Consider the following 111,082-nt stretch of genomic DNA (forward strand, 5'->3'; position numbering starts at 1 on the left):
GGCGGGCGGATTACCGCCCCGCCCGCCGACGGTGGATTGAGGGCGACCGCCGGGCTCTCGTGCATCGGAGGAAGAAGCAAGGCGGCCCCACCGAGGCCAACAGCCACAAAAACGGTGGCGAGGACTTTCTTTACTTGCTTCTGGTCTCCGAACGCCCCGATCGGCAGGACGGCTTTCGGCATGGTTCAGCTCTCTTCTGTGGGGTTTGAATTTGTGGATCCGTGTTGGACCGCCCCCCACCACCCCGCTCTCGGCTGAGAACCGGGATGGACTGCGCACTGGCCTGCCGGGTTGGCGCTCGACGCCGACCTGGCGCGTGCAACTCAGCCGAAGTTTGCTAACAACAGCAGCTGCGGCACCGCCGAGAAATCAGCGCGCCGCCGACACATCGCACCCGAAGCAACAACCGCCCCTGTTTGCTTTGATGTGATTTGTGTCACTTTGCCTGGCATTACCGCACAGTCACAGTTAGCGGAGAACTGTATTCGAACATCCCGAATTCAGCAAAACTCCAGGAAGGGTCGCGTGAACAGCGGCTTGTGTCCGCATGATCCATAGAGAGTTGCCCGTTTGCCGACCGCCCATCGACCACGTAACACTTAGCCCTTGCGCTAACTATTGCAACGGTGAATACTTAGCCTCGTGGCACAGTATTCGGCCGAACTCGACGAGGTCTTCCTCGCTCTGGCTGACCCGACCAGACGGGCGGTGATTCACCAACTCGGGCGCGGACCGGCCAGTGTCGGAGATCTGGCCCGCGAGGCCACGATGACACTCCCCTCGTTCATGAAGCACGTGCGGATGCTCGAGTCGACCGGATTGATCCACACGGCGAAAGCCGGCCGCGTACGCACCTGCCAGCTCAACCAGGAACGGCTAGCGGTCGTCGACGACTGGCTGGCGCAACAGCGGCGCATCTGGGAGGAACGCACCGACCGACTGGAGCAGTTCGTCACTCACCCCAACCAGAAGGACAAGACATGAACCCTGATCTCGACCTCAGTGTTGAACGGATCATCCGCGCGCCCCGCAAAGCGGTGTGGGAAGCCTGGACCAACCCAGACAACTTGGCGCAGTGGTGGATTCCGGCGCCCACGGTCTGCCGCGTCGAGCGTTTGGAAGTTCGCCCTGGCGGCGCGTTCGTCACGCGGATGAGTGATGACGGCGGGGAATTTGTGCCACATCTGGATGCGTGCTTTTTACTCGTAGACGAGTTCGAGCGGTTGGTGTTCACCAACGCCGTTGACAGCGGGTGGCGCCCCGCGAACCCCGCTCCCATCTCGATGACGGCCGAAGTCACCATGTACGACCATGCGGACGGCACGGACTACCGCGTCGTCGCACGCCACGGCGACCCAGCGGCCAAGAATCTTCATGTCGAGCTCGGTTTCGTCGAAGGTTGGGGCACAGTCGCAGATCAACTCGCGAGATTCGCGGAGAGCATCCGGTGAGTCACGCCGGAAGTTGAGCATGTGAGCGTCGGTGTGGGCCTGGTAGCGAGACACCTGCAGTCCATGTGACGGTACTGGCATGACAATCTTCGTCATCGACGCAGCGGTAGCCATCGACCTCGCCGTCGGCGGCGCGACCATTCCACCGGAGCACAGTCTGGCCGCTCCCACCCTGCTGCGTTCACAGGCGCTCGCCCTCGTCTACGAATCGGTGCACCGCGGCGAAATCGATGAACGGACGGGTCGGAAGGTGCTCGACGACATTCGCGGGTTGCGGATCCGGCTTCTCGGCGACCGGGTATTGCAGCACCACGCATGGCAGATAGCCGACAAACTGAACTGGCCGGACACCTATCAGGCCGAGTACATCGCACTGACCCAGCTGCAGGCGGACGCACTCGCCACCGCGGACGAGAAACTCGCCGCCGCAGCACGCACATTCGTTAAAACTGTGCCCCCTGCAGAGATTCTGCGGCCGTAGAGTACCCAGTGAACTTCTCATGACTCTTTGTCGTCATGGGTGAAGCGTTCCCAGGCGGACTGGCGTGTCACGCCCAACGCCGCGGCGATCCGAGACCACGCCACTCCGCGCTGCCGAAGCTCGCTCACACGGGCGCGCAGATCTGCCTCGACATTGGCTGTCGTTGCTGCCACCCGGGGAATCTCGTCCAGCAATTCGTCGTCTGAGTACTCCTCGCGATCCTTCAGCGGAGGCATGTCTTCATCGCGCCGATCCTCCAGGATTGCAACGCATTTGAATACGCAATCGCCGCAGATATACACGCCCAGACCACTGATCAGCTTGTCGACCTGACGTGATTCACGTCCGCAGAACGAGCAGTACATCACTGCCGACACGGCTTTTCCCATGTCCTCATCCCCCTACCAGAGTGTCAGGCCTGCCCTGACGCGATGTTGTCAGGGTATACCTGACAACATCGCGCATCAAGTAGCACAGCCCGTGAACATCGAATACACCGAAGAGCAACCCCTGTGCGGGCGAGATTCCGAGCTGAGCCGGTTGCTCAGGCTCCGACGGCTGCCAACCAGTCGCTGTAGAAGAGTGCGACACCGAGGCCGCACGCGATGGCGGTAACGAGCCAGAATCGAATGGTCAGTGTGCTCTCTGGCCAACCCATCAGCTCGAAGTGGTGATGGAGCGGGGTCATGCGAAACACCCGCCGGCCGGTGGTGCGGAACGCTGCGACCTGGACGACGACTGAGGTCACCTCGGCCACGAACAATGCGCCGAGGATGATGGCCAGGATCTCGGTGCGACTGGTCACCGAGAGGCCGGCGATGATGCCTCCCAATGCCAGTGAACCCGTGTCGCCCATGATGATCTTGGCGGGTGCGGCGTTCCACCAAAGGAATCCGATGCAGGCGCCGGCGGTCGCGGCCGCGACGAGCGCCAGATCGAGCGGATCACGGACGAGGTAGCAACCGGGGCCTGGCGTGACCGAACATTGGTTTCGGAACTGCCAGAAGGTGATGAGCACGTAAGCAGCCGTCACCATCGACATGGCACCTGCGGCGAGCCCGTCCAAGCCGTCGGTGAGGTTGACGGCATTGGACCAAGCAGAGACGACGACGATGCAGAACAGCACGAACACCACGGGCGTCAGCGTGAACACGGCGATGTCGCGGACATAGGAAAGCTCGACGCTTCCCGGCGTGAGACCGTCGGTGTTGCGGAACTGCAGCGCGAGCACACCGAAGAGGACCGCTGCGATCAGTTGCCCAGCGCTCTTGGCCCTCTTGTTCAAGCCGAGATTCCGTGAGCGCCGCAACTTGACGTAATCGTCGGTAAAGCCGACCGCGCCCAGCGCGGTGGCCAGCCCGAGGACGAGCAGCCCAGACGCCGACGGGCCTGCGCCACCGAACGCGAGCCCGATCAGATTCGTGCTCAGATAGCTTGCCCAGATCGCGGTGAGGATCGAAAGGCCGCCCATCGTGGGCGTTCCGCGCTTGCGCTGGTGACTCTCTGGGGCTTCGTCACGGATTTCCTGGCCCAATCCCAAACGGGTGAACATCCGGATCAACAAAGGGGTCAGTACAAGCACGACCGCCAAGGCCAGCCCTGCGGCGATGAGTATCAGTGTCACAGATCCGCGCCGCCTGATGTCGTGCAATTAAGCCGACGGCAGCTACGCCGCATCTGATTCCCCCACCGGGCCAGTATGGCGGAACGCCCCTATCCCACTGACAACGGCCTCTCAGCGATGACCCGAGAATTCTCCGCGGCTGGAGCGCTTCCATGTCACGTGCCTCACCGCTTTCTGGGCCGCCGCGCCGGCTCGAATGGAGCGAGGAGGAATTCGTCGACGAACCTGGCGAACGTGTCGTCGACGTGTGCGGGGTCGTCGGCGGTGAAGTACTCGATGATGAATCCCTGGAAGGCCGCGAGTGCTATGCGTGAGCGAGTTTCGGCCACATGGGTGGGCATGCCGAGCGCTTCGAGGCGGGCTTGCGAATTGCGGGTGAGCAACGACAGGGTGTCCCAGGTGTATTCGCGATAGGGGCTGTCGACGCCGCAGGCGGCACCGAAAACTTGCAGGACAACACGTAGGTTGTCGCGGCGCTCACCACGGGTGCAGGCGTGCCAGTCGTCAAAACACCACTGACGGTGGGCTTCTATGGAGGCCGGCAGTTCCAGATCGTCGGTCTCGGGTATCGCTGCCCGCTGCTGGCGAACCATCACCTCGAGAATCAATTGCTCCTTGCTTCCGAAGTAGTACACGAGCATGCGTGCGCTGGTACCCATTTCAGCGGCCAGCGTTCGTAGTGAGGTGTCGATGACGCCGGTGCGCGCGAGAACGACGCCCGCGGCGGCGAGCAGTTCTTCACGTTTGGCATGGTCGATCGGACGTGGCACGCTTGACTGTAACATCTGCTTCAGATATTGGTTGTCCAATGGGAGGGAACATAATTCAGGCTGCTGCGCGGTGACGGCAGTCAGCGACACCCTTGCTGATGGCGAAACGATCAATAGCGACGACGCCCGCAGCGCACAGCGCCGCGGCGTGCGGTTGGCGCGCTGGGTTGCGATCGTCGCAGGATTTGCCGGGTTCGTCGCCAGTGCGTTGATCCCTGTTCTGCCTGTCGTTCAGACGACTGCGACGTTGAATTGGCCGCAGCAGGGGCAATTGAGCAGCGTGACGGCACCGTTGATCACGCTGACTCCATTGTCGCTGAGCATGTCGATCCCATGTGAGGTTGTCGACGCCATGCCCCGATCCGGCGGACTGGTGACCGGCACCGCACCGGAGGCCGGCAAGCAGGCAACTCTCAACGGCCTGTTCGTGACGGTGACCGAACAACGAGTTGACGTGATCGTGCGCAATGTGGCCGTGCTGAGCGTGCCGCGGTCGCGCATGGCCGAGCCGGGGTGTCAACGCCTCGAGGTGTCGTCGTCAGAGGCAGGCACATTCGCCGCGGTCGTCGGTCTCACCGATCCCGGCGCAGACACTCCGCTGCGCGGGTTCGCCGATCCGAACCTGCGGCCACAGATCGTCGGTATCTTCACCGATCTGACCGGTCCTGCCCCGCCGGGCCTGTCGGTGTCCGCGGCTATCGATACCCGCTACACCAGTTCGCCGACGCCGCTCAAGCTCCTCGCAATGGTGGTCGGGATTGCCGCTACGGCGTTGGCCTTACTGGCATTGTGGCGCCTGGACCGCCTCGACGGGCACCGCGCACGCCAGCCGATCCCGACGCGCTGGCGGACATTCACCGCCGTCGACGCGACCGTCATCGTCGTGTCGGTGGCATGGTTCGTCACCGGCGCCGGATCCTCCGACGATGGTTATCAGTTCGAAATGGCCAATGTCTCAGGGCATGCCGGCTACATGTCCAACTACTTCCGATGGTTCGGCAGCCCCGAAGATCCGTTCGGCTGGTACTACCACCTGATCGCCACGATGACCCACGTCAGCCAGGCCAGCGTGTGGCTTCGGCTACCCGATCTGGTATGCATGCTCGTCTGTTGGCTGCTGCTGTCACGAGAAGTGTTGCCTCGCTTGGGCCCAGCGGTCACCAACAACAGAGCCGCGGTGTGGGCGGCCGCGCTGGTCCTGATCGCGGCGTGGATGCCGTTCAACAACGGGCTGCGCCCCGAAGGGCAGATCGCCACCGGTGCACTCATCACCTACGTGTTGATCGAACGCGCCATCATCTCCAGCCGCGTCACCCCCGCCGCGTTGGCCGTCGTCGTCGCGGCGTTCACATTGGGAATCCAACCGACCGGTTTGATCGCCGTGGCCGCCCTGCTGGCCGGCGGCCGCCCCGTGCTACGTGTCATTGTCAAACGGGCGCGCGCGGTGGGGATCTGGCCGATCCTGCTGCCGATAGCCGCGGCCGGGTTCGTGGTGTTGACGGTGATCTTCGCCGACCAGACTTTCGCCACTGTGCTGGAAGCTACCCGGGTGCGGACCGCTATCGGGCCCAGCCAACCCTGGTACACCGAGAACCTTCGCTACTTCTATCTGATCCTGCCCACCACCGACGCCGCACTGTCGCGACGGTTCGGGATTCTGATCACGATGGCATGCCTACTGCCGTCGATGCTTCTCATGTTGCGCCACAAGCGGATACCCGGTGTCGCGCGCGGACCGGCGTGGAGATTGATGGGCACCATCCTCGCGACCATCTTCCTGCTCACCTTCACCCCCACCAAGTGGATTCACCACTTCGGCCTGTTCGCCGCTGTCGGTGCTGCCATGGCCGCATTGGCCACCGTCCTGATGGCGTCGACGGTCCTGCGCTCACAACGCAACCGGCTGGCGTTCCTGGCCACCGTATTGTTCGTCGTGGCGCTGTGTTTCGCCTCCACCAACGGTTATTGGTACGTCTCCAGCTACGGGGTGCCGTTCAACAACAGCAGCCCCCATTGGGGACCCATCACCGTCAGCGGCATCGCGTTCGTCGCGTGCCTGCTCACCGCCGCATACGCCGGATGGCTCCACCTCACCGCCTCCCGGCGTCCCGAATCTCGACTCAGCCGTGCCCTGACCGCCGCCCCCATCCCGTGGGCGGCAGCGCTCATGGTCGTTGTGGGCCTGGGATCCATGCTCACCGGTGCGGTCCGCCAATACCCGTCGTATTCCAACGGATGGGCCAACCTGCGCGCGCTTGCCGGCGGCTGCAGCTTGTCCGACGACGTTCTCGTCGAGCCCGACCCCAACCACGGCTTCCTTACGGCGCTGCGCAACCCGGTGGAACCGCTCGGGCCGCTCGGCGGGACACGGCCGATCGGGTTTCACCCCAATGGAATCCCCACACACACGCTGGCCGAGGCGATCTGGCAGAGCAGCCCGAAACACGGAACCGACCACGACTGGGACACCCCCACCGCCCTCGACCGGCCCGGCGTCAACGGTTCAAGCGTTCCGCTGCCCTACGGCCTCGACCCCGCCCGCGTGCCGGTGGCCGGCAGCTTTACCGCCGGCGCCCAACAGACCGCCACCGCGGTATCGGCATGGTACGAGCTGCCGCCCGCCGACTCTGCCCACCCACTTGTCGTGATCACCGCGGCGGGCACCATCACCGGAGACAACGCGCAGTCCGGACACGCCGATGCCGAGACGGTCGCCCTGGAATACGCCACACCGGGTCCCGACGGCGTACCCCAGACCGCCGGTCGGCTCACCCCCTACGACATCGGACCCCAACCCGCTTGGCGCAACTTACGATTCCCACGAACCGACATTCCCGATGACGCGCGGTACGTGCGGATCCTGGCCGACGACCGATCACTCGACCCCGGTGACTGGGTTGCGTTCACCCCGCCGCGCGTCCCCGAGTTGCGTTCCCTTCAGGAGTTTCTCGGCAGTCAGCAGCCGATCCTGCTCGACTGGGCCGTCGGCCTGGTGTTTCCCTGCCAGCAACCGATGCTCCACGCCAATGGCGTCACCCAGGTCCCCCACTACCGCATCTCACCGGACTATCCAGCCAAGATCGAGATGCCCGACACCTGGCAATCCGGTGAGAACGGCGGGCCGATCGGCATAACCGACCTGCTGCTGCGCGCACACGTCATGCCCACCTACCTCAACCGAGACTGGGGCCGTGACTGGGGATCACTCCGTCGCTTCGACACCATCGTCGACGCTCCCGAAGGGCAGCTCGACCTCGCCACCTCTACCCGCAGTGGGCTGTGGAGCCCCGGCCACATCCGCATCGGCCCCTGACCGGCGATTGCGCTGTCTCGGTTGCGCGGCGATGAGTCACGGTGCGCAGCGGAGTCTAAACAGGCATGACGATCACAACGAGAGTGCTGAGTGTGTCGGTTCCGGTGTCTGATCAGGACGCCGCACTGAAGTTCTACACCGAGGTGCTGGGATTCGAGCTCCGCACCGACGTGGAGGTGTGGCCGGGTGCGCGCATGGTCGAGGTCGTGCCGCCGGGCACGAATGTCTCCCTGGTCCTCCTGCCGCCCGACAGCCAGATCCCTATCGCGATCCGGATGGGCACACCCGATGCACAACAAGCCCACGACACAGTTCGCGAAGCCGGAGTGACCCTGCACAACCCGGAGCTCGTCCGAATCGAAGGAATACCGGCGATGTTCTCCTTCACCGACCCCGACGGCAACGGCTTGGTCTACCTGGAGGACACGAAAGGACCACAATCATCATGACGAAACCGCAGGCCTTGAACATCACCTTCACCGCTCGTCTCGGCAAAGTACGTCCGGGAGACACCTGGACCTGCGTGCAGCTACCTGACTCGGCGACGATCTTCGGCACCCGAGGTCTGGTCAAGGTCGCAGGCACCATCGACGGCCAGCCCTTCACCGGAGCGTTCATGGCCCTGGGCGACGGGACCCACAAACTTCCGGTCGCGGCCGCCATCCGCAAGGCCATCGGGAAAAGCGACGGTGACGACGTCGAGGTCCACCTCGCCGAGCGGTTGAACTGAATCGGCCCCCTGGCAAGGTATTCCAGTGGGGTAAGTGAGTGGCTTACGCCCTCGCGGGTAGTTCGACCGTGATGCACAACCCGCCGGCGGGCCGGGGCTCGAGGGTGAGGGTGCCGTCGTGTGCTTGCGCGATGCTGTTGACGATTGCCAGGCCGAGGCCCACGCCGTCGTGATCGGCGTGGATGCGTTCGGCGCCCCGCTGAAACGGTTCCACGAGAGTCGAAACCAATTGTGGGGACAGCTTTTCGCCGGTGTTCTCGACAGTCAGCACAACGCTGTTGGCGCGGACGCCGGTCCTGACCCATGAGGTTCCGGACTGAGGAAGGTTATGCACGATCGCGTTGTGCAACAGGTTCGTTGCGAGTTGCAGGAGGAGCGCGGGTGACCCGGTGGTGGGGGCAAAATCGGCGGAAATCTCGAGGGTCACGCCATGCCGTTCCGCGAGAGGCAACAGCGTTTCCGCGGCTTCTTCGGCGATGAGCGATACGTCGACAGGCTCGCGGGCGAAGGACCGTTGATCGGCGCGGCTCAGGAGCAGCAGTGCTTCGGTGAGGTCAATTGCCCGGGTGTTGACGACGTGGAGGCGTTCGATCAGTTCGCCGGTGTCACGAGTGCGATCCTGACGGGCCACGTCGAGTAGCGTCTGCGTAATCGCCAGCGGCGTGCGCAGTTCGTGAGAGGCGTTGGCGGCGAATCGCTGTTGTTCGGCGACGTGGGCTTCGAGCCGTTCGAGCATGGTGTCGAAGGCGTCGGCGAGTTCGCGTAACTCGTCTTTGCGTCCGGGCAACCGGATACGGTGCGAGAGTGAGCCTTTCGAGGCCAGCCGGGTCGCGGCAGTGATGCGCGTCAGGGGCGCGAGCATCCGGCCGGCCAGCAGCCACCCGCCGAAGAGACCGAACACGAGGAGAAACGCCATCACGGCGGCGGCTCTCGGAGCGAAAACGTGCAGGAGTCTGGACCGGATGGGAAAGACATCATTTGGGAACTCGATGTCAGTGCTGCCCGGGATGATCATCATCCGGTCTGGCACGTACCGCAGCAGAAACACCCACACGGCGGCGAGCAGCAAGGCGCCGGCGAGCATGAGGAATCCGGCGTAGCTCAGGGTGAGCTTGAGGCGAAGGCTCAGTCCTGGCGCTCTATCCACGGTCGGCTCCTTCGCGCCCGATCCCTGCGGTGTCGATGCGGTACCCGACACCGGGCACGGTCGCGATGATCCATGGCTCGCCGAGGCGCTTGCGCAGCGCGGAAACGGTGATGCGCACGGCGTTGGTGAACGGGTCCGCGTTCTCATCCCACGCCCGCTCCAGGAGTTCCTCGGCACTGACGACACCACCGTCGGCGGCGACGAGAACCTCGAGCACCGCGAATTGTTTTCGGGTGAGCGCGACGTAACGGCCATCGCGGTAGACCTCGCGGCGGAACGGATCGACCCGCAGTCCCGCGACCTCCCGCACCGGCGGCCTGCTCTGCGCGCGCCTGCGGTCGAGTGCCCGAAGCCGCAGCACGAGCTCACGCAGGTCGAACGGCTTGGTCAGATAGTCGTCGGCGCCGAGCCCGAACCCCGAGGCCTTGTCATCGAGCCGGTCCGCGGCGGTCAACATCAGGATCGGCGTGCCGCTACCCGAGGCGACGATGCGCTCGGCGATCTCGTCGCCGGAGGGGCCGGGAATGTCGCGATCGAGGACGGCGATGTCGTAGGAATTGATGCTCAACAATTCCAGCGCGGTATCCCCATCACCGGCGATGTCGGCGGCGATCGCCTCCAGACGTAGACCATCGCGGATCGCCGTTGCCATGTAGGGCTCATCCTCGACCACCAACACACGCATCCTCTAAACCTACGAGCCGCCGGATATCGTCGGCATATCGAAAATCGCATACGCGCTGACAACACGACCGGGCGTTGACTGGCGGCCATGACAAAACACAACTCAGCACACACCCACCGACCGCTCGTCACCCTCGCCATGACCGCCTTGATCGGCTCGGCTGGTTTGGCCATCGCCGCGCAGGCTGTCGCTGACCCTGACAGTCGAGAACAGGCAGTGAAGTACTCCGAGTGCATGCGGGCCAACGGCGTCGCGGACTTCCCGAATCCGAACGCAGACGGCGCGATCCCCTACGGCGGAGTCTCGGTGTCAAAGGCGACGTGGGTGAACGCCGTCGGTGCGTGTGCGAACCTGCAGCCGCCGGGCTGGTCCACCGACGCACAACGCACTCCCGCCCAGCAGGACGCCGCGCTCAAATTCGCTCAATGCGTGCGCGACAACGGGGTTCCGGACTTCCCTGACCCGGCCACTGCACGTGACCCCCTCATCGACACCTCGAAGATGCGCGGTGATGTCAGCGCCCGGAGCATTCCCGAACTCCAACCGGCGGTGGAGGCCTGCCACAGCTTCTTCACGGCCGCGCTGCCAGGGCCACTGGGAACCGGACAGCCGGGCTGACAAACGTACATGCTGCGGAACGGCCGTGCCGGTAGCGACCAGTCGCTGCCGGCATGGCCGCCGTTGTCGTGTGAGGCCATCGCGGTTCACGGCCCAAGCTCAGCGCCGTCGCCGCGGCGGCACTATTTGGCGGCGTATGGCGAGGTGCGGGCACTTAGTCCACACCCGGACCTCGTGCGCGACGTTCCGACGAACTTCGGGAGCGTTCGGGTGTATCAGCACGGCCTATCAGCTCATCGTGTGCACCGGCTCAGCCCTCCAGCACAGTCACGACTCTCTCGGCTGTCTCCTTGGCGGACTTGGGGTTCTGCCCTGTCACCAACCGACCGTCGACCATGACGTACGAAGTGAAGGGAATGAGCCCCTTCCCGTACCGGGCGCCGCGCTTCTTCATCTCTTCCTCTGCGTTGTAGGGAACCAACTTGTCGACCCGGGCCAACACCTCCTCCGACCACGCAAACCCTGTGAGCCTTCGTCCGGCGACCAAGAGCGATCCGTCCGACAGCGTGGTGTTGAGCAGTCCGCAATAACCGTGACAGACCGACGACACCACTCCGCCACGCTCGAAGATCTCCCGGGTGATGTGTTGCAGGCCCTCGCTGTCGGGAAAGTCGAACATGACCGCGTGCCCACCGGTGAAGTAGATGGCATCGAAATCCGCGGAGTCGATCTCAGCGGGTGATGCGGTATTGGCCAGCAGTGCCATCTTCGCGTCGTCGGCTCTCCACGCCTTCGCGGTCTTGTCGTAGTTGGGAAACTTCAACGAGCGTGGCTCCAGTGGTGAAGGGCCACCGTTCGGGCTGACGATCTTCTGTTCATAACCCGCTTCGGCGAACACGTGATAGGCGTGAGTCAGCTCCGACAGCCACAGCCCGGTTGGTTCGGATGGGTCCTCGTAGTGTGCAACGTTGGTGACAACGTTCAGGATGCGCTTGGTCATGGTCTCAGAGTTCCCGTTGACGGACATGAGGACACCAGACACCGAACGGTCATGAGCTGCTCGACTCCGACCAAACGGTCGGGAATGCAGTACTCACCGGGCGCTGACCTGCCCTTCAAAGGCAACGCAGCCCGGTTTCGTGTTCTTCAACCTGCGGGCGATCTCCGGGCACCACTGCAACGGCACCGTCGACGATCGCCCGTAACGTGGACTCGGTATCGCCTTGACTCTGTAAGTCGATGGCCGAGCCGCCAAGGAGACGACGCAAGAAGGTATCTCGATCGAACATGACGTCAGTAGCGTGGGCCCAGTGTCTGCCATTCGCCGCTCATCGCGCACGCGTTCTGCTCAGATTCTCTGCGGGGTACTCGCCGGGCCGTTCTTCGTCACGGCATTCACCGTGATCGGTGCCGCCCGTCGCGGCTACGATTGGCGGCGCCATCCGGTCAGTTCGCTCGCGATCGGTCCTCAAGGCTGGCAGCAGCGCGCCAACTTCGTCATCACGGGGGTTCTCTATGTGTGCGCCGCAGCAGGTCTCAACCGCTGCGACCGGCGGCTCGTTGGACCCCGCGCCGTCCCGGCGCTGATCGCAGGAGCCGGCCTCGGGTTCGTCGGCTCTGGGCTGTTCGTCACCGACTACGGTCGCGACACCTTCGGTGCGGATTCAGACGTGGAGAACCGACCATCGGTGAATTCCGTCCCGCCCCGGCGGACTCGCATTGGACAGCTGCACGATCTCTGCGGGCTCCCGGTTTTTGCAGGCATTCCCATCGCCGGCCTGGCGAGCGCGGCAACCGCCGCGCGGAGCAGCGACTACCGCTGGGCCTACTACTCCGCAGGCACGAGCACGGCAATGGCGGGCAGTTTGGTTCTTTTCGGCGCCGCCATCAAAGGACAGTCGCCGCTTCGCGGCAAAAGCGGAGTTCTGCAGCGCATTTCGATCGCCGTCGGACTCGGATGGCTGAGCTCATTGTCGCTTCGCGGCTTACGCCGGGTTACCGTGCAGTGAAAGCGCACGGTTCGCGGATGACGGCTTACGATCGTATTTGGTGAAAGCGTTGAACATGCCGATCCCGCAGGGCCGTGGCTGCCGGTCGCGCCCGGCTACCGACGCGGCATCCCTTGCTGTGAGGTGCCGGTGACCGTCGACGACGACCTCGACTCGCTCTACCGCCTGCGGCCGGAGGAATTCACCGCAAGGCGCAAGGAACTCGCGGCCGCGGCGCGCAAACGCGGTGACACCGAGGGTGCCAAGGTGATCGCCGCGGCGCGACGACCGACAGCCGCGGCGTGGGTGGTGAATCTGCTCGCGCTGACTGACGCGACGGTGGTCCCGAGATTGACCGAACTGCACGACGCCCTACGCGCCGCGCACACCGAGATGGACGGACAACGGATCCGCGAACTGTCCACGGCACAGCGGAAACTTGTACAAGAGCTCTCCCGCGCCGGCTTTGCGGCCGCCGAGCTGCGCGACCCCACGGCGGCGTTGCGCGACGACGTCACCGCCACGCTGCAGGCCGCGGTCGCCGATCCCGAGGTCGCCGCGCGTTTGGGCCGATTGTCCAAAGCTGAAGAGTGGTCGGGCTTCGGTGACTTCGGAGCATCCGCCGCGGTGGTCACTCAGACCCGGCCGGGTACCCCGCCCGCCGCAGCACGGACTACCCCACAACCGTCGACGAAGAAGCCCTCACGCCCGAACATCGCCGCGGTCGAGGAGGCCCGGCGCAAGCGCGACGCCGCCGATTCCGAGCTCAACGAGGCGCGCGCCGCGCACGACGACGCGCTCGCCACCGTGACCGAGCGCAAGGACAACGTCACGACAGCACGCAGGCGCTACGAGAAACAGCTCGAGGCCCTCGCCGCCGCCGAGCGTGACCTCGAGGCATCCGCTGCGCAGCTCGACGATGCGCAGCGCTCGGCCGACAAGCTGCAGAAGAGAGTCCGAACCGCCGAATCCGCTCTGATGCAAGCCCAATCGCGACTGGACCGCCTCGCTGACGGGTGAACGCGTCTCGGTTCCGATGAGTTTTCGATCGACCGTCGGTCAGTACGGTATGTCTGACACCATGAGATCGACGCGCACGATCGACGCGCCGGCCCAAACCGTATTCGACGTGCTTGCCGACCCGAGCACACATCAGGCGATCGACGGAACCGGCTGGGTGCGGGAGCCGTTCGACGGCAAGCGGCTGACCGAAGTCGGCCAGATCTTCCGGATGGCGATGTATCACAACAACTACGGGGGAATGCATTACGAGGTGGCCAACCGGGTCGAGGTCTTCTCCCCACCACATGCGATCGCGTGGCTGCCTGGCCAAGGCACCGACGACGCCGACCTCGACTTCGGCGGCTGGTTCTGGCGCTATGACCTCGATCCTGTCGACAACGATCGGACAGAGGTCACGCTGACCTACGACTGGTCAGCGGTGCCGTCGGCCATACGCGAACAAATCGCGTTCCCGCCGTTCGACCGGCAACACCTCGACAACTCGCTCAAGCACCTTGCCGAGCTGGCACAGAGCCGGGTGTAAGCCGCCTACCCACAACCGCGCGTCCCGCAACGGCGCGCCGTCAAAGATGTAGCCCGAAACGAGAATCTCGGACATACTGACCCTGTCGATGCCGAACCCGCGCTGAATCCGCGCGGCGCGCATTCTCTTCGGTCATTCCCGACACCGGACGTGTCGTCCCGCGGTCCGAGCTTCACCGCGCGTGTCATCAATCCCGAGCTTGAACCCCATGCCCCACCACACCATGAATGGAGTGAAAGCCGATGACTACCAACATGATTACCGTCGGAACCGAGCGGGCGATCATCGAGAGCATGCTCGACCGCAACCGCGCGGCGCTCATCGAAACCGCGCGCGGACTGTCCGAAGTCGATGCCCGCCGACGACTCGTCGCATCGCTGACGACACCGATCTCGTTGCTCAAGCACGCTGCTGCCGCGGAACGGATTTGGTTCCAACGGTTCTGGGCAGGACTCGATGAATCCGAGTGCGATGGGTACTCACGCCGTGACGAGGGCACCTTCGCCGTCGCCGACAACGAGTCGCTGGCAGACGTCATCGCCGAATTCGAGCGGGCAAGCCAACGCTCGCGATCGATCGCGGCGCGATTCGACCTGGACGACACCAAGGACAACCCACGGGAAGGCACGGTCAGCATGCGATGGACCCTGCTCGCGATGGTCGAAGAGTTCGCCAGGCATGCAGGCCACGGCGATATCCTCCGCGAGCAGATCGAGCACACCGCACCGCCAACAGCCGAGGTGACGATCGCTGGATAACTCCTGACACCGGCGGGCGTTCTACGAGAAGACAGCCATTTCCACCATGTCGTAGAGAACGCCGCACAGGAGGACAACAGCATGAGCTTGGACAACATTTCACACCTCGGCACGCAGGGTGTCGACGAGTTGGTGCCATCGCGCTACGCGGTACAAGTGGGTGACATCGAAGTGCTCGTGATCAGCGACGGGGTGTTGCCGATCACCGCATCGACGTTGGCCACCAATGCCGACTCTGCCGACCTCGCGGCCTGGCTGGGCCACAACTTCCTGCCGACGGACGTGGTCGATTGGCCGCTGAATGTGGTCGTGGTGCGGAGCGGTGACCGGACCATCCTCGTCGACGCGGGGCTGGGACTGGAATTCCCGGGATTCCCCCGGGCCGGGCAGACGATTCGGCGGTTGGAGGCCGCCGGCGTCGACCTCGGATCGGTTACCGACGTGGTGCTCACCCACCTGCACATGGACCACGTCGGTGGCCTGCTCGCCGACGGGCTGAAGGACCGCCTACGTCCGGACCTGCAAGTCCACACCGCCGCCGCCGAGGCCGAGTTCTGGGAGGCGCCTGACTTCTCCCAGACCACGATGCCGCAGCCGATTCCCGATGTGCTTCGCTCGACCGCTTCGCGGTTCCTCGACGAGTATCGCGGCAACCTGCGGACGTTCGAGTCGGAGTACGAGGTGGCGCCGGGGGTGCTCGTGTCTCGGACCGGCGGTCACACCCCCGGACACAGCATCGTCCGCCTGGCGTCCGGCGACGACCGGTTGACGTTCGCCGGCGATGCCGTGTTCCAGGTCGGCTTCGACGAACCGGATTGGTTCAACGGTTTCGAACACGACCCCGAGGAGGCGGCCCGAGTTCGCGTGCGCCTGTTGCGCGAGCTCGCGTCGACCGGCGAGGCGTTGGTCGCCACTCACCTGCCGTTCCCGTCCGTCTGCCGGGTGGCGGTCGCGGGCAACGCTTTCCGCTACGTGCCAGACGTCTGGGATTACTGAAGCCGGATGGGCGATACCTCTCCCGACGAAGGCACTGCACCGCATTTGACCATTGCGTCAAAATCAATGTCTCCGCGGGCTTTTGACCGCCAACTCCGGATATTCCGCCCAAATCCGCGCCGAAGCTGCGAGCATGTCCCGTGACACTTTCGCGAACGGCGAATTCACCCTCTGGGTCCGGATGAAGGAGCGGCAGATGAGCGTAGGCGGATCGCTGGTGAGGATTGCCGCCGGGGCCGCAGTTGCCGGAGCGGCCGCGATGGGTGCGATCGCGGCCGCGCACGCCGCACCGGTTGGCGCGGGCGCCGACGTAAACCCCGTCCCCCTTCGTCCCCTCTCCGTCCAAGAGGATCCGGCATGCGGGTGGTTGGGGTGGCGGCATCCGCTCTGCGGAGGAGGCGCATTCGAGACGCCGGCGGACGATGGGATACCGGGAGACAACGCAGCGGAAGGCGGCATTCCGGCCCCCGCGATGGTGCCCAACATCGACGGCAGCCTCAGTCCCCCTGGCACGCCGGGGGCGATCTGAGGGGCCTGTGCCGGTCTGACACCTGCGCTGGCGAAATCAGTTGTCCGCGTTGGCAAGGTAGGCCTACGGTCAACCTATGCCCGCTGACACACCGACCATTCTGGCCACCAGCGGCGGCATCGGTTACGGCAGACGCACCCGGTTCGCTTTCACTGCGCTGACGGACTTCGCCGTCGAGCTGTCCGGTGTGACCGGCCGTGCCCCGCGACTGTGCTTGCTGGCCACGGCGATGGGTGACGACAAGGCCGTCCTGCATTACCTCACCGAGGCGGCGCAGGAGCGCGGATTTGCCGTCTCCCATCTGTCGCTGTTCCCGATGCCGAACGTCGACGACATCGCCGCGCACCTGCTCGAGCAGGACGTGGTGTGGGTGTTCGGCGGCAGCGTCGCCGGCCTGCTGGCAATGTGGCGGTTGCACGGCATCGACGCCGTCCTGCACGCTGCCTGGCAGGCGGGTGTCGTCCTGACCGGCATTTCCGCTGGATCCATCTGCTGGCATACCGGCGGCACAACCGATTCGTTCGGGCCTGAGCTCCAGCCTGTGACCAACGGGCTCGGGTTCGTCCCGTACGCGAACGGTGTCCACTACGACGTCGAAGAACAGCGGCGGCCGCTGCTGCAACGGCTGGTCGGCGAGCGCGTCCTGCCCGCTGCGTATGCCACCGACGACGGCGCCGGTGTGCTGTACCGCGGCCGCACTTTCGTCGAGGCAGTCGCCGAAAATGACAGTGCCGGAGCATATTTCGTGGAGAGCGTCGACGGCACGGTTGTCGAGACAGCGCTCGACGTCCGGAGGCTGTGAGAATGGTCAGCCTTCGGCCGGCGACAGCGGACGACTTCGAGTTCTTCTTCGAGCTGCACAAGCAGACCCTTGGCCCCTACGTGGATCAGGTCTGGGGTTGGGACGATGACGTCCAGCGCGCCCACCTCCAGCGCACCATAATCCCCGAACGCACCCAGGTGATCGTTGCCGACGGCATCGACATCGGCAGGCTCAACGTCGAAGACCAGCCCGGCGAGGTGTTTCTCGGCCTCATCGAGATCGCCCCGCCCTATCAGGGCCGCGGCATCGGCGCAGAGCTCATCGAGGCCCTGCTCGACGACGCCTTCGCGCGGGGCAAACAGGTGCGACTCAATGTTCTGAGAGTCAACAGCCGGGCCTACCGGCTCTACCGCAAGCTCGGCTTCCGTGAAGTGAGCCGCGACGACACCGCGCCCGAGATCCGCATCAGCATGCTGGCGAAACGCCCGGAGAGCCGGCTACCTGCGTTCTAGGTGACTTCCCGAAACCCGTCGCGAGATTGGCAGCGCCTGATATCGGGAACCTCAGAGTATGGCCGAACGCGATGCTGGGGACGAACCCACGCGGGTAGACGAACAACCCGGCGCCGAGCAGACGCAGGAAAAAGCTCAGGCACCCCACCCGGACGACCCGCGCAAGCCGGATTCCCCGGATGACCTCACCAAAGCCTCCTGGTGGTACGTGCTGCGGAAAACCGCGCGGGAGTTCAGCGCCGACCAGTGCACCGACCTGGCCGCCGCACTGACGTACTACGCGGTGCTTTCCCTGTTCCCCGCGCTGTTGGTGATGGTGTCACTTCTGGGCGTGTTCGGTCAGGGCCAGCGCACCACCGACGCCATGCTCGAGGCGGCCGGTGACGTGGTGCCCGCGTCGGCGCTCGACCTCCTCAGACAACCCATCGAGCAGGTCGTCGAGAGCCCGTCGGCGGGGGTCACCCTGCTTGTCGGCGTGCTCGGTGCGCTGTGGTCGGCCTCTGGCTATGTTGGCGCGTTCGGTCGTGCGATGAACCGCATCTATGAGGTCGGCGAGGGTCGTCCGGCCTGGAAGCTGCGTCCCCAACAATTGCTGCTGACCTTGGTCGCGTTGATCTTGGCGGCCGCGGTGGCGTTCATGCTCGCGGTGAGCGGACCCGTCGCCGAAACGCTCGGCAACATCATCGGTCTCGGCTCCGCCGCACAGACGGCATGGGCGATCGCCAAGTGGCCGGTGATCCTGGTCTTCGTCATGCTCGCCGTGGCGATCCTGTACTACGCCACGCCCAACGTGCAGCAGCCCAAATTCCGTTGGCTCAGCATCGGTTCAGCCGTGGCGATCGTGGTGTGGGTGATCGCATCCGTCGGGTTCGGCTTCTACGTCAGCAACTTCGGCAGCTACAACAAGACCTACGGGGCGCTTGCCGGCGTCATCGTGTTCCTGCTGTGGTTGTGGCTCACCAACCTGGCCCTGCTGTTCGGCGCCGAGCTGGACGCCGAGCTCGAGCGCGGGCGACAGCTCCAGGCGGGCATACCCGCCGAACGTGACCTCCAACTGCCACCGAAAGATACGCGCGTCATCGAAAAGAACGAGGCCGCCGAGGAGAAGTACGTCAAACTCGGACGGCGGCTACGCCGCGGGCGTGGTTGATTGCGCTCAGGCGGCTCGATCAGTTTCGGGGCGGTTCCCGGTCTGTATAGGTAGACGCGATCGACCCCCTGGAGGAACCACATGACGGCCACCTACACATTCGACGTTTTCTCAAGTCTCGACGGCTACGGCACCGCCGGCGGCGACTGGACCGGCTACTGGGGCAAACAAGGGCCCGAACTGCTCGATCATCGCCTTGCCATGTACAGCGAGCCCGCACGAACGGTCTTCGGCGCCAACACATATCGCGTGTTCGCAAAGATGGTTGCTTCCGGCGGTGAGAATTCCGAGGTGCGAGACCCGTGGGTTACCCGGATGAGGAACACGCCGACAACCGTGGTGTCGACGACCCTGAAGGAACCCCTTGACTGGCCGGATGCGACCGTCGCGAGCGGAGACGCTGTCGACGTCGTCGCGCGGTTCAAGGAGAAATCCGAGGTGCCGCTGCGCTCGCACGGCAGCCTGTCGATGAACCGGGCACTCATGGCCGCCGGACTTGTCGACCGTGTGCAGGTGACACTCTTTCCGGTGATCACCGGAAAGACCGGACTCAATCCCATCTTCGAAGGCGGGGCCGATTTCGATCTCGAGCTGATCGAGAGCCGCACGCTCGACGGCCGGATCCAAGAGCTGACCTACCGGCCCCGTCTCCATGCGTGAACCGGTGTCGACGCCCAGGTCTTCACCTCGAACTCAACCGCGCAAGAACGCGAGGACGGCAAGCACACGGCGGTGTTGCTCCTCGTCGGGCGGCAGCATCAACTTGGTGAAGATGTTGCCGACGTGCTTTTCGACCGTGGCGTCGCTGACGCTCAACGTGCGCGCGATGTTCGTGTTCGATCGGCCTTCTGCCATCAACGCCAGCACTTCCCGTTCGCGCTGGGTCAACTCGCCCAGTGGGTCGTCACGGCGCCGCAGCAGAAGCTGGGCGACCACCTCGGGGTCGAGCACGGTGCCACCGGAGGCCACCCGGTCGACGGCATCGAGAAACTCGGCGATCGCTGCGACCCGGTCCTTGAGCAGGTATCCGACCGCGCCGGCGCGGTCGGCGAGGAGGTCATCGGCATAGGACAGCTCGACGTACTGAGACAACACGAGCACCGGTGAGCGCGGCACTCGCCGGCGCGCTTCGACCGCGGCCCGCAAACCCTCGTCGGTGTGGGATGGCGGCATTCGGACGTCGACCACCGAGACGTCGGGCCGGTGGTCCTCGACCGCCTGGACCAGCGATGGACCGTCACCGACCGCGGCGACCACGGCATGGCCGTTCTCGGTCAGCAGCCTGACGAGTCCTTCGCGAAGGAGCACCGCGTCGTCGGCCACGACCACTCTCAGCACGGCAGCTCCACCTTGATCTCCGTCGGCCCGCCCGCCGGACTGACCACGCTCAGCGTGCCACCGGTTGCGCGGACCCGGTCGGCCAGCCCCGAAAGTCCATGCCCTTTGGCCGCGTGCGCGCCGCCGTCGCCGTCGTCGATGATCTGAACGCCAAGGCGCCCCGGCACTTTCGCCACTGTCACCCAGCAGTTCATTGCGGCACTGTGTTTGGCCACGTTGGTCAGGGCCTCGGCGACCACGAAGTACGCGGTGTTCTCCACCGCGGCGTCGAGTCGGCCGCTCGGCGCGCCGAGCTCAGCGTCGACGGCGAGTTCGACGGGCACTGTGCACCGGCCGGCCAGTGCCGCCAACGCACTGGGCAACCCGCGGTCGGCGAGCACCGGCGGTGCGATCCCCCGCGAGAGCGCCCGCAGCTCGTCGAGGGTGTCTCGGGTCTGGGCGATCGCCTCATCCAGCGTGCCACCGAGCGCGGCCGGATCGCTGTCCAGCTGCTGCCGGGCTCGGGCGAGGTCCATCGCCAGGCGGACAAGCCGTTGCTGCGGACCATCGTGGATATCGCGTTCCAGCCGCCGCAGCGCGGTCGCCTCGGCAGAGACCGCGGCAGCCTTCTGGTCGGTCAGCACGGGTGATGGTTTCGCGCATCTCGGCCAAGCTGGTCAACAAGGCGCGGCTGAAGGCTGCCGAAACGAGCGCGCAGCCGCGGACCACCGCCGGCAACGTGATCAGGCATATCAGGCCGATCGCGGTCTGCAGCCCGATCCGGGCGAACGCGCTGTCGCCCAGACCGATCAGTTCGGCCAACGAGTTATTGTCCGGACCGCGCGGAATTGCCCAGTCCCACAGTATGTTCGACGTCCCGCCGAGCGCTGCCGCCCACCAGGCGACGACGATGCAAAACGTCGCGACAGCGATCGGGAAGTGCGCGATGCAGTGCAGCAGGTCCAGCCAAGACTGGGTCTGGCGCAGCGGGTTGACGATCCGTTTCCAGACGCCCACGCCGGGTTCGGAGATGCGATAGGCCGGCCTGCTCGCCGGCCGGTGCAACACCGCAGGGAGGCGCAACCGTTCCAGATCCGCGAAGAGACGTCCCGCCAACAGGGTCGCGGCGAGGACGGGAACGCCGACGACGATGACCAGTGTGCCGAGCCCCGCCGAGATCCCGGTGACCGCGACGACGAAACCCACTGTGGCGAGCGGGAAGCCGACGAGGACGTAGACAGTGTCGACGCCCAGTTGACGGATGAAGCCCACGCGTTCGGGCGGCGCGGTGGAGGCGGCGGTCACCTCGTCGACGTTAGGCGCTCTTCCGGATCGGACCGATCCAGTGCTCCAGTGTCTTTCTGGTAGGGCTGTCCCTACCACGAGGCCTACCGGAATAGCCCGCACGATGCGGCTGTAGCGTGGCGACCGTGAATTCCTCTCGTGTGTCATCCTCGGTCGCGCTGCTGGGCGGCGCCGCCGCGATCGCCATGACGCTCGCCGCGTGCGGATCCGACCCGGCCACTCCATCGGCGAGCACACCCTCGGTCGCCAACGTTGCGACGTCCACCGTCGGCGAAACGCCGGCCGCCGCGAGCACATGCCCGACGGCAGCCCCCGACAGCGCGGCGGCACCCGAGTGGACCCTCCCCGGAGCCACCGGCAGCGTCGCGGTAACCGGATCCACCGATGCGACGGCCCCCAACGTCAAGGTCGAGGCACCGTTCAGCGTGGCGGAGACCCAGGTGAAAACGCTGCAGGCCGGCAACGGGCCGGTCGTCGCAGATACCGCGACGGTTTCAGTCTGCTACATGGGCGTCAACGGACGTGACGGCTCGGTGTTCGACAGCAGCTACGAGCGCGGCGCCCCGGTCGAGTTCCCGCTCGACGGCGTCGTGCCCGGATTCCAGAAGGCCATCGCCGGACAGAACGTCGGGTCGACTGTGGCGGTCGCGATGACCTCCGCCGATGGCTACCCGGAGGGCCAGCCGGCCGCCGGAATCCAGAAGGGTGACTCGCTCATCTTCGCGATCAAGATCCTCGGCGCTTCCTAACCGGTTGCCAACGGTCTGATCGGCTCCCGTCACTGGGACAATGCAGGCATGGTCGAGCAGAGCATCTGGATGCGGAAGGTCGAGGCCGATCCCGGCCATTCGCAGTGGTATGTCGAACGCTTCCGTTCCCTGGCCCGGGCCGGTGAGGATCTCGCCGGCGAGGCGCGCCTCATCGATGCGATCGCGCCCCGCGCAGCGCGCATCCTGGACGCCGGGTGCGGCCCCGGCCGGTTGGGCGGCCACCTGTTCGAAGCCGGCCACGACGTGGTCGGTGTCGACGTCGACCCGGCACTCATCGAAGCGGCTGAGCAGGACCATCCCGGGCCACGCTGGCTTGTCGGCGACCTCGCCGAGCTCGACTTGCCCGCGCGTGGCATCGCCGAACCGTTCGACGTCATTCTGTCGGCGGGCAACGTCATGACGTTCCTCGCGCCGAGCACGCGCGTCCAGGTGCTGGCCCGCCTGCGCGCCCATCTTCGGAACGACGGGCGCGCGGTGATCGGCTTCGGCGCCGGCCGCGAGTACGCGTTCGACCAGTTTCTCGACGACGGCGCCGCGGCCGGATTCACGCCCGATCTGCTGTTGTCCACCTGGGATCTGCGACCGTTCACCGACGACGCCGATTTCCTCGTCGCGATCCTTCGCCCGGCCGCCTGACGCTGCTCGCCATTCCCTAGCAGTCGAACACTGACCAGCAGATGTCGTTGCGCAACCGCTGATCGTCGAGGACGAGCTCGCGAATCGCCTCGGGAAGCTGCTCGCGTTGCCACCGGCACTCAAGTCGGCCCGCGGCCTCACCGTCGTCCGGCACGGCAGCACGCACGGCTTTGATCGCGTATGCCGCCGCACCGAGGTCGTGCGCAGCCACGTGCGCGACCGCCCCGGCTTGGCCTGCCGCGTAGGCGGCGTGCCGTGGCGCGCCGCGCAGATCTCTGGCCGCTCCCATCGCGTGACCACCTGCGGCGCGCGCCTGCATCATCGTGACCTCGCCGCGCACCCAGGCGCGGATCTGATCGATCGCCTGGCGCGGGCGTAGGTCGTCAGGACGGGCCGACTCGAACAGGTGAAGGACGTGTTCGGCGCACGAGGCCGCCCACAGCGCGAGGAGGCGATGATCCGAATCGGTGAGAGTCCCGCCGCGCCTTATCGTCACCAGGCGAGGGTCCCTGACCTTCGACAGAATCATCTGAACCGTCCATGCGTGTGTCGAATGCGTTCGCGCTCAACCATCTTGCTTCGCCAACCGCATGCAACACAATCACCGGCCGAAGCTGCCGTGTCGACATCGATAACGCGGCCGGCAACCCGTTCCAGCCGCTCGGCGATGTAGCGTTCGGTATGGCGGAAAGTGAAGCGGCGACCCGAGGGCCGCGTCGTCGGATGCGTCCTGCAGTTCCGATCATGGACGACGGCGACTCGACGGGTGGCTTCTTGATTCCGGTCCCGGCGCGATGAGCGCTGTCGGCCAGCCGCTCACCCTCGCGTGCGGCCAGACGCTCGCCAATCGGCTGATGAAGGCAGGGCTCAGCGAGCAGCTGAGTGATCGTGAGCATGCACCGACGCGCGAACTGGAGCAGCTTTATGACCGCTGGGGTCGCGGCGGATGCGGTTTGATGATCACCGGCAACGTGACCGTGGACCGGCGACACATGGCCGAACCACGCAACGTCGCCATCGACGAAGACTGCGATCCCGACCGCCTGCGCCGCTGGGCCCGCGCCGCCCAACGCGGGGGCAGGCTCATCTGGATGCAGCTCAATCACCCTGGACGCCAAGCCAATCCACTTGCCGGGCGCACGCGGCCGGTCGCGCCGAGCGCGGTGCCGCTCAGTGTTCCCGGTGCGCCACGACCGCGCTCGCTCACAGCCACCGAGATCGAGGCGACTGTGCAACGCTTCGCGACGGCGGCAACGATCGCCAAGGAGGCCGGGTTCGACGGCGTCCAGTTGCACGGCGCGCACGGCTACCTGATCTCGCAGTTCCTCTCGCCGCTGGCCAATGTGCGCGACGACGATTGGGGCGGTGATCCCGACCGCCGCATGCGCTTTCCAGTCGAGGTTCTGCGCGCCGTCCGTCGCGCGGTCGGTGATGAGTTCGCCGTCGGGATCAAGCTGAATTCGGCCGACTTCCAGCGCGGAGGCTTCACCGAGCAGGAATCCCAACAAGTCGTCGCCCGGCTCGCATGCGAGCGCATCGATCTCATCGAGATCAGCGGCGGCACGTTCGAGCAGCCCGCGATGATGGGATCCGTCACGCGGCAGAGCACCCGCGAGCGGGAGGCGTACTTCCTGTCCTACGCCGAGCGGGTTCGCCGCCATGCCGGCACGGTGCCGCTCGCGGTCACCGGCGGCTTCCGGTCCCGTGGCGCCATGGAGCAAGCACTCACCGAAGGTGCGTGCGACGTCATCGGAATCGGCCGCCCGCTGTGCATCGACCCCGACGCGGCGCACCAATTACTCAGCAACGCCGACCACTACGCACCGGCCGGGACGCCACGTGTCACGGGACGCGCACTGCTCGGCCGCATGATCGACCTGCACGCCGCTGATGCACTGCTAGACGTGCAGTGGCACACCGACCAGATCCACCGGATCGCCGCGGGCCGCGAGCCCGACCCGAAAAGACCATGGTGGTTCAGCATTGCCACGACCGCGCGCCGCAACGGTCTGGCCGCCATTCCACGTCCGGGCCGAAACTGACCGAACGGCCGCAGCTCACGACGGGTCGATGCGAATCTTGTAGCTCTGCGGCCAGTCCTTGCCGCTGATGAGGAAGTCTTGGCCGGCGATGTGGGCGATACCGCTGACGACCTGCCGGGGTGTGCGGTCACCGGAGTTCCACAGGCCGGACACGTCCATGGCGAGATTCACTGCGCCGGTCGCGGGGTCGATGCGGACGAACTGGTCGTCGGGCCATGCCGCGGCCCACACCTGGCCGTCGACGCAGTCGAGTTCGTTGAGCCCGTTGACCGGCGCGCCATCGCGAGTCACGGTGACGCCACCGATCTCGGCGAAGCTCGCGGGGTCGTGAAACGACAAGCGGTCGGTGCCGTCGCTGCTGATCAAGCGGGAACCGTCAAAACACAGCCCCCATCCCCCCACCTCCATGGGGACTTCACGTATCGGCTCGAACGTGGCTTTGTCCCATTCGATCGCAACACCGTTCTGGTAGGTCAGCTGCCAGATGCGGTCGCCGACAACAGCAATCCCTTCACCGAAGTAGTCCGGGGGTAGGTCGGCAGTCCGAATCACCCGGCCGGTCTCCGGATCAACCTGGCGCAACTGCGATTTCGCGACCTCGCCGGTGGCCTCGTAGAGGGCTGGCCCGTCGAACTCGAGACCTTCGCTATAGGCGGCGGGGTCGTGCGGCACGACGCCGACGACGTTCGGCGTGATGACCGGAACGGCATCGGCCGCCGCGTGTGGCGGTGACACCGAAGCCGCCGCCGCAACCCCAACCGCCGCCGCCATACCTTTGATCACTGCGCGAAGCCACATCACTCGGTTCTATACGGTCTCGGTCGCATTGGCACGTCAGGCACGGGCAGCGGTGATGCGGTGCAGGGTCCGGCGTCCCACCCGGCTCAGCGCTGGATGAGAACTGGCGTAGTACCACACCAGACCCATCGCCTGCTGGAACGCCCACGCCCGTCCCCGCTGCCAGACAAGCTCGTCGCACGCGAGGCATTCACGAAGAACGGCGCGGGGGCGGGCTTCCAGCAGATGCCAACCACTCACCAGATCGAGTGCCGGATCAGCGGGCGCCAGGCCGCCTACATCCAGCACGCCGGCCAGGCGACGCTCCTTCGACACCAGGATGTTGCCGGGAATCAGGTCTCCGTGGCTCATCACGTCGGCGTCCGCGCCGCGTGGTAGCTCACGCATCTCGTTCCACAACCGGCGCAACGCGGCCACGTCGAGCAGGCCTTCACTGCGCTCGAAACATGTGTCCATCCACGCGTCATGGTCTTTCAGTTCTCCCCCGCGGCCATGCCCGCTGAACTGCTTGCCGCACGTATCGATGCTGCGTACGCCTGCGATGAACTCCGCCAGATCGGTCGCAAAGCCGATCGAGCTCCCGGCATCCCGCTTCGCGGCGTCAACACCCGGGACCCAGGTCTGCACCCCACCAGGGCATCGGATATCCGTGCCCAGGCTTCCCCAGGGCGACCGGGGCAGGCGTCGCGAATCGGGTCCGACCCCGTAGTTCAGCCGCGGCCCGGACTTCAGTGCGCCGCAATTGCCATGCCGCTTCGGTGTTTTCGTGTTGCAGCAAGAACCGCGCCGCGAGACCGCGCCCGATTCGGTAGATCGCGTTGACCGTGCCGGTTCGGGCGACGGGGGCGATACGCCGACCGCGCCACGCGGGAAACTGCTCATCGACCAACGAACGCACCGTCGCCACGGTGATCGGTAGTTGGCCGGCGTGGATATCCACGATCCCACCTTGGCCGCCCTGCGACACCACGGCAAACCAATATCGTGGGGTGCCGCTCGCGACGTGTGGGCGTTACGGAGCAGGCGGTGGCGGCGGTGCGGGCGCCGGTGCACCCGGCGTGTTGTATTCGTATCCGGGCGGCGGCGGCCCGTCCAACGGGTAGTAACCGGGCGGTAGCGGCGGACCTTCAGCGCCCGGACCGGCGTTGGGATCTGGCGCGGTGACCGGAGTTTCCGAGCCGGGCGCGTTCATCGACACGTAGCCGGGCGGCAGCGGCGGCGGCGGGCCGGCTCCCGGTGGCGGTGGCGCGGCAGGCCCGGTGGGCCCTTGCAGGTCGTAGGGGTTCTGCGCCTGGTGCCACAGATCCCTGAGTGTTCCGAGCGGGCCGGATCCGTATTGGCCGGAGCCGTATACCGGGTTGGCCATCTCGGGTACCGGTGGTGGACCGGCGGGTGGCGGCGCAGGGGGTGGTACCGCTCCATCAGGCGGCAGCACGACCGGTTGGCCGGGCGCGGCAGCCGCCGGATCCGATGGTGGCGGCACAGGAGGCGCGGGCTCCGCTGCCGCAGGAACCGCCGCGGCCAGCACCGCGCCGGCAACGGTGACACCTGCAATCGCGAACTTCGCCGCGCTGAGGGACAAGGTGGCGCGCTGCCTTTCGGCCATGAATCCGGCGGTCCTCTCTGTCACGCCCACTGGTAACCGATCGGGAGCACCAAGCGAGCCGAGCGTAGAGGCATCGTCGCACACATCGACCGGGTACCACCATGCGACGAACATGCGAAGGCACCCTGCCACAGGATCGTTTCGATTGGCTAAGCTTTCAGTGTTCGATCGAGTTTCCGAGCACCGAGGTGGGCATCATGTATTTGACCAAGGCGGCATTGGCCACTGTTGCGGCCGCAGGTGCGATCGCTGTGACGGCCATCGGCCTGGGCTCGGCCACCGCGAGCGCCGACCCCGTTCCCCCGCCGGGGGCCCCGAAGAAGCCGGCCGAGTCCTGGCAGGGTCACCCGATGGTGTGGGCGCAGCTGCCCGCGGGTGGGCACTGGGGGGTCTGGGTCAACGGAGACTTCCTGCCGTTCACCTGAGCGTCTGATCCTGCTACGGGACGCTGTCGCCCAATAGCGTGAATCGCCCGTCGTCGACCCAGTCGATGACGCACCATCGGATGTGCACCCAACGAAGGGCGGGCACCCGTGGGCACTCCAGAACGTGCGAAGTGGGACCCAACATTCGTCCGGCAGGTGACAGCGTGGCTGCGACCGATGGCGCGGTGCTGGTTTCGGCCAGAAGTCCGCGGGATTGACCGGATACCCGCCGATGGGCCAGCGCTGGTCGTGAGCAACCACTCGGGCGGCATGATGACGCCCGATGTCCTGATCTACGCCCCGGTCTTCTATGACCGGTTCGGATACGACCGACCGTTGCACACACTGGCTCACTACGGCGTCCTGATGGGCCCGTTGTCGTGGGTGATGAATCGGCTGGGCGTCATCGAGGCCAGCCCGGAGAACGCTGCGGCCGCGCTCGGCGCCGGTGCGGTGGTCTTGGTGTTTCCCGGCGGCGATTACGACTCCTATCGGCCCACCTTCGAGGCCAACACCATCGATTTCAACGGTCGGACCGGCTATGTGCGCACCGCGATCGAGGCTGGTGTTCCGATCGTCCCCGCCGTCTCGATCGGCGCGCAGGAGACGCAGCTGTTCCTGAGCCGGGGTCATCGGCTCGCCCGTCGGCTGGGTCTCAAACGCATCCGGATGGAGATTCTCCCCGTCAGCGTGGGCCTACCGTTCGGCCTGACTGTGTTGTTACCGCCCAACCTGCCGTTACCGGCCAAGATCGTGGCAGAGGTGTTGGAACCGATCGACATCGAGAGCCAGTTCGGGTCATCGCCGGACATCGATGAGGTCGACCGCCACGTGCGGGCGGTCATGCAGGACGCGCTCGATCGCCTGTCTGCCGAGCGCCGTCTTCCGGTACTCGGCTGACGCTTCCCCACCATGGCAATCGACGGCTCAGTCCCAACCCTTCGTGAGACAGTGGGCGCATGACATCTGCGTCAAATCACGACCTCGCCGTGCGCATGGCGGAACTGGCGCGTGACGTCGCCGCGCCTGCCGCGCTCGAGGACGTTTTGCGGACCACCACGAAGGCGGTTCTGGATCTTGTGCCGGGCGCACAGTACGCAGGCATGCTTCTGCTCGGTACCGGGGGCAAGTACGAGACGCTCGCGCCGACCTCCGATCTCATGTACGAACTCGACCACATCCAGATCTCGACCGGCGAGGGCCCGTGCGTACAGGCTGCCGTGGGGGATTTGATCGTGCGGACCGACGACTTCGAGCACGAGCAGCGCTGGCCGGTCTATACGCCGAAGGTCCTGGAGCTCGGCGTTCGCAGCTCGTTGTCCTTCATGCTGTACACCACGCGGCGAAACGCTGGTGCGTTGAACATGTTCTCCAGTGAGCCGCATGCCTTCGACGCGGAATCGGAGGCCATCGGCTCGGTGTTGGCCGCCCACGCCGCCGCGGCGATCGTCGCCGGAAGGCATGGCGAGCAATTGCAGACGGCACTCAGCAGCCGCGACCTCATCGGTCAGGCCAAGGGCATGATCATGGAGCGCTACAACGTCGACGCCGTCCGCGCGTTCGAAATGCTGCGTCAGCTGTCCCAGTCGAGCAATGTCAAGCTGGTCGACGTCGCCAAGCAGGTCATCGAGACCCGCAGCGGCAGCTGACTCCGCCGACAAGGTCAGCATGCCCCGCGTATTGGTCGTCGGGTCCGGCTTCGCCGGGCTGTGGGCCGCCATCGGCGCGGCTCGACGGATTGACCAGCTCGGTCGGCGTGTGGACGACATCGAGATCACGGTGCTCACCAACCGGCCGTTTCACGACATTCGGGTACGCAACTACGAAGCCGACCTGTCGGAGTGCCGAATCCCGCTCTCGGCCGTGCTCGACCCGGTAGGGGTGGGCCACGTCGTGGCCGACGTCACCGATATCGACGTTCATGGGCGTACCGTCACAGCGCAGAACACTGGTGGGACAACGACATTCGACTATCACCGGCTGGTGCTCGCGGCAGGCAGTCAGGTGGTTCGGCCCGACGTACCGGGGCTGCGGGATCTCGCGTTCGATGTCGATACCTTCGACGGCGCTACTCGACTCGACGCTCACCTGACCCGCTTGGCCACCGGCCCGACGCGTCCGGGCATTGCCACCGCCGTGGTGATCGGTGCGGGGTTGACGGGCATCGAAACGGCATGTGAGCTTCCTCGGCGGTTATCGGACGTGTTCGCCGGCGCCGTGCACCCCCGCGTTGTCCTCGTGGACCACAACCCCCTCGTTGGCTCGGACATGGGCGCGTCCGCACGCCCGATCATCGAGACGGCGTTGTCCGACAACGGAATCGAGACACGAACGGGGGTCGCCGTTACCGGGGTCGACAAGGACACCGTCACACTCTCGTCCGGCGAAGTCGTCGTTGCGGCGACCGTGGTGTGGTGTGCGGGTATGCGTGCCAACCCGTTGACCGCGCAGCTGCCCGTGACGTTGGATCGGCTCGGCCGAGTACCGGTCGATGACTACCTGCGCGTCGAGGGCGTTGCCGATGTCTTCGCCGCCGGCGACGTTGCCGCCGCGAAGATGGACGACGAACACATGTCGGTCATGTCGTGCCAGCACAGCAGGCCGATGGGCCGATACGCCGGTTACAACGTGATCAGCGATCTGGTCGGCGAGCCGATGCTGGCGCTGCGGATCCCCTGGTACGTCACGGTTTTGGATCTAGGGCCGGCCGGGGCGGTCTACACCGAGGGGTGGGACCGACAGGTTGTCGCAACCGGCGCGGAAGCCAAGGCCACCAAGACCACGATCAACACCGCGCGGATCTATCCGCCGCTGACCGGCAGCCGGCAAGCGTTGTTCGCCGCTGCGGGACCCGAACTGCAGTCCCGGCCGGCGCACGGGTGATGGTTCGCGCGTCAGTGAGAGGTGGCACGTCGCCGTTACCCGCCGGGCGTCGCGAACACGAACAGCGCCATGAACGCGACGTTGATGAAGAAGGTGGCTTCGACGAGCCCGATGGTGATGAGAAACGGTGTGAAAAGCCGTGATTGCGCCTCCGGTTGCCGTGCGACGCCGGCGATGAACTGAGACCCGGCGATGCCGTCGCCGATTCCGGCACCGATCGCGCCGCCGGCCAGGGTGATGGCTCCGGCCAGTAGTGCGTTGCCCATGAGTTCTTCGGTCGCCATCAGTTCTCTCCGTCGTCGAGATGCGTTTCGGCGTAGGCCAGCATCGCGTCCCGCAGGTATTCGGGCAACCGCGCATCCTGTGCCTCGTAGTGGGCGCGAAGTTCCGATGGTTCGTCGAGCGCCTGCGCGAGTTCGATATAGCCGGCCTTGGTCGGTGTCCATAACTTGCGCTGCAGGGCCAAGTCATCGTCGAGCACCGCGAATGTGCGCGGATCGTCCGCCGCGACACCGGCACGCAGCAGCTCCACCATGCGTTGTTCCACTTGTACGCCTTCACGATTGAAGGCCTCGAAGTCGTCCGAGGACCACTCGGCGATGTTGCGTTTCACCTCCGCCAGTTCGGGCTGGTTCGTCTCACCGGTATGTGCGATCCGGCGTGCTTCGAGTTCGGCTATGTACTCCGGGGTGATCTCGAACCCATCGAAGAACCGTTCGGCGGGCATGTCAGTTCCTTCCTCGAGATGTTTGATCGTGGCTGCGACGGTGGCGGCGAGCCGGTCGATTTCACCGCGCTGTTCCAGAAGTCGTTGGTGATGGCGACGCAATGCGACAACCGGGTCGTCCTCGGCGTCGACGACAGCGCCGATGCTGGCCAGATCGAGGCCCAGCTGACGCAAGAGCAGGATCTGCTGCAGCCGCAACAGCTGTTCCCGCTCGTAATAGCGGTATCCGTTCGCACCGATCCGAGCCGGATTCAGCAATCCGATCTGGTGGTAGTACCGCAATGTCCGCGAGGACACCGAGGACATCCGGGCCACCTGCTGGATCGACCAACTCATGAGATCCACGCTAAAAGCTGACGTAACGTCAATGTCAAGGTCTGCTCAGAACGATCCGTACGGATCGTCCGATTTGGGATCGGTAGCGGTCGCAACGCGATTCACTTGTACACACGCGGACGGACGCCGCACAGCAATCCTTGGGCACCAGGAGTACTCGATGAACACGATGATGCGCCAGGCCGGCATCGGCCTGGCCTCACTGATCGCGGCGACAGCCCTGGCCGGGTGCTCGGCGGGCACGCCGGATGCCGAGCCGCCGGTATCGCCCACGGTCAGCGCGCCGCCGGCGAGTGCCGGTACGCCGGAGCGCACGAGTTCGCCGGCAGTGTCGACGACGCAGCCGGCGCCCGTGGCCGATTGCGCCACCAATCCGTCGACCGCGCCGGCGCCGAGCGTCGAGCCCTACGGAACGGTACCGGAAGCGGCACGAATATCGTTGACAATCAATGGCATTCCGTCCCATACGGTCACCGCGGGCGGCCCACCGACCGAAGTCGAAGTGACGCTGTGCAACGACTCGGCCATTGCCTATCCGCAGGTCGGCGTGGTCCTGGTACTCAGCCGCTGCAGCTGTGCGCCGGGCCCGCTGTCGATTCCCACGGGTTCGGTGGAGCGATTTGACGATGCCGCAGCAAGCTGGGTCCCCGTCACGCCCGCCACTGCGGGCACGGGCATGGATTTTCTGGCCGGCTATTCGAACGTGCACGAGTTGCCGAAAGGGAAGACGACCACCATGCGGTACCGGATCGCGCTCGACGCATCGATGACCGCGGGTGAAGGCGGCGTCGAAGCGGTTGCCGTGACGCCGGAGCCGCTCAATCAGATCGGCAGCGCCGAGCTTTCCTTCGCCGTCGTGACCTAGTCCTGTCCCCGAATGCCGGGCCTTCAGTGGACGTACAACTCGAGCTGCACGTTGTCTGGATCGCGGATCACGATGGTCGGTCCGTAGCCGACGTCGATGATCCCGGTATGGACCACGTTCTTGTTCTCGAGATGAGCAACCCACCGTCGCAGCTCGTCGATATCCGCGACCCGAAACGCCAAGTGGTCGAGCCCTGTTCGACGCTCGTTGAACGCTCCGACCGCCCCGGTGCCGTCGTGGGTGACCACGGTTAGCGCGACGCCGGACGGGTGCACGAGCGATCGGGTCTCGAAGCTGTCGGCTTGCGTGCGATTCACGAGAACGAAGCCGAACACATCCTGCCACCAGTCCGCCGAGCGGTCGCAGTCGGAAACCGTCAGATCAATGTGGGAGATACCCATGAGGTCCGGCATTGCACGCATGTCGCGAGGCATGATGGGCCACCCTCTCACCTGGATGAACGTGGCGACGTGACGACTGAAACGTATCTGTGGCCCACATCGCCGGACATGAGTAGTCGGCTACTCGATTCGGATCGGCCGGGCCCAGGCGCTCACGCGCGTTGCTGCCGGAATGCCCGGCGATAAGCGCCCGGTGTGGTGTGTACGGCGGATTGGAAACGGCGTCGGAGATTGGTCGCCGACGACAAGCCCACGCGGATCGCGATCGTATCGACCGGCAGATCGGTCTCTTCCAGCAACGCTCGCGCGGCGTTGATCCGTTGGGTCAGCAGCCATTGACCAGGGCTGGTGCCGAGTTGCTCGACGAACCGACGGGCCAGTGTGCGTGAGGAGACGTGAAGATGATTCGCCATGTCCTCCAACGTGATCGGCTCATCGAGCCGCCTGCTCACCCAGTCCAGCAGTTCGGCCAGGGACGGTGGCGGAGTCACCACGGTAGGCGGGGCCGCGTACTGAGCCTGGCCACCTTCGCGGTGAGGCGGCATCACCAAGTGCCGGGCGACGTGTGCCGCGTAGGCCGCCCCGTGGTCCTTGCGGATCAGATGCAGGCACAGGTCGATGCCCGCGCCCGCGCCCGCGCTTGTCGCGACGTCCCCGTCGTCGACGTACAGCACGTCCGGATCGACCTTGATGCGGGGAAATCGTTCTTGCAGCTCGGCTGCCTTGGCCCAGTGGGTGGTCGCCGGTCGATCATCGAGCAGACCGGTCTGGGCGAGTGCGAATGTGCCGGTGCAGATCGTCGCAATGCGGCATCCGCGCTCGTGCGCCCTCGTGAGTGCACGCCGCACATCGGCGGACAGCGGCGCGTTCACCGGTCGCCAACCGGCGATGACGATCGTGTCGGCGGTGTCGAGCGCACCGAGCCCAGCTGAAATCGTCATCGCGTACCCCACCGGCGTCGCCACAACCCCGGGTCGTTCGGTACACACGGTGAGCTCGTAACGAGCCGGATCCGTATCCCGTTGGACACCGAAAACCTCTGTCACACAAGCAAGCTCGAACGGACCCTGCGGCGGGCTCACCAGCGCCGCCACCCGATGCGCGGTTCGGTCGACCATGGCTAGATAGTACCGGTAGATGTCTATTCAGACACTGGTCATGGCTGCCTGGCCGGAACACCATCGAGGTGTGACAGTGACGAACAACGGCCCGGACATGCCGGGCTATGCCTGGGCCTCGGTCACCGATGCAGGCGTGCGGGAGCTGTTCCCGGGAATTCGGTTGCGCTCGCTGTGGACGGGCGAGGACGGCGCGTCTGCGCATGTCGTCGAGATGGATCCCGGCGCGAGCTGGGTCGGCAAGGACATCCACGAGCCCGGCCCGGAAGAGGTCTACGTCGTCTCCGGGACGTTCAACGACGGCGTGCGCGATTACCCGGAAGGGTCGTTCATCCACGCCCCCGCCGGCTCCTGGCACATCCCCCAAACAGTCACCGGCTGTACGTTATTCGTGTTCTATCCGGAAGGGTGACACCGGCGGGGCACCGTCACCGCCAGAACAGGTGATGCGTCACGCCGCTCGGGCTCGGCACGATGTCGTGGTGGAACCGGTCATCCAATTCGTCGGGCGACTCCCACAGCCGCGACCCGGCGCCGATTTCGATCTGTGACACCGCCACATGGAGGGAGTCGACGAGGTCGGCGTCGAGGAATTGCCGGATGGTGGTCGCCCCGCCGCCGAGCCGCACATCCTTGCCCTGCGCGGCCTGCCGGGCTTGCTCGAGAACGGTGGCCGGGTCACCGTTGACGAAGTGGAATGTCGTGTCGGAGAGCGTGAAAGACGGACGCTCATGGTGGGTCATCACGAAAACCGGAGTGTGGAACGGCGGCTCGTCACCCCACCAGCCCTGCCATTCGTGGTCACGCCACGGCCCCCGGTGTGGGCTGAACTTGTTGCGGCCCATGATCTCTGCCCCGATGTTATGGGCGAAGTCCCGAGTGAAGTAGTCGTCGAGGCCGCGACTCCCGCCCGGGTCGGTGCGGTTCGGCCAGCTCGCCGTCGCACCTGCCCACGCGAACATGTCACCCGGGTCGGCGTCTCCGAAGGGACGCTCGAAACTCTGGTTGAGTCCGGCGCCGAAACCGTCCCGCGAGACGTTGAAGTTCTGGACTCTGAGCAACTGGGGCACGCATTCCTCCTGATCGGTCGGCGACAACGAGTAGACCTCGCGGCCCGCCGAAACTCATCGCGGCGTTTGTTCCGGCGAGCCGGCACCCGCGTCGGGCTGAACTTCCGGAGGTGGTGTCGGCGCGTCCCATGCCGACCAGGTGTAGCGCTGCTCGGGCATGGAGTCGCTGCCGAGCATGAACGCCCGGTGGTAGCGGCTGGCCCGGGCGATGGTGGCCAACCAGGTGGCGACGGTGCTGACACGATTGCGCACCCCGGTGAGGAACGCGATGTGGATGAAGCCCCACGCGAGCCATCCGACGAAACCCGCCACCCGCACGGGCCCGACTTGGAGCAGGGCGTTTCCCCGGCTGATGTATGCCGCCGAACCGAGATCGCGATAGCGATACGGCCGTCGCGGCTTGCCCTCGAGTTCGCGCCGGATGCATGCGGCGACGTGCAGCCCGCCCTGCATGGCGTTTTCGGCGACTCCCGGCAGCTTGTCGCGTCCCACCAGGTCACCGACGACGAAGACCTCGGGATGCCCGGGGACCGACAGATCGGGATCGACTTCGATGCGGCCGGATCGATCGGATTTGGCTCCCAGCACCTCGGCGATGTGCCGGGCGAACGGCACCGCCTCGACGCCTGCGGTCCACAGGACGGTTCGTGCCGCGTGGACTTCGTCGGGCCCGCCCGCCTTCGGCGACACCGTCACCCCGTCGCGCCGGACATCGGTGACGTGCACACCCATGCGCATCTCCACGCCGAGCTTCTGCAGCGTGCGAGTCGCTTTCTCCGCCAGATCAGGCGCGAAGCTCTTCAGGACCCGGTCCCCGCCATCGCACAACAACACCCTGGCTTCTTCTGGCTCGATGCTGTGGAACTCGTTGGCCAGCGTTCGAGTCGCCATTTCGCGGATCTGTCCGGCCAACTCGACCCCGGTGGGGCCGCCGCCGGCGACCACGAACGTGAGCCAGGCATCGCGGTCGGGTCCGGGCGGCAGCGTCTCGGCGATCTCGAACGCGGTGAACAACCGCTGGCGGATGCTCAGCGCATCGTCAAGGGTTTTCATACCCGGTGCCCACGCCGCGAATTGAGCGTTGTTGAAATAGGACTGCTGCATGCCTGCGGCGATGACGAGCACGTCGTAGTCGAGCGTGAAAGTCGTCTCATCGGGCCGTCGTGCGGTGACCGTACGCGCCCCGGGATCGAGTTCGACCGCCTCACCGAGCAGTGTTCTCACATTGCGATGGCGCGCGAACTCCTCACGCAGCGGACGGCTGATGTGCCCGATACTCAGTGTCCCGGTTGCACACTGGTACAGCAGGGGCTGGAAGAGATGGCCCGCCGCACGATCGAGCAGTGTCACGTCGACGTCGACGCGGCCGAGTCGGCGCGCGCAGAACAGACCGCCGAATCCCCCACCGATGATCAGCACTTTCATGCGTCCGTTGCTCATCGATACGAGGCTAGTACGCGAGTCGCGGGAGAAAGCGGTGTCACAACGGTGCGCCCTGCGGCATCTCATGGTCGTCCACGTCACCACAAGGAGGAGAAATCCATGGATGCCCGGCTCAATATTCTCGCCACCGACCTCGCCGCCCAGTTCAGCAAGCGGTTCCACGGTGTCGGTCTGGTACTCGACCAATCGACGTTGCCCAAGGCCACCCGGGAATTGGTCAGCCTCCGGGCCAGTCAGATCAACGGATGTGCGATGTGCACCGACATGCACACCAAAGAGGCGGCGGCAGCAGGCGAATCCGCGGTGCGCCTCAACCTGGTGGCTGTCTGGCGGGAGGCCACGGTGTTCACCGAAGCCGAGCGGTCCGCGCTCGCGCTCACCGAGGAAGCGACCAGGATCGCCGATGCTTCGCACGGCGTGTCCGATGAGACCTGGTCGGAGGTGCGCAGGCATTACGACGACGAGCAGCTCGCCGCACTGATCTGCCAGATCGCGCTCATCAACGCGGCCAACCGGATGAACGTGATAGTCCGCACCCCGGCGGGCTCATACGAGGCCGGAATGCTGGCGAGCATGTCGCGGTAGTCGACGCGATGGCCTAGGCCGCACGTCGTGCCGGCCTAGGCCCCCGCGAAGCAGTTGCGGTAATCGCTCGGCGTGGTGTGCAGCTGGCGGACGAAGTGGTGGCGGTACGTCACCGCGGATTCGAAGCCCACCCGGGTGGCGATCTGCTCGATCGACAGCGAAGACGATTCCAGCAGCGCAAGACTCGCCTGGATGCGCTGTTCGATGAGCCACTTGATCGGCGTGGTGCCCGTTGCTTTCGCGAACTGGCGCAGATAAGTGCGCCGCGACAGTGCCGATTGGGAAGCCAAGTCGTCCAGAGCAATTGGCGAATCCAAATGGCTCAGTGCCCACTCCATGCTCGCGGCGATCCGCCCGTCGGCCGCCGGCTCGGGCACCGGACTGTCGATGTACTGGGCCTGTCCGCCGGCGCGATGTGGCGAGATCACCAACCGCCGGGCGATGTCGTTGGCGACGCGCACGCCGTGATCTGACCGCACGATGTGCAAACACAGATCCAGCCCGGCCGCACAGCCCGCGCTCGTGAGCACGCCACCACCATCGACATAGAGCGGAGCCGGATCGACATCGATCTCTGGGTACTTCTGTTGGAGGAGATCCACGTAGATCCAGTGCGTCGTGGCCTGCCGGCCGTCGAGTACACCCGCGGCCGCCAGTGCGAATGCTCCGGAACAGATCGACACCAGCCGCGCGCCTCGATCGTGGGCCGCTCGGATCGCATCGGTCAACGCCGGCGACAGCGGTTCGGTCACGTCTCGAACACTCGGGATTATCACCGTGTCGGCGGTCGCCAAATCGGACAGCCCGTACCCGGCATGCACCGTGGCGCCGCCGATCATGCGTACGTCCGGGGTCTCGGCACACAACTTGATCGAGTACCACGGCCGTGGGATGTCTGCTGAGAACCTGCCGGACAGTTCGGTGATCCCGAAAATCTCGGCTGCCAGACCGGACTCGAAACCCGACATTCCGTCATAGGCGAGGATTGCCACCTCATGCATGTCACTATCTTAATGAATGACGGCTCTAGTGCCACTGTTTGATGCCGCGACGCCGGGCGACGATCGAGTCATGTTTTATCGACGCACATCCCGATGGAACCGATTGCGCCAGCGACCCGGCTTCCGGCTCATTGCGGCGCTCGTAAGCGGAGTCCACGCGGCCAACGGCATCGCACACGGCGTGCAACCGCCACCGCAGTCACCGGTTCGCGCATCGAATCCGCGTGCCGGTTCAAGGGCTGAAACCGTTGCCCCACAGGGTTGTTAGCCGCCGCGCGTTACCGCTCTTCGTCGTGCCCCGGCGAGTCCTGCGGCGGGTCGTTGGCACTCGCGGTATCCGGTTCGTCATCCGGCGCGGGCTCCAATGCGACGCTTCGTGACCGGGGCCTGGCGGTGCCGGTCACCTGGGGACCGTCGGCCGGCCGCAGCCGCACCACCCGGCCCACCGCCCGGCGCAGACCCGGCGGTCCCTCGATCCGGAAGAAGTCGCCGATCCGCCCGGCCCCGTAACGCAACGGGGAGCCGAGCAGCTCGCCCATCACCACGCCGGCGCCAAGGGCCAGCGCGGTCGCCGCTGCCGCCAACAGCTGGGCCAGACCGTCGTCGAAGCGGTCGTCGACCGCGAAGTAGAACACCGCGCGAAAGACCGCCATACCCGGCAGCATCGGCGTGATGCCGGCGGTCGAGGTCACCAGAGCGGGCGCCTGCCTGCGGATCGAGATCAGCGTGGCGAACAAGCCGACGCCCACGGCGGCGATACCGGTCGCGACAACCTGGCCGAAGCCGGCCGCTCCTAGACCGATGAGCACCAATTCGGCGAGACCGGCCGCGAGCCCGGCGGGGATCACCGAGCGCAGTGGGGCGTAACTGGCGATCGTGAGACATACGCCTGCCAAAGTCGCGCCCACGACCGCGAGCGCTATCGGCAATGGCCGGTGCGGCGTCACGAAGGTCTCGGTCGCGTCGACATGGAGCTGTATCTCGATGCCTGCCACCGTCGCGATCTGCAGGCCCGCCAGGATGCCGACGACGATGCCCGCCGTCATGAACAGCGCGTCACTGAGCCGCGCGACCGCGGTGATCATGTGTCCGGTGAGGGCGTCCTGCATCGAGCCCACCAAGGTCAGACCGGACAGCAGCATGACGATCCCGGTGGCGACGAGCGCGGTCAGCCCCTCGCCGGTGAACAGGTACGCGGCCACCGCGACCAGGGTCGCGAGCGCTGCGCCGACCACGTTCTGGAAAAAGAACGGAGTCCCCATCCGGTTGAGCACCCGGCCCACTCGATCGATCGCCGCCGACGTCACGGCGGCCACCAGACACGTCAGCCAGCTGCCACCGAGGAGCATCGCGATTCCGAGCGCGAACCCCGCCCACCCGGCGGTGGCCAACCAGCGCGGGTACGGATGAGGCCGCTCGGTCAGCTCGTCCATGGCTTCGTGCGCCTGCTCGACCACGACGCCACCGGTCGTGATGTCGCGGACCAGCCGGTCGAGTTCGGCAAGGCGCGTGTAATCGGTCGATCGCGTGCGCACCGCCCGCATGATGGTCACCGGTGGGCTGTCGGCGGTCGGCAACGCCGACACGATGATCGTGGTGAACGTGATGTCGACGACGCAGTCGGTGAGCTGGTACGCCTGGGCAACGTCCTGGGCCGTCGCGACGACATCCGCGGTACCCGAACCCGACGACAACATCACCTCGGCGAGCCGGATGGTGAGGTCGAGAACCTTCCTCGTGTGCAGGTCACCCATCCCGGCGGAATTGCGGCTCCGCTGGCCGGCAACGGGGGCCGGGTCGCGCTGCCCGCGCAGCGCGACCCGCAGACCACGACGGAAGCGGGCGGATCCGCCCGACAAATCTTGCGCCATCGACAAGCACGATACTGAGGCACGTCGCGAAGCCGTATCCCACGCGCCGCATCGCTTCGATCTCGTTGTTTTGCAACGTCTTTCGACAAAGCCGTGTCGACGCCGCATAACTTGATCGAGTTTGGGTAACCAGTTCGGGCATGACGCCGCGATCGCACGGTCGGCTGTGGTCAGCCGCTGCCCAGATCCCGCACGACATCGGCTCGATCGACGACAAACACTTGACTGCGTCCAAATCTGCGCGTGTTATTGGCGATATGCCCACCAGGGCGGAGTTCGAAGCTCAACTGCGGACGAGCGACCTACGGGTCACGCGCCCCCGGGTCGCTGTGCTCGAGGCCGTACACGCGCGTCCCCACGCCGACACCGAAACACTCTTCCTGGCAGTGCGGGACAGCCTGCCCAAAGTCTCGCGTCAGGCCGTCTACGACGTCCTACACGCACTGACCACGGCCGGGCTAATCCGGCGAATCCAACCGTCGGGGACGACCGCGCGTTATGAGTCCCGGGTCGGAGACAACCACCACCACGTCGTGTGCCGCGGTTGCGGGTCCATCGCCGACATCGACTGCGCCGTCGGTGAAGCACCCTGTCTCACCCCCGCCGACGACGACAACGCCCTGGATGGCTTCGTCCTCGACGAGGCCGAAGTCATCTACTGGGGTCTGTGCCGGGAGTGTTCGGCGACAGGCCCTTGATCACAGCCCGTTACACCAACCACCCGGAAGGATTTTTGCTGTGTCATCCGATACCTCCGATAGCCGCCCGCCGACCCCGGACACCAAGACCGCAAGCACGAGCGAGAGCGAAAACCCGGCCATCCCCTCGCCGACGCCGAAGGCGCACGCTCCACTGACGAACCAGGACTGGTGGCCCGATCAGATCGACGTGACACGGCTCCACCCGCACGCACCTCAATCGAACCCACTCGGCGACGACTTCGATTACCGCAAAGAGTTCGCCAAGCTCGACGTCGACGCGCTCAAGGCCGATCTCATGGCGCTCATGACGCAGTCACAGGACTGGTGGCCGGCCGACTACGGCCATTACGGCGGCCTGTTCATCCGGATGAGCTGGCATGCGGCAGGCACGTACCGCATTTTCGACGGCCGCGGCGGCGGCGGTCAGGGCATGCAGCGGTTCGCGCCACTCAACAGCTGGCCGGACAACGTAAGCCTGGACAAGGCGCGCCGGCTGCTGTGGCCGATCAAGCAGAAATACGGCAACAAGATCTCGTGGGCGGATCTGTTGGTATTCACCGGAAACGTCGCCTTGGAGTCGATGGGATTCCAAACCTTCGGGTTCGGCTTCGGCCGCGAAGACGTCTGGGAGCCAGAGGAAATCCTGTTCGGTGAAGAGGACACCTGGCTGGGCACCGACAAGCGCTATTCCGGTGGCGAGCGCTCGCTCGCCGAACCGTACGGCGCGACCACCATGGGTCTGATCTATGTCAACCCCGAGGGCCCGGAGGGCGAGCCCGATCCCCTCGCGGCCGCACACGACATCCGCGAGACGTTCGGCCGGATGGCGATGAACGACGAGGAAACCGCTGCGCTGATCGTCGGCGGTCACACGTTCGGCAAGACCCACGGTGCCGGCGACGCCGACCTCGTCGGGCCCGAACCCGAGGCGGCCCCGATCGAACAACAGGGCCTCGGCTGGAAGAGCTCCTATGGCAGCGGCAAAGGCAAGGATGCGATCACCAGTGGGCTGGAGGTCGTCTGGACGCCGACACCGACGAAGTGGGACAACAGCTTCCTCGAAACCCTGTACGGATACGAGTGGGAGCTGACCAAGAGCCCGGCCGGGGCCTGGCAGTTCACCGCGAAGGACGGTGCGGGCGCGGGCACGATCCCCGACCCGTTCGACGGGCCCGGCCGCGCGCCGACCATGCTCGTCACCGACGTCTCGATGCGAGTCGATCCGATCTACGGACAGATCACGCGCCGCTGGCTCGAGCACCCCGAAGAGCTGTCCGAGGCGTTCGCCAAGGCCTGGTACAAGCTGTTGCACCGCGACATGGGCCCGATCTCGCGCTACCTGGGCCCGTGGATACCCGAGCCCCAGCTGTGGCAGGACCCGGTTCCGGCCGTCGACCATGAACTGGTCGACGATCAAGACATCGCGGCATTGAAGGCCAAGGTGCTCGACTCGGGTCTGTCGGTGCCCCAACTCGTGAAGACCGCGTGGTCGTCGGCGGCGAGCTACCGCAACACCGACAAACGCGGCGGCGCCAACGGGGCCCGGCTTCGCCTTGAGCCTCAGAAGAACTGGGAGGTGAACGAGCCTGCCGAGCTCGCGAAGGTACTGCCGGTGCTGGAACGGATCCAGCAGGACTTCAACGGCTCAGCGTCCGGTGGCAAGAAGATCTCCTTGGCCGATCTCATCGTGCTGGCCGGCTCGGCAGCCGTCGAGAAGGCCGCCAGAGACGCGGGGCATGACGTCACGGTGCCGTTCACTCCCGGCCGCACCGATGCGACCCAAGAGAACACCGATGTGGACTCCTTCGCGGTGCTCGAACCGCGAGCCGACGGTTTCCGCAATTACGTGCGTCCCGGCGAGAAGGCGCCGCTGGAGAAACTCCTGCTCGAGCGCGCCTATTTCCTGGGCGTCACCGGTCCGCAATTGGCCGTGCTCATCGGCGGCCTGCGCGCGCTCGGCGCCAATCACGGCGGCAGCAAGCACGGCGTGTTCACCGATCGCCCAGGGGTGTTGACCAACGACTTCTTCGTCAACCTGCTCGACATGGGGACGGAGTGGAAGGCGTCGGAGACCGCGGAGAACGTGTACGAGGGCTTCGACCGGGTTTCGGGAGCACCGAAGTGGACCGTGACCGCGAACGACCTTGTCTTCGGTTCACATTCGGTGTTGCGCGCCGTGGCCGAGGTGTACGCGCAATCGGATGCCGGCGAACGCTTCGTCGCCGACTTCGTGAAGGCGTGGACCAAGGTCATGAACAACGACCGATTCGACGTCAAGCAATAGCGTCACCTGTCAGCGCGGCCGACACCCCGGTGTCGGCCGCGTTGTCTTCGCGTATCGGCGGCCGAATCGGGTACTCACAGCTACCAGCGAGCAGCAGTGACGGAGCGTGATCGAGATGCGGGTAGTGGTGGTCGGCGCGACCGGCAATGTGGGCAGCAGCGTGGTCGAGGTTCTGGCAGCCGACGACCAAGTGGACTCGATCGTCGGGATCGCGCGTCGCCGGCCGACCTGGCAGCCGCCGAAGACGACGTGGGTTCAAGCGGATGTCTCCCGCGATGACCTCGACGGTCACTTCGCGGGCGCGGACGCGGTGATTCATCTCGCGTGGATCTTCCAGCCGACTCACGACGAGCTCGCGACGTGGCGCAACAACGTCCTCGGCAGCATTCGCGTGTTCGACGCGGTCGCGCGAGCAGGCGTCCCCGTGTTGGTGTACGCGTCCTCAGTCGGTGCGTACTCCCCCGGCCCCGACGACGACAGCGTCGACGAATCATGGCCCACCCATGCCCTTCCCACCGCTGCGTACGGACGCGAAAAGTCGTATCTGGAACGCGTGCTCGACGGCTACGAGCGTGATCACGCCGATATCCGCGTGGTCCGCATGCGGCCGGGATTCATCTTCAAGCGCGAGGCGGCAACCGAACAGCGGCGCCTGTTCGGCGGTCCGTTGGTGCCCACGAGCTTGATCCGCCCGGCGCTGTTGCCGGTGGTCCCCGACCTGCCGGGCTTTCGCTTGCAGGCGCTGCATTCGCGCGACGCCGCGCATGCTTACCGACTGGCGCTCATCCGTCCCGTGCACGGCGCATTCAACCTCGCGGCCGAGCCAGTGCTCGACGCCCGCACGCTGGGCGAGATCCTCGGCGCACGACCGATCAAGTTGCCGATCCCGCCGATCAGGGCGGCCGTGGCGGCGGCGTGGAATCTTCATCTGCTGCCGGCCAGCCCGACACTCGTCGACCTCGCCCTTAGCCTGCCGGTCATGGACACGGCACGAGCCCGCAGCGAGCTCGGCTGGACGCCGACAATTTCGTCGCTCGACACGATTCGCGAATTTCTCGAAGGGCTGCGCGACGGGAGCGGGATGGATACACCTCCGCTCGATCCGAAAGCCGGTGGCAGATTTCGGTACAGGGAACTCGCAACCGGCGTCGGGCAACGCGCGCGGATGTAGCGGCCACCATTCGCCGCCCGTAGCGCTCATCGACCACGCACACTCAAGGGTCCACGGTCCGTAGCGTCGCTTCATGCTGAATCTGCGGCCCGGGACCGCCGGGCAGCCCTACGGGGAAGCCTTGGAGGCGGGCATGGACGTGTACGAAACGGTTACGACCCGGCGGGCGGTGCGTGGTTTCACCGATCGGCCCGTCTCCAAGGACGTGCTGGCACGGGTGCTGACCGCCGCCAGGTGGTCACCCTCAAGCTCCAACACCCAACCCTGGAACATCTACGTCGTCACCGGCGCACCCCTGGCCGAACTCAAGAAACGCGCCACCGAACGCGTCGCCACCGGCGCCGACTGGGATGAACGCGAATACACCATGTACCCGCCCGACATGCCCGCGCCTTACCGCGACCGCCGCGCCGCCTTCGGCAAAGAACGCTACAGCGTCCTCGGCGTCGCCCGCGACGACTGGGAAGCCCGCCAACGCGCCGCCATCGCCAACTGGGACTGCTTTGGCGCGCCCGCCGCCCTGTTCTGCTACATCGACCGCAACCTCGGCCCCGCCCAATGGGCCGACACCGGCATGTACCTGCAAACCGTCATGCTGCTGCTGCGCGCCGAAGGACTGCACAGCTGCCCCCAGATGGCGTGGTCGCAAGTCCGCCAGACCGTCGCCGACGTGCTGTCGCCTCCGGACAACCTCATGCTCTTCTGCGGGATGTCCATCGGCTACGAAGACCCCACCGTCCCCTACATCCGCACCGGCCGCGCACCCCTCGACGAAACCGTCACGTTCGTCGACGGCTAGCAGTGAAAACTGCTGGGCGCGAACGTCATCGCTGGAAGCGCACGTACCGGTCGACGGACGCCGCATCCGCCGCGGAGTAGGTAACGCTGTCGACCAGGTTGCCCTGATCGTCGACCAGCAGCAGGTTGCCGCCGCTGTTGCCGAGTTGCACACCCGTGCCGTCGAGGACGACGACCGCCGACGTACCGCCGGACAGCGTGACATCCAGCTTGGTCTCCCGGCCATTGCGGTCGACGATCCGCCAGCCGTGCAACGACGTCGCAGTGGTCGCGACATTGCCGATGACAATCGATTCCGCACCGGGATCGGCACCCGCCGGATTGATCAGGGCCCGTTCCAAGTAGGCCGGCGCCGCTGCCGCCGGTGTGGGCACTCCCGGTTGACCGGTGATCAGGCGCGACAGCGGTTGCGCGCCAGGAGCCGCGGCGCCGACCGCATCGGTCGGCACGCGCTGCGTCTGAAAAGCCAAGAACAGCCCCACGATTCGGTCCGGGAATGCCAGCAGCAGGCCGCCGTCGTGGAATGCACCGTTGTCGCCGGCGTGGGCGCCGACGTTGCCCTGGTTCATGTGGATGTCGTGGATCCCGTGTAAGCCGTCGGTGTTGCCGAATTCGGCGTCGATCGGCTTCTTCAGATTGCGGTCGAATTTGGCGCCGAATGCGTACAGCTCGCCGGTGGCAGCTTTGCACTGGTTGAGGTAGAGGACCAGCAGATCTTGGAGGTCATCGGCGTTGGCGTTGCCACTGGGCGGAAGGGCACGACCAAGCGTGAAGTCGAACATCGGCGCCTTCACGTAGTCGAGCGACGCTGTCGAAGTGGCAGGCCGCACCGTGAAGCCCGACGCAAGGCCGGACAGACCGCCCAGGACGGGATGGCCGACCAGCGGGTCCACGACCCAGAACACCACTTCGCTGCCGTCGTTGGATTGCACGTTGACCGCGACACGCCATGGCTGCCCGGAGTCGTCGATCGCCCGGATCTGGAGGTGCGGGGTGGAATCGTCATCCTCGCGGACGAACCGATCGGGCCGAGCTCGTAGCACACCATAGTTGAGCGCCATGGCCGTATTCCTTCTCGTCTTCATGTGACTGGAACGGGCACAATGGATTCCGCTGAGCCCACCACGACCGTATCGAGACAGCGTCGCTCAGGCACGCGTAGCCGACTACCCGAATCCGGGCGCGCTTCGATCGATGCCGGACAACCGTTCCCGTCGTCGCCCGCCGTCAGGCGTAGAGCGTTTCGAACTGCTTGATCGAGCGCTCGATGTCGCCCTTGACGGCGCGTGCCGCGACCGATCCGATGGGCCCGAACAGCGGTGGACCACCCAAGTCGATGGTCACGGCGAACGCACATCCCGACGCCGTGGGCTTCACCCTCATCTTCAGTCCGTACTTGGTCCCGCCTACGCCCTTACCGGTGACTTCGAGCAGTTGCGGCGGGTCGATCTTCTGCACCGTCCACGTGACGCGGTTGCGCATACCCTTGGCGCCCGCGACGCCGACGAGCGTTGTGCCGACAGTCAGCTCCCTCGGCACGTCACTACGCCAGCCCTCATGCATCACCAGCCAGTCGCCGAGCCCCTCAAGATTCGACGCGTGTTCCCATGCGCTCTCCGGACTGATCGGCAGTTCGCGAGTGAGCTCCACCTTGGCCATGCGTTGGATGCTAATGCCGCGACGCGCGCGTATCGCCGAGTGGCGCAATCAGGTTGTCAGCACCATGCGGTAGCGGGCACGACCCTCCTCCATGGCGGCGTACGCGTCGGCCGCGTCCGCGAGCGGTCGCTCTTCGATCATCGCGCGCACGCCCGACACCACCGCGAAGCGCATCGTCTCTTCGACGTCGCGTGCGGTACCCGACGGATGCCCGGAGATGCTCAGCGCGGGCTGGATCAGCTGTGCCGGACTGATGGCCAACGGGTCGGTCGCAACGCCGACGGCGACCAGTTCGCCGCGCGGCGCCAGCCCGCCCACGGTGTCGGCCATGGCTTGCGAGTTGCCTGCGGTCGCCAGCACCACCGCGGCACCACCGAGTTTTTGCAGCTGAGCACTGACGTCCTCGGCTCTGGAGTCGATGTAGTGACGCGCACCGAGGGCCCGAGCGTCGGCTTCCTTGTCGGGGCCGCGCGCGATGGCGACAGTGTCGAAACCCATTGCGTTGGCGAACTGCACGCCGAGGTGGCCCAGGCCGCCCACCCCGAGCACCGCCACCAGATCACCGGGCAGGGCATGCGTGTGCCGAAGCGCGTTGTAGGTGGTCACGCCGGCACAGCCCATCGGGGCGGCTTCGGCGAACGAGAGTTCGTCGGGGATCCTGGCCAGCGCATTGGCCGGGGCGGTCACCGATTCCGCATAGCCGCCCGGGTAATGCAAGCTGGGGATCTGTCCGTTCTCGCAGTGGATGAACAACCCCTTGCGGCACGGGATGCACTTGCCGCAGGCGCCGCCGAACCAGCCGATCGCCACCCGGTCCCCCACCGCGAATTCGTCTACGCCTGGCCCAGTTTCGGCGACGGTCCCGGCGATCTCATGACCGGGCGTGAGCGGAAAGCTGACGCCGGGAAAGCCACCGTTGACGATGGCGCGGTCGGTACCGCACACGCCGCACGCGGCGACGGCGACGCGAACCTGGCCCCGTTCGGGCGGAACGGTCTGCGCGTCAGCCAGTTCCAAGGCGCCACCGGTGGACTGGACGTGAACCGCTCGATGAGTAGACATGGGCATCCTTACCGTCGCCGTCGATGTACTCAGTCATCTTCATCCGCGGATCGCCACCTGGCTAGGTGGTGCGTCAGCCACGGTTTCAGCCGAGGATCAGGGGAAGCCTCGCGGCCAGCTCACCAAGCGCGGCCACTTCCGTCGCGGTCGGTGCACGCCGGCCGGTGCCCACCAGCAAGGCGTCCGTGTCGGACAACGAGGCGGGAAAGCGCGCCCCGGCGATCTCCTCCAACATCCTGCGCGACTCGGCGAGCCCGGCCGCCGGTGGCGGCCCGGCCGCCGGGAGATGCGCCACGAGATCGAGGTGGTGCAGTGTCCACTCCATGACGTAGGCCCGCAGATACTCGCCCACCTCGAACACCTCGTCGCGCGTGCCGACCCGCAGATCGGGATCGGCGAGCACCGCCGCGCGCCCCGCAGCCGCGCCGAGGTCGTCCAGGTGGAACTTGAGCAGCCACGGCTCTTCGTAAGCCGCGGCGAGCCGCACGGTCACCGCATCGAGCGGATCGTCACCGGACGGCGGTGTCGACGAAACCTCCCAATAGGTCACCGCGTTGCGTGTCGGTTCCCGGTCGGTCGGTGTCACCAGGGTGATGAGGACGTCCTGCGCGTCGATGATCAGATGACACACCAGATCCCGCACGAGCCAGCCCGCACACCCCGATGGTCGCGCGAAGTCCTCGTCCGCGAGGCCGGCCACCGCCGTACGCAGCGCCGCCCACGACTCCGAAAACAGGTCCACCTCCGCAAGCTAGCAGCGCGCTCTCGATCAGACTCAGCCGGCAACTCTCCTACGCACGCGAGCTGACCGCTCAACTCGCCGACTACCGCAACGAGTGAGGCGGGACGCGCTCAGTTTTCGGCCGCCGTCCAGTCATATGGCAAGAACTTGCCGTCGAACGTGACGACCACCCGGTCGCCGGCGGGGTGCGGCTTGCGTTGCACGTCGAGACTGAAGTTGATCGCGCTCATGATGCCGTCCCCGAACTGCTCGTGTATGAGTTCTTTGACCGCACCCCCGTAGACCTGGAGCGCTTCGTAGAAGCGGTAGATGGTCGGATCGGTCGGTACTGCCGTCGGCAGGCCGCCACGCATCGGTACCGCCGCGAGAATCGGGATCGCCGATTCGTCCAGACCCAGCATGTCGACGATCACCTTGCCGCACTCGGCAGGTACCGGATGCTGGCCGAGCAGCGCGGCGACCGTCCACACCGCCGGTTTGTCGATCGCGTCGGCCAACTCCTGCCAGGTGAGCCCCTTGAGCAGCCGGGCCGCGACGATTTCGGCTGTTATCTCGTCTCTTGTCATCTGCTCAGCATGCCCCGGTCACGCGTTGGCTTCAGCGGGGAGCTTGAACTCCTCGGGCGCCGCAGGCCGGTTCCAGTCGCTGCCGGTCCTGGCATGCGTCGCATAGAGGGTCAGACCGACGAACGCCAAGCCGCCGACGAGATTGCCTATCACAGTTGGGATCTCGTTCCAGATCAGATAGTCGGCGACCGAGAAGTCACCGCCGAGCATCAGGCCGGACGGGAACAGGAACATGTTGACGATGGAGTGTTCGAACCCCATGTAGAAGAACAACATGATGGGCATCCACATCGCAATCACCTTGCCCGACACCGAGGTCGACATCATCGCGGCCACGACGCCGGTGGACACCATCCAGTTGCACAACACCCCGCGAATGAACAGTGTCAGCATGCCTGCCGCGCCATGCTCGGCGTAACCGACCGTCCGGCTTGAACCGATCTCCCCGAGCCGTTGGCCCACCTCGTTCGGGTCGACGGTGAATCCGTAGGTGAGGATGACGGCCATCATCACTGCGACGGTGAACGCGCCGGCGAAGTTACCGACGAACACCAACGACCAGTTCCGCAGCATCGAGCGCACGGTGACGCCGCGCCGTTTGTCCAGCAGCGCGAGCGGAACGAGGGTGAAAACACCTGTCAGAAGGTCGAATCCGAGAAGATAGAGCATGCAGAAGCCGACCGGGAACAACACCGCGCCGAGAAGCGGATTGCCCGTCTGCACGGTGATGGTGACCGCGAACGCCGCCGCCAGCGCGAGAATCGCGCCCGCCATGTAAGCGCGGATCACGGTGTCCCGGGTGGACATGAATGCCTTGTTCTCGCCGGCATCGATCATCTTCGTGACGAACTCGGGCGGATTGACATACGACACGGTCAGCGTCCTTCCTGCTCATACGTGCGCGAAGCTGATTGCTCCCGACGTGCACAGCGGGCTCACGGTCGGTGGACCTGCTCACATAGGTGCTGCGCCAGTCTGGCAACCGGTTGTGTCATGAATGTGAATCGGCTGAGAGGATCACGTCACATCCTCTTCACTCCCGCCGGACGCCGATTGTGAGCAGTCGCCGGTCGCAGCGACACGCCGCGTCAGTGTGTGCCCAGCGTCCCGTCGAGGTACTGGGAACGGCAGGCCCGCCGCGCCAACTTGCCGCTCGTGGTGCGCGGTATCGCCCCGGCCGGGAGGAAGCGCACCTCGCGGACCGTCAGCCCGTGTCGATTGGCGACCTCGGCTTCGATGGCCGATATCGCCGGGGCGGGGTCGGCACGCCCGGTGCCCGCTGCGCGTTCGGCGATCACCACGAGCTGTGCACCGTCGTCGGCGGGTACGGAGAAGGCCGCGACGTAGCCGCGACGCACCAGCGACGACGCATCGGCGACCGTGGCCTCGATGTCGTGCGGGTAGTGGTTGCGGCCGCCGATCACCACCAGATCCGCGATCCGCCCCGTGACATAGAGTTCGCCGTCGAGGTAGACACCGAGGTCGCCCGTGCGCAACCAGGTGGCGTCAGGGGGCGAGCCGTCGGCGTGGCCGCCCGTCGAGAGTCGGGAACGCAGTACCGCGCCGAACGTCTTCCGTGTTTCGTCGGGCCGGCCCCAGTATCCGCGGCCAATGTTGTTGCCGTGCAGCCAGATCTCCCCCACGGCGCCGTCGGGAAGTTCCTCGGCGCGATCAGGATCGACGATCACCGCCCACTGGCTGCGGGCGACCTGGCCGCACGACACATGGGCAACCGCACCGACCGCACCGGCCGCTACCGGCACCGCGTGCCCTTCGGCGAGTCGCTCGCGGTCGAAGTAGACCACCGATGCCTGCGCGGCGGGAGCGATCGTCGAGACGAACAGGGTGGCCTCGGCGATGCCGTACGAGGGTTTGAACGCGGTCGGCGGCAAGCCGTAGGGCGCGAACGCCTTGTCGAACGTCGCGATCGCGGTGGGGCTGACCGGTTCCGAACCGATGATGAGCACGACGTTGCTCAGGTCGACGTCCGCGCCCTGGTCCGGCACCCCGCGCTGAGCCGCCCACTCGTAGGCGAAGTTCGGCGCCGCGGTGATCACCCGGCCGTACCGCGACTCCGCCGACAGCGCCTGAATCCAGCGCTGCGGCCGACGCACGAACGCCGTGGGCGACATCAGCGTCGAGTGCCCGCCATAGACGGCCGGGAAACCGATCATCGAAAGGCCCATGTCGTGGTAGAGCGGTAACCAGCTGAGGCCGTGGGTGTTTCGGTTCAGCAAGTCGATCGAGAGGATCATCTGTAGCAGGTTCGTACCGACCGCCCGGTGGGTGATCTCGACACCGACCGGGGGCCGCGTCGAACCCGAGGTGTACTGCAGATGCGATACGTCGTCGACGTCGACGGTTACCGGCTCGAACGCCTCGCCGACGGCGTCGGGGATTTCGTCGATGATGACGACTTGCGGGCGCCGGCCGGCAGGCAATTTCGTCAGGAAGTCCTGCACCGCCGTGTTGGCGGCCGCGGTGGTCAGGATCGTGCTGGGCTGTGCGTCGCCGAGCGCGGTTTCGAGCCGCTCGGCGTGGCCCTGTAGCTCCGGGGCGAACAGTGGTACCGCGATCGTCCCGGCCTTGATGGCGGCGAAGAAGCCCACAACGTAGTCAAGGCCCTGCGGCGCGAGGATGGCGACTCGGTCACCGCGTTCGGCGACCCGCTGCAGGTGCGCGCCGACGGCGCGCAGCCGGACCCCCAGTTGGCTCCACGTCAGCTCGACGGGTTCGCCCTCGGAATGGCTGTAGTCGAGATACCGGTAGGCCACCGAGTCGCCCACGTTGTCGACATTGCGGTCGATGAGAGATATCAGGGTGGTGCCTGGCGGCAGCACGATGCCGCCGGCGGCATCGAGGCAGTCCTCGATGCGCAGCAGGCCGGTCGGAGCCTCGTATTCATCGCGGGAGGCGCTATCCATGACCGCAGTTTAGGTCGCGGCGCCGACCCGGCCGCCTGCCTCCCGAGGCGCTGCCGGAACCGTCGCCGATCACCCGCGCGCGAGTACCGCGGCCAACTGCTCGAAGGTGAGTGTCCAACCGCTGTGGAAATTCTCGAACTCCTCTGGCGGCAGCAGGGAATGCTCGATCGACATCAGGGTCTCCTCGTCGCCGACCGGCTCGAACGCGACATTGACGACGCTGACGGCAGTGGGATCTGCCCAGTCCGAATTGCTCCACGTGAACCGCAGCGCGCGCGGACGGTCGATCGCAAGGAATTGGCCGGTGATGAGAACGCTTGTGCCTGAATCGTCGACGTCGAAACTGACCTTCCCACCGACGTGAGGCTCGATCGTGATGGCCACGCAGCGCACCGGGCGCGGACACATCCAGTCGGCCAATGACTCCGGATCGAGCCATTGGTCGAACACCACGTCCGGTGGGGCGGGCATGACGCGCTGAACGTGCACCGTCGCCGCGTCGGTCATCCGGATTGCCCCTTTCGCCGCAGCCGCGCCGCGAGCGCGTCCGCTCGTGTCGACCAGAAGTCCGTCTGCTCGTTGATCCATTGCTGCGCCATCGTCAATCCATCCGGTTTCAAAGACAACCAGTGCTCGCGGCCGCGGATCTCGCGTTGCACGAGCCCTGCCGATTCCAACACCCCGATGTGGCGGGAAACGCCGGCAAATGTCATGGGCAGCGGGGCGGCCAGATCGCTGATGCGGGCATCGCCCTCACGCAGAGTCTTCAAAAGCCAGCGTCGGGTCGGATCGGCTAGTGCTGAGTACGCCCGGTCCAACACCTGATCTTCAACCACATTGTTGACTATAGCGGGGCGCATGTGTTGTGCTGGAGACAGTTATTAAACGGATCTGTTGAATGTTGAGATGACGGAAGGACCACACATGAAGACCCCTCCGATCGTGTCGGCGCCGGAATGGGACACCGCGCTGCAACAGATGCTGGTCAAGGAGAAGGAGTTCACCCGCGCCAGGGATGCGCTGGCCGCGATGCGTCGGCGGATGCCGTGGACGCCGGTGGAGAAACGCTACGAGTTCGAGGGGCCCGAGGGCACGGTCTCACTACTGGACCTGTTCGCGGGCCGGCGCCAGCTGATCGTGTACCGGGCCTTCCTCGACCCGGGTGTCGACGATTGGCCCGAACACGGCTGCGTCGGCTGTTCGTTGATGGCCGACCACATCCCCAACCTCGCGCATCTGAATGCCCGCGACACCACGCTCGTCTACGCCTCCCGCGGGCCGCAGGCCGACATCCAGCGGATCAAAGCGCGGATGGGCTGGCAGCATCCCTGGTACACGATGGTGCCCGGCCCGGACGGCGCCTTCGACGTCGACTTCGGCGTCGACCAATGGCACGGCACCAACGCCTTCATCCGCGACGGCGATCAGGTGTACCGCACGTACTTCATCGACAACCGCGGCGACGAGGCCTTCGTCAACACCTGGAACTTCCTCGACATGACGGCACTGGGCCGTCAGGAGACGTGGGAGGACTCACCGGAGGGCTACCCGCAGACCAAGCCCTACGAGTGGTGGTCGTGGCACGACACGTACGCCCAGCAGGAGCCGTCGCGGTGGTTCGGCGATCCAGATCCCGACGATCCGAAGGATCCGCGCCCGCCGCGTACCGAGGGATGTGATTCCTGTGGCAGTCACTGATGCGGTGCGGGCCGTCGGCCACTACCAGGAGACGAAAGACCGTATTGTCGAGCTTGTTTCAGAGTCCGACGCATCGTGGAGCACCGCCGTTGCAGCATGTCCTGGCTGGTCGGTACGTGACGTGGTCGCGCATATGACCGCGGTGGCCGAGGACTGGGTGAGTGGCCGCCTGGCCGGGGCGCCCACCGACGAACAGACCGCCGCGCAGGTGGCCCGATTCGGTGCCTTCGACACGGCAGGCATTCTGACCGCGTGGGACGATGCGGCCTCGGAGTTGGCGCGCAAGGCCGACAGCGACGGGCTCAAGCCGCCGCTCGGTGACATCGTCGTCCACGAGCACGACATCCGTGCCGCTCTGGGCCGGCCGGGGGCACGAGATTCGGACGCGGCACGCAGTGTCTGCGACCAGTTGCTCGCCATCCTTCGGACCCCGGTGCCGCTCGTGGTGGCGGTGGAGGATGCCGAGTATCACAGCGGGCCGGACTCGGGTTCTCAGATACGGCTCGACACAACGCGTTTCGAGGTGTTGCGGTGGCGGACGGGCCGCCGGAGCCGGGCCCAGCTCGCCGCGATGGACTGGTCCGGTGACCCTGCACCCGTCCTCGATTCGCTGTATCTGTTCGGCCCCGCCGACGCCGACTTCATCGAGTAGCCGAACCGGGCGCCCTACACATCGGAGAAGATGGGCGGGTGACTCAACCGCCGCTGACCCTCCCCGCACTTCTGCACCGCAGCGTGAGGCAATTCGGCCAGGCCACATATGTGGTCACGCCGACGGACAGCCTGACGTATGACGAGGCCGAGCAGCGCTCGGCTCGTGCGGCCCGGTGGCTGCTGCGTGCGGGTGTCGGCAAGGGCACCCGGGTCGGCCTGTTCTTCGCCAACGGCGCCGACTGGATCGTCTGGTGGCTCGCGGTGTCGCGGATCGGGGCGGTGGCCGTCCCGTTGAGCACGCTGTACCCGCCGGCCGAGCTCGCAAAAGTGTTGCGGTTGGCCGATATCGGGATGTTGGTCGCGCCCCCGCGCGTGCTGGACATCGACGTCGCCGACCGGTTGGAAGCCGCACTGCCCGAGCTCGCCGCCGCGCAGTCCGGCGTGCTGGCCGTAAGTGCCGCGCCCTACCTGCGCCGCATCGTGTTCACCGGCCATACCGGCCGCCTATGGGCCGGCCGATGCGACGACGATGCCGGGGTGCCCGACAGCATTCTGAGCGCCGTCGAAGCCGAAGTCTCCCCCGCCGATCTCGCCGTCATGATTCACACCTCAGGGTCGACCGCCGATCCCAAAGGTGCCCTGCACACCCACGGCACCCTGGCGCGCCAAACCTCGACGTGGCCGAGCGCCATCCGGGCGATCACCCATTCGGACACCGAGGCACGGATCCTGTGCGCCATGCCGTTCTTCTGGATCGGTGGGCTTCTTGCGGCGACGGGCGCGCTGCACGAACCGGTCACCATCGTCGTGCTGCCGAAGCTCGACGCCGAGGCCGCACTCGATCTCGCCGAGCGGGAACGCATCACCGGCATCGTCGGATGGCCCGCGTTCACCCAGCGGTTGCGCGAACACCCCACGTTCGACAGCCGCGATCTCAGCAGCGCACCGATGTTGCGCGAAGGCCCGCTCGACATCGCGATGACCGATGTCCCCGACGGGTTTCCGGTGCACCGCACGATGACGGAAACCGCGGGCGGCTTTGCGTTCACGGAGATGAGCATCGTCGATGACGACGGCCAGCCGGTCCGGCCCGGCGCCACGGGTCAACTGCTCGTCCGAGGCGTCGGAGTGATGGCGGGTTACAACAAGCGCGAACGGTCCGACACGTTCGATGCGGACGGGTGGTACCACACCGGCGATCGGGTTTACCGCCGCGACGACGATCCGCGCGTGTTCTACGTCGGCCGCACGACAGACCTCATCAAGGCCGCCGGGGCGAACGTGTCACCGCTCGAAGTCGAGGCGGTGGTCGGCAATCTCGCCGAGGTGGCTCAGTGCATCGTCGTCGGAATCGACGATCCGCAACGCGGCGAGGAGGTGTGCGCAGTGATCGTGCCCGCCACGGAGATCGATCTTCGCTCGGTCGCCGAGTACACGCGTGCACGGCTTTCCGCCTACAAGGTGCCCACCCGCTGGGTGCTCACCACAAGCGACCGGATCCCGACCCTGCCGAGCGGCAAGTTCGATCGGAAAGCTCTGCGGCAGTTGATCATCGACGGCTCACTGACATCGACTCGGGTTGGCGCGACGCGAGGTTAATCCGGATCGATCAGCCTCCGGAAACCTGCGGCTGCATGGACCGAAGCCCCGGCGGCCCTGACCCGTTCGGCCAACGTGCTGTCCGACGTCACGACGGTGATGTCGGCGGGCCGTGAATCGCTTGTCACCAGGCGCACGATCTCATCGTCGGCGGAGTTCGCCGCTGCCTCGGGCGCATTGGCGATGTCGATCACGGCCGACTCGATGGGCGGCGAGACCGGCGACTCGAACACCACCTGTACGCTTCGGTCTTCCGTGGCTGCCCAGCGCTCAAGCTGATCCACCAAGCGAGCCATCGCGCCCCGACGGTCTTTCCACCAGCCGTCCGGGCGAGAGCCGATCACGTTCATGCCGTCGACGATCCAGCGCATACCGGCGACGATACGGGCAACCGCCCGGTTTACCGCCGGGCTTTCGCGTCGGCCATCCGCCCACTCGTCGTCACGGCGTTGCCGAGGTCGGGTTCGATCGCGATGCGAAGGCCCGCGTCGAACCCCGGTTCCCCGACCCGAAAAGTCCACTCGTCGCGACTACCGGGAAGCCGACGCGCCCGCTGCACGATGGCTGCCCGGTCGTCGTCGACGGCCATCTCGTCAAGCCGGTCACGTGTGTACGGCTCGCGAGCCGACAGGAATCGCTCGCTCGTGTGAACGAACATCGCCACGCCGTTGTTCGGGAAAACCTGCACGTAGTACTGCTTGACGAAAACCTTGTTGTCGGAGAAGCCGATTCCGCGCGTATCGCGCTCGCCCACATAGATGTCGAGGCGGAACACCAGTCCCTGGCAGGCATTGTCCGGTTTCACGCGCGCGTCGATGTAACCTTCCCAGATCAGCCGGTCGGGTCCGGCCCAGCCGGTGGTCCGGTCACCGGGTGCGGACAGCGCCTTGGTCAGCTCCCCGGCCAGGTCGGGCGGCCCGTCGCTGAGATCCTTCTCGTGAAACGGCCCGTAGCAGTTCTCGGCCGCGGCGCTCTGATGGAAGAGCTCGAAGTCGACACCGCGCGGCTTGATCGAGACCCCGAAGTAGAACTCGCTGCGTCCGAACCAATCTCTGCCACGTTCGATGTTGGCGTCGTCCAGCCACAGCCGCACCCGATGGGTGCCGTGGAAGAAGCGCATCGCGATCTCGTACGATTCGCGCGACGTCACCAGTGAGTCCGCCCCACCGTGGCACTTGTGGATGAATGTGCGCGGGGCGCCGGGCAGTTGTGCGGCGGCCTGTTTCACCAACCCGTCACTGCGGTTGTGCTGCAGGGTGCCCTCGTCGAGCAGACTGGAGATTCGGTTGGCAAGTGACGCAGCGGCGCCGTACGCACGGTAGTTCGTACCGACGACCGTGAGTATCCGTTCGACCGGGAACCACTTCTCTACGTTGAGGAAGTCCGTTTTGTCCGGGTTGAACGCGACGAGTTCATCGGCCGCGTTCTCGGCATCCGGAAGTGATTTCAGGAACCATCCGGGGAAACGCTGAAACGCGATGCCGCGGTGCGGGGTACCGAGTGTGACGATCCGATGGATCAGGCGGCGAGCCGAGTCCGTCTCTTCGTTGTGCAACTCCGCGAGCGCCTTGCGCACGACGAGACCGCCCATGCTGTGCGCGACGATGTCGACGCCGTGGAAGGTGTCGCCCTTTATCGCCGCGGCTCGTTTGATCAGTCGGATCAAGCGCGCCAGACCTTTGCCGTAGCGTTCCATCGCGCGCGGCGACAGGTCGTAGTAGCGGTAGATCCAGATCGTGCCCGCCGTGCCCTCGGCGAGCACGCGCTCGGCCATCTGCGGATCGATGACAACCGTTCCGCTGACCTCGTCCTCGGTGAAGCCGCCGGGGTCGTCGGGGGCTTCGACATCGCTTGAGTAGTAGCCGATGACGTTCGTCGCGTCGGTGTACGGGTACTGCTTGGATTTCAGCGCCCGCAGCAGGAACCCCTCGTAGATGAAATTGTCGCCGCGTTTCTTTTCGTAGACCGTGCCGTCGTTGAAACCCTGGTAGGCGTTTGCTCTTTCGTCGTTGACATCGACGCCGCCGAAACCGCGGACCAGGATCAACGGGCGCGGTCGGACGGCGTCTTCGGATGATTTCCCGTTCGGCGAGATCGCCTCGACCGGCAGTGTCATCGCAGTGCCCTTTCGGTGCTGGCAGAACGTGCTGGTGAGGCAACCTTCGCGGATACGCGGTGGGTCGGCGTGAGTAGTCGACTACCTCTTTTCGGCAACTTTTCTCGGGCCGGTGTCACAAACCCGGCCCGGCCGGTGTCTTGTGGGTGCAACAGTCGACACGCACGAGACAGGAGCCACCGAACCATGACCGCGGAAAGCCCTCCGGATCCGGCCACCGAGGCATTCGTCGCCCATCGCAACCTGCTCTTCACTGTCGCGTATGAGCTGCTCGGGTCGGCGGCGGACGCCGAGGACGTCCTGCAGGAGACGTGGCTGCGGTGGGTGGACGTCGACCTCGACACCGTGCGCGACCACCGTGCTTACCTGGTCCGGATCGCCACGCGGCAGGCCCTCGGGCGGTTGCGCACCCTGAGCAGGCGCAAAGAGTCCTACGTCGGCTCTTGGTTGCCCGAGCCGTTGCTGACCGCGCCGGACGTCGCCGAGGACGTCGAGTTGGCCGACAGTGTTTCGATGGCGATGATGCTCGTGCTGGAGACCCTCATGCCGACCGAGCGGGCCGTGTTCGTGTTACGCGAGGTGTTCGCGGTCGATTACGACGAGATCGCCGAGGCGGTCGACAAGAGCCCGGCCGCGGTACGGCAGATCGCCCACCGGGCACGCCAGCATGTCGCAGCCCGCCGGCCACGGGAGATCGTGTCGGCTGCCGAAACCCGCGGGGCGCTCGCCGCGTTCCAGCGGGCGGTCGAAACCGGTGATCTGCAAGGCTTACTCGACATCCTGGCGCCCGACGTCGTGGCAATCGGCGACGGTGGCGGCCTGAAGCAGGCCTTCCCGCGGCCCATCGTCGGCGCCGACCGGGTGGCCCGCGTGTTTGCCTCCGGACTGCGCAAGTTCGCCGCCGACATGTCGTTCGAGCCGATCGAGGTCAACGGCCACCCGGCCCTGCTCGCCCGGATCGACGGCGAGCTCGACGGTGTGGTGGCGCTGCGCATCGAGGACGGGCTGATCACCGGCATGTACTACGTGCGCAATCCGCAGAAGCTGACCCGCATCGACCGCGAGTTCACGATGGCGCGTTGAGGTTCACCGCTTCTCGAAGTGCTGGTAGTCGATCGGCGACCGCCACAAGCCGCCCCATTGCCACCCTCGGTCGGTGAACGCGAGCACTGCCGGGTCTCCGGGGTGCAGGAGCCCGGGGTCGATTCGGGAGCGATCCACGTACGGCCCGGCGTTGGCGGGCTCCACCCCACCGCTGCCGATGTATGGATTGAGCAAGGGGTTCACGTCGATCGCACGGCCGTACGCGTGCAGTGACCAACTGCGCGAACCGGGGATGCCACGGCAATTGAACGCCGAGGTGTTGTTGTCACGCATCGACAGTTCGTCGTCGGCGCGGGGATAGTGGTCGACGGTGCGCATCTTCTCGATCGGATACCGCTGCCGGAGCAATTCCTCGAAGATTGTGATGACTTCGGGCACAAGGTCTTTGTGCACGACGAGCGCCCCACGATGCGTTCGGCCGTCGAATCCGAGGTAGTCGAGTTCGACCCGCCGCAGCACCTCGGGCCCGGCCGGGCAGCCCGGTCGCCACGTCGTGCCGAGCTCGGCCACGGTGACGGGATGGACGGTGGCCGGCACCGGTTGGCGCGTCGTCGTGGTTGCCGTTGTCGTCGTCGTAGCCGGGGATGGTGGTGGCGACACCGCTGTCGGGGACGGTTGCGGCGGCGCGCTCGAGCACTGGACGAGCGGGAGGCACGCGGCGGCAATCAGCGCCGCGGCACACCGGCGCCGCGCGGTCGACCGGTCAGTGGTCACCCTTCCGTTGTAACCGCCACGGCCGGTCAGCTCCCGGTGACTGTTCGCATCTCTTCGAGGGCTGCCCTGATCACCGCGCGCAGATCCTGCTCACGGGTGCCGGAGATCCAACGTTCGAACGCCACCTTGAACACCGCGATACCGGCTTCGGCCGCGAGGTCGGCGGCGATGTCGGACACTCCTCGGTTCCGCAGCGCGTCGCCGACCCCGGCCGCCAATGAGGCGAGCTTGATGAGTTCGCGCTCCTGCAGCGCGGTGTTGGCGGCGATGACGGCTTGCCGCCGACGCGCGTGATCGTAGCGTCCCGCGAACATCTCCCCTGCCGTGTCGAGCCCGGCGGCGACCGCATCGATGGGCGAAAGCGCTTCGTCGGCACCCGCGACGGCGGTGACGAACGCGTCGTGCAACACGCCCTCGCCCCAGAAGAGCACCTCGCGTTTGTCGGCGAAGTACCGGAAAAAGGTGCGCTCGGTCAGCCCGGCCCGCTGCGCGATCTCGGCCACCGTCGTCTGATCGAAGCCGCGTTCGCTGTAGAGCTCCAGCGCGGCCTGCGCGAGCCGGCCCTGCGCGTCGGGTTCCCAGCGACTCATGCACTGATCCTAGGGGAATGACAGTGACTGTCATCGACGTTATGGTGATGACAGCAACTGACATCGCAATGCGATGCCAGACCGTTCAACAGGAGGTATCCATGCGAATCTTCGTCACCGGCGCGTCGGGTTTCATCGGCTCGGCCGTCGTTCCCGAGCTCATCAACGCCGGCCATGAGGTGGTCGGCCTGGCTCGTTCGGACGCATCGGCCGATGCACTGGCCGCCCTTGGCGCCGGGGTTCATCGCGGCGACCTGACGGATCCGGACAGCCTGCGAGCCGGCGCGGCCGACGCCGACGGCGTCATCCACCTGGCGTTCGTACACGACTTCACCGACTACGAACAGGCCGGTGAAACCGATCGGGTCGCGATCGAAGCGCTCGGTGCGGCGTTGGCCGGTTCGGGCCGCCCGCTCGTCGTCACGTCCGGTCTCGCCGGATTTCCGGACGCCACCGAGGACGACGCACCGCCGCCCGGTGCGCTTCGCCGATCGGAGGCCGCAGCCCAGGCACTCGTCCCCCACGGCGTACGGGTGTCGGTGGTGAGGCTCCCACCGTCGGTGCACGGCGAAGGCGACCACGGTTTCGTGCCCCGCCTGATCTCGATCGCGCACGAGAAAGGTGTGGCGGGCTACCCCGGTGACGGATCGAACCGCTGGTCGGCGGTGCACCGACTCGACGCCGCCCGGTTGTTCCGGCTCGCCCTCGAACAAGCACCCGCCGGAGCGCGACTGCAGGCGATCGCCGACGACGGGATTCCGGTTCGCGAGATCGCCGAAGCAATCGGGCGCGGCTTGAACCTTCCGGTGGCATCGATACCCGGCGACGAGGCACTCGACCACTTCGGCTGGCTCGGCGCGTTCTTCTCCCTCGATGCCCGGGCGTCGAGTGCGCTGACCCGGCAGCGGTTCGACTGGACACCAACCCGGCCCGGTCTGCTTGCCGATCTCGCCGAGGGGCACTATTTCAGCTCGGTCACAGCCTGACGGCTGACCCCTGCACGTCCGGTCAATTCAGGGTTGACTGGAAGCCTCATCCGGGCGCGTGCACGGGGAAGGAGCGATGACCATGGTCGCTGAATCAGGTCCGGGCACATCGCCGACACCGAACCGGCATATCCGGCTGACATCGCACAGCGGTGCCGTCGACGCACTCACGATCCGGTGGGGGGCCCCGACCGCGAAAGACCGCGGCCCCGTGATCGGCACGACGACCACCCGCGCCCACCGCAATGTGATCGGCACCCACAGCGGCTCCTACAGCGTCTACCGGGCGCTCGCGGTCGCGGCTGGCGCCCTCTCACCGGCCCATCGGGCCGACCTGACGAATACCGCGCCGACCGATGTCATCGGCCCGTATCCGCAGTGGAGCGAACCCGGCGCGATCGTGAGCCTGGATCCATGGGGCGCGATGGTGGCCGACGCCTTCACCACCGAGTTGGCGGCGGGCTACGACATCCGTCCGACGATCGCCGTCACCAAGGCCCACGTGATGCTTCCCGAGATCACCGATGCGATCGCCCGGGGCCGACTGAACCCCGACGGACGGACCCTGCTGTCCAACGGTGCGGCGTTGGTGACCAAGGCGGCGATCGAGCCGGTCTGGTATCTGCCGGGCGTCGCCGCGAGGTTCGGCTGCAGCGAAAACGCTTTGCGCCGTGTGCTGTTCGAAGAGACCGGTGGCATGTACCCGGAGCTGGTCACGCGTGGTGATCTGGAGGTGTTCCTACCGCCCATTGGCGGGCAGACCCTCTACATCTTCGGCGACGCACGCGATCTGGCCGACCCGGCCGTCGAGCTGACCGCTCGTGTGCACGACGAATGCAACGGTTCGGACGTCTTCGGATCCGACATCTGCACCTGTCGGCCCTACCTGACCCACGCGATCGAAGAGTGCATTCAGGGCGCGCAGCGCGGCGGCGTCGGCCTGGTCGCCTACTACCGCAAGGAAGGCCGCGCACTCGGCGAGGTCACGAAATTCCTTGTGTACAACGCCCGTAAGCGCCAGGCCGGCGGGGACACCGCCGACCAGTATTTCGCCCGCACCGAATGCGTCGCCGGCGTCCAGGACATGCGCTTCCAAGAACTCATGCCCGACGTGCTGCACTGGCTCGGCATCCGCAAGATCCATCGCCTGGTGTCGATGAGCAACATGAAGTACGACGCCATCGTCGGTGCCGGAATCGAGGTCGGCGAACGGGTCAACATCCCCGACGAGTTGATCCCGGCCGACGCCCGGGTCGAGATCGACGCCAAGATGGCCGCCGGTTACTTCACCCCGGGACCGGTGCCCGATGCCGACGAGTTGAAGATCGCCAAGGGCCGCGGACTCATTTGATGACCACCATCGACACCGAGGCCGCGGCGGCGGTAGAGACCCTGCACACCACCGCCGCCATCCGCGAACGGGCACAGTTCCTCCTGCAGCGCGCCCGCGCCGGCGAATCCACGTGGTTCCACGTCGACGACGATGCGCTGCCCGTCGCGGCGGGCGAGGTGGCGACGCTGACCCGAGACCGCTATCCCGATCTCGATATCCCCTACCACAGCCGGTGGCGGCATCTCGAAGCGGGCGGGGTCGACCGCAAGGCCGAAATTGACTGGGCATCAACAGGTTCGGACGCGGCGTCGCGCGCCCGCTCGATGATCGATCTGACCGTCGTGAGCGTGCTCCTCGACGCAGGCGCCGGGCCGGACTGGCAGTACGCCGAACCGGGCACCGGTTTGCGTTTCGAGCGGTCCGAGGGTCTGGGCGTGGCCAGCTGGCACGCCTTCTGCGGTGGACTGTTCTCCAGCGACCCGGCCCAGCCGTTGCAGGTGGATGGGACGGGACTGCGCGCCCTCGACGCGGGCCGGCTTGCCGACGCGTTTCAGGTGAGGGCCGACAATCCGGTGGTCGGGCTCGACGGCCGGCTGCAGCTGCTGCACCGACTCGCCGATGCGCTGGTGGCACAGCCGGAGGTGTTCGGCGTGCCGGGGCGTCCCGGTGGGCTGTTCGACGTCCTTGCCGGGCCTTCGGTCGCCGCCCACGAGATCCTGACGCGCCTGTTGACGTCGCTGTCCGGGATCTGGCCTGCCGACAACACCGTTGACGGCAGGCCGCTCGGGGACTGCTGGCGCCATCCGGCTGTTCCCGGCCCCGGCCTTTCCGAGGGCTGGATGCCCTTTCACAAACTCTCCCAGTGGCTGACCTATTCACTGCTGGAACCGTTCGAATGGGCCGGCGTAGCCGTGACCGACCTCGGCGCGTTGACCGGACTGCCCGAGTACCGCAACGGCGGGCTGCTGCTCGACAGCGGCGTGTTGCAGCTTCGGGACCCCACACTGGCCTCTCAGACGTGGGCCGTGGGCGACGAACTCGTCGTCGAGTGGCGTGCCTTGACGGTGGCTCTGCTCGACGAACTGGCAGACCTGGTCCGCGAGCGGCTCGGCGCGCCGGATCTGCCGTTGGCGTGCGTGCTTGAGGGCGGCACCTGGGCGACAGGCCGTGCACTGGCACAGCGGTTGCGGGCCGGCCGCCCGCCACTGTCCATCGTCAGCGACGGCACCGTCTTCTAGGAGGACAGGATGGGCAACCTGCATCTCATCGACCACCCGTTGATCCAGCACAAGCTCACCTTGATGCGGCAGAAAGACGTGTCCACCAACGGCTTTCGCCAACTTCTTGCGGAGATCTCGATGTTGATGACCTACGAGGTGCTGCGCGACATCCCGCTGCACGAGATCGAGATCGATACGCCGCTGGAATCCACGACGGGAGCGGTCATCGACGGCAAGAAGCTGGTGTTCGTCTCCATCCTGCGGGCCGGAAGCGGGATCCTCGAGGGAATGCTCAGCGTGGTCCCGAGTGCCCGGGTCGGCCATATCGGCCTCTACCGTGATCCGAAAACACTTGTCGCGGTGGAGTATTACTTCAAGCTGCCGAGCGATCTCGCCGAACGCGACGTGGTGGTGGTCGACCCGATGCTGGCCACCGGCAATTCCGCGGTGGCCGCGATCGACCGCATCAAGGAGTACCGGCCGCGTTCCATCAAGTTCGTCTGCCTGCTCACGTGCCCGGAGGGGGTCGCGGCCATGCAGGCTGCGCACCCCGAAGTGCCGATCTACACCGCGGCGCTGGACCGCCGGCTCGACGAGCACGGCTACATCGTGCCGGGCCTCGGCGATGCCGGCGATCGCATCTTCGGCACAAAGTGATGCTGCGCGCCGCCGACAAGTAGCCTCGCGGCATGAGCGCCGAGCAGGACAAGCTGAACATCGTCGCCGGCCCGCCGGTTTCGGACGAGTTCGAACCGCAGGCCGCTGCGGTGTATCCGCGCCACAACTGGGGCCTGGGCGCGTTCCTGCTCGTCGAAGCGGTCTACCTGGGCGTCTCGGCGGCATTCGGACTGCTGGCCGCCGGCCGCAGCGGTGCTCCCCCGGCCTGGATGATGGCCGTCGCGATCGCCGTCCCCACCGTCGCCGCCGCCGCGCTGGCCCTGCTGATCGCCCGTGTCCGGGGCAACGGGCCGCGCATCGACTTCCGGCTCCACTGGTCGTGGCGCGGATTGTGGCTGGGCCTGGCGTTCGGGCTCGGCGGCTTGTTCGTGACGTTGCCCGCGGCGGCGATCTACCTGTCGATCGTGGGGCCGGAGGCCAACTCGGCGGTGGGACGGGTCTTCGACGGTGTCGAGGCCACCTGGCCGCTGGCGATCGCGGTGTTTCTCCTGGTCGCGTTCATCGCCCCGTTCTGCGAGGAGGTCGTCTACCGCGGGCTGTTGTGGGGAGCGCTTGAGCAGCGCTGGGGCAGATGGATCGCCGTGGTGGTGTCGACCGTGGTGTTCGCGCTCGCGCATTTCGAGCCGACGCGGGCCCCGCTGCTGCTGATCGTCGCCATCCCGATCGCGTTGGCCCGCTTGTACTCCGGCAGTCTGATCGCCAGCGTCGTCGCCCATCAGGTGACCAATCTGCTGCCCGGCATCGTGATGATGTTCGGGCTCGTGGGCATGGTGCCCGCGGGCTGAGGCGCACTCAGCGCTTGCGGTCGCGGACCTTGTAGGTCGAGGGCCACGACATGCGGCTCTCGTCGCCCAGCAGCGGCGTTCCGGATCCGCCGACACGAACGTCGTACGCCTCCTGGCCCGCGCCGACCTCGCGGTTGGCGTGTTCGGAGGCGAGGTAGTAGAGCTCGTCGATCGCCGCTTCGCTGTAGGCGACGAACGTCGTCTTGCGCACGATGTCGTTCATCCCGGCAGTCATCCGGTCCGGCAGGATGCGTGACGCCAGCGCGGCCAGTCCCAGCAGGGTGAACGGGATGACCCAGTAGCAGATGAATGACAGCGGCGTCTTGGTGTCGAGGATCGTCGCGTCGCCCTGCACGAGCGGCGGGATCGCCGATGAGATCGTCATCCCGGCGAACGCGGCCACCCAGATCCAGGTCAGGATCGTCACGATCCGCTTGAACAAGTCACTTTCCACGACGCCGGGTGGCTGCCCCGCCGCGGCGAACTCCTGCACGAAGGGCTTGCCGATCAAGGCTCCGACGAGGGCGACCAGGAAGATCCCGGCATTGCTCAGTGGTTGCATCCAGCGTTCCATGACGTCCTGGCTGAGCACGAGCGTCAGGACCGTCAGTACGACGAACGTCGCAAGCGCACCGATCTCGAGGGTCCGCCCGGGGTTCCCCGATATCCGGCTGATGACGAACGTCGCGATGGCCGCCACGAGCGCAACCAGCACCGCGACGAGGAACGGCACGTTCCCGACGAGTACCCAGTAGATGATCCACGGCGCGAAGCCAAACAGTATGCCCACGAGCGCACAGTCTAGGGGCTTACCGTTGGCTATACGGCAAGTCCTGCGACGGGCCGCGTGTTGTCGGGCGCGTTATCCGTCGTCGTCGCTCTTGGCGTTGCGTCGCCACTCGGAAATCTTGCGGCCCATCGAGTCTGCCGCATTCGTCGCGGCCTGACCCACGCCGTCGACGATGCCGCCGAGCCCGTCGCGGATACCGCGGATGAGCGGATCGTTCGACTGGTCGAACCCGTCCTTGTAGTGCCGGGCGGCCGCGCCCAGGTCTTCGCTCCAACCGACTTTGTCATCGTCGGAGCGACGCGGATAGTCGCCGGCCAGGATGGCGCCGTAGCCTCCGGTGTCGACCCACTGGGTGAGCGCCGCGGCGCGCAGCACCGAGAAGGGATGGGTCTGCAGCTCGAGGTTGAGCAGCTTGAGCAGCCCGTCGCGCATGTCGCCCGTGCGCTCGTATTCCCGGGCCTGTGCGAGAAACGCCTGTGAGTCGAGCTTGTCGAGCCGGCTGCCGCCGGCCAACTTGAGCTCGACCCGGATGGCCGCGTCGACATCCTGACCGCACAGCAACCCCGCGCGGTCACCCGAAAGCTCGGATTTGCGTTGCCATTCCATCAACGCGGCGACCATCGCCCGCAACGCCCAGCCGCCGATCGGGATGAAGCCGAACGTCGACGCGACCCGCAGCAGGTGCATCAGCATGGTGCGGTACACCGCGTGACCGCTCAGCGCGTGCCCGAGTTCGTGGCCGACGACGAAGCGCATCTCCTCGTGCGACATCAGGTCGTACATGCCCGAGGTGATGACGATGAACGGCTCGTCCATGCCGATCGCGTAGGCGTTGGCGATCGGCGACTGCATGACGAACATCTCGGGCCGGGCCGGGGCGTCGAGCACCTGGACACACTCGTCGAGCAGTGCGTCGAGATCGGCGAACTGACGGGGCCCGACGCGTGCCGAGTTGGCCAGGTACAACAGCCGGTGCTGGCGTTCGCGCAGCATGCCCGACAGCAGTTTGAGGATCTGGTCGAAGCCCTTGAGCCGGCGCAGAGCTGACAAGGCGGTCCGGTCGGCCGGATGTTCCCACGCGCGGGAACTGATGCCGGGGAATACGGCTCGCGACGTAGCGGGTGGCTGGTTCATCGGTGGACGCCCTTCGTTGCCTGCAGCTCAACCCTACGGAGTGCGGCGGCGGCGCGGTGACACCAGATTCGGCCACCGGCCGGGCGTCAGGCGATGATGCGTACCAGGTAGGGCGTCATGCCTTCGGTGCGGACGGGCGAGACGGTGACCGCGGGCTCGGTGCCCTGGATCATCTGCCCGTTACCGAGGAACAGCGCGACGCTCTGGGTGCCCTCAGGCCCGTAGAAGATCAGGTCACCCGGCAGCGCCTGCGACGGCAGCACCTTCTGCCCCACTTTGTACTGCTCGCCCGACGACCGCGGCATCTTCACCCCGGCGCCGGCGAACGCGTACACGATGAGGCCCGATGCATCGAACCCGACGACGTTCGACGACGGGTCGGCCACCGTGGTGACCGCCGGGGCACCAACCGCGGGCATGGACAGACCCGGGGTGACCGGCGTCAGCCCGGGGGCGGCAACCGGCGCACCGAAGCCGGGAACGATTGCCGGGGCGGGGATTTCGCGTGCGACGCCGCGGGTGGGCCCGTTGATGTCGCCGCCGCCGTAGGCGAACGGCACACCGCGCTGCGAAAGCGCCCGCGCGATAACGCGTTCGACGAACTGCTGATTGCCGGCCGGCCGGTCGAACGGCGCGGCATTGGCAAGTCCGGGAGCCGCCGCCACCAACAGGGCCAAGCTCACCACGAGGGCATACGTGCGTCTCATCCGAACATCAACTTCCCCGACCTCGGCGTGAAACCTGCGCATACTGGTGGTCGACGTCAGTAGCGTCAATTATTTGTACCGGGCGTTTCGCGGATTGCCCAATTTCTATGGGGCACAACGCCAATCAGATGCGATACCGTGACCGAACGGTAATCCCGGCGCAGTTGGCGCGACGGCTCGCGAATGTGCGATCCCATACCCGCGAAGCGGCGAGTCGCGGATGGGACCGCACGGTCGCCGGCGGCGGCGCGGCAGCTGACAGGATGGTGGCCATGCACCCTGACGCGAATCAGCAATCCTGGTCGGCACGCCTGTGGCAGGAGACCGAGGCCACGTACACAGCGATCGTGGCGCACCCGTTCCTGACCGGGCTCACCGACGGCACCTTGGACGAAAAAGTGTTCGCCCACTACGTCGCCCAGGACGCGCATTACCTCCGCGACTACGCCCGCGCGCTGGCAATCGTGGCGGCCAAGGCACCCACGCTGGCCGACACCGCGATGTTTGCGCGCCACGCGGCTGAGGTGTTCGACGTCGAACTGGGGCTGCACAATGAGCTGCTGCCGGAGTTGGGACTCGATCCCGCGGAACTGGATTCGACGCCCGTCGCGCCCACAACCCGCGCGTACACCAGCTACCTGCTGGCGACGGCCTACGGCGGCAGTTTCGCCGACGGATTGGCCGCGGTGTTGCCCTGCTATTGGATCTACGCCCGCGTGGGGGCGGAACTGCTCGGGCGCGGCTCGACGGATCGCCGCTATCAGCGTTGGATCGACAGCTACGGCGGCGAGGAGTTCGCGGCGACGGTCGCCGAGGTTCTGGCCCTGACCGATCGGGTCGGACCGACGCTGAGCCCGTCGGAGGAAGCCGTAGCGCGCGCGCATTTCGCCGTGACGGCGCGCTACGAGTGGATGTTCTTCGATGCCGCCTACCGACTCGAAGAATGGCCGGTCTGAGCCGGCCAACCCTCACCCGCGCGGCGCGCGGGTGAGGGTTGGGCAGGATTTACTTGATGGCGGCCAGCGCTGCGTCGTAGTCGGGCTCGGTGCCGATCTCGGGCACCAGCTCGGTGTAGGCGACGTTGCCGTCGGCGCCGATCACCACGACCGCACGGCCGAGGAGCCCGGCCATCGGGCCGTCGCTGATGGTGATGCCGTAGTCGTCGCCGAAGCTGTCGCGGAACGCCGACGCGGTCGTGACGTTCTCGATGCCCTCGGCGCCACAGAACCGCTTCTGCGCGAACGGCAGATCCTTCGACACGCACAGCACCGTGGCTCCACTGGCCGCGGCACGCTCGTTGAACGTCCGCACGCTCGCGGCGCACACCGGGGTGTCGACCGACGGGAAGATGTTCAGCAGGACGGCCTTGTCGCGGAACTGGTCGCTGGTGACCGCGCCGAGATCAGTGCCGGTCAGGGCGAAGCTGGGGGCCGGGCTTCCGACGGCGGGCAGCTCGCCGACCGTGTTGATGGGATTTCCACGCAAGGTTATCTGTGCCATGGGCACAGTCTGTCAAAACCGGCCGCGGCACGGGCAGTCCGGGGGTGCGACCATGGGGTCGATGATCGAACTGCCCGACGCGGTGCGCGCGATGTCCGCACGCGGGCCCCGGTGGCAGGCATGGGTGGACGGCCTCCCCAAGCTCGTGCGCGCCCAGATCGCCGAATGGGAGCTCACCCCGGACGGCCCTCCGACACACGGCTACTGCTCGATCGTGGTGCCGGCCCGCACGCGCGACGGTGACACCGCAGTACTCAAGGTCGGGTTCCCGGACGAGGAGTCCGAGCACGAGCATCTCGCGCTGCGCAGATGGGCGGGACATGGCGCGGTTCGGCTGTTGCGCGCCGAGCCGCACCGCCGCGCCATCCTGCTCGAGCGGTTGCATTCGCGAAACCTCAACGAGCTATGGGATATCGAGGCGTGCGAGGTCGTTGCCTCGATCTACGCGCGAATCCACGTGCCCGCGCTGCCCCAGTTGCGCTCGCTCACCGAATACGTCCACCGCTGGACCACTCAGTTGCAGGCGCTCCCCCGCAACGCGCCCGTGCCGCGCAGGCTCGTGGAGCAGGCGATCGGACTCGGTACGGACCTGGCCGCAGAACCGGCGAGCGCCGCGACACTCATCCATGGCGATCTGCATTACGAGAACGTGCTGGCCGCCGACCGCGAGCCTTGGCTGGCGATCGACCCGAAGCCGCTCAACGGCGATCCGCATTACGAGCTCGCACCGATGTTGTGGAACCGGTGGGACGAGCTGACCGGATACGTCCGCGACGGAGTCCGGCGGCGGTTCTATGCGCTGGCCGAGGCTGCCGGCCTCGACGCCGACCGGGCGCGTGCGTGGGTGATCGTGCGCGTGATGCACAACGCGATGTGGGAACTGACCGAGAACGTCGAGCCCGATGCGGACTGGCTGACGACCTGCGTTGCGATCGCCAAAGCCGTCCAGGATTGATCCTGGTTCAGATGACCTTGTAGGTGATGTCGTAGAGCGCCCCCGCACCGCGGAACTGCTGTGTCACGTCACCGCGGCCGAGTTCGTCGGAGCGGATGAACACCGAGCCGAGATTCTGCTCCTCATCGGTTTGCGAGTCGATCTCTTTCAACACGATTTCGAGCTCGCCGTCGAACGGAAGGAGCCTGTCCAGATCCACGACGTCGCCTTGGCGCATCGACATCGACTCGAACTGAAAGCCATCAGCCCTGCTGATACTCAGTTCGTCGGTGCCATCGGCGTCTTGGGTCTTGACGGCGCGAAGCTCCGCCAGTTTGGCGAACAACGACATGTCATCCTCCGTTGGATCATGAAGTTCGAGGTTGCTGACACCGTCGATGATCGAGTTGCCCGCCGCACCGGCGCATGCGTAGTGCGCTACTCGAAACGATCAGCCCGCGGCGGCGGCCGCGCGCAACCGGTCGCGCCACCAGGCCGCCCGCTGTGGATCGCTCAACGCGTACCGCCCGAGAAGATCCGGTTGCGGAGCAGGCGGCATCGGCGCGACGGGCAGATATCCGTCGACCGCGACCAGTGACCGCGATGCGGCGACGAGATCACCGCCGAGCAGCGGGCGGGTGCCGAGTTCGCAGGCGAACGGCAACTCCGGCAGTGCGCCGGCCAGCGCGAGCCCGGCCGCGAGCCCGATGCTGGTTTCCAGCGCCGAACTCACCACACACGGCAGTTCCGTGGCTTCGGCCACCCGTAACGAGCGTCGAGCCCCACCGAGTGGCCCGCACGTCAGAACCACGATGTCGGCCGCGTCGCCGAGCCGCAGGCGCACCGGATCGTCGGCGTCGCGAACCGACTCGTCGACCGCGATCCGGACGTTGACCCGGCGCCTGACGGCCGCGAGCTCGGGAAGCGTGCGACAGGGTTGTTCGACGAACTCGAGCCCGGCGGCCGCCACGTCGAGCGCCGGGATCGCCGCCGCGGCGGCATCGGGATCCCAGCGTCCTCTCGCGTCGCAGCGCAGCGTGCCCGACGCCCCGAGCGCGTCACGTACGGCCTCGACCCGCGCGATGTCCGCGGCGAGCACACCGGCGCCGACTTCCACCGAAGCCGTCCGGCAGTGCGCCTGCGTGACGATCCGATGCGCAGCCTCCGGGTCGACGGCCGGTACCGTCACGGCGATCGGAATCCGCCCGCGCACCGGATCGGGCCAGCCGACGGTGCCGGGCTCGAGCGCGGCGGTCAGCCATCGAACGGTTGCGTGATCGTCCGGATGCGGGCTGAACTCTCCCCATCCTTGTGGGCCTTCGATCAACATGCCTTCCCGCACTCCGGCGGTCCCAGCACCGTCGGCGAGCGGGATTGCGAAGATCGGCGCGTTGTCGAAGTCGATCAGGGTCTGCACAACAACGTGACGCTAGTGCACGCCGGCCGGGTCGCCGAGCGCCTACACTGCGGCTACCGAACACGGCAGGTGATATGGGCAGGAGTCGGTATGGCGAACGCGCTGCGGCGGGGCATGCTCACGATGGTGTCGGTGGCGGTTCTCGCGGCCGCTTCGATGGGTGTGGCCACGATCGCCACACCGGCAGTGAGTGCGGCCTGCCTGCCGGGCGAGACCGGCGTCACCAACGGGTGCGCTCCGTTCTGTCTACCCGGAAAACAGCTCGACACCGCGACCGGACTGTGCCTTCCGGTGCCGCCACCACCGCCTGCGCCGAACGGTAACGCGACACCGCTGTTGTAGCGGTCACGCCCAGGTCGAGGCATCCCGTCCGGCCCACTACGCTTGGCTGATGTCCACCGTCTTGACCGTCAATGTCGCTCAACCGCGCCCGAATCCGGCCAACGAGCGGATTCTCACCGGCATCGACAAGCGACCGGTCGAAGGTCCGGTCGGCGTACGTGCGCCCGGGCCGATGCACGGCGGACTCGGCAGTGGCCTCATCGGCGACACGATCGGCAATCAGCAGTTCCACGGCGGCGACGACCAGGCCGTCTACGCGTATGCGCGCGAGGATCTCGACGGGTGGCAGACGGAACTCGACCGGGAGATCGCCAACGGCGTGTTCGGCGAGAACCTCACCACTGCCGGTGTCGACGTCACCAACGCGCGGATCGGTGAACGGTGGCGGATCGGATCCGACGGGCTGGAACTCGAGGTCTCGCGGCCACGTATCCCCTGCCGAACGTTCGCGGCCTGGCTCCAGATCAACGGCTGGATGAAAACCTTTACCAGGAGCGCGATTCCGGGCGCCTACCTCCGGCTGGTGCATCCGGGAACCGTTCGCGCCGGGGACGCGATCGTCGTCACCGAGCGGCCCGACCATGACATCACGGTCGGATTCGTGTTCCGTGCGCTCACCCTGGAGTCGCACCTGTTGCCGGAGATCCTGCACGCCGATGCGCTGCCCGACGAGCTCAAGGAACTCGCCGGCCGGCGCGTCAGTATGTGAACCGGCTATTCGGGCCAGCTGTTCTGCCGGATCACCTCGACGAAATCCTCACGCACGAACGAACTGTCGAAATGCGCGAGCACGTCGTCGTTCACCGTGCCGAAGGTCGAGTGCGGGCGTTGTCTGACCCCGTCGTTGAACGCGCGCAGGATGCGGTTCTTGAAATCGGGCCGCGGGTGCACTGCGGTCACCGCGGCCAACGCATCGGGCGTCAGATCGTCGCGGCCGATGCCCAACACATCGGTCTCGACACCTGCGGTGACCAGTGCTATCTCCGGATCGAGGAACTCCGGTACGCCCGGGGTCGTGTGCAATGCGATGCCCAGCCACACTTTGCGTGCCGCGGCCTCGTCTACCCCACGCTGCAGGAGAAAATCACGGGCGGCATTCGCCCCGTCCACCTCGAATCGCAGTGCCGACGACGAACGGAAGGGCTCGGTCAGTCCGAGGTCGTGAAACATCGCGCCGACGTAGAGGAGTTCGAGGTCGGGCTGTAGACCGCGGCGCATCCCCTGCAGTGCACCGAAGAAGAACACCCGGCGGGAGTGGTGGAACAAGAGGTCGTCTTCGGCGTCACGGATGTACTCCGTGACCTCGCGGACGAGGGCGGTATCGGGTACTTCGATGCCGGCGATCGAATCGGTCATCGGAACTGTCATCATGAATCTCCTTGTCGCTCTTGATGAACGACGCCGGCGCGGAAATCGGTCACACTCCGTTTCGGCATCTGCAGACCAGTCTGCGGCGGCCGGGCGCGGATCGGATATGGCCGATGTGCCACGTATCCCACAAGAAGCGACACAATGGGCGGATGGTCGAAGGTCGTCGCCCGCGCGTCACGGTGATCGTCGTTTTCGACGGGGTGAAGCTTCTGGATGCGACGGGACCGGCTGAGGTGTTCGCCGAGGCCAATCAGTTCGGCGCCGACTATCTGCTCAAGATCGCCTCGGTCGACGGCCGCGATGTGACCACGTCGATCGGAACGACTTTCCCTGCGACCGAGAAGATCTCGTCCATCGATCACGCTGACACGGTTTTGGTGGCCGGCGGCGACAACCTGGTGGGCCTGCCGATCGATCCCGCACTCGTCGCGGCCGTTCGGGACCTGCCCGGCCGGACTCGTCGGCTGGCCTCGATCTGTACCGGCTCGTTCATCCTCGCCAAGGCCGGTCTGTTGGACGGACGACGGGCCACCACGCATTGGCGACACGCCGGGCTCCTCGGCCGTGCCTACCCGGAGATAGATGTCGAACCGGATGCGATCTTCGTGCGCGACGGCGATGTCTACACCTCGGCGGGGGTGTCGGCAGGCATCGACCTCGCCCTGGCTCTCGTCGAGATGGACTACGGCAGCGACCTGGTTCGCGACGTCGCGCGCTCATTGGTGGTCTATCTCAAGCGGGCCGGCGGCCAGTCACAGTTCTCCACGCTGGTCGAAGCCGACGCTCCCCCACAGTCCGTGCTGCGGCGCGTCACCGATGCGATCGCGGCGGATCCCGCGGCCGACCACAGCGTCCGGAGCCTGGCCAAGCTCGCCTCGGTGAGCACGCGGCAACTGACCAGGCTTTTCCACACCGAACTGGGGACCACGCCGGCACGGTACGTCGAAATGGTCCGCATCGACGTCGCGCGGGCGGCGCTCGACGCCGGCAGGCCGGTCGGTGACACCGCCCGGCTGGCCGGATTCGGCAGCGCCGAAACCCTGCGCCGAGTGTTCGTCAGTCACCTCGGTGTCTCACCCAAGGCCTATCGGGATCGCTTCCGCACCACCGCTCGCGGCTGATCGGCTCTCAGATCCAGCGCGGCAGCTCCGCCCCGATGAGCGGGGCGATCTTGTCGGCCATGTACGCGTGGCCGGCGTCGGTCGGATGGATGCCGTCGGCGCCGATGAGTTCCGGCCTTCCGACGAACCAGCCCTCCGCGATGGGATCGATGAACGTCGCGCCCGCGTCACGCGCCTGCGCGCGCAGGATGTCGCGGATGTGCAGCACCGTGGGAGGTACGTCTGCGGTGGGCCATGGCGGACCGATCACCAGCAGCCGCGCGGCCGGAGCTATCCGCTCGGCGGACGCCAGGGCATCGTGGCTCATCCGGGTGATGGCCGCCGGATCGGCGTCCTTGTCGTTCCGGGAGCCGAAGAACACGACGAGCGAATCGTCGGGCTGAACGGCCCTGGTCGTCAGGTCGCCGAAGATGCTTCCACGATTGCCGCGCACGACGTAGCCGGCCCCGCCTTCCGCCACGACGTCGGCGGTGACCTGAACCCCGCGCTGTGCCAATTCCTGCCACGCGATCGTGGTCCAGCCCTTCGGACCCATGCCGCCCTCGGCGGGCGTACCGGTCGTGTAGGAGTCGCCGATCACAGCGATGCGGTTGATCCGGGGGTCGAGTCCTGATGTCGTGTACCGCTGAGTCGGAACCTGCCCGAACAGCCCGACAAGCAGACCAAGCGAGACGATGAACGTGGTCAGACGACCCACTGCTACCTCCACTGCCCGTGAGACGCTGACGTCCCGCACCGCGATTCCCGATCAGACTCCCAGCCGACGATGACGCGGCGATAACGGCACCATAACAACCTGCGCGGCAGCAAGATTCGGCGTGTTCCAGGTCTACCCTGCACGGGCCGACATTGCCGGTCTGTCATCGAGGTCCCCGTCGATCCGGTGCAACTTGCTGTTCGTCTGATCCGCAGGCCTGATGTCGACCATCCTGCGCATCCATCGGCGGGCCGGCTCCTCGACGAGGTGATACAGCAGGACCGCTCCGACGACACATATCGCGAAGAGCAAGAGCAGCGTTACCTTGCCCGACAGGTTCGGGGACAGGGTGAGCTCGAACTGCTTGACCGTCCATATCCACGCCGTGTGCACGAGCTCGTGGAACATGTACAGGCCGAACGAGATCTGACCGCCGTAGACCAGCGGCTGGATCCCCAGCAGCGCAGGCAGGCTGCCGGTGCCCACCGACAGCGCCACGACCAGCGGAACGAACAGGATGTCGACGAGTCCACCTGCGTCACCGACGGTGTTCATCGGGTGCGCCTCGAAGAAATAGAGGCCGCCGATGATCACACCGGCCAGCAGGATCGACAGGTAGCCGGCGCCGCGCCGCGCGCGATCGGTGAGCTGGAGCTTGCGTACCGCGGCACAGGCAAGGGCTCCCGCGGTGAATTGCATGACGATCCGCGGTAACCAGCTCCACGGCGTGTAGAAGTGGCCCGTCGCCATCAACAGCACCACCGGAGGCAGTGAAGCCGCGATGGCCAGCAACACCAGGCTTCTGGCCCGTGTCGCACGCGCGATCCGGAAGATCACCAGAATGAGTCCGCCGAACAGCAAGTACGCCAACCATTCCGCGCTGATCGACCACGCCGGACCGTCCCAGCTCGAGCCGTCGAAGTAAGGCTGGAACCACAGCTGAACCAGAAAGAGCTGGCGCACATAACTGACGGCGTTGTAACCGCTGGTGTCTTCCGGCGGCACGTGGCCGACGTTGAGGGTGAATATCAGCCACAACGCAGCCAGATGCAGGGTGACCAGATACACCGGCCATACCCTCGACAACCGCAGCCACAGGAAGTGCAGGGTGGCCCGGGTCGACCACGACGGGCCCATCCGGTCGAAGTAGTTCCAGGTGAGCACGAATCCGCTCAGGATGAAGAACAGGTCGACACCTTGGGCGCCGCAATCGAGTATCGGCGCGAGTGCCTCGGTGAAATCGGGCGCGGCCTGGTACAACAGCGGCCGGAAGTGGAACAGCACCACCCATACGGCTGCGACGATGCGCAGTCCCGTCAGGGCTTTGATCTCTGCGCCGCGCACAACACTCTTTCCGTATCCACCCACGCTGTTTCGCCCGCGCCATTGCTGCGGCATGCCGGGCGCATCGCCTTCCCACGACCCGGCAACCGGCAGCTCTCGCAGACTAGCAGCGTGGGTGCGGCGATCGCGCGCTCGCAATCCTGTGCGATTTCTGGACGGGGGCTGTCAATTCGTCGACCGGCAGCCGGGTTGTATTGCGTAGCAAAACGTTTGCGTGTGCCTGTCGCGGTCGCGCGGCGATGCTCGCCAGCGCCGTTACGGCGTGTCGGCAATCGCCGGGCTACCGGGCTCAGCGCCGCGCTTCGAGCTCCTGTAGAACCGCGTGGGCGGCAGTGACCCGCGCCGGAATCGGAAAGTTCTTGTTGGCCAGCATGACGATGCCGATCTGCCGGTCCGGCACGAACAAGGCGTAACTTCCGAAGCCGTCGGTCGACCCGGTCTTGTTGAACAGCGCGGGCCCGTCCGGAAGCCGACCCGGCACGATCGGCAGCGCGGGCTGTGGCTCCATCGCCATGGTGCTGGAGTTTCCGGCGAGCAGCACCTCCAGTGACACCGGATAGGGGTAACGTTCCCAACCCAATCCCTGCACCATGTCTCCCACCCGGGAGTAACCGACGTGAGTGCCTTCGATCGCGCGCTGCAGCGACTGGTCGAAGCGGTGCGGCGCAATGTTGGCCTCGATGAAACCGATCAGGTCGGCGGCACTGGTCTTGACGCCGTACGCCTCGGCGTCGAAGACGCCTGGACTGACCCGGGTCGGCTCATTGGCCTTGTCGTAGCCCCATGCGTATCGGTCCATGGCGCTGTCCGGCACGTGGATGTACGTACTGGACAAGCCGAGGCGCGAGAAGACCTGCGCCTGCATGAGATCAGCGAAATCACCCCGCATCGCGCGGCTGGTCAGATGACCGAGCAGCCCGATGCTCGGATTCGAATACCGGCGGATCTCCCCCGGTGCCGCCGTCGGGGACCACTCGCGGAAGTAAGCGAGCATGCCGGCGTCATCGGTGACGGTGTCCGGGAACTGCAAGGGCAGTCCCCCTGCCGTGTAGGTGCCGAGGTCACGCAGGGTCGCGGCATCGACAGCACTGCCCCGCAATTCCGGCAGATAGGCCGACGGGTGCGCGTCGAGCGACAATGCCCCGGTGGCCTGCGCATACGATGCCAGTGTTGCGGTGAAAGCCTTGCTGACAGAGCCGATTTCGAACAGGGTGTGCCGCGACACCGCTGGCCCGCCCGGGTTCGCGGCCAAACCGTAGTCGACGAAGTAGCGACGGCCGTCGACCGTGACGGCGACCGCCATTCCGGGAACGTCGTACTGCTCGAGCAACGGACGAAAAGCCCGGTCGACGGCAGCCTGGACGGCGTCCGGGCTGCCCGCCGCTTGGGACGCCGTCGAAACGAGCGCGATCGCGGCAACCAGTACCGCCCCGACGGCGCGCAGCAGTGCCGCCATCACGCCCCGACTCCCTCGGCGGAAGACGCTGCCGCGGTTAGGCTCGAAAGAGGCGATCTCTCGAGGAGGTTCGAGATGACGAACATCGTTCGCCGACTCGCCGCAGGCGTCGGCGTGGCGTTGGCGCCACTGGCCACGTTGGCCGCCGTCACGGTCGCGGCACCGGCGATCAGCTCAGCGCAGTGCGAGGGCGGCGCGTGGTGGGATCCGGTGGCCAACACCTGCCGGCCGCCCGTGGTGCCGTTGCGATGCGAGAACGGCTGGTGGTGGGACCCGGCCGGGAACACCTGCCGACCGCCCGTGGTGCCACCGCCTCCGATGTGCGACAACGGCTGGTGGTGGGACCCCGTCGGCAACGCCTGCCGGCCCCCGCTGATCCCCCCGGCCTGACGCATCAGGGCAGGGGAACCTGCGATCCGTCGAACTGACGGGCGTTGTTGTTCAACGAGTTCAGCCACGCCCACAGTTTGGCCTTCGCGACGAGCGCCGGGATGTCTCCGGTGGCGGGCGGACCGGCAGCGACCGCATCCGTCTTCTGCCACGCCTGGCATCCGCTGGTCTTGAAGGCCTTGTCGGTGGCGTCGATCTGCACGGCCTGAGGCTTCTTGCTGATCGCGTTGTCGATGATGTCGCCACCGTGCAGATCGGCCATGCGCTTCCAATAGCAGGTGCCGTCCTCGACGGGTCCGGCCGACGCATAGGTGCCGGGCTCGATATCGGTGCCGACGATGAATATGCCGTCGTGATCCATCGTCGTCGCCGGGACGGCCGGCGCAGCAGGTGCCGCAACGCCGGGGGGCGGTGCCCCAACTCCGGGAGGCGGTGGAGCGGGAGCCGGTGTCGTGGGATCGGCGCTCGCGATCCCGCTGAACGTGCCGCCCCCAACGATCGCCACCGCGGCAGCGAGGGCCACTGCTTTGATCGGCTTCATAAATGGTCAGCGTACCGGTTCCGCCAGGAACAGCCCCACCGTTGCCCAGGCCTGTGCATGTGACTTCTGTGGCAGGCTCACCACGTGGATGCGCGACAGCCCGACGTGACTCTCGCCCACCTGGCCGACGTCGTGCCGTCCGTGCTGGCCGCCATGGGCGCGACGGGGTTCGAGGCACGCATCGATCTGCCCACCCCGGTCCGCGGTGCATGCGTGTTGCTGATCGACGGGCTCGGGGCGGAGCTGCTGGATGCGCACGCCGCCGATGCGCCGGTGCTGGCGGGTCTGCGTGGGCAGACGTTGCAGGTCGGTTTCCCGTCCACCACAGCCGCCGGGCTTGCCGCCATCGGCACCGGCTGCCGCTCCGGTGAGCACGGCCTGGTCGGCTATTCGTTCCGGGTGCCCGACGCCGGTGTCATCAACGCCCTGCGCTGGCGTCCGCACCCCTGGGGTGACGATCTCCGCGATACGGTCCGGCCCGAGGCCGTCCAGCCGCTGCCCACCACATTCGAACGGGCCGTCGACGCCGGGTTTGCGGTCAGTGTCGTATCGGGCGCCGAGTTCGCCAGATCCGGGCTCACCCGCGCCGTGCTGCGCGGCGGCGACTACATCGGTGTGCATGCAACGGGTGAGCTGGCCGCCGCCGTCTCGGGCTGCATCGCCGCCGGCGGATTCTGCTATGGCTATCACGCCGATCTCGACCTTGTCGGTCATCTGCACGGGCCGGGCTCGACCGCTTGGCGCATGCAGTTGCGTCAGGTCGATCGCCTGGTCGAGTCCGTGGTGGAGACCCTGCCTGCCGATGGACTGCTCGCCGTGGTCGCCGACCACGGCATGGTCGCCGTCGACCCGACCGAAGTGGTCGACCTCGACACCACCCCGGCGCTGCAGACCGGCGTGGCCGCAGTCGGCGGCGAAGCGCGTGCGCGCCACGTCTACACCGCTACGGGCGCGGCCGACGACGTGCTGGCGGCCTGGCGGGAAACCCTCGCCGACACCGCATGGGTGTTGTCGCGCGACGAGGCGATCGCCGCGGGTTGGTTCGGCGGGCGGGTCCGCGATGACGTATTGCCGCGCATCGGAGACGTCGTCGCGGCCGCGCGTGGTTCGGCGGCGCTGATGCGGCGCACCGCCGAACCGCTGGAATCCGCGCTTGTTGGCCACCACGGGTCGTTGACCAGCGCCGAGCAGCGAATCCCGCTACTGATTGCGACGGGTTTACCGGGCAGCCTGCCATCATCGAGTTAGATGCACTAAGATTCCCCGCATGAAGCTTGCAGGGCTGGCAGTACTCGGCGCCGCCGCGGCCATCGCGTTCGCAGCGCCGGCACATGCCGAAATCGACACGGACTTCGCCAACGAGCTGCACACGTACGGCATTTACGGGCCGCGTGACTACAACGCCTGGATCGGCAAGCTCACGTGCAAGCGGCTGCACAACGCGGTGGACCACAACGCCAACGACTCCGTGGCGTTCCTGAGCAAGAACCTGGACAAGGACAGCACCACGGCGCAGCACTGGCAGTTCTTGGGCACGGCCATCAACTACTACTGCCCCGACCTCCGGCATGTCATGGAGCAGGCCGCGGCCGACTCGGCCAGATAGCTTTTCGCCGCCCTCCCGAGAACTTGGAGCGATATGTTGAACCACATGCGTCCTACAAACCTCATCCGCATGGGAGTCGCCGCATGCGCCGTGGCCGGAACGCTGGCCGCAGCACCGGGCTTGGCCGCCGCCGATGCCACCGATGACTACCCGATCCCGAACCGCATCCTCAAGACGCAGTGCGATGCCGAGCAGATCATGGCCGCGGCCCGCGATGTCGAGCCGATCTACTACGAGCGGTACATGATCGACTACAACAACAAGCCACCGGCCGACCAGCAGGGGGCGCGCGACCGCATCCACTGGTTCTTCTCGCTGGACTACGCCGGCCGCCGGCAGTACTCGGAGAACACCGCGACCAACGCGTTCTACGAGCAGATGTCGTGGCGGTGGCCGAACTGGGCCAAGCTGTTCTTCAACAACAAGGGCGTGGCCGCGAACACCACCGATATCTGCATGAACTACCCCCGCGGCGACATGTCGCTGTGGAACTGGGCAGCTGACTGACGTATCGCAGTGCCGACGCCCCCGCGTTCTCGCGGGGGCGTTTGCATGGGGCCGTATGACAGAGCCGGCTGATCGTGTTACCCGCATCACTCTCGGCCCCGCGCACATGGGCAGACAACCCGCCGACTTGCGCGTGAGCGCCGGGGTGACCACCTGTTACGGGTCGCGGGCACGTATCGTCGCGTGAGCACGCCAAACGTGACGGCTGCGCCCCTCCGGCACGCGGCCGGTCAACGTTTTGCAACTCTGTTAAATCAGCTAATATCTCGCAGTACTTAGTCAACTGGCTAACTGGCAGACAGACGGCGAGGCGTATCGAGGTGCACATGGCACAGAGCAGCTACGACAACCGCGGTCTCATCGACCGCGCGACAGGATTGCGTGCCGTGGTCTCCAAGCAGATCCGTCTGACGGGTGTCGTCGCCTGATGGCCAAGGCTACGAAAAGCTCACGGGGGAAACAGTTTTCACTGACCGGCCTGGCGCGGCGGTTCTGGATCCCGCTGCTCATCATGGTCGTGGTGGTCGTCGGGGCGTTCACCGTCATGCGGGTACGTACATTTTTCGGCGCCGGTGACGGCAGCGGCATCTCCAGCGCGAAGGTCGACGACACCAAGCCGTTCGATCCCAAAGTCGTCGTCTACGAGATCTACGGAGTACCGGGCGCGACCGCCGACATCAATTACCTCGACCTCGACGCTCAGCCTCAGCGCATCGACGGCGTCACGTTGCCGTGGTCGCTGCGGCTCGAGTCCACCGCCCCTTCGGTGTTCCCGAACATCGTCGCGCAGGGCAACGGTGACACCATCACCTGCCGTATCACCGTCGACGATGAACTCAAAGACGAGAGAACCTCCAACGGCGTCAATGCCCAGACCTTCTGCTTGGTGAAATCTGCATGAGCAACCACGACGCCCCCACTGACGCCTTCCCGGCCGCCGGCCCTCCACCTGCACGCCACGGCGGGATCGCAAAGTGGATCCGGCGGCTGGCGATCCCGATCATCCTGGTCTGGATTGCGATCATCGCGATACTGAACACCGCCGTGCCGCAGCTGGAGAAGGTCGGCGAGATGCGGTCGGTGTCGATGACGCCGGACGACGCGCCGTCGATGATCGCGATGAAGCGCGTCGGCGAGGTGTTCCAGGAGTTCAAGTCCAACAGCTCGGTGATGATCGTGCTCGAGGGCGACGAGCCCTTGGGCGACGACGCGCACAAGTTCTACGACGAGATCGTCGACAAGCTCGAGGCCGACGACAAGCACGTCGAGCATGTCCAGGATTTCTGGGGCGACCCGCTGACCGCGTCGGGCGCCCAGAGCTCCGACGGTAAGTCCTCGTACGTCCAGGTCTACACCGCGGGCAACCAGGGCGAGGCGCTGGCCAACGAATCGGTCGAGGCAGTCCAGGACATCGTCAACAGCGTGCAGGCCCCACCGGGCGTCAAGGCCTATGTGACGGGCCCGGCGGCACTGTCGGCCGATCAGCAGATCGCCGGTGACCGCAGCATGCGGATGATCGAAATGCTGACCTTCACGGTCATCATCATCATGCTGCTGCTCGTCTACCGCTCGATCATCACCGTGATCCTGACTCTCGTGATGGTCGTGCTCGGGCTGGCATCGGCGCGCGGTGTCGTGGCGTTCCTCGGCTATTACGAGATCATCGGGCTGTCGACGTTCGCCACGAACCTGTTGGTGACGCTGGCGATCGCCGCGGCGACCGACTACGCGATCTTCCTGATCGGCCGATATCAGGAGGCTCGCAGTGTCGGTGAAGACCGGGAACAGGCCTACTACACCATGTTCCACGGCACGGCCCACGTGGTGCTGGGCTCGGGTCTGACGATCGCCGGCGCCACGCTGTGCCTGCACTTCACCCGGCTGCCGTACTTCCAGTCGCTCGGTATCCCGCTGGCCATCGGCATGACCGTGGTGGTGTTCGCCGCGCTGACCCTGGGTTCGGCGATCATCACGGTGGCAAGCCGGTTCGGCAAGGTGCTCGAGCCCAAACGCGCGATGCGCACCCGTGGGTGGCGCAAAGTCGGTGCGGCCGTGGTGCGTTGGCCCGGTCCGATCCTCATCGCCACCATCGCGCTGTCGCTGATCGGTCTGTTGACCCTGCCGGGGTACCGGACCAACTACAACGACCGCAACTATCTGCCGCAAGACCTGCCCGCCAACACCGGGTACGCGGCCGCGGACCGGCATTTCTCACAAGCCCGGATGAATCCCGAGTTGCTGTTGATCGAAAGCGATCACGATCTGCGCAACTCGGCAGACTTCCTGGTCGTCGACCGGATCGCGAAGCGAATCTTCCAGGTACCCGGCATCTCTCGGGTCCAGGCCATCACGCGCCCGCAGGGCACGCCGATCGAGCACACCTCGATCCCGTTCCAGATCAGCATGCAGGGCACCACGCAGATGATGAACATGAAGTACATGCAGGACCGCATGGCCGACATGTTGGTGATGGCCGACGAGATGCAGAAGACCATCAACACGATGGAGGACATGCTCGGGCTCGTCAAGCAGATGTCGGACACCACGCACAGCATGGTGACGAAGATGCACGGGATGGTCGTGGACGTGGCCCAACTACGGGACCACATCGCCGATTTCGACGATTTCTTCCGGCCGATCCGCAACTACTTCTACTGGGAACCGCACTGCTACGACATCCCGGTCTGTCACTCTCTGCGTTCGATCTTCGACACACTCGACGGCATCGACACCATGACCGACGACATCCAGAAACTGATGCCGGACATGGATCGCCTCGATCAACTCATGCCGCAGATGCTCACGATCATGCCGCCCATGATCGAGACGATGAAGACGATGAAGACGATGATGCTGACGATGCAGGCCACCATGGGTGGTTTGCAGGATCAGATGGAAGCGATGATGGAGAACCAGACGGCCATGGGCCAGGCGTTCGACGCTTCCAAGAACGACGACTCGTTCTATCTCCCGCCGGAGACGTTCGACAATCCGGACTTCAAGCGTGGCATGAAGATGTTCCTGTCCCCCGACGGTCATGCGGTGCGGTTCATCATCAGCCATGAGGGCGATCCGATGAGCCCAGAAGGCATTTCGCACATCGAGGCGATCAAGCAGGCGGCGAAGGAAGCCATCAAGGGCACGCCGCTCGAAGGCTCCAAGATCTACCTCGGCGGTACCGCGGCCACCTTCAAGGACATGCAGGAAGGCTCTAACTACGACCTTCTGATCGCCGGAATCGCCTCGCTGTGCCTGATTTTCATCATCATGTTGATCATCACCCGCAGCGTCGTGGCCGCCGCGGTCATCGTCGGCACCGTGGTACTCAGCCTCGGCGCGTCCTTCGGCCTCTCGGTCCTCATCTGGCAGCACCTCATCGGCCTGGAACTGCACTGGATGGTGTTGGCGATGTCGGTCATCATCCTGTTGGCCGTCGGCGCCGACTACAACCTGCTACTCGTATCCCGGTTCAAAGAAGAGATACATGCCGGCCTCAACACCGGCATCATCCGCGCGATGGGCGGGACCGGGTCCGTGGTGACCTCGGCAGGTCTGGTGTTCGCGTTCACGATGATGTCCATGGCAGTCAGCGAACTCGCGGTCATCGGCCAGGTCGGCACCACGATCGGCCTGGGTCTGCTGTTCGACACCCTGGTCATCCGGTCCTTCATGACACCGTCGATCGCGGCGCTGCTCGGCAAGTGGTTCTGGTGGCCGCAGCAGGTGCGCCAGCGGCCGCTGCCCGCGCCGTGGCCCACACCCATCCAGAAGGATCCGCAGGACGCGCTGACCTGATCGGCGGCTGTCACTGCGGCACGCCCGCCCGCTCAAGACCCGATTTCAGCTTGGACAACTTGAGCGGCCAGGTACGTGAAACAAGCTGGCGGACAGGGCTTGTCGGGCCGAACCCGTCATGGACCACGGTCAGCTCGACCTGATCCTCGACCAGTTCGATGTCGAAGGACACCCGCGAGCGGGTGTCCGATGCGACGGTGTGGAAGGTATATGCGAGCCGCCCGTACGGATCGGATTCGAGGATCAGCTGGTCCGGGTGCTCGACGCGCCCATCGCCGTCGATCCAGACGTACGTGGCGCCCTTCTGCCAGTCCGACTCGATGCCGTGACCCATATACCGAAGCGAGAATTCCGGGTTCGTGATCGCCTGCCACAGCCGCTCGGGCGTTGTGTGGATATAGGTGGTGTACGCGAACTCCGTGGGTGCGACGTCGAGTGCTGACGCGTAGTCCGCGTGCGCGTGCACGTCGGCCCCACCGAAACGGTTGATCCATTGGTCGGCGACCGCGCTGATGGGCTCGGCGTTGAGGTAATGCAGCTTCTCGCGCCCCTGGCGGATGACTGTCACCAGATCGGCCGCCTCCAGTACCGCCAGATGCTTACTGACCGACTGGCGCGCCATCAACAGTCCCGCACACAATTCCCGCAGGCTCTGCCCGTCGCGGTCGTTGAGGCTTTCGAGCAGCATCCGCCGATTCGGGTCAGCCACCGCCTTCAAAACGTCGTCCACGCCCGCCCATTCCGTCCATGTGCGTGCCTGCGCCCGCCAGACCGAATTATGCAGCCAGTTGGCTGCATGTCAACTTCGGACAGGACGCCGGCCAGCCAAAGGCTCCTGTCGCCCGGGCCTGTCAGCGGGATCGGTGATAGTTCGCCAGAACCGCACTACCCGGTGCGGCGGCGGCGTCGATGACACCCCGGTACGCAGGACGCCATGGCGGCGCCGGGCGACAGTGCCCCACAACGCAGACCGTCGCGACGGCCAGCCGAAACTTATTACACACGAGCGCATTTCGAAATCAGCCAGCGTTTCGACCTTCGGATCCGCCGTGACGGAAGTGGCACAGAGCCACTGCGGCAACCACATTGGACGGATCCGTCACACTCCGAGTAATCACGCAAAAATGCCGCTTAACCGACTGCGAAATACCGCCATTGGCAGTCCCACTGAATCCCAAGGGCCGTGAGATAACCGATTTATGTGTCCTCTTGTGAACGGAGTCACATATTTTGGCGACCATTTTCAGCTCTGTTAATGTCCCGCCGCATGTTTGCTATCGCGACGCTGATGGCGCTTGTCCAGCAGGTATCGGGCACGCCGTACATCTCCGGTGGGGACAGTCCGGCCGGAACCGACTGCTCCGGTCTCGCCTCCTGGGTCAGCAATGTGGCCACCGGCCGGCCCGCGTTCGGTGACCGGTTCAACACCGGAAACCAGGAGCGTGCCCTGCTGGCCCGTGGCTTCAAGCACGGCACCCAGCCCGGTGCCCTCGTGATCGGCTGGAACAGCGGCCACACCGCCGTCACGCTGCCTGACGGCACGCCCGTCTCCTCCGGCGAAGGTGGCGGCGTGAAGATCGGCGGCGGAGGTGCCTACCAGCCGCAGTTCACCCACCACATGTATCTGCCAGTACAAGCCGAACCCGCCGCACCGCCGCCACCGCCTGCCCCGCTGCCGTTCGGCGTGCCACCGCCACCCGAGGCGCCGCTGCCCCCGGTCCCGCCACCGCCGCCGCCCGCTCCGATGGCAGCGCCCGCGCCGGTCGATCCCTTCGCGCCACCGCCACCGCCGCCTGCCGACCCCATGGCAGTACCGGCGTCGTTCGTGCTGAACGTTCCGCCGCTACCCGGCCCGCCCGCTCCCGAGCTTCCTCCGCCACCCGGAATGCCGGTCTGACCCGGCTGGGATCACATCGGTCAGATCACCGGACACCAGGACCGCTCCGCTAACGTCTCGGTGTGATCGTGCTCCTGCCACCCTCGGAGACCAAGCGCGCAGGCGGGGACGGCCCGCCATTGCGTCTGGACAGTTTGAGCTCGCCCGCGCTCAGCCCGCTGCGGGAGACGCTGGTCGACGAGTTGGTCGGACTGGCCGCCGACCCGCCGGCGTGCCGCAAGGCCCTCGGGCTCTCCGCGGCCCAGGACGCCGAGATCGAGCGCAACGCCGGCCTGCGGCAGGCACCGACGATGCCGGCGATCAACCGCTACACCGGCGTGCTGTACGACGCGCTCGACGTCGAATCGTTGCGCGGGGCGGCCGTGGCCCGGGCCCGCGCCCGGCTCGCGGTCGGCTCGGCGCTGTTCGGTCTGCTGCGTGCCGACGATCTGGTACCGGCCTACCGGCTGTCTGCGTCCGCGAAACTGCCGGGCCGGCCAGGCTTGAGTACCCGGTGGCGTCCGTTACTCGAGCCGGTGCTGGCCGAACTCGCCGAGAGTGAACTCGTCGTGGATCTCCGGTCGGGCTCCTACGCCGCCCTCGGGCGAGTGCCCGGCGCGGTGCGGGTGCAGGTGCTCGCCGAGCATCCCGATGGACACCGCACGGTGGTCAGTCACTTCAACAAGGCGCACAAGGGCCACCTGGCCCGGGCGCTGGTGAGTTCGAGAGCCGAGCCCAACGACGCCGCCGCAGTGGCCGCTGTCGCCCGCCGAGCCGGTATGCGTGTCGAACGCCACGGCGACGAGCTGACGGTCGTGGTGCCGGCCTGATCTCCTGCCGCGGAGCGGCTCGCGTCAGATGGCGTCGAACGGTTCGCCATCGAGGGCGATGGAAGGCTGCCCGTCGGGTCCCTTCGGCACGTCGCCCACCAATGTCACCCGGTACAGCCGGCGGTCGTGGTCGAGTGTCAGGTCTGAGGGCGCCAGATGCACGGTCGATCGGTTGTCCCAGAACGCGATACTGCCCGGTTCCCATTTGAACCGGACCGTGTACTCAGGCCGGGTGAGCTCGTCGTAGAACAGGCCGAGCAGCCGTCGGCTCTCGTGTGGCGAGACGCCGACGATGTGGCTGGTGAATCCGGGGTTCACGTAGAGCGCCTTCTCCCCCGTCTCGGGGTGTACGCGCACGACCGGATGTTCGGTGAGCAGGGGCCTGCGCTCCACGCGGCGCTGGTAATCGTCTGTCGCAGTCGTACCGTCGGGAGGCGCGAACCGGTGCACCGCCCGCAAGCGGTCGGCGAGCTTCTGCAGCGGGGCCGACAAACCGGCATATGCCGCAACGGTATTGGACCACTGCGTATCACCGCCGAACGGCGGAATCTCCTCGGCCCGCAATATCGACGCGAAGGGCGGGTTGACTGCCGCGGTGACGTCGGCGTGCCAGTTCGGTTTGTCGAATCCGCGCGAGGTGCCGTAGCGCGTCTTGAACCGGTCCCGGAAGATCGGGTAGATCGTCGGGTAGTCCGGGTCGGGAATCGAATCGAACAACGGATGCGCGGGTGTCGGCGCGCCGAACGCGGCGGCGAACCGCAGATGGTCGTCGTGGCCGATGAACTGGTCACGAAAGAACACGACCTTCCACTTCAGCAGTGCCGCACGGATCTCGGCGACATGCTCATCGAGCAGCGGTGCGGTCAAATCGATTCCGCTGATTTCGGCACCGGTCCAGCCCGACTGCGGTCGGATGTTCAATGCGGACGCGAGCTGAGTCATTGCTGTTCCCATCTGTTGTTCAGGACTTGAGTGATCTGGGCGTGACGTTGTCGAGGCGGTTCTGCGCGTTGACGATGTCGTTGTAGCGGCCGTCGACATATTGAGTGACATCAACGTGCGTCTTGGTCGTTCCCGTCTCGTAGAGTCCGTCGGCGACGGTCTGGAACAGCGCGGTGGAATCGGCGTCGATCGGGTAGTAGGAGGCGATGCCGTCCTCGTCGTACAACTTCTTTCCCTGATCGAACGTGATGCCCTGCTGCTTGACGTAGTACTCGTTGATCCACTCTTCGGAGTGGGTGTCCTTCCAGTTGTTGGCCGCGACCGCCCGGCCGACGTAATCACCGATGGCGGCTACCTTCGCCGGGTCGTCGAGAACATCCTTGTGCACGATCAGACTCTGGATCCCGGTGTTGATGCCCTTGCCGTCGCCCAGGATCGGGGGTTCGCCGAGCTGGTAGTACTGGTTGCCGAGGACGATCGCGGCGTCGACCGCACCGGCGGCGAAGGTCGGAACCACCTCGGCGCCGGCCAGCTCCACGGGTTGGACATCGGTCTTGAGGTCAAGGCCGTGCTGCTTGAGCAGCGCCGCGGTGATCATGTGCCGGCCAGATCCCGGCGGATAGGCAACCCGTTTGCCGCGCAGTTGCTCGATCGTCGTGACCCCGCTGTCGGGGCGCGCGACAAGGTAGTAACCCCCACTGGTCCCCGGATTGGCCTGAAGGCCGATCGTCACCAGATCGGTGACCCCGCTGTCGACCGCGATGGGTACCGGTGCCTCACCGATCGATCCGACGTCGGCCGCGCCGGATCGCAACGCTTCGATCACCGCTGCCCCGCCGCTGAAGTCGGCGAATTCAACCTCGTAGGGCGCGCCTTGGCCGGCGTCGGCCAGGTTCCACGGCAGGGACTGCGTAGCGTTCTGTTCTGCGACCACGATCTTCGTCCCGGCAGGCACATCGCTTGTGGTCGCGATCTTCACGGAATCGATTGCGGGCCCGGCCTCTTCGCCCGAGAGCCCGCATGCGCTCGCCAGCAAGGCGACCAACAGGATCGCGGTGCTGCGCCACCGCCGAAGAACATTGGGATACACGGTCATTCCTTATCTCGGGGTGCGGGTCAGGACTGGTCGTCCGCCACGCCCAGTTCGGCGAGCAGACGCCTTCTGAGCGTGACGAATTCGTGGGAGTCGCGGGCTCGGGGCTTGTCCACCGAAACCGCGACGTCGAGCGATATGACGCCGTCGGTCAGCACGATCACCCGGTCGGCCAGCACGATTGCCTCATCGACATCGTGGGTGACGAGCAACACCGCCGGTGTGTGGCGCCGGTACAGATCCATCAACAGGCCGTGCATCTTGATGCGCGTCAGCGCGTCGAGCGCACCGAATGGCTCGTCCAGGAGCAGCAATTGGGGTTCGCGCACCAAGGCCCGCGCCAACGCCACCCGCTGCGCTTCCCCGCCCGACAATGTGCGCGGCCAAACTTTGGCCTTGGTGGCCAGGTTCACCTCGGCGAGGGCATCGCGCGCACGTTGCTGCACCGCCGCGGTTGTCGGCAGTCCGATCGTCACGTTGGACAGTACGCGTTGCCACGGCAGCAGCCGAGGATCCTGAAACACGATCGCGCGCCGCTCCGGTACGCGCAGATAGCCGTCGACATCGCTGTCCAGCGCTCCGAGGGCCCGCAGGAATGTGCTTTTCCCCGATCCGCTGCGGCCCAACAACGCAACGAACTCGCCCGCGCGGATCTCCAGCTCGAGCCCGTCGATCACGACGTTGTCGCCGAAGCGCTTTCGCACATCTCGTGCGATCACCACGGCATCGGTGTCCACGCCTGCGTACCGGGCGTCAGTCTCCGTCATATGCCCGCCTCCAGGTCAGCAGCCGAGCTTCCAGAAAGCGCACGACCAGGATCGAGACCAGGCCAAGGATTGCGTACACCGCGATCAGGACGAACACCACATCGATCTGGAAGTACTCACGGGCGTCGGTCATCATTCGCCCCAGACCCTTCTTCGCGTTGATGGTTTCGGCGAATATCAACGACAGCCAGGACGCGGTGAGGGCAAGCCGTAGGCCCACGAGGAAGCCGGGCAGCGAGCCCGGGACGATGACGCGGTAGATCAGCTCCGCGCGACCGGCCCCGAACGAGCGCGCCGCCTCCACCAGTGCGGCATCGACGCTGCGGATCGCGCTGAAGGTGTTGATGTATATCGCGACCGCGACGGCAAGTGTGATCAGCAGGATCTTGGGCACCTCGCTGATCCCGAACCACACGATCAGCAACGGGACCAGCGCGAAGTTCGGAACCGCCCGAAGGACTTCCATGTTGGCGTCGACGAAGTTCTCCCCCACCCGCGACAGACCGGAGATCAATGCCAACGCCAGGCCCAGCACGATGCCGAAGGCCAGGCCGTACCCGACCCGCAGCAGACTGGCGACCAGATGCTCCTGGAATGTGCCGTCGGCGATCAGCGTCCACGCGGCGCGCAGCACGCGCGTGGGCGGCGGCACCGTACGCTCGTCGAAAATTCCGGTGGTCGAAAGAACCTGCCACCCGACGACCAACAGAACCGGACCGAGCAGGCGCTGCAATGCCCGCGGCACGACAGGCCTCCGCTGAGCCTTTCGGATCGCCGCCCGCGGGTCGACAAGACCGGCCGCATCGCCGCTTCCGGCGATCCGGCCGGGCCTCGACAGCACCGTCGACATCTCAGGCAGCCCCGAAGTAGTCACCCGAAATCGATTCCGAGGCAATGCCATCCGGACCAACCGGGATGTCACCCACGAGAGTTATGCGGTGAAGGATCCGGTCGCCCTCGACGTGTTCGAAATCCCTGGGTGCCAGGTGCAGCGCGGCCCGGTTGTCCCAGAAGGCCACGCTGCCGGGCTCCCACTTGAACCGGACCGAGTACTCCGGGCGCGCAATCTCCTCGAACAGCAGATCCAGCACGTGCCGGCTCTCGCGCGGAGCGAGGTTGACGATCTCGCGAGTGAACGACGGATTGACGTACACCACCTTCTCGCCGGTCTCGGGATGGATGCGTACAACCGGATGGATCGAGGCGAGTGGATTGCCGCGGACAAGGTCACCGATCTTCTCGGTGCTGCGCTCGGCGGAGACCGACGAACCGAACCGGTGCTCGGCCCGCAACTCGTCGATGAACGACTGCACCGGCTCGGACAGCCCGGCATAGACCGCCGCGACATTCGTGAACTGCGTGTCACCGCCGTACGCGGGCACCTGCTCGGCCCGCAGGATCGAATGCGACGGCGGATTGATCAACGGCGTGACGTCGGCATGCCAGCCGGGGCCATTGGGACTCTGGCGCTTGCGGTATTTCGTCCCATACCGATGGTCGTAGGCGGCTGGGGACACGGTGTGGATCTGCGGGAACCCGGGTGGCGCGGAGTCACCTTCGTAGGGGTGCCCCGGTGTCACGGCGCCGAACTGCGCACCGAAGGCGATCTGCGTCGCGTGGTCGAGGTCCTGGTCGCGGAAGAACACGACTTTCCATTTGTTCAGCGCGGCCCGGATCTCGGCTATTTGGTGTTCGGTCAACGGTGCCGACAAATCGACGCCGTCGATCAAGGCACCGGTCCAACCGGATAACGGTGTCACCTCGATATTGGTTTCGGCGGCTGCATTTGCGTCCGTTGCCGTGGTCGCGGCTGTTGTCACTGCCGTGCTCCCCTCGAAAGTCCTGCAGGTATCGACCACTGGGACGCTAATGACGATCGAATTCGGGGTTACCGGTTTGAATCGGCGTGACGAGAATGCCGGTGTCGGCAACGATCCCGAATTCTCGCGGCAGCCCTTTCCATGAATTCGACGAATTCCCCCGGTATCCGATTGTTCGGGCCGGTATGAGCAAACCGGCTGCCCCGCCGCCGGGATCGACGCGGCCCCGCGCCCGAGCCAGATATTCTGGCAACGCCGCGACCCCCGCGCCGCGCCGCCTCCACGACGTTGCCCGCAGATATTGACATGCCGGTCAGAACAGGCCCCGGCCTGGGCATGACGGGGCTGGTGTCTCACAACCGGGGCCAATCCTCATGTTGCGGAGCAACATTCACGCGGGCCGGGCACATGGCGCGACAGCCAACTCTGCGTCGAACCGGGGATTTCCCGTTTTCGGGTGTTTCCCACGATCGCCGGTCGGGTCGTGCACAATATGAGGTCGCGTCAGCGAGCTTGTTTGCGAAACCTCACCAGAACGCCGTCACGGGAGCGAGCTTGGTCACCCACCCAGCGTCCACCTCATATCCGCCGCGCACCGGTGGAAGGCATCGAAAACCGCCCGAGCGCCGTTGGCTTCCCGTCGGTATAGGAGTGGCGGCGACCGCCCTCGTCAGTTCACTGCTCACCGCCTTCGTCGTCGTCACCACCCTTGCCAAACTTTCATCACGTGACTCCACGTACGCAGTGGGCGCGAAAATGCTGGCGGTCAACCCCGATCGGTCACCCCGCCAGACGGCGACCGCACAACCCGGCGCAGCAGCCGTCACACCGTTCGCCTTCGACCAGTCGGGATTCATCGGCTCCGGCGCACGCTGCCGAGACACCCAGACGGCTCGGGCGATCGGGCGCACCGAGGGTTCGCTCGTGGTGATCTGCCTCGACCGCGCCGGCCGGTTCGAATACCACGGCGTGCGGTTGACCGACGAGGCCGCGCTGGCCGCCACGGCACAGAAATCTCCAGATCGAAAGTTCGTGGCCCGCAACTACAGCGTGAGCTACGCCGTCTCCCCCACCGAACTGCTTGTCACGTCGGGAAATACGGTCATCAAACGCGAGCCGATGGTGGAGTACCGCGAAATCCTCTCGACCCCGGTCGTTGTCGCGCCGCGCTGACCGCGGGCGCGTGTGCCAGGCGGTGCCCTGCGCCCGCCGGTTAATGTGATGCAGATGGATTCGAAGTTTGCGTTCGAGCTCGCCGGCGTCGACGCGATCGGCCAAGCCCGCCTGGCTGCGGCCGGTGACGTGACCGCCACCGAACTTCTCGACGCAGCGATCGTCCGCCTCGAGGCGGCGCGGTCCCTCAATGCGGTGATCACCGATCTCTTCGACCGCGGACGTACCCAGGCGACTGCGCTCGACGCCTCAGGCGTGCTTCGCGACGGGCGGGCCGGACCGCTTGCCGGTGTGCCGTTCCTGCTCAAGGATCTCGGTGCCGCTCTCGCCGGAGCGCCCGAAGCGATGGGATCCCGGGCGTTACGGGACCATGTGGCAACGGATTCCGCATGGACGGTGCAGCGGTATCTCGAGGCCGGCCTGGTGGTGTTCGGAAAGACCAACACCCCGGAGTGGGGCAATCACTGCACGACCGAACCCGTGTTGTTCGGTCCCACGGCCAATCCCTGGTCATCATCGGTGACACCGGGAGGTTCGAGTGGCGGGTCGGCTGCCGCGGTGGCCGCGGGCGTCGTACCGGCGGCCTCCGGCGGTGACGGTACCGGTTCGATCCGCGTCCCGGCATCGTGTTGCGGTTTGGTCGGACTGAAGCCGCGCCGCGGCCGGGCCTCGTTCGCGCCGGACGGCGGGCACGGTTTGGAAGGGCTCGTGAACAACCATGCGCTCACGCGGACAGTGCGTGACTGCGCGGCCCTGCTCGACGTGATCGCGGGCAGCGTCACCGGTGATCCCTACTCCGCCCCGGCACCGGATGAGCCGTTCCTGCAAGCGGTTTCGCGGGATCCGCAGCCTCGGCGGGTGTTGATGTCGACCTCATCGCCGTTTCCGACCGAGCGGATCGACCCCGCAGTCGTCGCGGCGGTCGAACAGACCGGGCGGTTGCTGGAGAGCCTCGGTCATCAGGTCCAGGCGGGCGGTCCGTCGATCGACCCGGACGCGGTCGCCGACGCGGTTGCGGTGCTGCACAACGTGAGTAACGCACAATTGCACGCGTTCGCCACCGGACACCTGGGCCGCGAACCCCTCGACGACGAGTTCGAGCCGAGCACATGGGTGATGATCCGCGAGGGGTTCACCACGACCGGCATGGCCTACGCCGACGCCATCGCCGCCGTTCACGCGCAGACGCGCAGGTTCGCCGCCGGGATGGCCGGGCACGACGTGCTGCTCGTGCCTACTCTGCTGACCGGCCCACCGCCGTATGCGCTGTTGAATCAACCGCGCGGCACCACGCGCGCGTTCTTCGACGTGGAGTTCGCCACGACCGGCTGGACGGCACTCGCCAATGTCACCGGCTGGGCGGCGATTTCACTGCCGCTCGGCACGACCGACGACGGTCTGCCGATCGGGGTACAGCTCATGGCCCCCGACGAGGCGGTATTGCTAGGCCTCGGCGCTCAGCTCGAGCAGGCCGCACCGTGGGCCGCGCGCAAGCCCGCAGGTTGGGTCGCAAACGACGGCACTCCCTGACCGGCTGCCCGTAGGGTCGGCGCCATGGCGCATATCCGTCCCGATCGCACCGCCGCACTGCATACCGCGGCTTCGCACGCCGAGGTGTTCCTCAACCGCCTCGACGACCGCCCGGTCGCCGCGCGCACCGATGCGTCGGCCATCCGGCAGACCCTCGGCGGTCGGCTTCCCGACCACGGCGAAGATCCCGCGGCCGTCGTCGCGGCCCTCGCCGTCGGAGCCGATCCGGGTCTGGTGGCGAGCGCAGGCCCGCGGCACTTCGGCTTCGTGATCGGTGGCGCCTTGCCCGCGGCACTCGGCGCCGACTGGCTCGTGTCGGCGTGGGACCAGTGCGCCGCCTTCCATTCGCTGTCGCCGGCCGCCGCGGCCATCGAGGAGATCGCCGCGGGCTGGGTGCTCGACCTGCTGGGCCTGCCCCCGGGTGCGAGTGTCGGATTCGTGACCGGCGCGCAAGCCGCCAACACCACGGGGCTGGCCGCCGCACGGCACGCGGTGTTGGCCCGTGCCGGTTGGGACGTGAGCCGCGACGGGCTGATCGGCGCTCCACGGGTGCGGGTGCTGTGCGGCGAGCAGGCACACGTCACGATCTACGCCGCGTTGCGCTTGCTCGGGTTCGGCGAGGCCGCGGCCGTGAGGGTGGCAGCCGACAGCCAGGGCAGGATGCGGCCCGAAGCGCTGCGCGCCGAACTCGCCGCCGACGACGGTCCCGTCATCGTGTGCGCGCAGGCCGGCAACGTGTCCACGGGCGCGTTCGACGATCTCGAGACGATCGCCGACGTGTGTGCAGCGCACGACGCCTGGCTGCACGTGGACGGCGCGTTCGGGCTGTGGGCCGCCGCCGCACCCGCCACCCGGCATCTCACTGCGGGAGCCGCGCGGGCCGACTCGTGGGCGGTGGACGCCCACAAGTGGCTCAACGTGCCGTACGACTCGGCAATGGCGATCGTCGCCGATCCCGATGCGCACGTGGCGGCGACGAGCCTGGCCGGACCGTATCTGGTGGCCGACCCGGGCCAGCGGGACAACACGAACTTCGTCCCCGAGAGTTCGCGCCGCGCACGGTCCGTACCGGTGTATGCGGCGTTGCGATCGTTGGGCCGCACCGGGGTGAGCGACCTGGTGCAGCGCAACTGCGCACAGGCACAGCGGATGGCGCGACTGCTGACCGAACGCATCCAGGGCGCCGAAGTGCTCAACGACGTCGTCTTGAACCAGGTGCTCGTCCGGTTGCCCGGAGGCGAGGCGGCAAACCGGCGGGCCGTGGCGGCGATACAGGCCGACGGCACCTGTTGGCTTGGCGGCACGACGTGGAACGGCGAGTACGTGCTGCGGGTCTCGTTCTCGAACTGGGCTACCACCGACGACGATGTGGACCGGTCGGCGGCGGCCATCGCCGCCTCGGTGAACACCCCGCTGAGCGCACCGGACTGAGGTGGGGTCAGGAGGCGGATGGCCGCCGAATATCCTCTGAGGGCGAATAGGCTGCACCGGCGCTGGCCGGGGAGCCAGAATCAGCAGGACACCGTCTTCAAAGGAGTGGACACCCCGTCATGACGAACCAGGTGAACCAGCAGCAGGCCGACAAGATGTCATCGGGCAAGGGCTTCGTCGCCGCGCTCGACCAGAGTGGCGGATCGACCCCGAAGGCGCTGCGTCTGTACGGGGTGGAGGAAAGCGCCTACTCGTCCGAGGACGAGATGTTCGACCTGATCCACCAGATGCGCTCGCGCATCATCACCTCGCCTGCGTTCACCGGTGAGCGGGTGCTGGCCGCCATCCTGTTCGAGCAGACCATGGATCGCTCGATCGAAGGCAAGCCGTCGGCGACCTTCCTCTGGGAGGACAAAGGTGTCGTGCCGCTTCTCAAGATCGACAAGGGCCTGGCCGAAGCGGCCGACGGGGTGCAGCTGATGAAGCCGATGCCTGCGCTCGACGACCTGCTGGCGCGCGGGGTGAAGAACGGCATCTTCGGCACCAAGGAACGCTCGGTCATCGGCGCCGCTAACCCGACCGGCGTCGCCGCGGCGGTCGCCCAGCAGTTCGAGGTGGCCAAGCAGGTGCTCTCACACGGGCTGATCCCGATCATCGAGCCCGAGGTGACGATCTCGATCTCCGACAAGGCCGAGGCCGAGGACTTGCTGAAGGCCGAGATCGCCAAGAACCTCGACGCGCTGCCCGACGGCCAGCAGGTCATGTTGAAGCTGACCCTGCCGACCGTCGCCAACCACTACAAGCCGCTGGTCGATCATCCGAAGGTCATGCGGGTGGTCGCACTGTCCGGCGGTTACTCGCGTGACGAGGCCAACGCGCTGCTCGCACAGAACAGCGGTGTGATCGCGAGCTTCAGCCGCGCGCTGACCGAGGGCCTGTCCGCACAGCAGAGCGACGACGAGTTCAATTCGACGTTGGACAAGTCGATCCAGTCGATCTACGACGCTTCGATTGCCGGCTAGGCAGGGAACGCGGCGAGGCGCACGCAGATGGTCATGCCCATCGATCGCCCCAAACTTGAGGGCAACGTCGCCGTAGGCGACGGCCGCCAATTGGGATTCGCCGAATTCGGCGATCCGCAGGGGCGGGCCATCTTCTGGCTGCACGGCACCCCTGGTGCGCGGCGTCAGATCCCCACCGAAGCCCGGGTTTACGCCGAGCAGAACCACATTCGGCTGATCGGCGTGGACCGGCCCGGTATCGGGTCGTCCACGCCGCATCAATACGAGTCGGTGCTGGACTTCGCGACGGATCTGCGCACGATCGCCGACACGCTGGGGGTCGACAGGTTGGCCGTCGTCGGGCTGTCCGGCGGGGGGCCGTACACGCTGGCGTGTGCGGCGGCCATGCCCGACCGCGTGGTCGCCGCGGGCGTGCTCGGCGGCGTCGCGCCGACGGTCGGCCCCGACGCCATCAGCAGTCGGCTCATGCAGCTGGGCGCGGTGGTCGCACCGGTGATCCAGGTGGCCGGGGCGCCGATCCGGTTGGCCGCGTCGGGCCTGATCCGGCTCATCCGCCCGGTGGCTTCCCCCGCCCTGGAGATCTATGCCCGGTTGTCGCCGGAAGGAGACCGGCGGATGCTCGCCCGACCGGAGTTCAAGGCGATGTTCCTCGACGACCTGCTCAACGGCAGCCGCAAACAGCTCGCCGCGCCGTTCTACGACATCGTGGTGTTCGAGCGGGACTGGGGCTTCCGGCTCGACGAGGTCAAGGTTCCGGTGTGCTGGTGGCACGGCGACCACGACCACATCGTCCCGTTCACGCACGGCCAGCACGTCGTGTCGCGGCTGCCCGAAGCCAGACTGACCGAGTTGCCGTACGAGAGTCACCTCGGCGGGCTGGGCTGCGCGCAGGAGATCATGGGCACGATGATCGACATCTGGGACGCCGGCAAGTTGGTGTGACCGTCGAGGGTTGACCTCAACCAATGTTGAGGGTGAAAGCTGCGGTCATGACAACAACAACGATGACCCAAATCGCCTCGGACCTCTGGGAAACCCGCACCGATACGCCGTTTCCCGGGCTGACCACGCATGCGTATCTGTGGACTCCGGGCCATACCGGTTCCAACGCCTTGTTCTACTGCCCGGCCACCGATGCCGACTTCGCCGCGATCGACGCACTCGGCGGTGTCGACAACCACTATCTGTCTCATCAGGATGAAGCCGGGCCGATGTTGGCCCGTGTCGCCGACCATTTCGGGGCGCGATTGCACGCGCCGGCCGCCGAGTCCGCGACCATCGGCAAGCACTCCCCCATCCATGTGCCGCTGTCCACCCGCAACCGCGACGGCAACGGCGTCGAGGTCATTCCCACGCCGGGCCATACCCCGGGCAGCACAAGCTATTTGGTCGACGGTGCTGACGGCCGCTACCTGTTCACCGGAGACACCATCTTCGTCGGCGACGACGGTCGTTGGTCGACATTCGTGATTCCCGGCGTCGGCGATGCCGCCGCCATGGCCGAGAGCCTGCGGCTGCTGGCGACGCTGCAACCCGACGTGGTGATATCCAGTGCCTACGTCGCCCGCGCGGTCACGGTGCTCGGCGAACTTGATTGGTCTGAGTGCGTCGCCGAGGCCTTGCAGTCGATACCCACCAACCGCTGACCGACGATCACACCGAAGATCGGGACGTGGCGCTGAGGGCCCGCCGCAACAGGTGCATGGCCACCGTGGTCGACCGCTCCCGGATGTCGGACCGGTCGCCGGGCAAGCGCAGTGTGCGCGTCAGCGTGACGCCTTCGGCCCGCACCGAGAAGCACACCGTGCCGACCGGCTTCTCCGCGCTCCCGCCGCCGGGGCCCGCGATACCCGTGATGCCCACTGCCACATCGGCGCCGAAGTGGTGCAGTGCACCGGTGGCCATCGCCTCGGCCACCGGTTCGGAGACCGCGCCGTGCTCGGAGATCAGCACCGGATCCACGTTCAACAGTTCGGCCTTGGCCTCGTTGGCGTAGGCGACCACCCCACCGGCCAGATACTCCGACGACCCGGGCCGGTCGGTCAGCCGGGCCGCCAGTAGCCCACCCGTGCAGGATTCGGCTGTCGCGATGCGCCGGCCGGACAGGAGCGCGGCAACCTGCTCGTCGACGGTCGCACCGTCCTCGGAGAACATCGCGTCGCCGTGGCGATCACGCAGCAGCGCAAGCAGATCACCGTAGGTACCGGCGGCCTGCGGTTCGTAGCGCGTGACGATCTCGAGCTCGCCGCGCCGTAGGCAGGTCGTGATCTCGAGCGCGTCGAATCCGGCGATGGACCCCTCGGCCTCCCGCAAGGTCTCGGCCAGACCGGATTCGGGCAGGCCGAACATCCGCACCGTGTCCTGCCGGTACACCGTCCGGCCCGAGATGGCCTGCTGCACAGCGTCGGTCGCGACCGCGCGTGACCACATCGGCTGCAGCTCACGTGGCGGGCCGGGCAACACGACCACCGTCGGGCTGCCCGGCACGACCACGCCGGGTGCGGTGCCGACCGGTTCGAGCACTTCGGCACCGACCGGCACCAGGGCCTGTTTGCGGTTCGCTGCGCGCACCGCGTCGAAGTCGACGCCGGGGCGCCCGCTCATCAGCTTGCGCAGGATTTCGGCGATCTGCTCTTCCAGCGCCGCGTCCAGAACGAGTTCACGTCCGCAGAACTCGGCCACCGTCGCGACCGTGAGATCGTCTGCGGTCGGCCCCAGCCCGCCGGAGGTGAGAATCAGATCCACCCCTTCGGCGGCCAGGAACCGCAACTGAGCCGCGATGTCGCGGGGACGGTCACCGCAAATCGTGATGTGCGCCAGTTCGACGCCGAGCTCAAGTAGCTGATCTGCCAGCCACGGACCGTTGCGGTCCTGGACCCGGCCGGTCAGGACCTCTGTTCCGGTCACCACGATGCCTGCGCGTGCACTCACGGTTTGCACCTTACGCATCGATACCGGCCGGGCCGGGACCCGCACTCAGAAGCCGAACCCCAATTCGGCGGGCACGGCGCTGACGAAGGCCGCGCTGATCCGCTGCACCAATTCAGAATCCTTGGTACGCAACCGGTTTGCGGATGCAAAGCCGTCGGCTCGATGGCCACCCAGATACAGGCTGCCCAGGACGTCGAGGTCGAGTTCGACGTCGGCAGGTTCGGCGGTCGGCGTGCATTGCGCGCGCCCGTCCCTGATCTGCAGGGCGAATCGTCCGCCGTCACTGCGAAAGCCGTCGGCGACCTCAAGCACGGTGTCGAGGTCGGATGAATATTGCCTGGCCTGGAGGGCGGCCGGAATGTCCATGATCCGCAACCACAGATCGTCGGCGCTGGAGGTGACGCGGGCCAGCCTCGGGTTGGTGAGCAGATAGGGCAACGCGTCGCCCGGATGCGTCCAGGTCGTCACCTTCTCCATCAGGTCCAGGCCCAACAGCGCCCGCCACAACGCCGCGTGGGCCTCGGGTGTGGCGGCGGTGAGCTCGCCGACGCGCACGACCTTCGGGCCATCGCCGTGCAACCGGTACAGCGCGTAACCGTCGCGGTGCAGGAAGGCGAACCATTCCGTGCCCCCGCCGCGGGCCTTCTCCCGGTCTGCCAGCAGGTCGTCCCACAGGCCCGCCGGACGCACCAGCCCGCCCGGGGTCTGTCGTCGCCACCGGTCGTAGATGTCGATCAACTCGTCGCGGTGGTCAGCCGGTTTGACCATGCGCACGCCACCGGGATCAGGCGCCGCGGCATGGAATTCGGCGAACCGGCGGTCGATCGACACTTCCTGCTCGATGGTCGCAGGCCCGTAGCCGAAGCGGCCGTAGATTCCGCCCTCGCTCGCCGTCAGTGCCGCGATCGGATAGCCGGCGTCGGCGATCCGATCGTGCAGTTGGGTGTACATGGCACGCAGAAGGCCGCGCCGCCGATGGGTGGGCGCAACCGCGACGAAGCTCAGGCCCGCCACGGGAAGTTCCGCGCCACCGGGCACGGTCAGCGTGAGGTCGAGGTAGAGGGACTGACCGACGATGTCGGCGTCGCGCACCACCACCGCCCCACCGCCGGGCACGAGCGTCCGCCACACGGCCATCGTCTCGGGATCTTCGAGTTCTCCGAAAGCGGTACTGCCGAGGAGTGCCATCCCGGCCCAGTCGGCGTCGGTGATGTCGTGCAGGATTTGCGGAGTCAATTCGGTCGCAGTGTCGATCACAGGATTCGACGGTGCCACAGACGGCCGGGCCGCCGCGACCGATTTTCGGGGTTGGTCAGGCTTTTCGGCGCCGTGTCAGCGCTTGAGCCAACCGTTCACCGCAGCGAGGTCACGGGTGTAGGTGGTCATGATGTCGTCGTGGTACAGCGTTGCACCGCTGATTGCGCTCGACCCCTGCCACACCACGCGGATCCGGGTGGTGCCGCGCTGGTAGACGTCGACGCGGTCGAGATCGCGGTGCTGCCATCCGCCGGACTCGGCCAGTTGACCGAGTTCATGCCGCTCGTCGGTTGTGGTCATGGGCCGATCCTATCGCCGGGCCGGCTGGTCGACTGCCACGACCACCGGCGCGGTGTTGTAACCGGTCACCCGGACCCAGTTCGGGGCCGCTTCTGACGCGTCGATCCGGCCGGTCAGCTCGACGGTCTCGCCGGGATACACCGTGACGTAGTTATCGGAGTATTCGATCGGCAGGATCTCGTCACCTTCGCGGCTTGAGGTGATCTCGGCTCGCTCGAAGAACGCGATCTGATGGGTCGGGTTGTGCAGCCGGATCGTCACGGTCGTGCCCACGTCGGCTTCCGCCGACCGCTGGGCCGTCACACGCAGCGGAACCCGCGGCATCGTGTTGAGCGGGGTCATGTCGGCCCAGCTCGCCTGCCGTAGATCGAACGCCCGGTCGTTGGCCGGGTTTCCGACGTCGTCGCGCTGCTGGGATTGCCAGTATGTGTTGTCGGCGACGACCGAGCCCGCGGCGTCGAGCAACTCGCACCGCACGAAGTACACCTCCGAGATCCGCGCGGGGCGCGGCAGTGTCAAGGCCTGAGTGGCGCCGCCGGACGGCACGCTGACTGGACCGCTGGTGCGGTCGTCGCGCACCCGGCCGGTCAGGTCGTAGGTGCGTACCCGCACGCGCAGTCCGGATCGCTCGGCGGGCGATTGATTGACGACCGCGATGTGGGCCGTGTCGTGGTCGCCGGTGGCGTACGAGTCGAACACCACCGACAGCGGCCGCAGGCCCTTCTTGGCGCCGAAGTATGCCCCTCCGGGCCGCAGGTAGTAGTCGAAGAGGTGACCGAAGAACGATGGCCAATGGTTGTTGAGCATCCAGTAGATGGTCATCTTGTGGGTGGCCCAGCCGAGCGCCGCGAACGCCTCGAATTGGGCCCGGGTGGACTCGTAGTGGGCGACCTGTGCCTTGCGCGCGAACTCCTCGGCGCTGCGTGACGACCCGTACCGCTGCATGACCGCAGTGCGGATGCTGTTCAGGTTGGCGTTGCCGGGGTCGGCCCCGGCGTGGAAGTACCAGGCGTCGTTGATCGGCCACAGTTTGTCTGGCGGGAGGAACTTCTGGAGGCTCGCGAACGGCGGGACGTGTTCGTTGTCGCCTTGTTCGGCATTCGCACCCCGGGTCGCCTGGTAGCGGCCACTGAACCAGTAGGTCGGCGGACGCCAGGTGTAGGGCCCGGCCATATGGATGCCGTCCCAGACGACCTCCCCCGCATCGTCATGCGCGAGCGAGGACACCGTGTCGACAACGGCGTTGGGCCAATGCAACTCGCGCAGGATGTCGTGGTAGCCGTCCAGCACGGGTTGCGGCGGCTTGCCGTCACTGCCGTTGGCCCACAGAAACGCTGACGGATGACCGCGGAGCGACAACATCTGCGACCGCAGACTGTCATCGGCGACACGGCGATCCTCGTCGTCCCACTGCCACCATTTCTCCCACTGGTTGCAGCACATCCACCCGTACATCAGCGGGATGCCGAGTTCGTCGGCGCGCTCGATGATGTTGTCGCCCGGGAACTTTCCCTCCAGCCGCAGCATGTTGAGGCCCATGTCGCGGACATAGCCCAGGATCGCGTTCTCGCGCTGCGGGTCGTACCGGTACAGCAGATCGGGTGTGTAGGCCCCGCCACGCACCAGAAAGTCGCGGCCGTTGACGGTGAGGTAGAAGCTGCCGCCGCGCCCGAGAGCCGGGAACTGCTCGTCGTCGTCGCGGTGCTGCTGAACCGTGCGGATACCGAACCGCGACTGGTCGGTGTCGGTGACGCGCCCGTACTGTACGAACTCCACCCGCAGGTCGTACAGGTTGGGCTCGCCCATGGTGTACGGCCACCACAGATCGGGATCCCGCAGGGTCAGCGCGGCGAAAGTCTCGGGGTCGAACCGGATTTCCCTGGTTTCGCCGGGTGCCAGACGCACCGCCTGATCGACCTCGACGTCGGGCTTTCCGGCGCGGCTGATCGTGGCTCGCACCACGCCACGCACCGGGCTTTCGGTGGTGTTGCGGACATCGGTGTACACCGTGAGCCGGGCCCGGTCGGTGGCAGGCAGCGGCAACTCGGTGGTCACCATCGGGTCGCTGAGCACGACCGGTCCCGAGAAGCTCAGGTAGACCGGCTTGAAGATCCCGGCATTGCGGTCGGGCACAAAGGAATTCCCGCGCACCGGATCCTTGCCCGGCCCCTGGTAACCGATGCGGTTCCAGTTGATCCAGTCCCACCAGCTGTCGGCGAGTTCCACCCCGTCGATGTCCTGTAACGCATGCTCGGGCGTGATCCTGACCGCCAGGGTGTTGGCGGCTCCGCGGTTGATCCACGGCGCCACGTCCAGTTCGTGCGCGGTGTGCATACCGACCACGACCGAGTTGTCCGCGATCAGTGTCCCGTTGAGCCACACCTCGGCGCGGTAGTTGATGCCGGGGAACTCCAGCCGGTAACCGGAGCTTCCGGCCGGCGCGTCGAAGGTCGTTCGGTACCACCAGTCTTGACGCCACAGGTCGTCGGGAACCGCGGCCAGATTCTCGCCGAAGTAGAGATTCGGGTAGGTGCCGTCGTCCTGTAGCGCCTGCAGGACGGTCGCGGGCATGGTCTTGACGGTGTGCCATTCGCCTGCGATGTCCCCCGGCGTCGACAGCGCCGCGCCGTCGGCTCGCACGCTGCGAGCCGAGGCCAATTGCCAGCCCTGCGCGAGTTCGATGCGTCCCGACGGCGGCTCGGGCCGGGCGAAGGACGGCAGGTCGGCAACGCACAGCGACGACACCAGCACGGTGACGAGGGCGGCCACCAGGAGACGAGCGCGTCGGGCGGAAATGGGCAGCTCCTCAAAGACCGGTGCGGCACCGCCTACCGGGCGTGATGCGGTGTCCGGTCATTCTGCCGCCGCGCGCCACGCGCCGCCGCGCCGGATGCCGTCAGAGCTTGTGCGGGACGTCGTTGACCAGGCCGCCGTCCATCACGAACTCCGCGCCGGTCGCGTAGCGGGATTCGTCACTGGCCAAGAAGACGACGAAGCTCGACACCTCGTCGGGTTGCCCGGGCCGCCCCAGTGGGATGGTCAGCATGTCCTCCGGGAAGTGTTCGGTCATCGGCGTGCGGATGAAACCCGGGTGGATCGAGTTGACCCGGATCTGTTTGGACCCGAGTTCGAGCGCAGCCGACTTCGTCAGACCACGCACGGCCCATTTGGACGCCACATACGGGTGCACCATCGCGGCGCCGCGCAGTCCCTCGATCGACGAGACGTTGATGATCGAGCCGCCGCCCGCGGCTTTCATCGCCTTGACCGACGCCTGCATGCCGAGGAACGTCCCGGTCAGGTTGACGTCGATGACCTTCTGCCACTGGGCCATGTCGAATTTGCCGATCTGGCCGAGCGCGACGATGCCCGCGTTGTTGACCAGGACGTTGAGCAGCCCGAAGTCCGAGGTCGCGGTCGCGACCGCGGCGTCCCACTGGTCGGCGTCGGTCACGTCGAGGTGGACATAACGGGCCGCATCGCCGAGCGCGGCGGCAAGTGCTTTGCCCTCGTCGTCAAGGATGTCGCCGATCACCACCTTGGCGCCCTCGGCCACGAGCGCGCGGGCATGTTCGGCGCCCATGCCGCGTGCGCCACCACTGATCAGTGCAACTTTTCCGTCAACCCGTCCCATGACGCGTGAGGCTACCGCAGGCACGGCACAAATTAGAACCTGTTCCAATTTTCTTGGCGAGTGGGCATACTTCGTTCCCATGGTCTTTCGCGTCGCCCACATCGGAACTGGAAACGTCGGCCGCCTGGCACTGACCGGACTGCTGACCAATCCGGCCTACGAGCTGACGACGCTGTGCGTCTCGACCGAATCCAAGGTCGGCAAGGACGCGGGCGAGCTTGCCGGACTTGATCTTTCGACTGGCGTCACGGCGGTCGCCGACCTCGATGCGGTGATCGCCGCCAAACCGGACTGCGCGGTGTACTGCGCGATGGGTGACACCCGCGGACCGGAGGCGATCGCCGACGTGGTGCGGCTGCTGGCGGCCGGTATCAACGTCGTCGGCTCGGCCCCGGTGAGCCTGCAGTTTCCCTGGAAGCTGATGCCGGGCAAGTACATCGCGGGCATCGAGGAAGCCGCACAGGCCGGTAACGCGAGCCTGTTCATCACGGGCGTCGACCCCGGCTTCGCCAACGACCTGATCCCGTTCGCCCTCGCAGGCACGTGCCAGAGCATCGAACAGGTCAGGTGCATGGAGATCGCCGACTATGCGACCTACGACGGCGTGACCGTGATGTTCGACGTGATGGGCTTCGGCAAACCACTCGACGAGACGCCGATCCTGTTCCAGCCGGGCGTGCTGAGCATCGCGTGGGGTACGTCGATCCGGCAGTTGGCGGCCGGGTTGGGCATCGAGATCGACGACATCACCGAGGTGTGCGAGAAGGAACCGGCTCCCGAGGCGTTCGACATCGCCGCGGGCCATGTCGCGAAAGGCACGGTTGCCGCGCTGCGGTTCGAGATCCGGGGCATGGTCAAGGGCGAGCCGGTGATCGTGATCGAACACGTCACCCGGCTGCGTGGCGATCTTCGCCCGGACTGGGCCCAGCCGGCGCAGCCCGGCGGTTCCTACCGCGTCGAGATCGTCGGCGAACCGTCCTATGCCGTCGACATCTGCCCGACGAGCCGCAAGGGCGACCACAACCATGCCGCGATCGTGGCGGCGGCCGGGCGCATCGTGAACGCGATTCCCGATGTGGTCGCCGCCGCGCCCGGCATCCGGACGACGCTCGACATGCCGCTGGTCACCGGTAAGGGTCTCTACGGCTTGGGCTGACGCGCGTCGGTTCGCGGTTGTGCGACCTCATCCGCCGAACCCGGCGATTCGCGGACGAATCCGCACGATCGCCGAATGCCGGAGCCGCTCGGCGAGTATTGGGCCTAGCGCCGCCGTGCCACCGGACGATCCAGGGTCAGCACCGGCCAGCCGTTGTTCGCTGCGGCCGTCGCCAATCCCGGCCGCGGATTGACCGGCCGCGGATGGCCGACCACCTGCATCAGCGCGCTGTCCTCGGGACCGTCGGCGTAGAAGTAACTATGTTGCAGGTCAACGTCATTGGCCGCGCAGAAGGCCTGAACCGCGTCGGCCTTGCGCGCACCCCAGATGACGGGTTTGACGATGCCTCCGGTCAGTCGGCCGTTCTCGTCGGTCTCGAAGTGGTTGCACAGCACGTCGTCGATGCCGAGGTGGCGGGCAACCGGTTCGGCGTGGATGGTCAGGGCCGACGAACTCATCACGACGGTGTGGCCACGGTCCTGATGACGGCGCACGACATCGCGCATGTGCGGGTAGACCCGGTGAGCGAAGCGCTCGGCGAACAGCAGCTCGCCGAGGTCGTCGAGTTCGGCGAGCGATTCACCGCGCAGATACCCGGCCGCTCGGACCAGGAGCCGCTCGAACGGCATCCTGCCGATGCGATAACGGATCGAGGCCTCGATGATGCCGAGGATCTCGCCGAACGCGGCCTGTCGCTGCCGGATCCGGTGGCGTGCGTGTGCGGTTGCGGTGAACCCGTCCACGAGGGTGCCGTCGAGGTCGAAGAAGGCTCCCACCTGCGCGCCGCCCGGACCCGAGCCGATTTCCTCGAGCGATTCCGGTGGCGACAAGGTCAGTCCCATACGGCAAGTACACCAAGGGTCTGGGCCGAGGGGCCAATCCAGACTAGAAATGGTCTATGGCTGAGCAGCTGAAGGACGTCGTCATCAACGACATCGCGGCCGTGGTCGCCACCAGCCGATTCGGCGATTCGCTGGCTTGGTACTCGCGCATCATGGGCCGCGAACCCGACCTGCAACCGGTCGACGGCGTCGCTGAATGGCAGTTGACTTCCACCGCCTGGCTACAGCTCGTCACCGACGAGGCCGCGGCGGGCCGGACCGCGGTGCGGTTCGGCGTGTCCGATCTCGCCGCGACCATGACGGCGCTCGTCGATTACGACATCGAGGTCGGCGAACCGCAGGTCATCGCGGATATGGTGGCCATCCTCGACGTCGCCGATCCGGATGGCAACGAGGTCTCCTTCGTCCAGGAACTTGCCTGATTCGTCGGGGTCCGGCCCCGCGCGGCACCGGTGGAGTACTAAACTAGAACACGTTTCAATTCATGAACTTGTACATCCACCGCCCACAAGGAGCAGGTATGCACACCGCCCTCTGCGACGAGCTCGGCATCGAGTTCCCGATCTTTGCGTTCACCCACTGTCGTGACGTCGTGGTCGCGGTCAGCAAGGCCGGCGGCTTCGGCGTGCTCGGCGCGGTCGGCTTCACCCCCGAGCAACTCGAGATCGAGCTGAACTGGATCGACGAGCACATCGGCGACCATCCGTACGGCGTCGACATCGTGATCCCCAACAAGTACGAGGGCATGGACGCCAACATGTCCGCCGACGAACTCAAGGGCATGTTGCAGTCGCTCGTACCGCAGGAGCATCTGGACTTCGCGAAGAAGATCCTCGCCGACCACGGCGTGCCGATCGACGACAGCGACGACAACGCGCTGCAGCTGCTCGGCTGGACCGAGGCCACCGCGACTCCTCAGGTCGAGATCGCGTTGCGGCACCCGAAGATGACGCTGATCGCCAACGCTCTCGGAACCCCACCGGCCGACATGATCGAGAACATCCACGCGCAGGGCCGCAAGGTCGCCGCGCTGTGCGGTTCGCCGTCGCAGGCCCGCAAGCACGCCGATGCCGGCGTCGACATCATCATCGCGCAGGGCGGCGAGGCGGGCGGCCACAGTGGCGAGGTCGGCTCGATCGTGCTGTGGCCCCAGGTGGTCAAGGAGGTGGCGCCGGTTCCGGTCCTCGCCGCAGGCGGTATCGGCAGCGGCCAGCAGATCGCCGCGGCGCTGGCCCTCGGCGCGGCAGGCGCCTGGACCGGGTCGCAATGGCTGATGGTCGAGGAGGCCGAGAACACCCCGGTTCAACAGGCCGCGTACGCCAAGGCCAGCAGCCGCGACACCGTTCGCAGCCGCTCGTTCACCGGCAAGCCGGCGCGCATGCTGCGCAATGACTGGACGGAAGCCTGGGAGCAGCCGGAGAATCCCAAGCCGCTCGGCATGCCATTGCAGTACATGGTTTCCGGCATGGCCGTTGCGGCCACGCACAAGTACCCCAACGAGACCGTCGACGTGGCGTTCAACCCGGTCGGCCAGGTGGTCGGACAGTTCGAGAAGGTCGAGAAGACCTCGGCCGTCATCGAGCGGTGGGTGCAGGAATACCTCGACGCCACCGCGACGCTCAACAACCTCAACGAGGCCGCAGGCGTGTAGGCAACGCATCGAATTCAGCGAAAGGGCTGCGGGAACTCCGGTTCCGCAGCCCTTTCGTTCTCGCGACAGGTCTGGTCTGCGCCGCCCGCGTTATGTATGGTTACATACATAGCCGACGAAGGGTGGAACATGGCCGGCCCGCGTGAACGCATGGTCGTCTCCGCAGCGCTGCTGATCCGGGAGCGCGGCGCACACCCGACCGCGATAGCCGACGTCCTCGCCCACAGTGGCGCACCCCGCGGCTCGGCATACCACTACTTCCCGGGTGGCCGTACCCAACTTCTCTGCGAGGCAATCGATTACGCGAGCGACCAGGTGGCCGCCCGGCTCGGCAAGGCGCCGAACGCGCTCACCCTGCTCGACGGCCTCATCGCCGGATTCCGTAAACAGCTGCTCGACACCGACTTTCGCGCCGGATGCCCCGTCGTCGCCGTCGCGGTGGAGGCCGGCGACCCGGACCAGGCCGACACCGCGGTCGTCGAACGCGCGGGCGCGGCGTTCGTCCGGTGGACACAGCTGGTCACCCAGCGCCTCGAGGCCGACGGTGTCGACGCCGCGCGTGCCGAGGAACTCGCCATGCTGATCACCACTTCGATCGAGGGGGCGGTCGTCGTCGCACGCGCCACGCGCGACGTCAAGCCGCTCGACCTGATCCACCGCCAGCTGCGCGAACAACTGACGACGAATGGGGAACCGCGGTGACCGTCGACGAATGGCAGCACACGGCATGCATCCTGTGCGAATGCAACTGCGGCATCGTGGTGCAAGTCCAGGACCGCACACTGGCCAAGATCCGCGGCGACAAACAACACCCCGCCTCTCGCGGCTATACCTGCAACAAGGCGCTAAGGCTCGATCACTACCAGAACAACGCCAACCGCCTGACCTCCCCCATGCGGCGACGCGATGACGGCAGCTACGAGGAAATCGACTGGGACACCGCGATCGCCGAAGTGGCCGAGGGTTTTCAGCGGATCGCGAAAACCTATGGGGGCGAACGGATCTTCTACTACGGCGGCGGCGGGCAAGGCAACCACCTCGGCGGCGCCTACAGCTCGGCATTCCTCAAGACGCTCGGCTCGCGGTACCGCTCCAATGCCCTGGCCCAGGAGAAAACCGGCGAGGCATGGGTGGATGCCCACCTGTACGGTGGGCACACCCGAGGCGAGTTCGAGCACGCCGAGGTCGCGGTGTTCGTCGGGAAGAACCCGTGGATGTCGCAGAGTTTTCCGCGGGCCCGGGTGGTGTTGAACGAGATCGCCAACGATCCGGCCCGCTCGATGGTCGTGATCGATCCCGTCGTCACCGACACCGCCCGGATGGCCGACTATCACCTACGCGTCCGGCCGGGCGCCGACGCCTGGTGCCTGGCCGCCCTGGCCGCCGTCCTGGTGCAGGAAAATCTCTGCGACGAAACGTTTCTCGCCGAGCACGTCACCGGGGTGGACGCGGTTCGAGCCGTGCTCGGCGATGTCGACGTCGCCGATTACGCCCGCCGCTGCGGGGTCGACGAGCAACTGATCCGGGCCGCCTCGCGCCGCATCGCCGGGGCCGGCAGCGTCGCGGTGTTCGAGGACCTCGGTGTCCAGCA

At 66.4% G+C, this 111,082-nt stretch carries 120 protein-coding genes and 2 pseudogenes (1 of these 122 cut by a window edge); 64 read left to right on the top strand and 58 right to left on the bottom strand.

Going from position 1 to position 111,082, the window contains the following annotated elements:
• Positions 1-182: pseudogene (locus AWC31_RS37695) on the bottom strand (hypothetical protein); the annotation flags it as partial.
• Positions 183-642: 460 nt separating this feature from the next.
• Here AWC31_RS37695 and AWC31_RS35165 point away from each other — a divergent pair.
• From AWC31_RS35165 to AWC31_RS35175, 3 genes are all read left to right on the top strand, one after another.
• Positions 643-984 (top strand): ArsR/SmtB family transcription factor, encoded by a 342-nt coding sequence (locus AWC31_RS35165; RefSeq protein WP_085150327.1) that lies wholly within the window; start codon positions 643-645, stop codon positions 982-984.
• Complete coding sequence (locus AWC31_RS35170) at positions 981-1,451, top strand: SRPBCC domain-containing protein (protein ID WP_085150329.1); 471 nt, start codon at positions 981-983, stop codon at positions 1,449-1,451. The genes AWC31_RS35165 and AWC31_RS35170 overlap by 4 nt, the downstream gene beginning before the upstream one ends.
• A 79-nt stretch (positions 1,452-1,530) precedes the next feature.
• The gene (locus AWC31_RS35175; RefSeq protein ID WP_085150331.1) at positions 1,531-1,932 is read left to right on the top strand and encodes a type II toxin-antitoxin system VapC family toxin; all 402 of its coding nucleotides are present in this window, start codon (positions 1,531-1,533) and stop codon (positions 1,930-1,932) included.
• A 17-nt stretch (positions 1,933-1,949) separates the two neighbouring features.
• On the opposite strand, the gene AWC31_RS35180 is transcribed toward AWC31_RS35175, so the two are convergent.
• The 3 genes from AWC31_RS35180 to AWC31_RS35190 all read right to left on the bottom strand — a co-directional run bounded on the left by AWC31_RS35180 (position 1,950) and on the right by AWC31_RS35190 (position 4,416).
• Positions 1,950-2,321, bottom strand: coding sequence for a ClpX C4-type zinc finger protein (locus AWC31_RS35180; protein ID WP_085150332.1), 372 nt, complete (start codon positions 2,319-2,321; stop codon positions 1,950-1,952).
• Between the two features lie 155 nt (positions 2,322-2,476).
• Positions 2,477-3,556 (bottom strand): phospho-N-acetylmuramoyl-pentapeptide-transferase, encoded by a 1,080-nt coding sequence (gene mraY / locus AWC31_RS35185; protein ID WP_085150334.1) that lies wholly within the window; start codon positions 3,554-3,556, stop codon positions 2,477-2,479.
• Between the two features lie 164 nt (positions 3,557-3,720).
• The gene (locus AWC31_RS35190) at positions 3,721-4,416 is read right to left on the bottom strand and encodes a TetR/AcrR family transcriptional regulator (RefSeq protein WP_234817109.1); all 696 of its coding nucleotides are present in this window, start codon (positions 4,414-4,416) and stop codon (positions 3,721-3,723) included.
• 19 nt (positions 4,417-4,435) lie between these two features.
• Here AWC31_RS35190 and AWC31_RS35195 point away from each other — a divergent pair, with 19 nt between their 5' ends.
• The 3 genes from AWC31_RS35195 to AWC31_RS35205 all read left to right on the top strand — a co-directional run bounded on the left by AWC31_RS35195 (position 4,436) and on the right by AWC31_RS35205 (position 8,369).
• Positions 4,436-7,639, top strand: a complete 3,204-nt coding sequence (locus tag AWC31_RS35195) for an arabinosyltransferase domain-containing protein (protein ID WP_234817125.1) — start codon at positions 4,436-4,438, stop codon at positions 7,637-7,639.
• A gap of 65 nt (positions 7,640-7,704) precedes the next feature.
• On the top strand, positions 7,705-8,088 hold the full coding sequence (locus tag AWC31_RS35200; protein ID WP_067855614.1) for a VOC family protein: 384 nt from the start codon (positions 7,705-7,707) through the stop codon (positions 8,086-8,088).
• Complete coding sequence (locus AWC31_RS35205; RefSeq protein WP_085150336.1) at positions 8,085-8,369, top strand: DUF1905 domain-containing protein; 285 nt, start codon at positions 8,085-8,087, stop codon at positions 8,367-8,369. The genes AWC31_RS35200 and AWC31_RS35205 overlap by 4 nt, the downstream gene beginning before the upstream one ends.
• Positions 8,370-8,412: 43 nt before the next feature.
• Here AWC31_RS35205 and AWC31_RS35210 read toward each other — a convergent pair whose 3' ends face one another.
• Both AWC31_RS35210 and AWC31_RS35215 read right to left on the bottom strand, forming a co-directional pair.
• Entirely contained in the window at positions 8,413-9,516 is a 1,104-nt protein-coding gene (locus AWC31_RS35210; protein ID WP_085150338.1) for a sensor histidine kinase, read from the bottom strand.
• Positions 9,509-10,201: a response regulator transcription factor gene (locus AWC31_RS35215; RefSeq protein WP_085150340.1), complete on the bottom strand. Its 693-nt coding sequence runs from the start codon at positions 10,199-10,201 to the stop codon at positions 9,509-9,511. The genes AWC31_RS35210 and AWC31_RS35215 overlap by 8 nt, the downstream gene beginning before the upstream one ends.
• Before the next feature lie 87 nt (positions 10,202-10,288).
• Between AWC31_RS35215 and AWC31_RS35220 the strand changes: the two genes are divergently transcribed.
• Positions 10,289-10,819: a hypothetical protein gene (locus AWC31_RS35220; RefSeq protein WP_085150342.1), complete on the top strand. Its 531-nt coding sequence runs from the start codon at positions 10,289-10,291 to the stop codon at positions 10,817-10,819.
• Positions 10,820-11,069: 250 nt separating this feature from the next.
• Here AWC31_RS35220 and AWC31_RS35225 read toward each other — a convergent pair whose 3' ends face one another.
• Positions 11,070-11,759: a type 1 glutamine amidotransferase domain-containing protein gene (locus AWC31_RS35225; protein WP_085150624.1), complete on the bottom strand. Its 690-nt coding sequence runs from the start codon at positions 11,757-11,759 to the stop codon at positions 11,070-11,072.
• Positions 11,760-12,069: 310 nt separating this feature from the next.
• On the opposite strand from AWC31_RS35225, the gene AWC31_RS35230 reads away from it, so the two are divergent.
• The 10 genes from AWC31_RS35230 (at position 12,070) to AWC31_RS35275 (ending at position 19,661) form a co-directional block, all read left to right on the top strand.
• Positions 12,070-12,768: a DUF998 domain-containing protein gene (locus tag AWC31_RS35230; RefSeq protein ID WP_264052046.1), complete on the top strand. Its 699-nt coding sequence runs from the start codon at positions 12,070-12,072 to the stop codon at positions 12,766-12,768.
• Positions 12,769-12,897: 129 nt separating this feature from the next.
• Positions 12,898-13,767, top strand: a complete 870-nt coding sequence (locus tag AWC31_RS35235) for a hypothetical protein (RefSeq protein ID WP_085150626.1) — start codon at positions 12,898-12,900, stop codon at positions 13,765-13,767.
• Positions 13,768-13,828: 61 nt separating this feature from the next.
• The gene (locus AWC31_RS35240) at positions 13,829-14,293 is read left to right on the top strand and encodes an SRPBCC family protein (RefSeq protein ID WP_374214060.1); all 465 of its coding nucleotides are present in this window, start codon (positions 13,829-13,831) and stop codon (positions 14,291-14,293) included.
• A gap of 242 nt (positions 14,294-14,535) precedes the next feature.
• Positions 14,536-15,051: a DinB family protein gene (locus tag AWC31_RS35245; protein ID WP_085150349.1), complete on the top strand. Its 516-nt coding sequence runs from the start codon at positions 14,536-14,538 to the stop codon at positions 15,049-15,051.
• 81 nt (positions 15,052-15,132) lie between these two features.
• Complete coding sequence (locus AWC31_RS35250; RefSeq protein ID WP_067855639.1) at positions 15,133-16,047, top strand: MBL fold metallo-hydrolase; 915 nt, start codon at positions 15,133-15,135, stop codon at positions 16,045-16,047.
• A gap of 196 nt (positions 16,048-16,243) precedes the next feature.
• Positions 16,244-16,576 (top strand): hypothetical protein, encoded by a 333-nt coding sequence (locus tag AWC31_RS35255; RefSeq protein ID WP_131807588.1) that lies wholly within the window; start codon positions 16,244-16,246, stop codon positions 16,574-16,576.
• Between the two features lie 76 nt (positions 16,577-16,652).
• On the top strand, positions 16,653-17,378 hold the full coding sequence (locus AWC31_RS35260) for a Type 1 glutamine amidotransferase-like domain-containing protein (protein WP_085150351.1): 726 nt from the start codon (positions 16,653-16,655) through the stop codon (positions 17,376-17,378).
• A gap of 2 nt (positions 17,379-17,380) precedes the next feature.
• Positions 17,381-17,851, top strand: a complete 471-nt coding sequence (locus AWC31_RS35265; RefSeq protein ID WP_085150353.1) for a GNAT family N-acetyltransferase — start codon at positions 17,381-17,383, stop codon at positions 17,849-17,851.
• A 58-nt stretch (positions 17,852-17,909) separates the two neighbouring features.
• The gene (locus tag AWC31_RS35270; RefSeq protein WP_085150355.1) at positions 17,910-19,001 is read left to right on the top strand and encodes a YihY/virulence factor BrkB family protein; all 1,092 of its coding nucleotides are present in this window, start codon (positions 17,910-17,912) and stop codon (positions 18,999-19,001) included.
• 81 nt (positions 19,002-19,082) lie between these two features.
• A complete protein-coding gene (locus tag AWC31_RS35275) occupies positions 19,083-19,661 on the top strand; it encodes a dihydrofolate reductase family protein (protein WP_085150357.1) in 579 nt (192 codons plus the stop codon).
• 33 nt (positions 19,662-19,694) lie between these two features.
• Here the strand turns inward: AWC31_RS35275 and AWC31_RS35280 are convergent, their stop codons facing one another.
• From AWC31_RS35280 to AWC31_RS38080, 3 genes are read right to left on the bottom strand one after another with little or no spacing between them, the layout of a single operon-like run.
• Complete coding sequence (locus tag AWC31_RS35280) at positions 19,695-20,336, bottom strand: response regulator transcription factor (RefSeq protein ID WP_067855950.1); 642 nt, start codon at positions 20,334-20,336, stop codon at positions 19,695-19,697.
• Positions 20,333-20,854 (bottom strand): sensor histidine kinase, encoded by a 522-nt coding sequence (locus tag AWC31_RS38075; protein ID WP_234817111.1) that lies wholly within the window; start codon positions 20,852-20,854, stop codon positions 20,333-20,335. The genes AWC31_RS35280 and AWC31_RS38075 overlap by 4 nt, the downstream gene beginning before the upstream one ends.
• Complete coding sequence (locus AWC31_RS38080; RefSeq protein WP_234817112.1) at positions 20,787-21,623, bottom strand: sensor domain-containing protein; 837 nt, start codon at positions 21,621-21,623, stop codon at positions 20,787-20,789. Before AWC31_RS38080 ends, AWC31_RS38075 begins: the two co-directional genes overlap by 68 nt.
• Before the next feature lie 140 nt (positions 21,624-21,763).
• Between AWC31_RS38080 and AWC31_RS35290 the strand changes: the two genes are divergently transcribed.
• The gene (locus AWC31_RS35290) at positions 21,764-22,372 is read left to right on the top strand and encodes an FKBP-type peptidyl-prolyl cis-trans isomerase (protein ID WP_067855660.1); all 609 of its coding nucleotides are present in this window, start codon (positions 21,764-21,766) and stop codon (positions 22,370-22,372) included.
• Positions 22,373-22,420: 48 nt separating this feature from the next.
• The gene (locus tag AWC31_RS35295; protein ID WP_085150359.1) at positions 22,421-23,029 is read left to right on the top strand and encodes a class I SAM-dependent methyltransferase; all 609 of its coding nucleotides are present in this window, start codon (positions 22,421-22,423) and stop codon (positions 23,027-23,029) included.
• A gap of 16 nt (positions 23,030-23,045) precedes the next feature.
• On the opposite strand, the gene AWC31_RS35300 is transcribed toward AWC31_RS35295, so the two are convergent.
• Positions 23,046-23,558, bottom strand: coding sequence for a putative immunity protein (locus tag AWC31_RS35300; protein WP_085150361.1), 513 nt, complete (start codon positions 23,556-23,558; stop codon positions 23,046-23,048).
• 265 nt (positions 23,559-23,823) lie between these two features.
• Here AWC31_RS35300 and AWC31_RS35310 point away from each other — a divergent pair, with 265 nt between their 5' ends.
• Entirely contained in the window at positions 23,824-25,071 is a 1,248-nt protein-coding gene (locus AWC31_RS35310) for an NADH:flavin oxidoreductase/NADH oxidase family protein (protein WP_085150364.1), read from the top strand.
• 15 nt (positions 25,072-25,086) lie between these two features.
• Here AWC31_RS35310 and AWC31_RS35315 read toward each other — a convergent pair whose 3' ends face one another.
• The 3 genes and pseudogenes from AWC31_RS35315 to AWC31_RS35325 all read right to left on the bottom strand — a co-directional run bounded on the left by AWC31_RS35315 (position 25,087) and on the right by AWC31_RS35325 (position 27,475).
• Positions 25,087-25,869 (bottom strand): glutaminyl-peptide cyclotransferase, encoded by a 783-nt coding sequence (locus AWC31_RS35315; protein ID WP_085150366.1) that lies wholly within the window; start codon positions 25,867-25,869, stop codon positions 25,087-25,089.
• Between the two features lie 36 nt (positions 25,870-25,905).
• A pseudogene (locus AWC31_RS35320) lies at positions 25,906-26,803 on the bottom strand (aminoglycoside phosphotransferase family protein).
• A 78-nt stretch (positions 26,804-26,881) separates the two neighbouring features.
• Positions 26,882-27,475 (bottom strand): hypothetical protein, encoded by a 594-nt coding sequence (locus AWC31_RS35325; protein ID WP_085150628.1) that lies wholly within the window; start codon positions 27,473-27,475, stop codon positions 26,882-26,884.
• Positions 27,476-27,672: 197 nt separating this feature from the next.
• Between AWC31_RS35325 and AWC31_RS35330 the strand changes: the two genes are divergently transcribed.
• The 4 genes from AWC31_RS35330 (at position 27,673) to AWC31_RS35345 (ending at position 30,783) form a co-directional block, all read left to right on the top strand.
• Positions 27,673-27,900, top strand: a complete 228-nt coding sequence (locus AWC31_RS35330; protein WP_067855962.1) for a hypothetical protein — start codon at positions 27,673-27,675, stop codon at positions 27,898-27,900.
• Positions 27,901-27,975: 75 nt separating this feature from the next.
• Positions 27,976-28,800 (top strand): 1-acyl-sn-glycerol-3-phosphate acyltransferase, encoded by an 825-nt coding sequence (locus AWC31_RS35335; protein WP_067855676.1) that lies wholly within the window; start codon positions 27,976-27,978, stop codon positions 28,798-28,800.
• A 59-nt stretch (positions 28,801-28,859) separates the two neighbouring features.
• Positions 28,860-29,549 (top strand): GAF and ANTAR domain-containing protein, encoded by a 690-nt coding sequence (locus AWC31_RS35340; protein WP_085150368.1) that lies wholly within the window; start codon positions 28,860-28,862, stop codon positions 29,547-29,549.
• A 19-nt stretch (positions 29,550-29,568) separates the two neighbouring features.
• Positions 29,569-30,783 (top strand): NAD(P)/FAD-dependent oxidoreductase, encoded by a 1,215-nt coding sequence (locus AWC31_RS35345; RefSeq protein ID WP_085150369.1) that lies wholly within the window; start codon positions 29,569-29,571, stop codon positions 30,781-30,783.
• A gap of 35 nt (positions 30,784-30,818) precedes the next feature.
• Here the strand turns inward: AWC31_RS35345 and AWC31_RS35350 are convergent, their stop codons facing one another.
• Together AWC31_RS35350 and AWC31_RS35355 are read right to left on the bottom strand one after the other, a co-directional pair.
• Positions 30,819-31,067, bottom strand: coding sequence for a F0F1 ATP synthase subunit C (locus AWC31_RS35350; RefSeq protein WP_085150371.1), 249 nt, complete (start codon positions 31,065-31,067; stop codon positions 30,819-30,821).
• Positions 31,067-31,846, bottom strand: coding sequence for a MerR family transcriptional regulator (locus tag AWC31_RS35355; protein ID WP_133060246.1), 780 nt, complete (start codon positions 31,844-31,846; stop codon positions 31,067-31,069). The genes AWC31_RS35350 and AWC31_RS35355 overlap by 1 nt, the downstream gene beginning before the upstream one ends.
• A gap of 160 nt (positions 31,847-32,006) precedes the next feature.
• Between AWC31_RS35355 and AWC31_RS35360 the strand changes: the two genes are divergently transcribed.
• Positions 32,007-32,711, top strand: coding sequence for a hypothetical protein (locus AWC31_RS35360; RefSeq protein ID WP_085150375.1), 705 nt, complete (start codon positions 32,007-32,009; stop codon positions 32,709-32,711).
• Positions 32,712-32,734: 23 nt separating this feature from the next.
• Here the strand turns inward: AWC31_RS35360 and AWC31_RS35365 are convergent, their stop codons facing one another.
• Complete coding sequence (locus AWC31_RS35365; RefSeq protein WP_085150378.1) at positions 32,735-33,145, bottom strand: VOC family protein; 411 nt, start codon at positions 33,143-33,145, stop codon at positions 32,735-32,737.
• A gap of 119 nt (positions 33,146-33,264) precedes the next feature.
• A complete protein-coding gene (locus AWC31_RS35370; RefSeq protein WP_085150380.1) occupies positions 33,265-34,230 on the bottom strand; it encodes a GlxA family transcriptional regulator in 966 nt (321 codons plus the stop codon).
• 97 nt (positions 34,231-34,327) lie between these two features.
• Between AWC31_RS35370 and AWC31_RS35375 the strand changes: the two genes are divergently transcribed.
• Entirely contained in the window at positions 34,328-34,642 is a 315-nt protein-coding gene (locus tag AWC31_RS35375) for a cupin domain-containing protein (RefSeq protein WP_085150630.1), read from the top strand.
• A 16-nt stretch (positions 34,643-34,658) separates the two neighbouring features.
• Here the strand turns inward: AWC31_RS35375 and AWC31_RS35380 are convergent, their stop codons facing one another.
• Together AWC31_RS35380 and AWC31_RS35385 are read right to left on the bottom strand one after the other, a co-directional pair.
• On the bottom strand, positions 34,659-35,300 hold the full coding sequence (locus AWC31_RS35380; protein ID WP_085150632.1) for a dihydrofolate reductase family protein: 642 nt from the start codon (positions 35,298-35,300) through the stop codon (positions 34,659-34,661).
• Between the two features lie 54 nt (positions 35,301-35,354).
• Positions 35,355-36,740: an NAD(P)/FAD-dependent oxidoreductase gene (locus AWC31_RS35385; RefSeq protein ID WP_085150382.1), complete on the bottom strand. Its 1,386-nt coding sequence runs from the start codon at positions 36,738-36,740 to the stop codon at positions 35,355-35,357.
• A 102-nt stretch (positions 36,741-36,842) separates the two neighbouring features.
• Here AWC31_RS35385 and AWC31_RS35390 point away from each other — a divergent pair, with 102 nt between their 5' ends.
• Entirely contained in the window at positions 36,843-37,328 is a 486-nt protein-coding gene (locus AWC31_RS35390; RefSeq protein WP_067855704.1) for a carboxymuconolactone decarboxylase family protein, read from the top strand.
• A 35-nt stretch (positions 37,329-37,363) separates the two neighbouring features.
• On the opposite strand, the gene AWC31_RS35395 is transcribed toward AWC31_RS35390, so the two are convergent.
• Positions 37,364-38,329 carry a helix-turn-helix domain-containing protein gene (locus tag AWC31_RS35395; protein ID WP_085150384.1) on the bottom strand — a complete coding sequence of 322 codons (966 nt, stop codon included), beginning with the start codon at positions 38,327-38,329 and terminating at the stop codon, positions 37,364-37,366.
• Between the two features lie 278 nt (positions 38,330-38,607).
• Complete coding sequence (locus AWC31_RS35400; protein ID WP_085150386.1) at positions 38,608-40,200, bottom strand: threonine/serine exporter family protein; 1,593 nt, start codon at positions 40,198-40,200, stop codon at positions 38,608-38,610.
• A 257-nt stretch (positions 40,201-40,457) separates the two neighbouring features.
• On the opposite strand from AWC31_RS35400, the gene AWC31_RS35405 reads away from it, so the two are divergent.
• From AWC31_RS35405 to AWC31_RS35420, 4 genes are all read left to right on the top strand, one after another.
• Complete coding sequence (locus tag AWC31_RS35405) at positions 40,458-40,898, top strand: Fur family transcriptional regulator (protein ID WP_085150635.1); 441 nt, start codon at positions 40,458-40,460, stop codon at positions 40,896-40,898.
• A gap of 40 nt (positions 40,899-40,938) precedes the next feature.
• On the top strand, positions 40,939-43,185 hold the full coding sequence (katG, locus tag AWC31_RS35410; protein WP_085150388.1) for a catalase/peroxidase HPI: 2,247 nt from the start codon (positions 40,939-40,941) through the stop codon (positions 43,183-43,185).
• 115 nt (positions 43,186-43,300) lie between these two features.
• Positions 43,301-44,356 (top strand): NAD-dependent epimerase/dehydratase family protein, encoded by a 1,056-nt coding sequence (locus AWC31_RS35415; RefSeq protein WP_085150637.1) that lies wholly within the window; start codon positions 43,301-43,303, stop codon positions 44,354-44,356.
• A gap of 133 nt (positions 44,357-44,489) precedes the next feature.
• Positions 44,490-45,155 (top strand): nitroreductase, encoded by a 666-nt coding sequence (locus AWC31_RS35420; protein ID WP_085150639.1) that lies wholly within the window; start codon positions 44,490-44,492, stop codon positions 45,153-45,155.
• 25 nt (positions 45,156-45,180) lie between these two features.
• Here the strand turns inward: AWC31_RS35420 and AWC31_RS35425 are convergent, their stop codons facing one another.
• The 9 genes from AWC31_RS35425 to AWC31_RS35465 form a co-directional block, all read right to left on the bottom strand.
• On the bottom strand, positions 45,181-46,215 hold the full coding sequence (locus AWC31_RS35425; RefSeq protein ID WP_165766111.1) for a DUF2278 family protein: 1,035 nt from the start codon (positions 46,213-46,215) through the stop codon (positions 45,181-45,183).
• Between the two features lie 166 nt (positions 46,216-46,381).
• Entirely contained in the window at positions 46,382-46,813 is a 432-nt protein-coding gene (locus AWC31_RS35430) for a type II toxin-antitoxin system Rv0910 family toxin (RefSeq protein WP_085150392.1), read from the bottom strand.
• Positions 46,814-46,861: 48 nt separating this feature from the next.
• Positions 46,862-47,875: an alcohol dehydrogenase catalytic domain-containing protein gene (locus tag AWC31_RS35435; RefSeq protein ID WP_067855979.1), complete on the bottom strand. Its 1,014-nt coding sequence runs from the start codon at positions 47,873-47,875 to the stop codon at positions 46,862-46,864.
• 85 nt (positions 47,876-47,960) lie between these two features.
• Positions 47,961-48,617, bottom strand: coding sequence for a maleylpyruvate isomerase N-terminal domain-containing protein (locus AWC31_RS35440; protein ID WP_085150394.1), 657 nt, complete (start codon positions 48,615-48,617; stop codon positions 47,961-47,963).
• A gap of 110 nt (positions 48,618-48,727) precedes the next feature.
• Positions 48,728-49,183 (bottom strand): cyanase, encoded by a 456-nt coding sequence (gene cynS, locus AWC31_RS35445; RefSeq protein WP_085150396.1) that lies wholly within the window; start codon positions 49,181-49,183, stop codon positions 48,728-48,730.
• 18 nt (positions 49,184-49,201) lie between these two features.
• Positions 49,202-50,056, bottom strand: coding sequence for a formate/nitrite transporter family protein (locus AWC31_RS35450; RefSeq protein WP_067855733.1), 855 nt, complete (start codon positions 50,054-50,056; stop codon positions 49,202-49,204).
• Positions 50,057-50,271: 215 nt separating this feature from the next.
• On the bottom strand, positions 50,272-52,107 hold the full coding sequence (locus tag AWC31_RS35455) for a fatty acyl-AMP ligase (protein ID WP_085150398.1): 1,836 nt from the start codon (positions 52,105-52,107) through the stop codon (positions 50,272-50,274).
• A 69-nt stretch (positions 52,108-52,176) separates the two neighbouring features.
• Positions 52,177-52,614, bottom strand: coding sequence for an SRPBCC family protein (locus tag AWC31_RS35460; protein ID WP_085150400.1), 438 nt, complete (start codon positions 52,612-52,614; stop codon positions 52,177-52,179).
• The gene (locus AWC31_RS35465; protein ID WP_085150402.1) at positions 52,611-52,943 is read right to left on the bottom strand and encodes an ArsR/SmtB family transcription factor; all 333 of its coding nucleotides are present in this window, start codon (positions 52,941-52,943) and stop codon (positions 52,611-52,613) included. Before AWC31_RS35465 ends, AWC31_RS35460 begins: the two co-directional genes overlap by 4 nt.
• An 88-nt stretch (positions 52,944-53,031) precedes the next feature.
• On the opposite strand from AWC31_RS35465, the gene AWC31_RS35470 reads away from it, so the two are divergent.
• From AWC31_RS35470 to AWC31_RS35480, 3 genes are read left to right on the top strand one after another with little or no spacing between them, the layout of a single operon-like run.
• Positions 53,032-53,805 (top strand): DUF899 domain-containing protein, encoded by a 774-nt coding sequence (locus AWC31_RS35470; protein WP_067855742.1) that lies wholly within the window; start codon positions 53,032-53,034, stop codon positions 53,803-53,805.
• Positions 53,792-54,457: a maleylpyruvate isomerase family mycothiol-dependent enzyme gene (locus AWC31_RS35475; protein WP_234817115.1), complete on the top strand. Its 666-nt coding sequence runs from the start codon at positions 53,792-53,794 to the stop codon at positions 54,455-54,457. Before AWC31_RS35470 ends, AWC31_RS35475 begins: the two co-directional genes overlap by 14 nt.
• 38 nt (positions 54,458-54,495) lie before the next feature.
• On the top strand, positions 54,496-56,058 hold the full coding sequence (locus tag AWC31_RS35480; RefSeq protein ID WP_085150405.1) for a class I adenylate-forming enzyme family protein: 1,563 nt from the start codon (positions 54,496-54,498) through the stop codon (positions 56,056-56,058).
• Here AWC31_RS35480 and AWC31_RS35485 read toward each other — a convergent pair.
• Together AWC31_RS35485 and AWC31_RS35490 are read right to left on the bottom strand one after the other, a co-directional pair.
• Positions 56,055-56,429 (bottom strand): NYN domain-containing protein, encoded by a 375-nt coding sequence (locus AWC31_RS35485; protein ID WP_085150407.1) that lies wholly within the window; start codon positions 56,427-56,429, stop codon positions 56,055-56,057. The genes AWC31_RS35480 and AWC31_RS35485 overlap by 4 nt on opposite strands.
• Positions 56,430-56,458: 29 nt before the next feature.
• Positions 56,459-58,174 carry an esterase/lipase family protein gene (locus AWC31_RS35490; protein ID WP_085150409.1) on the bottom strand — a complete coding sequence of 572 codons (1,716 nt, stop codon included), beginning with the start codon at positions 58,172-58,174 and terminating at the stop codon, positions 56,459-56,461.
• A 186-nt stretch (positions 58,175-58,360) separates the two neighbouring features.
• Between AWC31_RS35490 and AWC31_RS35495 the strand changes: the two genes are divergently transcribed.
• Positions 58,361-59,257, top strand: a complete 897-nt coding sequence (locus tag AWC31_RS35495) for an RNA polymerase sigma-70 factor (protein ID WP_067855757.1) — start codon at positions 58,361-58,363, stop codon at positions 59,255-59,257.
• 3 nt (positions 59,258-59,260) lie between these two features.
• Here the strand turns inward: AWC31_RS35495 and AWC31_RS35500 are convergent, their stop codons facing one another.
• Positions 59,261-59,992, bottom strand: coding sequence for a M15 family metallopeptidase (locus AWC31_RS35500; protein WP_234817116.1), 732 nt, complete (start codon positions 59,990-59,992; stop codon positions 59,261-59,263).
• A 26-nt stretch (positions 59,993-60,018) separates the two neighbouring features.
• Positions 60,019-60,582: a TetR family transcriptional regulator gene (locus AWC31_RS35505; RefSeq protein ID WP_085150413.1), complete on the bottom strand. Its 564-nt coding sequence runs from the start codon at positions 60,580-60,582 to the stop codon at positions 60,019-60,021.
• A gap of 101 nt (positions 60,583-60,683) precedes the next feature.
• On the opposite strand from AWC31_RS35505, the gene AWC31_RS35510 reads away from it, so the two are divergent.
• The 5 genes from AWC31_RS35510 (at position 60,684) to AWC31_RS35530 (ending at position 65,584) form a co-directional block, all read left to right on the top strand.
• Positions 60,684-61,568: an SDR family oxidoreductase gene (locus tag AWC31_RS35510; protein ID WP_085150641.1), complete on the top strand. Its 885-nt coding sequence runs from the start codon at positions 60,684-60,686 to the stop codon at positions 61,566-61,568.
• A gap of 82 nt (positions 61,569-61,650) precedes the next feature.
• Complete coding sequence (locus AWC31_RS35515) at positions 61,651-62,919, top strand: GTP cyclohydrolase II (RefSeq protein ID WP_085150643.1); 1,269 nt, start codon at positions 61,651-61,653, stop codon at positions 62,917-62,919.
• Positions 62,919-64,139 carry a URC4/urg3 family protein gene (locus AWC31_RS35520; RefSeq protein WP_085150415.1) on the top strand — a complete coding sequence of 407 codons (1,221 nt, stop codon included), beginning with the start codon at positions 62,919-62,921 and terminating at the stop codon, positions 64,137-64,139. The genes AWC31_RS35515 and AWC31_RS35520 overlap by 1 nt, the downstream gene beginning before the upstream one ends.
• Before the next feature lie 9 nt (positions 64,140-64,148).
• The gene (gene upp, locus AWC31_RS35525) at positions 64,149-64,778 is read left to right on the top strand and encodes a uracil phosphoribosyltransferase (RefSeq protein ID WP_067855766.1); all 630 of its coding nucleotides are present in this window, start codon (positions 64,149-64,151) and stop codon (positions 64,776-64,778) included.
• Positions 64,779-64,810: 32 nt separating this feature from the next.
• Positions 64,811-65,584: a CPBP family intramembrane glutamic endopeptidase gene (locus tag AWC31_RS35530; RefSeq protein ID WP_110775429.1), complete on the top strand. Its 774-nt coding sequence runs from the start codon at positions 64,811-64,813 to the stop codon at positions 65,582-65,584.
• A 7-nt stretch (positions 65,585-65,591) separates the two neighbouring features.
• On the opposite strand, the gene AWC31_RS35535 is transcribed toward AWC31_RS35530, so the two are convergent.
• The 3 genes from AWC31_RS35535 to ripD all read right to left on the bottom strand — a co-directional run bounded on the left by AWC31_RS35535 (position 65,592) and on the right by ripD (position 68,215).
• Positions 65,592-66,374, bottom strand: a complete 783-nt coding sequence (locus tag AWC31_RS35535; protein WP_085150417.1) for a hypothetical protein — start codon at positions 66,372-66,374, stop codon at positions 65,592-65,594.
• A 72-nt stretch (positions 66,375-66,446) separates the two neighbouring features.
• Positions 66,447-67,508, bottom strand: coding sequence for a M48 family metallopeptidase (locus tag AWC31_RS35540; protein ID WP_085150419.1), 1,062 nt, complete (start codon positions 67,506-67,508; stop codon positions 66,447-66,449).
• A gap of 86 nt (positions 67,509-67,594) precedes the next feature.
• A complete protein-coding gene (gene ripD, locus AWC31_RS35545; RefSeq protein WP_085150647.1) occupies positions 67,595-68,215 on the bottom strand; it encodes an NlpC/P60 family peptidoglycan-binding protein RipD in 621 nt (206 codons plus the stop codon).
• A 272-nt stretch (positions 68,216-68,487) separates the two neighbouring features.
• Between ripD and tenA the strand changes: the two genes are divergently transcribed.
• Positions 68,488-69,171, top strand: coding sequence for a thiaminase II (gene tenA, locus AWC31_RS35550; protein WP_085150649.1), 684 nt, complete (start codon positions 68,488-68,490; stop codon positions 69,169-69,171).
• Between the two features lie 49 nt (positions 69,172-69,220).
• Here the strand turns inward: tenA and tpx are convergent, their stop codons facing one another.
• Complete coding sequence (tpx, locus tag AWC31_RS35555) at positions 69,221-69,715, bottom strand: thiol peroxidase (protein WP_085150421.1); 495 nt, start codon at positions 69,713-69,715, stop codon at positions 69,221-69,223.
• A 61-nt stretch (positions 69,716-69,776) separates the two neighbouring features.
• Between tpx and AWC31_RS35560 the strand changes: the two genes are divergently transcribed.
• Positions 69,777-70,670 (top strand): aminoglycoside phosphotransferase family protein, encoded by an 894-nt coding sequence (locus AWC31_RS35560; RefSeq protein WP_085150651.1) that lies wholly within the window; start codon positions 69,777-69,779, stop codon positions 70,668-70,670.
• Between the two features lie 7 nt (positions 70,671-70,677).
• On the opposite strand, the gene AWC31_RS35565 is transcribed toward AWC31_RS35560, so the two are convergent.
• Positions 70,678-71,001, bottom strand: a complete 324-nt coding sequence (locus AWC31_RS35565; protein WP_067855778.1) for a hypothetical protein — start codon at positions 70,999-71,001, stop codon at positions 70,678-70,680.
• Between the two features lie 99 nt (positions 71,002-71,100).
• Positions 71,101-72,066 carry an o-succinylbenzoate synthase gene (locus AWC31_RS35570; protein WP_085150423.1) on the bottom strand — a complete coding sequence of 322 codons (966 nt, stop codon included), beginning with the start codon at positions 72,064-72,066 and terminating at the stop codon, positions 71,101-71,103.
• Positions 72,067-72,156: 90 nt separating this feature from the next.
• Between AWC31_RS35570 and AWC31_RS35575 the strand changes: the two genes are divergently transcribed.
• Together AWC31_RS35575 and AWC31_RS35580 are read left to right on the top strand one after the other, a co-directional pair.
• Entirely contained in the window at positions 72,157-72,408 is a 252-nt protein-coding gene (locus tag AWC31_RS35575; protein ID WP_085150653.1) for a hypothetical protein, read from the top strand.
• Between the two features lie 49 nt (positions 72,409-72,457).
• Entirely contained in the window at positions 72,458-73,117 is a 660-nt protein-coding gene (locus AWC31_RS35580) for an MOSC domain-containing protein (protein WP_085150425.1), read from the top strand.
• Positions 73,118-73,122: 5 nt separating this feature from the next.
• Here the strand turns inward: AWC31_RS35580 and AWC31_RS35585 are convergent, their stop codons facing one another.
• Entirely contained in the window at positions 73,123-73,779 is a 657-nt protein-coding gene (locus AWC31_RS35585) for an HD domain-containing protein (RefSeq protein ID WP_374214063.1), read from the bottom strand.
• Between the two features lie 149 nt (positions 73,780-73,928).
• On the opposite strand from AWC31_RS35585, the gene AWC31_RS35590 reads away from it, so the two are divergent.
• Positions 73,929-74,900: a GlxA family transcriptional regulator gene (locus tag AWC31_RS35590; RefSeq protein WP_067855791.1), complete on the top strand. Its 972-nt coding sequence runs from the start codon at positions 73,929-73,931 to the stop codon at positions 74,898-74,900.
• A 7-nt stretch (positions 74,901-74,907) separates the two neighbouring features.
• On the opposite strand, the gene AWC31_RS35595 is transcribed toward AWC31_RS35590, so the two are convergent.
• From AWC31_RS35595 to ampC, 3 genes are all read right to left on the bottom strand, one after another.
• Positions 74,908-75,597, bottom strand: a complete 690-nt coding sequence (locus AWC31_RS35595; protein WP_067855793.1) for an Rv0518 family GDSL lipase — start codon at positions 75,595-75,597, stop codon at positions 74,908-74,910.
• Between the two features lie 132 nt (positions 75,598-75,729).
• Positions 75,730-76,995, bottom strand: a complete 1,266-nt coding sequence (locus tag AWC31_RS35600) for an acyltransferase family protein (protein ID WP_165766112.1) — start codon at positions 76,993-76,995, stop codon at positions 75,730-75,732.
• A 235-nt stretch (positions 76,996-77,230) separates the two neighbouring features.
• Positions 77,231-78,397 (bottom strand): class C beta-lactamase, encoded by a 1,167-nt coding sequence (gene ampC, locus AWC31_RS35605; RefSeq protein ID WP_085150429.1) that lies wholly within the window; start codon positions 78,395-78,397, stop codon positions 77,231-77,233.
• Positions 78,398-78,472: 75 nt separating this feature from the next.
• Here ampC and AWC31_RS35610 point away from each other — a divergent pair, with 75 nt between their 5' ends.
• The gene (locus AWC31_RS35610) at positions 78,473-78,787 is read left to right on the top strand and encodes a hypothetical protein (RefSeq protein WP_085150430.1); all 315 of its coding nucleotides are present in this window, start codon (positions 78,473-78,475) and stop codon (positions 78,785-78,787) included.
• 4 nt (positions 78,788-78,791) lie between these two features.
• Here the strand turns inward: AWC31_RS35610 and AWC31_RS35615 are convergent, their stop codons facing one another.
• The gene (locus AWC31_RS35615; RefSeq protein ID WP_085150432.1) at positions 78,792-79,328 is read right to left on the bottom strand and encodes an Rv1352/Rv1906c domain-containing protein; all 537 of its coding nucleotides are present in this window, start codon (positions 79,326-79,328) and stop codon (positions 78,792-78,794) included.
• An 84-nt stretch (positions 79,329-79,412) separates the two neighbouring features.
• On the opposite strand from AWC31_RS35615, the gene AWC31_RS35620 reads away from it, so the two are divergent.
• From AWC31_RS35620 to AWC31_RS35640, 5 genes are all read left to right on the top strand, one after another.
• Positions 79,413-80,576 (top strand): alkaline phosphatase family protein, encoded by a 1,164-nt coding sequence (locus AWC31_RS35620; RefSeq protein ID WP_085150434.1) that lies wholly within the window; start codon positions 79,413-79,415, stop codon positions 80,574-80,576.
• 19 nt (positions 80,577-80,595) lie between these two features.
• Entirely contained in the window at positions 80,596-80,934 is a 339-nt protein-coding gene (locus tag AWC31_RS35625) for a DUF732 domain-containing protein (RefSeq protein WP_067855814.1), read from the top strand.
• 45 nt (positions 80,935-80,979) lie between these two features.
• Positions 80,980-81,441 (top strand): DUF5078 domain-containing protein, encoded by a 462-nt coding sequence (locus tag AWC31_RS35630; RefSeq protein ID WP_085150657.1) that lies wholly within the window; start codon positions 80,980-80,982, stop codon positions 81,439-81,441.
• A 427-nt stretch (positions 81,442-81,868) separates the two neighbouring features.
• Complete coding sequence (locus AWC31_RS35635) at positions 81,869-82,342, top strand: MmpS family transport accessory protein (protein WP_084356909.1); 474 nt, start codon at positions 81,869-81,871, stop codon at positions 82,340-82,342.
• Complete coding sequence (locus AWC31_RS35640; protein ID WP_085150436.1) at positions 82,339-85,236, top strand: MMPL/RND family transporter; 2,898 nt, start codon at positions 82,339-82,341, stop codon at positions 85,234-85,236. The genes AWC31_RS35635 and AWC31_RS35640 overlap by 4 nt, the downstream gene beginning before the upstream one ends.
• Positions 85,237-85,246: 10 nt before the next feature.
• On the opposite strand, the gene AWC31_RS35645 is transcribed toward AWC31_RS35640, so the two are convergent.
• Positions 85,247-85,966 (bottom strand): ArsR/SmtB family transcription factor, encoded by a 720-nt coding sequence (locus AWC31_RS35645; protein ID WP_085150438.1) that lies wholly within the window; start codon positions 85,964-85,966, stop codon positions 85,247-85,249.
• 537 nt (positions 85,967-86,503) lie between these two features.
• Between AWC31_RS35645 and AWC31_RS35650 the strand changes: the two genes are divergently transcribed.
• Together AWC31_RS35650 and yaaA are read left to right on the top strand one after the other, a co-directional pair.
• Entirely contained in the window at positions 86,504-87,133 is a 630-nt protein-coding gene (locus AWC31_RS35650; protein ID WP_085150440.1) for a C40 family peptidase, read from the top strand.
• Positions 87,134-87,195: 62 nt separating this feature from the next.
• Complete coding sequence (gene yaaA, locus AWC31_RS35655; protein ID WP_085150441.1) at positions 87,196-87,942, top strand: peroxide stress protein YaaA; 747 nt, start codon at positions 87,196-87,198, stop codon at positions 87,940-87,942.
• A 24-nt stretch (positions 87,943-87,966) separates the two neighbouring features.
• Here the strand turns inward: yaaA and AWC31_RS35660 are convergent, their stop codons facing one another.
• Genes AWC31_RS35660 through AWC31_RS35680 form a run of 5 tightly spaced genes read right to left on the bottom strand, consistent with a single transcriptional unit; the run spans position 87,967 to position 92,564 of the window.
• Positions 87,967-88,884 carry a TauD/TfdA dioxygenase family protein gene (locus tag AWC31_RS35660; protein ID WP_110775430.1) on the bottom strand — a complete coding sequence of 306 codons (918 nt, stop codon included), beginning with the start codon at positions 88,882-88,884 and terminating at the stop codon, positions 87,967-87,969.
• A gap of 19 nt (positions 88,885-88,903) precedes the next feature.
• Entirely contained in the window at positions 88,904-89,974 is a 1,071-nt protein-coding gene (locus AWC31_RS35665) for a PhnD/SsuA/transferrin family substrate-binding protein (protein ID WP_234817117.1), read from the bottom strand.
• Positions 89,975-90,000: 26 nt separating this feature from the next.
• Positions 90,001-90,744, bottom strand: a complete 744-nt coding sequence (locus AWC31_RS35670; protein WP_085150447.1) for an ABC transporter ATP-binding protein — start codon at positions 90,742-90,744, stop codon at positions 90,001-90,003.
• Positions 90,731-91,618 carry an ABC transporter permease gene (locus AWC31_RS35675; RefSeq protein WP_234817118.1) on the bottom strand — a complete coding sequence of 296 codons (888 nt, stop codon included), beginning with the start codon at positions 91,616-91,618 and terminating at the stop codon, positions 90,731-90,733. The genes AWC31_RS35670 and AWC31_RS35675 overlap by 14 nt, the downstream gene beginning before the upstream one ends.
• Positions 91,596-92,564: a TauD/TfdA dioxygenase family protein gene (locus tag AWC31_RS35680; protein ID WP_085150451.1), complete on the bottom strand. Its 969-nt coding sequence runs from the start codon at positions 92,562-92,564 to the stop codon at positions 91,596-91,598. Before AWC31_RS35680 ends, AWC31_RS35675 begins: the two co-directional genes overlap by 23 nt.
• Before the next feature lie 651 nt (positions 92,565-93,215).
• Between AWC31_RS35680 and AWC31_RS35685 the strand changes: the two genes are divergently transcribed.
• From AWC31_RS35685 to AWC31_RS35710, 6 genes are all read left to right on the top strand, one after another.
• Positions 93,216-93,737 (top strand): hypothetical protein, encoded by a 522-nt coding sequence (locus AWC31_RS35685; RefSeq protein ID WP_085150453.1) that lies wholly within the window; start codon positions 93,216-93,218, stop codon positions 93,735-93,737.
• A 54-nt stretch (positions 93,738-93,791) separates the two neighbouring features.
• The gene (locus tag AWC31_RS35690; RefSeq protein ID WP_085150659.1) at positions 93,792-95,267 is read left to right on the top strand and encodes an amidase; all 1,476 of its coding nucleotides are present in this window, start codon (positions 93,792-93,794) and stop codon (positions 95,265-95,267) included.
• A gap of 24 nt (positions 95,268-95,291) precedes the next feature.
• The gene (locus AWC31_RS35695; RefSeq protein WP_085150455.1) at positions 95,292-96,698 is read left to right on the top strand and encodes a pyridoxal phosphate-dependent decarboxylase family protein; all 1,407 of its coding nucleotides are present in this window, start codon (positions 95,292-95,294) and stop codon (positions 96,696-96,698) included.
• A gap of 119 nt (positions 96,699-96,817) precedes the next feature.
• A complete protein-coding gene (locus AWC31_RS35700) occupies positions 96,818-97,720 on the top strand; it encodes a fructose bisphosphate aldolase (RefSeq protein WP_085150457.1) in 903 nt (300 codons plus the stop codon).
• Positions 97,721-97,747: 27 nt separating this feature from the next.
• On the top strand, positions 97,748-98,662 hold the full coding sequence (locus AWC31_RS35705; RefSeq protein ID WP_085150459.1) for an alpha/beta fold hydrolase: 915 nt from the start codon (positions 97,748-97,750) through the stop codon (positions 98,660-98,662).
• A 47-nt stretch (positions 98,663-98,709) separates the two neighbouring features.
• Positions 98,710-99,366, top strand: coding sequence for an MBL fold metallo-hydrolase (locus AWC31_RS35710; RefSeq protein ID WP_085150461.1), 657 nt, complete (start codon positions 98,710-98,712; stop codon positions 99,364-99,366).
• A 7-nt stretch (positions 99,367-99,373) separates the two neighbouring features.
• On the opposite strand, the gene AWC31_RS35715 is transcribed toward AWC31_RS35710, so the two are convergent.
• The 5 genes from AWC31_RS35715 to AWC31_RS35735 all read right to left on the bottom strand — a co-directional run bounded on the left by AWC31_RS35715 (position 99,374) and on the right by AWC31_RS35735 (position 105,842).
• Complete coding sequence (locus tag AWC31_RS35715) at positions 99,374-100,651, bottom strand: competence/damage-inducible protein A (RefSeq protein ID WP_085150661.1); 1,278 nt, start codon at positions 100,649-100,651, stop codon at positions 99,374-99,376.
• A 45-nt stretch (positions 100,652-100,696) separates the two neighbouring features.
• Positions 100,697-101,908, bottom strand: a complete 1,212-nt coding sequence (locus tag AWC31_RS35720; protein WP_264052048.1) for an enhanced intracellular survival protein Eis — start codon at positions 101,906-101,908, stop codon at positions 100,697-100,699.
• A gap of 75 nt (positions 101,909-101,983) precedes the next feature.
• Entirely contained in the window at positions 101,984-102,208 is a 225-nt protein-coding gene (locus tag AWC31_RS35725; protein WP_085150463.1) for a hypothetical protein, read from the bottom strand.
• A gap of 9 nt (positions 102,209-102,217) precedes the next feature.
• Positions 102,218-104,944 (bottom strand): glycoside hydrolase family 2 protein, encoded by a 2,727-nt coding sequence (locus AWC31_RS35730; protein WP_085150665.1) that lies wholly within the window; start codon positions 104,942-104,944, stop codon positions 102,218-102,220.
• Between the two features lie 160 nt (positions 104,945-105,104).
• Positions 105,105-105,842, bottom strand: a complete 738-nt coding sequence (locus tag AWC31_RS35735; RefSeq protein WP_085150465.1) for a glucose 1-dehydrogenase — start codon at positions 105,840-105,842, stop codon at positions 105,105-105,107.
• Between the two features lie 79 nt (positions 105,843-105,921).
• On the opposite strand from AWC31_RS35735, the gene AWC31_RS35740 reads away from it, so the two are divergent.
• The gene (locus AWC31_RS35740) at positions 105,922-106,998 is read left to right on the top strand and encodes an NAD(P)H-dependent amine dehydrogenase family protein (RefSeq protein ID WP_067855853.1); all 1,077 of its coding nucleotides are present in this window, start codon (positions 105,922-105,924) and stop codon (positions 106,996-106,998) included.
• Positions 106,999-107,102: 104 nt separating this feature from the next.
• On the opposite strand, the gene AWC31_RS35745 is transcribed toward AWC31_RS35740, so the two are convergent.
• Complete coding sequence (locus AWC31_RS35745; protein ID WP_085150467.1) at positions 107,103-107,840, bottom strand: HAD family hydrolase; 738 nt, start codon at positions 107,838-107,840, stop codon at positions 107,103-107,105.
• Positions 107,841-107,896: 56 nt separating this feature from the next.
• Between AWC31_RS35745 and AWC31_RS35750 the strand changes: the two genes are divergently transcribed.
• From AWC31_RS35750 to AWC31_RS35765, 4 genes are all read left to right on the top strand, one after another.
• Complete coding sequence (locus AWC31_RS35750) at positions 107,897-108,262, top strand: VOC family protein (protein WP_085150469.1); 366 nt, start codon at positions 107,897-107,899, stop codon at positions 108,260-108,262.
• Positions 108,263-108,360: 98 nt separating this feature from the next.
• Complete coding sequence (locus AWC31_RS35755; RefSeq protein ID WP_085150471.1) at positions 108,361-109,491, top strand: nitronate monooxygenase; 1,131 nt, start codon at positions 108,361-108,363, stop codon at positions 109,489-109,491.
• Between the two features lie 129 nt (positions 109,492-109,620).
• Positions 109,621-110,193 (top strand): TetR/AcrR family transcriptional regulator, encoded by a 573-nt coding sequence (locus AWC31_RS35760; RefSeq protein ID WP_085150473.1) that lies wholly within the window; start codon positions 109,621-109,623, stop codon positions 110,191-110,193.
• Positions 110,190-111,082: the beginning of a molybdopterin-dependent oxidoreductase gene (locus AWC31_RS35765; protein ID WP_085150475.1), read on the top strand. Its footprint extends 1,333 nt past the window's final position; the window shows 893 of its 2,226 coding nt (coding positions 1-893); its start codon is at positions 110,190-110,192; the stop codon falls past the right edge of the window. Before AWC31_RS35760 ends, AWC31_RS35765 begins: the two co-directional genes overlap by 4 nt.

Origin of the sequence: Mycolicibacterium wolinskyi, from assembly GCF_002101965.1 — a bacterium.
GTDB lineage: Bacteria > Actinomycetota > Actinomycetes > Mycobacteriales > Mycobacteriaceae > Mycobacterium > Mycobacterium wolinskyi.

What these genes read in the sequence shown, in the direction of transcription:
- AWC31_RS35170 (WP_085150329.1), top strand. Translation starts at nt 981, where the DNA reads ATGAACCCTGATCTCGACCTCAGTGTTGAACGGATCATCCGCGCGCCC.
- AWC31_RS35175 (WP_085150331.1), top strand. Translation starts at nt 1,531, where the DNA reads ATGACAATCTTCGTCATCGACGCAGCGGTAGCCATCGACCTCGCCGTC.
- AWC31_RS35180 (WP_085150332.1), bottom strand. Translation starts at nt 2,321, where the DNA reads ATGGGAAAAGCCGTGTCGGCAGTGATGTACTGCTCGTTCTGCGGACGT.
- AWC31_RS35200 (WP_067855614.1), top strand. Translation starts at nt 7,705, where the DNA reads ATGACGATCACAACGAGAGTGCTGAGTGTGTCGGTTCCGGTGTCTGAT.
- AWC31_RS35205 (WP_085150336.1), top strand. Translation starts at nt 8,085, where the DNA reads ATGACGAAACCGCAGGCCTTGAACATCACCTTCACCGCTCGTCTCGGC.
- AWC31_RS35215 (WP_085150340.1), bottom strand. Translation starts at nt 10,201, where the DNA reads ATGCGTGTGTTGGTGGTCGAGGATGAGCCCTACATGGCAACGGCGATC.
- AWC31_RS35220 (WP_085150342.1), top strand. Translation starts at nt 10,289, where the DNA reads ATGACAAAACACAACTCAGCACACACCCACCGACCGCTCGTCACCCTC.
- AWC31_RS35225 (WP_085150624.1), bottom strand. Translation starts at nt 11,759, where the DNA reads ATGACCAAGCGCATCCTGAACGTTGTCACCAACGTTGCACACTACGAG.
- AWC31_RS35240 (WP_374214060.1), top strand. Translation starts at nt 13,829, where the DNA reads ATGAGATCGACGCGCACGATCGACGCGCCGGCCCAAACCGTATTCGAC.
- AWC31_RS35245 (WP_085150349.1), top strand. Translation starts at nt 14,536, where the DNA reads ATGACTACCAACATGATTACCGTCGGAACCGAGCGGGCGATCATCGAG.
- AWC31_RS35250 (WP_067855639.1), top strand. Translation starts at nt 15,133, where the DNA reads ATGAGCTTGGACAACATTTCACACCTCGGCACGCAGGGTGTCGACGAG.
- AWC31_RS35255 (WP_131807588.1), top strand. Translation starts at nt 16,244, where the DNA reads ATGAGCGTAGGCGGATCGCTGGTGAGGATTGCCGCCGGGGCCGCAGTT.
- AWC31_RS35260 (WP_085150351.1), top strand. Translation starts at nt 16,653, where the DNA reads ATGCCCGCTGACACACCGACCATTCTGGCCACCAGCGGCGGCATCGGT.
- AWC31_RS35265 (WP_085150353.1), top strand. Translation starts at nt 17,381, where the DNA reads ATGGTCAGCCTTCGGCCGGCGACAGCGGACGACTTCGAGTTCTTCTTC.
- AWC31_RS35270 (WP_085150355.1), top strand. Translation starts at nt 17,910, where the DNA reads ATGGCCGAACGCGATGCTGGGGACGAACCCACGCGGGTAGACGAACAA.
- AWC31_RS35275 (WP_085150357.1), top strand. Translation starts at nt 19,083, where the DNA reads ATGACGGCCACCTACACATTCGACGTTTTCTCAAGTCTCGACGGCTAC.
- AWC31_RS38075 (WP_234817111.1), bottom strand. Translation starts at nt 20,854, where the DNA reads ATGGACCTCGCCCGAGCCCGGCAGCAGCTGGACAGCGATCCGGCCGCG.
- AWC31_RS35295 (WP_085150359.1), top strand. Translation starts at nt 22,421, where the DNA reads ATGGTCGAGCAGAGCATCTGGATGCGGAAGGTCGAGGCCGATCCCGGC.
- AWC31_RS35300 (WP_085150361.1), bottom strand. Translation starts at nt 23,558, where the DNA reads ATGATTCTGTCGAAGGTCAGGGACCCTCGCCTGGTGACGATAAGGCGC.
- AWC31_RS35310 (WP_085150364.1), top strand. Translation starts at nt 23,824, where the DNA reads ATGAGCGCTGTCGGCCAGCCGCTCACCCTCGCGTGCGGCCAGACGCTC.
- AWC31_RS35315 (WP_085150366.1), bottom strand. Translation starts at nt 25,869, where the DNA reads ATGTGGCTTCGCGCAGTGATCAAAGGTATGGCGGCGGCGGTTGGGGTT.
- AWC31_RS35325 (WP_085150628.1), bottom strand. Translation starts at nt 27,475, where the DNA reads ATGGCCGAAAGGCAGCGCGCCACCTTGTCCCTCAGCGCGGCGAAGTTC.
- AWC31_RS35330 (WP_067855962.1), top strand. Translation starts at nt 27,673, where the DNA reads ATGTATTTGACCAAGGCGGCATTGGCCACTGTTGCGGCCGCAGGTGCG.
- AWC31_RS35340 (WP_085150368.1), top strand. Translation starts at nt 28,860, where the DNA reads ATGACATCTGCGTCAAATCACGACCTCGCCGTGCGCATGGCGGAACTG.
- AWC31_RS35345 (WP_085150369.1), top strand. Translation starts at nt 29,569, where the DNA reads ATGCCCCGCGTATTGGTCGTCGGGTCCGGCTTCGCCGGGCTGTGGGCC.
- AWC31_RS35350 (WP_085150371.1), bottom strand. Translation starts at nt 31,067, where the DNA reads ATGGCGACCGAAGAACTCATGGGCAACGCACTACTGGCCGGAGCCATC.
- AWC31_RS35355 (WP_133060246.1), bottom strand. Translation starts at nt 31,846, where the DNA reads ATGAGTTGGTCGATCCAGCAGGTGGCCCGGATGTCCTCGGTGTCCTCG.
- AWC31_RS35360 (WP_085150375.1), top strand. Translation starts at nt 32,007, where the DNA reads ATGAACACGATGATGCGCCAGGCCGGCATCGGCCTGGCCTCACTGATC.
- AWC31_RS35365 (WP_085150378.1), bottom strand. Translation starts at nt 33,145, where the DNA reads ATGCCTCGCGACATGCGTGCAATGCCGGACCTCATGGGTATCTCCCAC.
- AWC31_RS35370 (WP_085150380.1), bottom strand. Translation starts at nt 34,230, where the DNA reads ATGGTCGACCGAACCGCGCATCGGGTGGCGGCGCTGGTGAGCCCGCCG.
- AWC31_RS35375 (WP_085150630.1), top strand. Translation starts at nt 34,328, where the DNA reads ATGCCGGGCTATGCCTGGGCCTCGGTCACCGATGCAGGCGTGCGGGAG.
- AWC31_RS35385 (WP_085150382.1), bottom strand. Translation starts at nt 36,740, where the DNA reads ATGAGCAACGGACGCATGAAAGTGCTGATCATCGGTGGGGGATTCGGC.
- AWC31_RS35390 (WP_067855704.1), top strand. Translation starts at nt 36,843, where the DNA reads ATGGATGCCCGGCTCAATATTCTCGCCACCGACCTCGCCGCCCAGTTC.
- AWC31_RS35395 (WP_085150384.1), bottom strand. Translation starts at nt 38,329, where the DNA reads ATGCATGAGGTGGCAATCCTCGCCTATGACGGAATGTCGGGTTTCGAG.
- AWC31_RS35400 (WP_085150386.1), bottom strand. Translation starts at nt 40,200, where the DNA reads ATGGCGCAAGATTTGTCGGGCGGATCCGCCCGCTTCCGTCGTGGTCTG.
- AWC31_RS35405 (WP_085150635.1), top strand. Translation starts at nt 40,458, where the DNA reads ATGCCCACCAGGGCGGAGTTCGAAGCTCAACTGCGGACGAGCGACCTA.
- AWC31_RS35415 (WP_085150637.1), top strand. Translation starts at nt 43,301, where the DNA reads ATGCGGGTAGTGGTGGTCGGCGCGACCGGCAATGTGGGCAGCAGCGTG.
- AWC31_RS35420 (WP_085150639.1), top strand. Translation starts at nt 44,490, where the DNA reads ATGGACGTGTACGAAACGGTTACGACCCGGCGGGCGGTGCGTGGTTTC.
- AWC31_RS35425 (WP_165766111.1), bottom strand. Translation starts at nt 46,215, where the DNA reads ATGGCGCTCAACTATGGTGTGCTACGAGCTCGGCCCGATCGGTTCGTC.
- AWC31_RS35430 (WP_085150392.1), bottom strand. Translation starts at nt 46,813, where the DNA reads ATGGCCAAGGTGGAGCTCACTCGCGAACTGCCGATCAGTCCGGAGAGC.
- AWC31_RS35435 (WP_067855979.1), bottom strand. Translation starts at nt 47,875, where the DNA reads ATGTCTACTCATCGAGCGGTTCACGTCCAGTCCACCGGTGGCGCCTTG.
- cynS (WP_085150396.1), bottom strand. Translation starts at nt 49,183, where the DNA reads ATGACAAGAGACGAGATAACAGCCGAAATCGTCGCGGCCCGGCTGCTC.
- AWC31_RS35455 (WP_085150398.1), bottom strand. Translation starts at nt 52,107, where the DNA reads ATGGATAGCGCCTCCCGCGATGAATACGAGGCTCCGACCGGCCTGCTG.
- AWC31_RS35460 (WP_085150400.1), bottom strand. Translation starts at nt 52,614, where the DNA reads ATGACCGACGCGGCGACGGTGCACGTTCAGCGCGTCATGCCCGCCCCA.
- AWC31_RS35470 (WP_067855742.1), top strand. Translation starts at nt 53,032, where the DNA reads ATGAAGACCCCTCCGATCGTGTCGGCGCCGGAATGGGACACCGCGCTG.
- AWC31_RS35485 (WP_085150407.1), bottom strand. Translation starts at nt 56,429, where the DNA reads ATGCGCTGGATCGTCGACGGCATGAACGTGATCGGCTCTCGCCCGGAC.
- AWC31_RS35490 (WP_085150409.1), bottom strand. Translation starts at nt 58,174, where the DNA reads ATGACACTGCCGGTCGAGGCGATCTCGCCGAACGGGAAATCATCCGAA.
- AWC31_RS35495 (WP_067855757.1), top strand. Translation starts at nt 58,361, where the DNA reads ATGACCGCGGAAAGCCCTCCGGATCCGGCCACCGAGGCATTCGTCGCC.
- AWC31_RS35505 (WP_085150413.1), bottom strand. Translation starts at nt 60,582, where the DNA reads ATGAGTCGCTGGGAACCCGACGCGCAGGGCCGGCTCGCGCAGGCCGCG.
- AWC31_RS35510 (WP_085150641.1), top strand. Translation starts at nt 60,684, where the DNA reads ATGCGAATCTTCGTCACCGGCGCGTCGGGTTTCATCGGCTCGGCCGTC.
- AWC31_RS35515 (WP_085150643.1), top strand. Translation starts at nt 61,651, where the DNA reads ATGGTCGCTGAATCAGGTCCGGGCACATCGCCGACACCGAACCGGCAT.
- AWC31_RS35520 (WP_085150415.1), top strand. Translation starts at nt 62,919, where the DNA reads ATGACCACCATCGACACCGAGGCCGCGGCGGCGGTAGAGACCCTGCAC.
- upp (WP_067855766.1), top strand. Translation starts at nt 64,149, where the DNA reads ATGGGCAACCTGCATCTCATCGACCACCCGTTGATCCAGCACAAGCTC.
- AWC31_RS35530 (WP_110775429.1), top strand. Translation starts at nt 64,811, where the DNA reads ATGAGCGCCGAGCAGGACAAGCTGAACATCGTCGCCGGCCCGCCGGTT.
- AWC31_RS35540 (WP_085150419.1), bottom strand. Translation starts at nt 67,508, where the DNA reads ATGAACCAGCCACCCGCTACGTCGCGAGCCGTATTCCCCGGCATCAGT.
- ripD (WP_085150647.1), bottom strand. Translation starts at nt 68,215, where the DNA reads ATGAGACGCACGTATGCCCTCGTGGTGAGCTTGGCCCTGTTGGTGGCG.
- tenA (WP_085150649.1), top strand. Translation starts at nt 68,488, where the DNA reads ATGCACCCTGACGCGAATCAGCAATCCTGGTCGGCACGCCTGTGGCAG.
- tpx (WP_085150421.1), bottom strand. Translation starts at nt 69,715, where the DNA reads ATGGCACAGATAACCTTGCGTGGAAATCCCATCAACACGGTCGGCGAG.
- AWC31_RS35560 (WP_085150651.1), top strand. Translation starts at nt 69,777, where the DNA reads ATGATCGAACTGCCCGACGCGGTGCGCGCGATGTCCGCACGCGGGCCC.
- AWC31_RS35565 (WP_067855778.1), bottom strand. Translation starts at nt 71,001, where the DNA reads ATGTCGTTGTTCGCCAAACTGGCGGAGCTTCGCGCCGTCAAGACCCAA.
- AWC31_RS35575 (WP_085150653.1), top strand. Translation starts at nt 72,157, where the DNA reads ATGGCGAACGCGCTGCGGCGGGGCATGCTCACGATGGTGTCGGTGGCG.
- AWC31_RS35580 (WP_085150425.1), top strand. Translation starts at nt 72,458, where the DNA reads ATGTCCACCGTCTTGACCGTCAATGTCGCTCAACCGCGCCCGAATCCG.
- AWC31_RS35585 (WP_374214063.1), bottom strand. Translation starts at nt 73,779, where the DNA reads ATGATGACAGTTCCGATGACCGATTCGATCGCCGGCATCGAAGTACCC.
- AWC31_RS35590 (WP_067855791.1), top strand. Translation starts at nt 73,929, where the DNA reads ATGGTCGAAGGTCGTCGCCCGCGCGTCACGGTGATCGTCGTTTTCGAC.
- AWC31_RS35600 (WP_165766112.1), bottom strand. Translation starts at nt 76,995, where the DNA reads ATGCCGCAGCAATGGCGCGGGCGAAACAGCGTGGGTGGATACGGAAAG.
- ampC (WP_085150429.1), bottom strand. Translation starts at nt 78,397, where the DNA reads ATGGCGGCACTGCTGCGCGCCGTCGGGGCGGTACTGGTTGCCGCGATC.
- AWC31_RS35610 (WP_085150430.1), top strand. Translation starts at nt 78,473, where the DNA reads ATGACGAACATCGTTCGCCGACTCGCCGCAGGCGTCGGCGTGGCGTTG.
- AWC31_RS35615 (WP_085150432.1), bottom strand. Translation starts at nt 79,328, where the DNA reads ATGAAGCCGATCAAAGCAGTGGCCCTCGCTGCCGCGGTGGCGATCGTT.
- AWC31_RS35625 (WP_067855814.1), top strand. Translation starts at nt 80,596, where the DNA reads ATGAAGCTTGCAGGGCTGGCAGTACTCGGCGCCGCCGCGGCCATCGCG.
- AWC31_RS35630 (WP_085150657.1), top strand. Translation starts at nt 80,980, where the DNA reads ATGCGTCCTACAAACCTCATCCGCATGGGAGTCGCCGCATGCGCCGTG.
- AWC31_RS35635 (WP_084356909.1), top strand. Translation starts at nt 81,869, where the DNA reads ATGGCCAAGGCTACGAAAAGCTCACGGGGGAAACAGTTTTCACTGACC.
- AWC31_RS35640 (WP_085150436.1), top strand. Translation starts at nt 82,339, where the DNA reads ATGAGCAACCACGACGCCCCCACTGACGCCTTCCCGGCCGCCGGCCCT.
- AWC31_RS35650 (WP_085150440.1), top strand. Translation starts at nt 86,504, where the DNA reads ATGTTTGCTATCGCGACGCTGATGGCGCTTGTCCAGCAGGTATCGGGC.
- AWC31_RS35660 (WP_110775430.1), bottom strand. Translation starts at nt 88,884, where the DNA reads ATGACTCAGCTCGCGTCCGCATTGAACATCCGACCGCAGTCGGGCTGG.
- AWC31_RS35670 (WP_085150447.1), bottom strand. Translation starts at nt 90,744, where the DNA reads ATGACGGAGACTGACGCCCGGTACGCAGGCGTGGACACCGATGCCGTG.
- AWC31_RS35690 (WP_085150659.1), top strand. Translation starts at nt 93,792, where the DNA reads ATGGATTCGAAGTTTGCGTTCGAGCTCGCCGGCGTCGACGCGATCGGC.
- AWC31_RS35695 (WP_085150455.1), top strand. Translation starts at nt 95,292, where the DNA reads ATGGCGCATATCCGTCCCGATCGCACCGCCGCACTGCATACCGCGGCT.
- AWC31_RS35700 (WP_085150457.1), top strand. Translation starts at nt 96,818, where the DNA reads ATGACGAACCAGGTGAACCAGCAGCAGGCCGACAAGATGTCATCGGGC.
- AWC31_RS35705 (WP_085150459.1), top strand. Translation starts at nt 97,748, where the DNA reads ATGGTCATGCCCATCGATCGCCCCAAACTTGAGGGCAACGTCGCCGTA.
- AWC31_RS35710 (WP_085150461.1), top strand. Translation starts at nt 98,710, where the DNA reads ATGACAACAACAACGATGACCCAAATCGCCTCGGACCTCTGGGAAACC.
- AWC31_RS35725 (WP_085150463.1), bottom strand. Translation starts at nt 102,208, where the DNA reads ATGACCACAACCGACGAGCGGCATGAACTCGGTCAACTGGCCGAGTCC.
- AWC31_RS35735 (WP_085150465.1), bottom strand. Translation starts at nt 105,842, where the DNA reads ATGGGACGGGTTGACGGAAAAGTTGCACTGATCAGTGGTGGCGCACGC.
- AWC31_RS35740 (WP_067855853.1), top strand. Translation starts at nt 105,922, where the DNA reads ATGGTCTTTCGCGTCGCCCACATCGGAACTGGAAACGTCGGCCGCCTG.
- AWC31_RS35745 (WP_085150467.1), bottom strand. Translation starts at nt 107,840, where the DNA reads ATGGGACTGACCTTGTCGCCACCGGAATCGCTCGAGGAAATCGGCTCG.
- AWC31_RS35750 (WP_085150469.1), top strand. Translation starts at nt 107,897, where the DNA reads ATGGCTGAGCAGCTGAAGGACGTCGTCATCAACGACATCGCGGCCGTG.
- AWC31_RS35755 (WP_085150471.1), top strand. Translation starts at nt 108,361, where the DNA reads ATGCACACCGCCCTCTGCGACGAGCTCGGCATCGAGTTCCCGATCTTT.
- AWC31_RS35760 (WP_085150473.1), top strand. Translation starts at nt 109,621, where the DNA reads ATGGCCGGCCCGCGTGAACGCATGGTCGTCTCCGCAGCGCTGCTGATC.